Origin of the sequence: Candidatus Thalassolituus haligoni (genome assembly GCF_041222825.1) — a bacterium.
Taxonomy (GTDB): domain Bacteria; phylum Pseudomonadota; class Gammaproteobacteria; order Pseudomonadales; family Oceanobacteraceae; genus Oceanobacter; species Oceanobacter antarcticus.
Genome location: NZ_CP139482.1, coordinates 2,750,220 through 2,865,562, shown reverse-complemented (window position 1 = coordinate 2,865,562; position 115,343 = coordinate 2,750,220). Strand labels below are relative to the sequence as shown.

Below are 115,343 nucleotides of genomic sequence, written 5' to 3'. Positions count from 1 at the left end.
GCTGGCAGCCACCAGCAGGTTGCGGGAAGGAATCGCCTTGACGCCTTCAGGCCCCATCGCGGCTGGCAGTACCTGGAACAGCTCTGGATTGGCAGGGTCGGCCATGTCGAAGACAAATACCAGGCTGGCGCGCTCGGAGTTGACGAACAGGAAGCCGTTGTCACCAAACTTGCCGTATTCAGCATTTTCCAGCTCGGCACCCTTGTTGCCGGAACGGCCGTCGGGATATTGGCCGATCATGGCCACGACCTGATCCATCATCAGCGATTCAACTACATCACCAGAGGTATTGAATACCGTGAAGGTACGGCTGCCCCCGTTCATGTCGCCTTCGTCAGCGGTCACAAACAGTTCATTGTTCACCCAGGTAACACCGTCTGGTTCGCGTGGAACATCCAGTTTTGATTCGGTCTGGGAGATGATGGCAGGATCTTCTTCGGTCAGGTCAACACCGTCGAGGTCAACCGTGCCGGCGCTGAAGTGGTTAATGACGCTGGCGGTTGCCAGATCAACCAGTACCAGATGGTTGTTTTCCTGCATGGTGACAACGGCAATATTGTTGTCATTGATGTCGACGTATTCTGGTTCCGGGTCGGTGGGGGCAATATCCGCCAGCCCGGTCATATCAACCTGGGTGGCTGTCCAGTTGGCCGGGTCGCTATCGCTGGTATCAACCACCATCAGGAAACCGGCGGGCAATTGTGGCGAAACATCAATCTGACCGTCGTCCAGGTCTTCGTCGCGTTCGTTTTCGATCGCAACGGCGGCGTACATGCCGTCGTGGCTAACAGCCACAGAATCTGGCTGGCCGCCCATATCAATCGTCGCAACAATGGTCTGGGTCGCAATATCAACGACCGTCAGTGAACCGGAAGGTGTAACGAAGTCTGTCGAGGTATTAACCCCTACCAGAGCATAGTTGCCCACTACGGCCACCGACGTTGGCTCTCCGCCGACATCCAGTGTACCTGCTGCTACCGGGTTGGCAGGATCCTTGATATCAACAAAACCGATCTGCTCCATTGGGCTGTCGGTGTAGATCAGGGTCAGGCCATCCTTGCTGTAATCGACGATTTCCGCCACGGTTTGGGTATCGATATCACAGCTAGCAGAAATCTGCTGACACACCGGGAACGTCGCGATGCGAACAAAGTTCATCTCTTTGTTGGCGTTACACAGGTAGCTGGTTGCAGTGATTTCGTCGGCATCCAGTGCGCCGTCGCTGTTCAGATCGATACCGGAGTCAACCTGTAGGCCACCGGCGTAGCATTTGGCGCTCAGCTCTGGCAGTTCAGTTTGCTTGATCAGGCTGACCAGACCAGCAGTCCCTGCCGATCCGGTAGAGCCGTTTGTACCATTTTGTCCAGTTTCACCCTGGGCACCATCTTTGCCATTTTTACCATCATCGCCAGCACAGCCCGCCAGCATAAACGGCGTGGCCAGGGCAATTGCCTGAACCAGTTTCAATAGTTGCATCGTTCCATCTCACCTTGTTGTTTTGGAGACAACATAATGTGGAACTTAAATGTCAGGGGTGTTGCACAAGGATGACAATGGTTTGTATTGGCAGAGTCGGCTGTTAGGGGACACTAGCCGGTTTGTTAATGGAGGGAGCGAACGCGGGTTCCGGTTTGCAGGAACCCGTATTGCATTTGAGCGACAAACAGGGGTCGTTTGCCATCCACTCAGACTGGAATTTTCACTCTGTGAGCGTAACTGTACAGGACGGGTACGACGCCCAGTGTCAGTATCGTGGCGAAGCCGAGTCCAAAGGCGATGACCACTGCCATGCTGTTGAAGAAGGGGTCGGTCAACAGCGGCACCATGCCCAAAATAGTGGTAAGCGCTGCCATGGTGACTGGGCGCAAGCGACTGACTGCGGCATCAAAGATAGCGTCGTAGCCATTTTTACCGCTGCGGTCTTCCAATTGAATCTGATCCACCAGCACGATGCCGTTTTTGACGATCATGCCGGATAGGCTGAGGAATCCCAGCAGCGCCATAAAGCCAAACTCGGCCCTGAGCAGCAACATACCCGCAGTGACGCCAATAATGGCCAGTGGTACACAGGCCCAGATCACCAGCGCTGCCCGTAATTCGTTAAACAGCAGTATGGTGATGATAAACATGATCAGGTAGCCCATTGGCAGCGAGGCGAATACGTTGGCCTGCGCATCTCGGGACGATTCGTACTCTCCGCCCCATTCCAGTTGATATCCGGCGGGGAGTGGAATGGCTTCCAGCTGGGGGCGTATCCGCTGGAACAATTCGTCGGCAGTTTGGGCTGAGGCAAAGGATGGGTCGGCCAGAACCTCGATGGTACGTTTGCGGTCGCGACGCATGATCAACGGATCTTCAAAGGTAATATCAAAGCGATCGACCACTTGCTGAATCGGGATGTAGCGGTTAAACACCGGACTCCAGATTTGCAAGTCCATCAGGTTGTTGACGTTCAGGCGTTCCTGTTCCGGTGGACGCAAGACCATGGGCTTTAGGTGGGTGCCTTCCCGGTACAGTCCGACCTGTTTGCCGGAGAAACTCAGTTGCAGCAGGTCGTCGAGATCCTGTTTGGAAATACCTGCTCGCCGGGCTGCCTCTTCTTGCAGATGCGGACGAATAACTTTCACTCGTTCGCGCCAGTTGTGACGGATGTTATCGGCTGCCGGGTCGGTGCGCAGGATCTGTTCTGCCTGCTCGGCCAGCATTCGCAGTTCAGTTTGATCCGGGCCGGAAAAACGGGCTTCAATCTTGGCCGGAGTACTGGAACCAATTTGCAGCCGCTGGAATTTGACAAACGCGTTAGGCATATCGGTGGCGGTGTATTGTTGGGCACTGCTGATCAGCGCCGGAATCTGCTCGCGTTGTTCCGTACGGATCAACACCTGGGCAAAAGCGGCATATTGCTTTTCTGGAGCGTAGGTCAGCATAAACCGGACTTCTCCTTGGCCAACGGTGGACGAGGTAAATTCCACGCCTTGCTGTTGCTGAAACCATTGCTCCAGTTTGCGGGCCTGCTTCTGAGTTGCAAGGATATCGCTGCCTTCCGGTAACCAGATATCCGCCAGAAAAATGGGGGTATTGGATGGTGGAAAAAACGCTCGTTTGACCTGACTAAAGCCGATAACGGCGATCACCATCAAGGTAACCATCAGTATCATGGATACACCACGATGATGCAGCATGGTCGCCAGGATGGCACGGTAACCGTTATACAGGGCACCTTGATAAGGGGCAGACGAATTCGTTCTGCCGTTTTCAGCCGGGCTGGCGTTACTGAGTTGCTCCCGAAATAACAGATTGCAGAGGAAGGGGGTCAGGGTCAGTGCCGTTACCCAGCTGAGTAACAGCGAAATCATCAGGACATAAAACAGCGAACCGACAAACTCGCCCACCGAATCCGGCGACAGTCCGATAGGTGCGAAAGCGGTGATGGCAATCACGGTAGCCCCCAGTAATGGCCACTGGGTTTGTTTTACAATATCAAAAGCCGCCTGAACCCGGCTCTGACCACGTTGCAAGCCGACCATAATGCCTTCGGTAATAACCAGCGCATTATCAACCAGCATCCCCAAAGCAATAATCAGCGCCCCGAGGGAGATACGATGCAGATTGATACCAAACGTTGCCATGGCAATAAAAGTGCCGAGTATGGTCAGTAGCAGGATGGCACCAATAATCAGTCCTGCCCTGACACCCATAAACAGCAGCAATACGGCAATCACAATGACGACGGCCATGGCGAGGTTGAGAATAAAATTCTGCGATGAAGCATCGACTTCAGCGGGCTGATCGTAAATGGTATGCAACGCCATGCCGAGGGGACGGTTGTTATCCAGTTCTGCCAGTTTGGCCCGAACCTGTGCGCCGACTTCGATGACATTAACACTGTCGGTAAAGGCGATACCCAAGCGTAGCGAGGGTATCGCCTGATAGTTCTCCAGGTGGGTCGGATTTTCGGTAACCCCGGTCGTAATACGGGCAATGTCTTTCAGATAAATCAGTTTGTCGGAGCCCGGTGTGCTGATCAGCAGGTCGCCCAGCTCCTGAACGCTCTGGAATTCACCAGTCGGGTAGATACGAATATATTCATTGCCAACCCGGATGTGTCCGGCATTGCTGACACTGTTCTGGGTTTGTAATAACTGGTACAGACGCGACAGCGGAATACCCAGGTTGGTCATTTGTTCGTGGGAAATATCAATAAAGACCTGTTGTTGTTGATCTCCGGCAATCTCGATATTGGAAACACCTTCCAGGGTCATCAGTTCGCGTTTGAGGTACTCGGCATAGTCGAACAATTCGCTGTAATCAAAACCGTCGCCAGTTAACGCCAGCAGTACACCAAAGACGTCACCAAAGTTATCCAGCACGATGGGAGTGGCAGAACCTGGTGGTAATGAGCTGGTCTTGTCGTGGATCTTGCGCCGCAGTTCGTCCCATATTTGCGGCAGAGTGTCGCCCTGATATTCGGATTTAACTTGAATGTGTATCTGTGACAGTCCGGCTTTGGAGATGGAGTCCAGGTGTTTGATGTAAGGCAAGGACTGGATGGTGTCTTCAAGCCTGGCAGTGACTTCTTCCTCTACCTGCAAGGGGCTGGCACCTGGGTAGTAGGTGTAGACCATGGCTTCCTTGATGGTGAACTTCGGATCTTCAAGGCGGCCAAGTCCGAGGTAGCTGATGATGCCACCTGCCAACAGAATCAGTACCAGCATCCAGCTGGTGGTACTGTGCTTGATGAAATAAGTGGCAGCATTAAGTTGGTTGACGGTGTTGGGTTGTGACATGTCAGAGACCTTGTTCCTGAATCCATGGGCGGATCACCATGCCTTCGCGGGCCTGGTGTACTCCCGCTGCCAAAATCCGGTCACCAGGTTTGAGACCGGCCACAATTTCAAGGCCTTCCTGGGTCAGTCGGCCGGTTTCAACCGCCTGGGCAACCAGTTCATTCTGTTCGTTTAGCCGCCATACCATGCCTTGCTTGCTGCCTGTCGCCTGCTTTGCCTGCTGAAATATGGCTTGGGCGGGCACCAGCACATTGCTGTCGTTGACGGCCAGTATCTGGTTCAGGTCGGCGTAGACACTGGCAGACATACCAGGGAGTGGATTGAGGTCGGCGGGTTTAGGCAAAGTGACCAGCAAGCGATAGCTGCCAGTCGCCGGATCGGCTTGGGTATTATGCTCCTTGTAGGTCGCCTTGAAGCGTTGGCCAGGCAGGGCATCAAATTCCACATCTGGATGATAACTGCTGCCGGATTGGCTGAGCTGAATCATCAGCTGTTCCGGCACCTGGATACTGACAACCAGCTGGCCGCGAGCCTGCAATTTCAGTAAGGGCGTGCCTGCTGCCATAGACTGATGGTTGTCAACATAGACTTCGGCGATCACTCCGGCAAACGGTGCTTTCAGCGTGGTGTAGCTAACATTGCTGCGGGCTGCCCCAAGAGCCGCTTTACTGATATCCAGCTCAGCTTTGGACTGATCGTATTGGGCTTTGGATACCTGACGTTGCTGGAACAGGTTTTCGATACGCTCAAACTGTGAATTGGCCAGGTTGAAACGGGCCTGACGCTCGTCCAGTTGCAACTGGTAATCAGCAGGATCAAGTCGCGCCAGGACTTCTCCTGCCTTGACCCGTTTGCCTGCCTGGGCGGGCAATTCCAGTAATTCTCCGGGAACCCGGAAGGCCAGAGAGACCTCATCGGAAGCCTCTACCTGGCCGGGAAAACGGCGTAGCAGGGCGTCTTTACTACTGACGACCTGATAAATTTCACCGGGGCGGGCGACTGTTGCAGTCTTTTCACTGCTGCTGTTGCCGTCAGAGCAGGCTGCCAGCAGCCCAAACAACGGAATACACAATAATACCCTGGTAAGTCGGTTGGATCCTGATGAAGCAAGTGCAATACAGGCTGAAATCGTCATGAAACACCTTTCAATTAAAACGGAAATAATCCGCCGTTCATCCGATAAACATCCAGGCCGATCACTCCGACCCTGAGATGGATTTTATTTAACATTTTGTAAACTATACCGAGGCTTTATACAAGACTGAAGCTTGCAAGATCAGGGTCTGTCGCGACTATTCACCATCAAGCAGGGATTGCAGGTAACCGGGCAAGACATCTCCCGCTTTGCCATACAGATGCTCGGCAAAATTATCCTTGATACGGCTGGGTTCCAGGTTGATTTCGATGGTATGAGCTCCGGCATTGGCAGCCACTTCGACAAAACCGGCCGCCGGGTAGACATGACCGGAAGTACCGATACTGATAAACAGGTCGCATTGCTCCAGGGCGTGAAATATGTCATCCATAAACAGTGGCATCTCACCAAACCAGACGATGTGTGGACGCAGGTTGGGAGCATTGCAGCATGCGCAGCAGGTCGTCGCGGTGATGTCGGTATCCATGTCGTACAGCTGCTCGGTGCGGGTGCAGCGTACGCGTTTCAGTTCACCGTGCATATGCAACAGGTGTTGGCTGCCAGCCCGTTCGTGGAGGTCATCAACGTTTTGGGTTACCAGTAAAAAGTCGCCGTTATAGCGCTGTTCAAATTCGGCCAGTGCGATATGAGCAGGATTTGGTTGTACTTCGTTCAGTTGCGCCCGGCGGGCGTTGTAGAAGCGCTGTACCAGTTCGGCGTCACGTTCGAAGGCTTCGGGGGTGGCGACATCCTCCAGGCGGTGGTTTTCCCACAGGCCGTCATTATCGCGAAAGGTACGGACACCAGATTCGGCAGAAATGCCGGCTCCGGTCAGTACCACGATACGTTGTGGTGGCCGGTTGACAAACCGGCGATCAGTTGAGTTGGCTGTCATCAAAGTGGTCTCTGAAAAAGTCGCGAATGTCGGCGCGCTTGGTCATGGCGTCGTCAAATCCTAACTGAATCAGCCGTCGGCAGTAACCCTCGGAAAACAGTAAATAACTGAGAATACCTGAGCCGTTACCGCGATTGTTGCCGCGGCTGTTGAGCACCATTCTGAGTGCCTTGGGCATCTCGTGGGCGTGTTCTCCTGCCAGTGTGTCGAGCGAGACACTGGGGCTGATATCGAGCAGCTGTACCGGCCGTAGTTCCATGTCGTAGTGCTGTCGTACGGATTTAGGTATGTGTTGCAAGGTCTGGTTAATACGCAACAGACGTTCGATATCGGTTTCCATGCTGTCGAGAAAGGCAGCGTTGAGCATATGGCCCATCATTTTGGCCGGTGCGGGGTAGATGTCGTCCGGTATGTCCGGCTTGTTACGGTGGGCAATGGCGCTGACGCCGATCACCATTATTTTCTCTGCCCCCATGTGTAACGCCGGGCTAATAGGGGCCAGCTGTCGTACGGCGCCATCGGCATAATACTGGTCGCCGAGAAACACGGCGGGAAAGATCATGGGAATGGCTGATGATGCCAGCAGGTGGTCACAGCTCAGGCGGGTACGTACTCCGACACGACGTTGGCGTTGCCAGTCCTGAATATCCGGGTGTCCTGCAAAAAAGCTGGTGGACTCACCACTATCGATGCCCGAGCAGTTGACGGCGACGGCGTAGAGGTAGTTGTCATCGATGGCCTTCTGGATGCTGGTGAAGTTGACGACTTCGTTGAGCAGCTCCCGTAACGGTTCATTGTCGAGCAGCGAAACCGGATCATTTTTGTAGCCCCGGCCAATAATCAGGCTGCGACTCATACGGGCAAGGGAGTGGGATATCCCCCAAAAATCGGTGCGGTAAATCTGGTCGCAAGTGAAATGACGCCAGATGCGTTCCAGGTGACGAATACCACGGCGATAATCTTCAGCGTAACTGGCCAGTGCAATACCGTTGATTGCGCCTGCGGATGTACCGGAAATAATATCAAACGGGTTGTAGTGACCTCGGGGCAAAATTTCGTGTACTGCCTTGAGTACGCCCACCTGATACGCTGCCCGAGCACCGCCGCCGGACAATATCAGACCAGTCCTCTGTACCTTCATGCCGTTCCCCTGTGCAGGCGTAAACCATTTTTTTTAACCCTGACATGTGCGGATGACAGGGGTGCGATGGTTGCTGTGATTCTTTTTACTCCCTTACATGCGTAAGAGGCTGCCCCGCATGCGTACCGGTAAAGCCAGAGTATAGTGCATAATGTTCTGGCAAATTTGAGGAGAGCCTTATGTTTACTGGAATTGTTCAAACCCGGCTGGCCGTTGCCCAGGTCGATAAACAGCAGGATTTTGCCACGTTTACGCTGCTGTTTCCGGAAGCGTTACGACAGGGCCTGCAAACCGGTGCATCGGTTGCGTTAAACGGTACTTGTCTGACGGTACGGGCACTGGATGGTGCCGCTGTCAGTTTTGATGCGATTGGCCAGACATTGGCCGTTACCAATCTTGGCAGCGTGACCGCCGGAGATGAGGTGAATATTGAGCGTGCCGCCCGTATCGGTGATGAAATCGGTGGCCACTTGTTGTCTGGCCATGTCATGGCCCAGGTACGTATTCTGGAACGGCGGGAATCGGTCAATAATCTGGTGCTCTGGTTTGAGCGTCCGGCGGCATTGTTACCTTACTTGCTGGACAAGGGCTATGTCGCGCTGAATGGCTGTAGCCTGACCATTGCGGAAGTGGCAGGCGACCGGTTTTCGGTGCATCTGATACCAGAGACCCGAGAGGTCACCACCTTTGGCTCGGTCGCTGTGGGGGATGCCATTAATCTGGAAGTGGATCCGCAAACCCAGGCAGTGGTGGATACCGTGACCCGGATGCTGGCGGATCCAGCGGTATTGAGCCAGCTTACAGGGACTGCAGGTAAGTCATAATGTCGGCTGACTCGAACATCCATTCTTCCTTGCCCTGTTCACTGGTGATGAGCAGGCAGGGAACCGTGGTGCGGCCGGTGGCTTGCTGTTGTTGCTTCCGGTAGGCCGGATTTTTCTGCACATTGCATTTCTCAACATCCACATTCAAACCCGGCAGGGTGCGCAGCACCATCTGGCAAAACGGGCAGCTATCGTAGTAGTAAAGCGCGTATGTCATAACATTCCTCTGGTCTGTTCAAGGCAAATGACGGTAGGCATTTGCGTTACTCTCTGACAGTGTATTACCCATGGATTATATTGAACACGTTATTCTGCTGGTACTGGCGGTGGTCGCCAACTGGTTTTCGGCGCTTGCGGGTGGTGGGGCAGGCTTGATTCAACTCCCCATGCTGATCTTTCTGGGGTTGCCGTTTCCATTGGCACTGGCGACCCACAAGGTGGCGACGGTCGCATTGGGAGTGGGGGCGACAGGTCGGCACCTGCGGGAAGGGCACCTTCAACCCTGGTTGCTGGCGCTGGTGGTAGTGGCAGGTGTTCCTGGTGTTGTCGGCGGTGCGCTGTTGATTCTCGGCATTGCCGATCGCCCGGCAGAAATCGCACTGGCAGTGCTGATGTTATCGTTGTCGGCTTATTCGATGTTCAAACCCCAGCTGGGCATGGCAGCGGAGTTACGTCATCGCGATATCCCCGGTATGGTGCTGGGAGCGTTGGGTTTGCTGCTGATCGGCATTATGAACGGTGCCTTGTCGGCGGGCAGTGGCCTGTTTGTGACCTTGTGGCTGGTGTACTGGTTCGGGCTGGAATACAAACGTGCGGTGGCGCATACGCTGGTGGCGGTTGGTCTCGGCTGGAATGGAGCGGGAGCAATCACTATGGGAACGGTAGCGGAGGTGCAGTGGAGCTGGCTGCCAGCATTGTTGCTGGGTTCTGTTATTGGTGGTTATCTGGGTGCGAATTCGTCGATCAAGGCGGGTAATCGCACCATCAAACGTCTGTACGAAGGGGTCACGCTGGTGGTGGCCGTCAAGTTGCTGCTGGGTGACTGGCTCTGATACCTGCCGGTAACACGCTCCGGTTGGCTTCTGGATGGAGAGTGTTACGGACAAGTCAGACTATCGCTGGTGATTATTCAACCACCACTGCCGTGCCGCTGGCAGAAACCATCAGCATGCCGTTGGTTTTACCCATGACTTCATAGTCGATATCAACGCCAACCACCGCGTTGGCTCCCAGCTCGGCAGCGCGTTGTTGCAGTTCTTGCAAGGCAATATCACGGGCTTTTTGCAGCTCCTTTTCATAGGTAGCGGAGCGGCCACCGACAATGTCGCGAATACCGGCAAACAGATCCTTGAAGATGTTTGCGCCGAGTACGGTTTCTCCGGCCACGATGCCGCGATAGGAGGTAATGGTTTTGCCTTCGATATTCGGGGTGGTGGTGATGTACATGATTCAATTCCTGTAGGGCATACATAGCTATAAACATCAGGGTGTTAATAATCGACTCAAAAGGCTTGTTGATCACTCATAAACACTGCGCCGCTATTACCACCTTTACCACATCAGATCGTCAGGAATCTGGTAGGCGGCGTATGGATCATCTTCGTCCATTTCTTCGCCAGCGGATTCTGCAATCAGAATGTAGTGATCGGCTGCCCGTTGGCGGATTTTCTCCGCCACCTGTAATGGCACCACTTTGTAGGTAGGGCCCTGGCGGGTTTGCTCGAACAGGATAATCGCCAGCTGGCCACGGCTGAGTCGATCCCAGACTGCCTGATTGACGTACATCTGCTTGACCTTCTTGTCGTGCAGGAAGTTGTATTTGATATCGCCATCGCACTCGACGGTATTGGTCTGGATCAACTGGCGAATCTGGGCCGAGATGGCTTTTTGTTGGGCTTCGGCTTCTTTCTGGCGGTTCAGTTCGCGATCCCGTTCCATCTTGGCCTTGCGTGATGCTTCGGCGCTGGCCTGGGTGTCTTCCGGTGCATCTTCGCTACCGGTGCGCTTCAGGTGCGCGGACTTTTTCAGCTCCTTGGCATTTTTTTTGGCTTTTTTCTGGTTAACCAGACCCATTTCCAGCATTTGTTCTTGCAGTGACTTGGCCATGGAGATTCCCTGTTAGTGCTGCCACACACCGGCAGGCATCAGCCCGGCCAGTTGCGTGATGATATTGTCGCGCTCGGTGGTGCTGTTGGCTACCACCGTGACGTGTCCGAGTTTACGGGCTGGTCGGGCTTCTTTGCCGTAGGAATGGACAAAGGCATTCGTGAGACCCGTGGCAGCCTCGGTGGGTGCTTCGTCGCTGATCACGTTGAGCATGGCAACGGCGGGGTAACGGGAGTGAGTACTTCCCAGCGGTTTACCGGCGACAGCCAGCATATGGTTGCGGAACTGGCTGGTTGCGGCACCTTCAATCGACCAGTGCCCGGAGTTGTGAACTCGGGGAGCGACTTCGTTGGCAACCAGTCCGGTATCGGTGTCAAACAGTTCCAGTGTGAGGGTGCCGACGTAATCAAGGCTGTCTGCCAGCTGACGAATATACTGTTGGGCCTGCTCTGTTTTGGCGTCACTGACGTCGGCAGCCGGGTAGAGTGAATAGCGCAAAATACCGTCGTGGTGAACGTTTTCGGTCATTGGCCAGATCACCAGGTTGCCGTCCCGGTCTCGACTGGCGATGACGGACGTTTCCCGTGTAAAAGGCACAAAGGCTTCGGCGATCAGCTCGCGATTGCCAATGCTTGCCCAGGCCGGTTCCGCGTCTGCGGCGCTGCGGAGCACATACTGGCCTTTGCCGTCGTAACCTTCGGTGGTGGTCTTTAATACAATCGGTAAACCCAGCGTGGTAATGGCGGCTTTCAGGTCATCGAGAGAGTTGACCGCTGCGAATTCCGCCGTGGTTATGCCAGCCGCACGCAGGGCGTTTTTTTCCAGCAAACGATTCTGAAAGGTTTTGAGTGCATCCAGGCCGGGGAACAGCTTGTCGGCACAGCTTTCGAGCTGACTGACGATGGCGGCCGGGATATTCTCGGTCTCGTATGAGATTAAATCGACCGATGCAATAAATGTCTGCAGTGTTGCGTCGGAGTGGGCGCGCAAGTCATAGAGACTGACCTGAATGTCGCTCAGGTCGGAGATGCTGGCGGCCAGCATCTGGCCCAGCTGGCCGTTGCCCAGAATGCCGATGTTCATAAATTTGCTACCTTGGTCTGGCGAATATCGCGTGCTTTCAAACAATAAAAGCGGCCATTAAGTGGCCGCTTTCACGGGATTTATAACCGAATAATCGGAGAGTTTACCTGCTCGCTCAGAACGCGTCTCGCGGGTCTGGCTCGGAGAGGATGGTTTCCGTCTGTTGGGCGCGGAACGCATCCACACGCTTGAGCAGCTCGTGATCACTGGTGGCGAGAATCTGGGCAGCCAGCAAGCCGGCGTTTTTGGCTCCGGCATCGCCAATCGCCAAGGTGCCAACGGCAATACCACCGGGCATCTGCACAATGGACAGCAATGAATCGAGGCCATTCAGGGCGCGGGATTTGACCGGCACGCCAAGTACTGGCAAAGACGTCTGCGACGCTGCCATACCCGGCAGGTGAGCAGCACCGCCAGCACCGGCAATCAGTACCTTGAGGCCCCGTGCCTGGGCGGTTTTGGCGTAATCAAACAGCAAATCCGGCGTACGGTGTGCAGACACCACTTTGACTTCATAGGCAACGCCCAGAGAATCAAGCATCTCGGCGGCGTGTTGCATGGTGGGCCAATCACTCTTGGATCCCATGATGATGCCAACCTGTACTGTCATTGGGTAAACCCTCTTGCTTTCTTACCGTGTGGAGCCGCTGCGAGTGCGCGTTGGTTCCGGTTAACGCCTGCCAGACTGGAATAGAAGCCATGCCTGTATAAGCAGTTGCTCAGGCTGGGCCATCGTTGACTCGGGACCCCGGCGTGGATGCACAAGGGCAAACACATCAGGCGGTACAGACAACGGCGTCTGGCATGGCCGATGTTCAGGAAAGCGGCGGATTGTAGCACACGGTGGATTTGTGAACAGTCGGGTGAAAAACTAACAAACAGCAGGGTCTTATAGTGGAATGCTATTATATGGATCGAAAAAACTGCCGCTCGCAGCCATCGTGAATGCTTGGGTTGCAGCGGTTGCGCCGGTATTATCGTCCGCTCTGCTTATTTAGATGGATATGCTTACGCCATGTTGACGTTATTATCGCCGGCCAAGACGCTCGACTACGAAACCCCTGCGACCACTCGGCGTACCAGCCAAGCGGGCTTTCTGGACGAGTCGGCTGAGCTGATTGATGTGTTGCGAATGTACTCTGCGGAAGAAATCAGTGGTCTTATGGGGCTGAGTAGCAAGCTGGCGGAATTAAACGTGGAACGTTATTCCAGCTGGTCTCTGCCTCTGTCGGAAGCCAATGCCAAACAGGCGTTTTTAGCCTTCAAAGGCGACGTCTACACCGGGCTGGCAGCTGAAACCTTGTCGCAGGATGATCTCGACTTTGCCCAGCAGCATATCCGTATGTTGAGTGGCTTGTACGGTATGCTCAAACCGCTGGATCTGATGGCTCCTTATCGGTTGGAAATGGGCACCAGACTGAAGAATAGCCGGGGCAAGGATCTGTACGAATTCTGGGGTGGACGTATCACCGATGCCCTCAACGGTGAGCTGGCCGAGCACCGCAGTCAGGTGGTGGTTAATCTGGCGTCGAACGAATATTTCAAATCGGTACAAAGCAAAAAACTGAATGCGGAACTGATCACACCGGTCTTTAAAGACGAAAAGAACGGCCAGTTCAAAATTATCAGTTTTTATGCCAAAAAAGCCCGAGGATTGATGACTCGTTATCTGATCAATCATCGTATCGACCATGCCGCCGAACTAAAGGCATTTGATATGGCCGGATACCGTTACAGCCCGCAAGACTCCCAGGGCAATACCTGGGTTTTTAATCGTCGCGAAGCCGACCTGCCGGAGAAGTAAGATGTTTGGAATGACAAGAATAATGTGTGTTGCGGCGTTGGTCGCAGGCTTGAGTGGCTGTGTGCTGTCGCCTCAGGTGATTGAACTGAACGACCGCAGTGACGTTGGCAGTGGCCAGCTCAGTGCCGACCGTAATGCTCTGGTGCGGGTGCTGGACGACCGGGGCGTTGATGATGACCTGATTGGCTATCGGGGTGGTCGTTTACCAGAAAATTCGCCGCTGATGGCGGATATCGCACTGTATGAAACACTGACCAAACGTTTGAAAACCACGTTGGCAGAGCTGGGGTTTGGTGGCAGCAGTACGTTGGATCCACTGAAATTCCAGCTTGATATCAATACGTTCAAGTATGAGTGTAACGAAGGCGTGATCGTCTCGAAATGTTCATTTGATCTGAAACTGAGTGTTACCGTCATTGATGGCCCACGTCAGTTCAGCAAACCTTACCAACTTAACGAGAGCCGTTCTGTGGTGGCTGCGCCGGTCGCCAGTTATAACCAGGAGTGGGTGAACGAAGCCCTCGACAAGGTATGGGGACATATCTTCTCGGATAAGGAGTTGCTGGCAGCGTTGGGTGTTACCCGGTAATTCGGTAGCGGCTGTCATGATACCAGTGCCGGTCAGCTATCAGGTCGATGTAGCCTGGCTGGCATCTGGAAATGACAGTGTATTTATTCTCTGACGGGACTGGCTGGTTGAATATTACCAGCGCATGATCCGGTACCCGTGTCAGTGTCTTGCGGTTTTCGCTGTTATCTTGTCTTTTCATTCTCCGCCCACCTGGCTTTATTTTTCCCTTCTTATGCCATTGTCACCATCCGGGCCGCTGAACGGCAATCGTGTCCGTGATTGGCTGCAGAAAAGTCAAGAAGTCTCTTTTTATGACAAATTGATTGCATAAATATTTCATATTTATGTCTTTTGGATGACAATGCCGCCCCTGAGAAATCGACCACCAATCTGAAGAATGGCTGATCTTGTGATCAATGACGTGCTTGGGTGTGTTACTGGTCAAGGTTACTTGCGTTTGTCATTCGCTGTCAGGGTACAGACCCGTCAGGCAAGGCTGGTTCTGTAGCACGACTGAGTGTCCTGAAGATACTGGTCTGGTTTCTCTTGATAACTAAATCCGTTACGGCCCCTCGAGTAAATCTGGAACCTCCCTTCTATGAAATTCCTTTTCCAAGCAACGACTGTATCAGCCTGTTGTTTTTTTATGTCTCAAAATGTCTATGCTGTTGATGTGTCTGAAAGCAGCCTCGAAGTGTATGGCAAGTTTCACCTGGCGTTGAGCTATATGGACTCCGGTGTTGACGCAAGTGAGGTCGACAATGGCAGTGGTCTGTCAGATGGCGATGTCAGTTTGTCTTCCAACTCGTCGCGTATTGGTTTCAAGGGAGAAATACCGACAGGAGTTGATGACTTGGTGGCCTTTTATCAACTGGAACAAACAATCAATCTGGATGGCCATGATGGTGATACCTTCGCCACGCGTAACTCGTATCTGGGACTGAGAGGGTTGGAAAAAGGCGTTACCCGCTGGGAAGTGAAGGCGGGTTACCACGATACCCTGGCGAAGTCTGTGGGGGGATTGGCGATGCTGGGTGATACCGTAGCCGATCGTCGCGCCATCATGGGTGCTGGTGCTACGTCTGGCAATAAAGCGGACAAGCGCGTCGCGAATATGCTGCTGGGTACCTACTATGTCGAGAGCGGTCGCAGCAAGGTCGCGTTGTCGGCGCAGTATTCGGCAGAGGCCACTGACAGTAAAGGCACGGTTGATAATAACGATGCCGGATTTGCTGCCATGGGCGTGACCTGGAAGCAGGGCGGTCTGGTGGCAGCGCTGGCGCATGATTACTGGAAAAATGGTGCTAGCGCCAATATGCATCTCACCCGTGCGGCGACCCAATACAAGCAGGGGGACTGGAGCGGGGTAGTGCTGGCTGAAAACCTGCGTAAATCTGGCGATCTGGATCGTAAGGCCTGGGGAGCTCAGCTGGCATTAAAAGACGGCTCGTTCAAATGGATTGGCAGTGTATTTGTAGCAGAGAGCTACAAGGGCAGCGACGATACCGGTGCCGTTATGACGTCTTTGGGCGTTGAGCGCTCGATGTCCAAAGTACTGAAAACCTATGCCGTTTATACCCGTACGGCGAACGATGCCAATGCCCGTTATCAGGGCGTTGACGGTGGTGTGAATGATGAGTTGAAAACGACGGCGGGCAACGACCCTCAGGCTGTCTCTGCCGGTATTGTGCTGAAGTTCTGATTGGTTACCGGGGCAGAAACATCGCGTTTCTGTCCTTTTTGGCTGCTGGTTTTCTCCTGGGCTATTTATCCCAGCAAGCGTCTTTTCCCCAAGCTTTTTCTCAACCTTTTTCCATCGTTGTTTTCGGTATTTTTCAGCGTCGTTGTCGTTGTTACGACATTTTTTGTTACCTTGTTATTGCGTCGATGGTTTGGCCTGTTTGGCCCGATAGTGCCGTGTCATGTTTGTCGTAAAGGCTACAAAATGTTTGTGCCAACGTGGGAGTAGTAACAGGCAGCTCTTGAATTTTGGTTGGTCATGTTTTTATTTTTTAATTATAAGTATTTGATTTTTATTGGTATTTTATTTTCCGTGCAGCGTTTGATGACGAGGTGAGAGCTGGTTCGATATTTGCGATGGGTAATAGTCATTAACTAAATCGAATAGGAAGTAAACAAATGTCTGTTGCTGTGGTTAAAGCCTTCGCGGAAAAAGCACGTCAGGATGCAGAGCTGGCTGCGCAGTTGAAAGCGTGCCTGAAGATGAAAGAGCTGTTTGCATTGGCTCGGGATAACGGTTTCGAGTTGGTGGAAGATTCCTTGTACCCACCCAATGAACCACAGTTTACCGAAGATCAGCTGTCGGAACGGCTGGTTAAGGCACTGCTCAGGGTTTAGCAGGCGGAAAAAATCTGTCCGCATGCTGATTTTACTTCGGTGGGTGTTCAGTGTTCAGCAAGATACCAGGACATTTTTGTTTGGTATCTTGCTTCTCCGCTGTCATCCTGTCGCACCTCAGCTATATCAGGCAGCGTTGTCTTCTTGGGTTCCTGCTTTACTGGTGTCGTCTTCACAATAACCTTTGCCAAAAATCAGATTGGTGCGAATGGCGCTGATGTCAGCATTATGACTGAGCAGGTCGAAGTACCAGCTGGAGTCCAGTACGTCACCCACACACAGTACCCCGACAACCTGTTGCTCACGAATAACCAGTTTTTTATAGATCCCGGATTTCAGATCCTGAAGCTGGATAATCTGGTCGTTATCGGACGGTTCAAATTGTCCCATGCTGTGAATATCGACGCCGGACACCTTGAGTTTGGTCAGATGTTCCTGTTCGGCATAGCCTGATAACTGGCTTTTTCTTGATGGGTCATTGATGGACAAGAGACCCGCAGCCACTACTTTGGCCTGCTCCCAGATCGGGGCAACCAGGCCGTATGTCAATCCTTCAAATTCGCAGCATTCTCCCAGTGAGTAGACATCCTCTGCCGAAGCTTCCATACGTTCGTTAACGCAGATCCCGCGCTGGGTTTCTATACCCGCAGCACTGGCGAGTTCGCGGTTAGGAAGAATACCGGTGGCAAAGACCACCAGGTCGGTGTTCAGGGTTTTAACTGCTGCTTCTGCTGGTTCGCCGCGCAAGCGGTATTGAACGGCTGTGGCGCTGTTGCCCGTCAGGTTCAATCCTTGTGGTGATACACCGGTGCGGACGTCGATACCGCGTTGTTCCAGCTCGCGTTGCAAAATACCGGAAGCGGTGGCATCCAGCTGACGGTTCATCAAGATCGGGTTGCGGTGCATCAGCGTGACATCTACTCCCTGGGCTTTGAGGCCGACAGCCGCTTCAACTCCGAGCAGTCCGGCACCAATCACGGTGGCGTGCTTGAGGGTCGGCAGTGCCGCCAGCATGGCATCGACATCGGACATGGTACGAAACCCCAGTACGTTGTCTGGCAAGGTGCCATTATCGGTACCCGGCATGGCAGGGATGGCGGAGCGGGAGCCAGTGGCGATCAACAAAGCGTGGTAGCTGAACGGCTCGTTATTGCCTGCCACGACGATTTTTTGTCGGGTATCGATGCGAGCCACCGAGGTATTCAGGTGCACTGTAATGCGGCGCTGTTGATACCAGTCGGCATCGTGTGGGGTAATCGCATCCAGTGTGGTTTCGTCGGCCAATAGTGGTGACAGCATAATGCGGTTGTAATGGGAAAGATGCTCGTCACTCAGTACATGAATGGCATCGAATGGATGGTCTTTACCCAGTTCTTCCAGTACCCGGTTGGAGGCCATACCGTTACCAATGACGACTAGACTGTTGCTGTTCATATCATTTTTTTCGCATAAAAAAAGGCGCTCACCAGTCAACCTGGGAGCGCCTTTGCTATCGGGAATGTGTGTGTCGATGGAGTACTTGGTGGCCGTGATCCACTTTGATCAGCCAGGTGTTACCTGCGGCGTCGACGTAGTAATCATCAAGCAGGTTTCATGCCATGCGTCTGTAATGACGGAATGACGGATCCATCGGCCTGTGGATGTCTGATTTGTACTGCCAGACAGCGGAAAACAGGCGTTTGCTTCTGGGTTGTAACCCTGTTTCTTTTTGCACACTATTGGAACTGTTGGTTTGTTTTTTGCCTGAATTTGGTGCGATATGGGTTGATGATTTCACGGTGTCGGGGGCGGTTTACGCCGTTTTGTCACCAGGAAACGAGACGCAGGTGCCGCCAAATTGATGAGGCAATGCCCATTTATTGGGCCTTTTGTTGATTCTTGCACCGAAATCGAACCTAATTATTTTAACCAGCTTTAATAGTTGGCACTATTTCTGCTTTAACTTTGCCATCCGTCAGGTAGCAGTGTTGCTGCCTGGCACTCACGCAACGGCGCATTCAAAAAATCTGGTCAGAGAGTTAATCGACAGCTTGGCGTATTGATCGCCTGATGTGTCGTTGCCGTTGCTGCAGTATTGGTACATCTTGTACCTGTTCTTTCGCATATTTTGCGCCACAACCCCTCTGCTTGTATCCATGTCTTTTTGAATTCGTTGTATATCCCTGGTTATCCTGGTTAAAACCGGGTGGGGGGAGCGTGAGCGACTGTATTTACTATGAATCAGAGAGCATGTTATGAGCGCTGAACGTTTTAATCTGGTGTCGTTTACCGGCAAGATGAAAGTCCTCCATCTCAGCTGGATGGCATTTTTCATCACTTTTCTGGTGTGGTTTAACCATGCCCCCATGTTGCAGGCTATGGCGGCCAGCCTGGGTTTGCAGCCATCTGAAATCAAGACGTTATTGATTCTTAACGTGGCACTGACCATTCCGGCACGGGTTATTATCGGTATGCTGACCGATCGTTTTGGTCCTCGTATTGTATATTCGGCCTTGCTCGCGGTCTGTTCGATTCCCTGCTTTATGTTCGCCATGGCGGATGATTTTGCCCAGGCGGCCATTGCCCGTTTTTTGATGGGCTTTATCGGTGCCGGTTTTGTTATTGGTATTCGTATCGTCAGTGAGTGGTTCCCGGCTAATGAATTGGGTACGGCAGAAGGTATTTATGGTGGTTGGGGTAACTTCGGTTCTGCTGCTGCTGCCTTTTGTTTACCGGTGATCGCCTTGTGGTTTGGTGGTGACGATGGCTGGCGTTATGCGATTGGCCTGACTGGCCTGATGAGCTTGCTGTTCAGTTTTGTCTATTACCAAAACGTTACGGATACCCCTAAAGGCTCTACCTATTTCAAGCCCAAGCATATGGGAGCAATGGAAGTCACCAGCAAGGGCGATTTCTTTTTGTTGCTGATTATGAAAATTCCAATGTATGCCGCGATGGCTTTACTGGCCTGGAAGCTGTCGCCAGCCGGTGTGAGCATGCTGTCAGAAACCACGGTGCTGTTGTGCTATGTCGGCCTGGTTCTACTGTATATATATGAAGTATCACACGTCTGGAAAGTGAACAAAACCGTGTTTACTGAAGAAGTGCCTGAACTGCACCGCTACGAGTTCAAGCAGGTGGCAGTACTTAACATTCTTTACTTCGCGACCTTTGGTTCCGAACTGGCTGTCGTGTCCATGTTGCCTTTGTTCTTTGCTGAAACCTTTGACCTGTCTCCTGTGGTGGCGGGTATGGTGGCGTCTGCCTATGCCTTTATGAACCTGATGTCGCGCCCTGGTGGCGGCTGGTTGTCAGACAAGTTCGGACGCAAGCCAACACTGCTGATTCTGACTGCTGGTCTGGCGGTGGGTTATCTGGTGATGGGTATGGTGGATAGCGAGTGGCCAGTATGGCTGGCAGTGGTGGCTGCGATGGTGTGCTCTTTCTTTGTGCAGTCGGGTGAAGGGGCGGTATTTGCTGTGGTGCCACTGATCAAACGCCGTTTGACCGGTCAGATTGCCGGTATGACCGGTGCGTATGGCAACGTCGGTGCGGTTACCTATCTGACGGTATTGTCTCTGGTTGAATACTCGACCTTCTTCTTGGTTATCGCAGGTACTGCAGTGATTGGTTTTATCGCACTGTTAGCGATGAAAGAACCCAAAGGCCATATGACAGAAGTGAACGAAGATGGCACGGTTGAAATGATCAGTGTGAATTGATTCTGGCATTCGATTTTGGGGGCTTGTTATTCTGTCGTCTTCAACTCCCCTTCTGATGACGGAAGCAGTTAGCCCCCTTTTTTATTATCCTGAAAGCACCCGGTTTACCGGGTGCTTTTTTATTGGTTTTCCAATGTATTTAGCAGATGAGAGGTGGTAGATGCCGACAAGTACACCGGCGATAACGCCATCTGACCGGCTGGATTTGCGTATTGGTGGTTGTTCCGACAAGGGCGTCAAACCGCAGAATCAGGATGCCTTTGCTGCCTGGCAGGCAGATTTGCCGGTCACCCGTTACAAGGGCGTGGGTATTTGCCTGGCCGATGGGGTCAGCAGCAGTGACAATGCCCAGCAGGCCAGCGTGACCAGTGTGACGCATTTTTTGCAGGACTATTACAGCACACCGGAAAGTTGGGATGTCAAAAGTGCGGTCAGCAAGGTGATGTCATCGTTAAATGCCTGGCTGTTCCATCATGGCCAGCAAGCATCGGCTCGCCATAACGGTCTGGTGACTACCTTCAGCGGGGTGATCGTCAAGTCATCAACGGCACATGTTTTTCATGTCGGTGACAGTCGTTTGTACCATTACTCTGATGGTTCCCTGGAGCAGGTTACTCGGGATCATGTGCAGCAAGGAGGACGCTATTTGTCCCGAGCGCTGGGTATGGATAGTCACCTCGAAGTGGACTATTTGCAGCGAGAACTGAAGGCGGGTGATGTGTTGCTGCTCACCTCGGATGGTGTCCATGGGCATTTGCCAACCGAAGCATTACGTGACTGGATTGCCGCTTTGCCACCAGAGGCCAGTCAATATCAACTGGAGCAAGCGTGTCAGCGGCTGATACAACAAGCGCTGGCGAACAAGAGCGAAGATAACCTTACCTGTGTTGTGGTGCAGATTGTCAGCCTGCCGCGAAAAGAACTGGGCGAATTGACCCGAGAAGTCGGTTCCCGTGTTATTCCTCCCGTATTGGAACCCGGTCAGAAACTGGATCGTTACGAAGTACTGAAGGTATTACACGCCAACAGCCGCAGTCACGTTTACCAGGTTCGGGATCGTTTTACGGCAGATTTGTTTGTACTCAAGGCTCCATCGATCAACTTCGAAGATGATGACCAATACTTGGAATCCTTTGCCCGTGAACAATGGGTTGGCTGTCGTCTCGATCATCCCAATCTGATGAAAATGCTGCCGCAGCAAGAGAACAGCCAGTTTGTTTACCTGGTATCGGAATGGCTCGAGGGCGTCGACTTGCGGCAATGGAGTTATGATCACCCGGCGATGGATCTGGCCACGGCAAGAAACATGATCAAACCCGTGATTGCCGGTTTAAGGGCGTTGCAACGGCGGGGCATGGTGCATCGGGATATCAAGCCGGAAAATATTCTGGTGCAGCCGGATGAGCAGATCAAAATCATCGATTATGGCGCAGTTGCGGTAAAAGGTCTGACGGAGCTGAACTCTGGTGTGATTGAGCAACGACCGGAAGGGGATATTCAATACATGGCCCCGGAATACTGGCTTGATGGCCTGGCGACAACGGCCAGTGATCAGTATTCATTGGCGGTAACCTTGTATCAGATGCTGTCTGGCGAGTTGCCTTATAACATCCCGTTACTGCATCGACGTGGCGCCAAATCGGCGACCGACTGGCATTATTCTTCCTTGCGAGAGCATCGTCCGGATTTACCGCTATGGCTGGATCTGGCTTTGAAAAAAGCCTGTCATCCGGTGGCCAGCCAACGTTATGGCAGCTTTTCAGAATTTGAAGCCGATTTATACAAACCGAATGAGCAGTTGTTGCGGGGTCATGAACGCAAACCGCTCATAGAAAGGGCGCCAACATCCTTCTGGCAGGTCAGTACCGGTGTGCTGGTGCTATTGCTGTTATTGCAGTGGTGGTGGTTTCGATCGGGGAGCCTGTAACGCTAGAATGGAGTTTCTCCACAAGTATTGTGGGGAAACTCCCAGCCGCTCGATAAATCGAGCGGCTGCTTTACTCCGCCCTGCTGACCTGTGCTGCACTTTGTTATTTTTATTCGTGTGCAGCCAAGAATTGGTGCAGGTTATGAGCTGTGATCAGAACTTGGTTTCGGCCCAGATCCACAGTTTGTCAGTATCTGCACCGGTGTCGCCTTTGCTATACATCGCAGACTTGATGCCGACGGTGGTGGTTTTGCCCACTTTTTTGGCAACCAGCAGGTCGAGTTCAGAGCCCAAATCGGCGCCGCCGTCATCGGCACCAAACTCATGGTACATACCCAGCAATTTGTAGCCCTTGAACATACCAACGGCTTTCAGATAGGTATCGGTCAGACCAGAGGCAGGCGTTGACAAGAACTTGTCGGCCCAGCCGTTAAAGGCGTGCTTGGTCGCTAATGAAGTTTGGAAACCGTAGGCACCATCGTCGCTGCCGAGTATTTCATGACCCACAAAGACTTTGGCAGCCGAGATTGCGGTACCCAGTTCCAGCGCCATGTAGGTGGCATCGTTATTGTCTGTAGACTGGGATGCGTAGGTAGCAGAGTACATGATGCTGCTGGCCTTGCCGTTGATGCTGGCACCGATGGTGTCGTCTTTGGCATCGGTATCATCGTTCTTGAGGAAGTAACCGAAACCGGTCAGTTTCACCGCGTCAGATACCTTGTAGGAAACGTTCAGCAGGTGGTCAGTAACGTCTACTTCCTGAAACAGGATACCGTTGACTTGATCAAGGTAAGCGTAGGTCAGGGATAGATCACCGGTTTTGTAATCCAGTTTGACGGCATCGTAGGTTTGTTCATTCTGGCGCCAGCCAACGTTACCCACAAAACGAGCGTTATCCAGAATGATACGCTGACGACCAACAACGGCCGCGAAGTCGTCCTTGGCGTAGCTGATCTGGGCACGGTTGATTTCGTTACCGGTTGGGTCGGCTACCGGATCAAATCCTGGTGTCAGCGCGGCGTATTCATCCTGAAAGGCATGCACCATTTCGTTTTCAATCAACACCTTGAAGCCATTGTAAACACCGCTTTCATAACCAAGGCGTGAGCGCAGAGTAATGGCTTCGGCTGCTTTGGTACCGCCGTCGGTATCATTGGTTTCATAACGCAGACGGAAATCCGCCAGCATTTTGCCGTCTTCAAGGGCTTCGGCAACGGATGCCTGGGCGATGCCGGATTGAGTGGCAGCCAGAGTAATAGCAACGGCGAGTAAAGACTTATAGTACATGGAACGTTCTCCTTCATAGACGTCCGGAGGCTTTTTGCAGACCAGCCGATCCCCGTCCGGTGTTGGTGAACACCAGAAAGGGGGCGGAGGTTGCGCCCCTTGTTTGTGATATTAAATAGGGTGTTACGCTACTTTTTCGTTAGCGTCGGGTTTGCTCTTCTTTGCCGGGCTGATGTCTTCAACCTTCTTTTGTTTTTCGTACAGGAATTGCAGCACCTGATGTCTCAGGTGGTTATAACGGGGGTCATCGGCCAGTTCCAGACGGTTACGTGGCCGTTCTAGGTCGATTTCCAGAATTTCGCCAATGGTCGCCGATGGGCCATTGGTCATCATCACGATCCGATCCGACAGTAAAACGGCCTCGTCGACGTCGTGGGTGATCATGATGATGGTGTTATTCAGTTCCTTCTGAATGTCCATCAGGGAATCCTGCAGGTGGGCACGGGTCAGGGCGTCCAGCGCCCCGAACGGCTCGTCCATCAGTAAAATGTCTGGTTCCATCGCCAGCGCACGGGCAATACCGACCCGCTGCTTCATACCACCAGAAATTTCGTCCGGGCGTTTGTGCATGGCGTGGGTCATGTGCACCAGTTCAAGGTTGTGTTCAATCCAGGCACGCATCTCGGCTTTGGATTTTTTCCCCTTGAAGACGGTTTTGACGGCCAGCTCAACGTTTTGATAAGCAGTCAGCCACGGCAACAGAGAGTGGTTCTGGAACACAACAGCACGTTCAGGGCCGGGTTAGTTGACTTCACGGCCGTGCAGCATCACGCCGCCTTCAGTGGCTTGCAGCAAGCCCGCAACGATATTCAGTACGGTGGATTTGCCGCAGCCCGAGTGACCAATCAGGGAGATGTATTCACCCTGCTTGATTTTCAGATCCACGTCGATCAGGGCGCGGAATGAGCCTTTTGCGGTTGGAAATTCGATACCAACGCGGCTGATGTCAAGGATAACGCTCATAATAAATTCTCCGGTGTCGATTGACGTGACTTAGCGTACGTTGGCGGATTTGTCCCAGGACACTGCTTTTTGCAGGCTGAGCATGAGGCGGTCGAGGGCAAAACCAATCAGACCAATGGTGATAACAGCAACCATAATACGGCCGAGGGAGTCGGATGATCCGTTCTGGAACTCATCCCAGACGAACTTGCCGAGGCCTGGGTTCTGGGCCAGCATTTCAGCTGCGATCAATACCATCCAGGCAATCCCCAGTGACAGGCGCAAGCCGGTGAACATCATCGGAATGGCCGATGGCAGTACAATCTTGGTGACATGGGTAATAAAGTTCAGACGCAGTACCTGGCTGACGTTTTGCAAATCCGGTGAGATAGAGGCAACACCGACGGAAGTATTCAGCAGGGTAGGCCACAGGGAACACAACATCACCGTGATCATGGAGTTGATAAACGACTTGGGTACGGTCGGATCATCAGAGACATACACAGCGCTGACAACCATGGTCACCAGTGGTAACCAGGCCAATGGCGATACCGGTTTGAATATCTGGATGATCGGGTTGAACGCGGCATTCAGCGTTGAGCTAAGACCGGTCAGAATGCCCAGTGGAATGGCGATAATCGATGCCAGAATAAAACCGGTCAGGACGGTGATCAGGCTGGTTAGAATCTGATCGAAATAGGTGGCTTTACCTGTGTAATCACGAATTTTGGGTACGTAATCCGGGTCGTTCGCCATACGGGCTGCATTGCGCTCATCCTGGCGCTCATAAAAGGCCTCGGCTTTTTCGCGCTCTGCAAAATGTTCCGCAATCAGACCTTTGCTTTGTTCGTAAACATCGGCCGGGCCGGGGAAATTACCCAGCGAGGTTTCGATATTGCTGGCCGCTCCGTGCCAGATCATCAAAAATACCAGGATACCTGCCAGCGGTACGCCAATGGCTTTGGCTATGATCTGGACATTCTGGCTTATGTTGTCGCCCTGTATGATTTTCACGATGGGCTCAAGCCACGGCAGGTTCGACAGTGCAATATTCATTTTTTATATCTCCGGGGTAGCGGGGTAGTTGCTGACTTTCGGGGAAACTTCCCCGCTATGTGTCGTGTGCCTGCCATCACTTGTGGCGTTGGCAGGCACACTGATCAGACCTATCTATGGATAGTTAGATAGTGTCGTCACCTTTCAGACCAATCTTGAATTTCTTCAAGTAGGCATTAGGTTCTTTGCCATCGTAGGTAATACCATCGATGAACTGGGTTTGTGGTGCCTTGAAGCCGTCTTCCTTGCCGAAGTCAGGGAAGTCAGCCGCTTTCAGTTTGCCTTCCTTGATCAGCTCTTTGGCAGCTGTGGCATAGATGTCAGGACGGTAGACTTTTTTGGCCACGTCCATATACCAGCTGTCTGGCTTCTCGTCGGCAATCTGACCCCAACGACGCATTTGGGTCAGGTACCAGATAGCATCGGAGTAGTACGGGTAGGTGGCGTTGTAACGGAAGAACACGTTGAAATCAGGCACGTCACGCTTGTCGCCTTTCTCGTATTCAAAGGTACCGGTCATGGAATTGGCGATAACGTCGTAATCGGCGCCGACATAGTCAGATTTGGAGAGAATTTTTACAGCTTCAGGACGGTTGGCGTTGTTGTCCGCATCCAGCCAGGCTGCTGCACGGATCAGTGCCTTGACCACGGCTTTATGGGTAATCGGGTATTTTTCAGCCCATTGCTGGCTTACACCAAAGACTTTTTCAGGGTTGTTTTTCCAGATTTCATAGTCAGTAACCACCGGTACGCCGATACCTTTAAATACGGCTTGCTGGTTCCAGGGTTCGCCCACGCAGTAACCATAGATGGTGCCAGCTTCCATGGTGGATGGCATTTGTGGTGGCGGGGTGACAGACAGCAGCGCATCGGCGTTGATCTTACCGGAGGTATCGCCCTTGGCTGGTGCATAGTAGCCAGGGTGAATGCCGCCAGCCGCCAGCCAGTAACGCAGCTCATAGTTGTGCGTGGATACCGGGAATACCATACCCATGTTGAACGGCTTGCCTTCCGCCTTGTACTTGTCAACGACCGGCTTCAGTGCATCTGCCTTGATCGGGTGCACTGGCTTGCCATCGGCACCCATAGGCACGTAAGGCTTCATTTGCTTCCAGATGTCGTTGGAAACGGTAATGGCATTACCATTCAGATCCATGCTGAAAGCGGTGATGATGTCGGCCTTGGTACCAAAACCAATGGTGGCACCGAGAGGCTGGCCTGCCAACATGTGTGCACCGTCGAGCTGGCCATCAATAACGCGATCCAACAGTACTTTCCAGTTTGCTTGCGCTTCCAGAGTGACGTACAGGCCTTCGTCTTCGAAATAGCCTTTTTCATACGCAATGGCCAGAGGAGCCATGTCAGTCAGCTTGATAAAGCCAAACTTGAGTTCTTCTTTTTCAGGATACTCTTTCGCCAGCGCTGCAGGTGCACCAATTGTTACCAGACCAGTTGCCAGAATGGCGGCGCTGGTCAGTAATTTCCGGCGCAGTTGGTTAATTCCTTGCATTATGCTTCCTCTCTCTGGAGCGGGTTTTTAAACAAAAAAAAGGCGCGACAACGATTAACGTTGTAGCGCCTTTGCTTGGATTCTGTGTTTTCAAATGAAGCCCGCCGTTGGGCTTATGTATGGACTGTTATTCAAACGCTGTGCCAAAAGCGTTTAATAAACCAGAAAAATGAACGAAACGGGCCAGAAAGCCCGAATAGCGGGCATTCTGTTGGCCTTGAATCGATATCTTTTCCCTGGGTCGTGAACGGTATGGCATCGTGATCGCACGATATGACAGCACAAATCTGGTGCAGCATGTTGCTAGCCCACCCCGGTTTGGGGCGTTTATTGACCGATGGCTCCAGGGTAGGTTGTGGCTTTACGGAGGGGCGACAGTGGGCAGACTACGAGGTTTCAGGGAAGGAAGGGTACTGGTGGGGTGTCACTGATGGGGTGTCATATGGCCCAGGCAGTGCCCGCATGCCAAACCAGTGGCATGCGGTTTGGCTTGGTCAACGACGATAGGTAAACGCAGTGGGTGACATGACAATGCCTTCGAGTTGCCATTCTTCGCTGTGATCCAACGACAGTTGGGTGCCTTCCAGCAAGGTGGGTAGCTGCAGCGCCTGGTGGTACAGATCGGTGCGGTAGCAGTGGCTCACCACTTCTTCGCAGTCCAGTGCGGAACTGACCCAGCCCCAGCGTTGCATCTGTTTCAGGAACCAGCAGCCATGTTCCTGCCATGGATAATTGGCGAGAGAGCGATGGAATATCAACATATCCGGCTGTTGTTGTTTGGTTTCACCAGTGCGGTAGATAAATTCGCCGACCAGCGCAGGCAGGGCTGCGGCAATGGGTACATGAATGGCTTCAGCCAGTAATGTGCCTGCGGCGTTGCGATTCTCATCCAGCCAGACCGTCGCCTTGTCCAGCGCACGTACCAGCGCCAGAGTGGTATTGGGATGGGCGTTGGCCCACTCCTGAGTCAAGCCGAGTACCTTGTCTGGGGCACTGCGCCATAAGTCGGGGCCAGTCAGCAGGCATTCACCGACATTTTTCTGGATAGCCACTGAGTTCCAGGGTGCACCAGCACAAAATCCGTCGATGTGGGACAGCGACAGGTGATCTACCATCTGTGACGGTGGCAGAACGACCAGCGTGACGTCCTGATCCGGGTCAACACCTGAGGCTGCCAGCCAGTCACGCAGTAACAGATTATGAATGGAGTAAGGGTAAACGGTGGCAAACACCAGCGGTTGGTCGCCGCAAGAACGCCGTGCCTTGATAACCTGTTTTAATGCCTTGCCAGCAGCGACGGCGTCACCGGCTAGAACATGCTCAGGAGAATTGGCGTCCAGTTGTTTACCTAACGATCGTGAGATGGTAAAGGCGTTGCCATTCAGGCCGAAGGCAAAGGGGGTCATCATGGCTTTTTTCAGGCCGCCAAGACCGAGATGGGTTGCCAATAGCATGGGGGCCAGCATCTGGGCACCATCGAGGTGACCGACCAGTACCTTGTCGCGAATATTGGCCCAGGATACTTCTTGTTGCAGTTCGACGTGAAGGCCCTCGGCCTCAAAATAGCCCTGGGTATCGGCAACCAGTAATGGAAGGCTGTCACTCAGTGGCATGTAGCCCAGTATCAGGTCGGATTTTTCCAGTTGGGTATCAGTATCTGTCATAGTCAGGTTAACCGTTCAGCAGGTTCATCACCGAAATGATGTTTTTAGCGACATCGACCATACGTTGGCCACGATCCATAGCCATCTTGCGCATGGCGTGATACGCCTCTTCTTCCGACATGTTCTTTTGCTTCATCAACAAAGATTTGGCTTCGTCCAGCAAGCGTCGGTCAGCCAGCTGGTTTTTGGTTTTTTCCAGTTCACCACGTAATGCCTGAAACTCCCGGAAACGGGCGACGGCGACATCCATGATCGACTTGACGCGGGCAGGATTGAGCCCGTCGACGACGTAGGCGCTGACACCCGCACGCACTGCTTTTTCAATGGTGGCGGGGTCGTCTTCATCGGAGAACATAATCACCGGTTTAGGGTTATGTTGGTTAAGCACGGTCATGTGCTCCAGCATGTCTCGGTCGGGACTTTCGATGTCGATAATGATGACGTCTGGCTGGTGTTCCATCACCTTTTTCATCAGGCCCTGAGCACTGGCCAGACAGGCAACGACTTCGCAGCCGGCATCCGACAAGGCCTGCTGCAGGATCGCGGCACGAGGCGCCTGATCGTCGACAACCATGATTCGGGGTGTTGCGTTTTTCCCCGGTCTTTTTTGTGATTCACGGTGGGACATTATGTTGAGCTGTATCTCGGCAAGTTAGGAGAGCGATGGTAGCAGTTTTTGGCGGAATAGCAGCAGCGTATGGGAGCGACTGACTGTTGTCATGGACGCAGCTGCCAATGCCGGATTTCTGCTATCTCCTTGCCGGTGCCGGGTTTTAAAACGGGATAGCAGGCAAGCTGGAGCCGGAATAAGGCATGTTCTTCCGTCTTACTTACATGCTCGCCAAGTGTTGACAGGGTTAATTGCTATATTATGGTTAATTTCCGACTATTTAACTGGGTTATTCTTCAGTCTTGGCCCGAATTTTGGGAGAATAGCCGCTCTTTGGCGTCCGCCAGTCCGTGTATACAAGAGCTTGAAATTTATGTCGCAGTCCAACCAGCAGCCGGTCACCACCGAGGTACCGCATCTGTTTTCGCATTTCCCCTATTGGGCCGAGTGTTTCGGCACCGCACCGTTTTTACCAACGTCGCGAGAGGAAATGGATCAGTTGGGCTGGGACAGCTGCGACATTATTGTCGTGTGCGGTGATGCTTACGTGGATCATCCCAGCTTCGGTATGGCCGTCATTGGGCGGTTGCTGGAAAGCCAGGGTTTTCGTGTTGGTATGATATGTCAGCCGGACTGGAACAATCCGGGCGACTTTACCCGACTGGGCAAGCCGAATTTCTACTTCGGCGTGTCGGCGGGCAATATGGACTCACTGATCAATCGTTATACCGCCGACCTCAAGGTACGCTCGGAAGATGCCTATACCCCCGGCGGTGAACCTGGCAAGCGCCCGGATCGGGCGGTGATTGTTTATTCCCAGAAAATACGTGAAGTTTACAAAGACGTCCCGATTGTTATCGGTGGTATCGAAGCCAGTTTACGCCGTATTGCCCAGTATGATTACTGGAGCGATCAGGTGCGGCGCTCGGTACTGATTGACTCCGGCGCTGACATTCTGCTTTACGGCAACGCCGAACGAGCGCTGGTGGAACTGACCCACAAGCTGGCCGAGGGCCGCGACATCAAGGATATTATCGACCTGCGCGGCACCGCAATTCTGCGTGATGCGCCACCGCAAGGCTGGACAGAAATCGACTCTACCCGTATCGACTGGCCGGGGAAAATCGACGTCATTGCCAACCCGTACGAAATGAAAGAAGCCAACAGTGAAAGCTGTGCCTCGGATCAGCAAGCCGCTGAAGCGGGTATTGAGGCTGGTGTGGACGCGGACGTCATGCCGATTAAAATTATACCCATGCCATTGCAGCGCAAGGTCGAACACGACAACAGTCGCACCTATATTCGTTTACCCTCGTTCGACAAGGTACGTAACGACAGTGCTCTTTATGCTCATGCCTCACGGGTGTTACATCAGGAATCCAACCCCTACAACGCTCACCCCTTGATGCAAAAGCACGGCAGCCAGGAAGTATGGGTCAATCCGCCCCCGATCCCGCTGGAAACCGATGAAATGGATGCTGTCTTTGCGTTGCCGTATCAGCGTATTCCTCACCCGGCGTATGGTGAAGCGCGTATTCCCGCCTACGATATGATCCGTTTCTCGGTGAACATCATGCGTGGCTGCTTTGGTGGCTGCACTTTCTGCTCTATTACCGAGCACGAAGGCCGCATTATCCAGAGTCGCTCCCAGGAAAGCATCATTCACGAGATTGAGGAAATCCGTGACAAGGTGCCAGGATTTACCGGCACCGTCTCCGATCTCGGTGGCCCAACCGCCAATATGTACATGCTCAAGTGCAAGAGCGAGACGATTCTGAAAAATTGCCGTCGCCTGTCATGCGTGCATCCGGGGATTTGTAAAAACCTCGAAACCAGCCATAAACCGACCACCGAACTGTACCGTGCCGCTCGTGCCTTGCCGGGGATCAAGCGTATTGCCATTGCCTCTGGCCTGCGTTACGACCTCGCTGTGGAAGACCCGGAATACGTCCGCGAACTGGTGACTCATCATGTCGGTGGCTTGTTAAAAATTGCTCCGGAGCACACCGAAAAAAACGTCCTCAATAAAATGATGAAACCGGGGATGGGTACCTACGACAATTTCAAACGTATGTTCGACAAGTTTTCGAAGGAAGCGGGTAAGGAGCAGTACCTGGTGCCGTACTTTATTGCTGCGCATCCGGGTACCGAAAACGAAGATATGATGAATCTGGCCCGCTGGCTCAAGAGCCAGAAAATGCGCGTTGACCAGGTACAGACCTTCTATCCGTCACCGATGTCACTGGCCACTGCCATGTACCATTCTGAGCGCAATCCGTTGCAACGGATGAGTTATAAAACGGCAAAAATGACCATTCCCCGTGATATTGAACAGCGTCGGCTGCAAAAAGCCTTCCTGCGCTACCATGACGAACGTAACTGGCCGATGTTGCGTGAAGAACTCAAGCGTATGGGTCGACACGACCTGATTGGCAAAGGCCCTAATGCCCTGATCCCGGCGGAAGATGCACCGGCAGGAGGGCGTCAGCGTCCGGGCTATCAAGCCAAAGGCCGAGGTGTGCAGGGCAAGGTGGCCAAGCAGCAGTCGGTTGCCTCAAAAGCCGAAGCAGCCAGCAAACCGCGTACTCAAGGTAGTGTGGTAAGCAAGGGCACGACAGGCAACAGTGGCGGCAAAAATACCGGCAAAGCGCAATTACCAAAACGCGTTCGAAAATTGAAGTAATCATTTTGCCTCGTTCCCAAACAGAGTGTGGGAACGAGGCAAAATGACGTGTGATGGTTGTAACCGACGTAGGGCCCGGCTCCGTCCGTGGCCTAGAGCTACATGCCTAGATCTACATGCCTGTTTGCAAAACCGCATCAATATCACTGGCGCTGTGGCGTTCTTTCAAGTACTCGTGCGGTTCGCCCCAGCTGCGATTGATAATACGGCCGCGTGTAACAGCCGGGCGTTCGTCGATGGTTTTGGCCCAGCGCATAACGTGGGTATAACTTTCTGCCTCAATAAACGCCGCTGCGTCGTACAGCCGTCCCAGTATCAGCGCGCCATACCAGGGCCAGATTGCGATATCCGCAATGCTGTATTCGTCGCCACACATAAAGGCGTGATCTGCCAGGTGTTGATCCAGTACGTCCAGCTGACGTTTGACTTCCATGGTGAAACGGTTGATCGGGTATTCGAATTTTTCAGGTGCGTAAGCATAAAAATGACCGAAGCCACCTCCCAGTATCGGTGCGCTGGCCATTTGCCAGAACAGCCAGTTAAAACACTCGGCTCGACCGGCTGCGTCTGCTGGGATAAAGGCATCAAATTTTTCTGCCAGATACATCAGGATGGAACCAGATTCAAACACTCGTTGGGGCGGGTTAACGCTGTAATCCATCAGCGCCGGAATCTTCGAATTCGGGTTCACCGTAACAAAACCGGAGCCGAACTGGTCGCCGTCAATAATCTGGATCAACCAGGCATCGTATTCTGCAGCGGTTTTACCCAGCACCAATAATTCCTCCAGCAGAATAGTGACCTTGATGCCGTTGGGAGTGCCCATCGAATAGAGTTGCAACGGGTGTTCACCCAAGGGTAATTCCTTGTCGTGGGTAGCACCGGCAATCGGGCGATTGATACTGGCAAACTTGCCGCCGTTACCCGGTTCCCAGTTCCATACACTGGGGGGCGTATAGGTGTTATTGCTCATAATCGGTCTCCATTGTCAGGGCAGAGGAAAAACGTCAGTGGTGGCGATTGATGTCCATAGTGCAGTGTACGAAGTTGGCGAGTTTTGATCGTGCTGCTTTCTGGCACGATGAGTTGCAGTGACGTTGATTCCTATGATTGCCGCGCCCTGAATCACTTCTGGCTTTGAGTTGTCGGGTAAATTGGCGTGGGATGGCTCTCGATCGTAATAGTCAGAGCCAACCTCGCAGGGGAGTCGCCGCGTGGCGTATTGCTCAGTGTTGTAATACCTGGCTGAGGAACAGTTGCAAACGGTCGGTTTCAGGGTGTTCGAAGAATTCGACTGGTGTGTTTTCCTCAACGATTTCGCCACCGTCCATAAAGATCACCCGATCGGCGACTTTTTTGGCAAAGCCCATTTCGTGGGTGACGCAGATCATGGTCATGCCTTCGTCCGCCAGTTCGACCATCACGTCGAGGACTTCCTTGACCATTTCCGGGTCGAGGGCAGAAGTGGGTTCGTCGAACAGCATGATTTGGGGTGCCATGCAGAGCGAGCGGGCAATCGCAACACGCTGCTGCTGGCCACCCGACAATTGGCCGGGATATTTCAGTGCCTGTTCCGCAATCTTGACCCGTTCCAGATAGTTCATGGCCATGGCTTCAGCCTCTGCCTTGGGCTTTTTTTGCACCCAGATTGGCCCAAGGGTGAGGTTTTCCAGAATGGTCAGATGAGGGAACAGGTTGAAATGCTGGAACACCATACCGACGTCGCGGCGGATGGCTTCGATATTTTTGATATCGTCGATCATCTCGATGCTGTTGACGACCAGTGAACCGCGCTGAAATTCTTCCAGTCGGTTAATGCAGCGAATCATGGTCGATTTACCGGAACCGGATGGGCCACAAACGACGATCCGTTCGCCTTTTTTGACCGTCAGGTTAATGTCTTTGAGGACGTGAAAGTCGCCATACCATTTATTCAGATTAGTGATGCTGATGACGTCGTCCGGCGACGGGGCTGGCCGTTGGCTTGTGCCCTGAGAGACGTTGCTGTGGTTGTGGGTACTCATCGCTTGGTTTCCGTAAGTCAGGACTGGTGGCTGGTATCGAGTTTACGTTCGATGCGGGTGGCGACCATCGACATGCTGAAACAGCATATCCAGTACACCACCGCGACAAACAGATAGGCCTCGGTTGAGAAGCCACCCAGCCAGCTGGAATTGGTGAGGGCATTCTGGGCGGTACTAAGGACTTCAAAAATACCGATAATCATCAGGAAGGTGGTGTTTTTGAACAGCATGACCGCAGTAGCCAGAATATTCGGCATGGATATCTTGATCACCTGCGGCAAGATCACCAACAGCGTGGTTTGCCAGTAACTCAGGCCAATGGCGGCAGCGGCTTCATACTGCCCAGACGGAATCGCCTGAAAACCGCCCCGATACACTTCTGCCATATATCCCGCCATAAACAGGGTCAGCACGATCCAGACACGCAGCAGCTTGTCGACATTGGTGCCTTCCGGGAAGAACAGTGGCAACATCACCGAGCCCATAAAAAACAGCGCCAGTACCGGAACACCACGGAAAAATTCGATCAAGATCACACAAATACTGCGTGCCATTGGCATCTGCGAGCGGCGTCCGAGTGCCCATAAAAAGCCCAGCGGCATGCCGAGAATAATGCTGGCAGATGCCAGAAACAGGTTTAATGAAAAGCCGCCCCAATAGGCAGTACTGACGTATTCCAGCCCGAGCAGACGACCATCCAGAAGGATAATGGCCATAAACGGGAACGCCAGCAGCAACAGGATATCGACCTTGTTACGCAGCTGGCGTGGCAGCCAATAGGGCGACGATAACACCGCTGCCAGCAGTATCAGACTGAGGTTGACTCGCCACAGGCTGGCATCCGGGTAGCTGCCATATACCAGCGGTTGTAACCAGACCTTGATAAACACCCAGCAAGCACCATCGCCGGTACAGGCTGCCTGGGTCTGACCACTGAGGTTGGCGGAGATAAACAGCCAGTCGAGCAGCGGCGGTATGGCCCAGGCCAACAGTGCCAGCAAGGTCATCGAGACCAGCGTGTTCAGAGGTGACGAAAACAGATTGGTTTTTAGCCAGGCACGTTTGCCAACGCTATCAATCGGCGCTGGCAGAGCGGGTTTGGGGTGAAAAATGCGGCCATCAGCAGGCGTTGGTATGGCTGCCGTTGGCATTGTGGTACGGGAGGGTTCGACCGGATGACTCATGGTTATTTCCTCTCTGCCAGGCTGACTTTGTGGTTGAACCAGTTCATCACGAAGGAAATGGTCATGTTGATGACGAAGAACACGGTCAGGGTCATAAAGACAATCTCAATGGCCTGGCCGGTCTGGTTCAGCGTGGTGCCGACAAATACAGTAAACAGGTCGGGATAACCGATGGCGGTCGCCAGGGTCGAGTTTTTCACCAGTGACTGATATTCGCTGTTGAGCATGGGCACAATCACCCGCATGGCTTGTGGCACGACAATCAGCTTCATGATCTGGCTGTCTTTCAGGCCGATGCTGCGGGCGGCTTCGGTCTGGCCGTGGGGAACGGCCTGTATGCCAGCCCGTACGGCTTCGGCAATAAACGCACCGGTATAGATGCTCAGCGCCAGCGCCAGCGCCATCAGTTCCGGGATGATGGTGATGCCGCCACGGAAGTTAAAGCCTTTTAATTCCGGATATTCCAGTGCGAAAGGAATGCCGGTTACCAGAGTCGCCAGCAGTGGTAAACCGATCAGCAACGCCAGTGACAGCCGCACTACGGGCAGTTGCACCCCTTGCAGCTCTTGTTTGCGTTTGGCCCAGCGATGCAGCACAAAGATACCAATAATCGCAGCAACAACAGTGCCGTAAACCAGACCGGAACCGGGTTCACCGATCAGTTTCGGCAGGTAAAGACCACGAATATTAAGGAAAAAGGCTTCCCCCAGACTGAAGCTGTTCCGTGCACTTGGCAGCGCGGCCAACACGGCGAAGTACCAGAAGAAAATTTGTAATAACAGGGGAATGTTGCGGAATATTTCGACGTACACCACCGACAGGCGCTGTACCAGCCAGTTGTTGGAAAAGTAGGCAACGCCCATGACAAAGCCGATCAGAGTGGACAGGACAATGCCAATCGCACCCACCAATAAGGTATTCAGCAGGCCGACGATAAAAGTATCGAGATAGGTATGGGTGGCGTCGTAGTCCACCAGGGTCATCAGAATATCGAACCCGGCGGTGGTACTGAGGAAGTCGAAGCCGGTCTTGATGCCGCGGGCTTCCATATTAGCCAGGGTATTACTGATAATCAGAAAAACGAGGTAGCCAATCCCGACTACCAGAAGCAGCTGGTAAAACAGGGCGCGGACATGGGGATTGTTATAAAACGCGGGAGCCGAGCCCGCAGGCTGGGTGGGGCGCGTACCGTTGGTCATAAGGCTCTCTCTGTATTCGGTAAAACACATTCACCCGCCATCAGGCGGGTGAATGTCATCAAGGCGATCAACGAATCGGGTTGGAATACATGATGCCGCCTTTATTCCACTGGGCGTTCAGACCCCGGGCGATCTTCAGAGGTGAGCCGGAACCGACATTACGTTCGAAGACCTCACTGTAGTTACCGACCTGGGAGACAATATTATTGGCCCAGTCGGCGCTGAGGCCGAGTTTCGAGCCTGCGTCACCGTCGCTGCCGAGCAGACGTTTCTGTTCCGGGGTGCCGGACTTGGCGGCAGTGGCGGCAGTGGCGCTGCTGATGCCGAGGTATTCAGCTTCGATGATCGCCGCCAGCGACCATTTGACGATATTAAACCAGGCATCGTCGCCCTGGCGTACGACCGGGCCTAGTGGCTCTTTGGAAATCACTTCCGGTAATACCATCGCGTTTCCCGGCTTTTGCAAGCCAATACGCAAGGCGTACAGCTGGGATTGATCAGACGTCAGGACGTCGCAGCGGCCGCTTTCAAAACCGGCACGGGTCTGGTCAGAGGTATCAAAGGTAATGGCGGTGTATTCCATGCCGTGGGCGCGGAAATAATCGGCCAGATTCAGCTCTGTTGTTGTACCTGCCTGGATGCACACGGTAGCGCCGTCGAGGTCGTTAACGCTGCTGACGCCGAGGTTCTTCGACACCATAAAACCCTGGCCATCGTAGTAGTTCACACCCACGAAGTTCAGGCCCAGAGAGGCATCACGAGTCAGGGTCCAGGTGGTATTGCGCGATAGCATATCGACTTCGCCAGATTGCAGAGCGGTAAAACGCTCCTTGGCGGTCAGAGGTTTGTACTGCACCTTGCTGGCATCACCCAATACGGCCGCAGCAACGGCGCGACAGACATCGACATCGATACCACTCCAGTTACCTTTTTCATCTTTTTGCGAGAAGCCAGCCAGTCCGGTGCTGACACCACAGGACACCGCACCACGTTTCTGGACATCCTCCAGCGTGCCTGCCTGCGCGGTTATGGAAAGACCGAGTACGAGGCCTGTTGCCGCCATCGTCACCTGTTTCAACATAGTGTGTGCTCCCTGTTTGAGTCGTCGAGTAATAAAAGAGTGTGCTCGCTCGGCACATTCATTCAATTTGGGTGCCAATGAACTGTCAATGAACAGCCATTGACCCGTGTATGCACTGAAATTGCTCATGGCCACACTCTATCAGCTTCGTGGCAGTGTCGGAAAAAATTCAATCATCCAGACAGGACAGGATGCCTGGATGAAGGTCGCGAGAACGGAGGGTGTCGCCTTTTAATGGTGCTCTTTTGGCGACATGTGCTCCTTTATTGGGCTAAAAGGCAGTTTGCTGTGATGAGCAATACATCGGTAGGAGGCCCCTGGGGGCCGAATAAAGATTTTAGTGATGGTTTTGGGCTATGGTCTTGCAGTGGCAGGCGGACAATCGCTCGCTGCGGCAGGCTGCGAACCTGGAAAAACGGCTAATCAGCTGATCTTGCCAGTGACCCGTACACGCTTACCGCCCACTTCAATCGGGGCTTTTGTCGCTTCGGCAGCGGCTTTGATACGGCCATCAATAATATTTTTCAGGGCAATCAAAATGCCCATGGCCATAAAGGCACCGGGCGGCAAAATTGCAAAAAGGAAATCGGGATAGTTGCTGAATAGCTCGATTTTCCAGTTGACGGCTGATGGGCCAAACAGCAACTGCATGTTCGAGAAGAGTACTCCCTGGCCCAGTATTTCGCGCATCGCACCGAGGATAACCAGCACGGTGGTGAACCCCAGAGCCATCATGAAACCGTCGACAATGGAGGGGATTACCGGGTTTTTGCAGGCAAAGGCATCGGCCCGTCCGAGAATCGCGCAGTTGGTGACGATTAACGGGATAAAAATGCCCAATACCTGATACAGCTCGTAAGTAAACGCTTGCATCACCAGTTCAGCCACGGTAGTAAACGAGGCGATAATCATCACAAACGCGGGTAACCGCACGGCGTCCGGGACGTGGTTGCGAATCAGTGATACCGCAAAGTTGGAGCCGACCAGTACCATCATGGTGGCCAGGCCAAGACCGAGAGCATTCACTACCGAACCGGTGACGGCCAGCAGCGGACAGAGGCCAAGCAGCTGCACCAGTGCCGGATTGTTGTTCCATAAGCCATCGAGGGAAATATCCCGCAGCGATTTGGTTGCCATGTCAGTTGTTCTCCACGTGGCTGGCGGGTGCTGCTAGCGGGTAGCTCAGCAGTTGGGTTTTATGTTGTTCAAAAAAACGCAGGGCGTGTTTGACCGCCGCAACGACGGCTCGCGGGGTGATCGTCGCCCCGGTGAACTGGTCAAAACTGCCGCCGTCTTTTTTCACAGCCCAGGCGTTTTCACCAGGAGATGCCAGCGACTTGCCGTTGAATTCCATCACCCATCGGGATTTTTTCAGATCGATCTTGTCACCCAGTCCGGGGGTTTCGCGGTGGCTGATGACGCGTACTCCGGCGATGCTGCCGTCGGCGTGAATCCCCACCAGCAGACCAATTTCCATGGTGTAACCGTCGGGTGCTACCACCGGCAGGATCACCGTATCGACCTGGCCATGGCGGCGCGCCAGATGGATAGTGGCATCGTCGGGGAGCGGCCCCAGTAACTGCTGGTTAAAGCGTTCATCGACAGGAATGACATCGGCTAGCAGGTCGTTGTCGTACTGGTTTGCCGGGACGATTTCGTTCAATGCCTGTGATTGGGCCAAGCGCATGTTATGGGCAATACGATCCGCAGTACCTACTTGCGCGACGGCAATGGCCCCGGCTGTGACAATGGCAAACAGACCCAGACCGATGGCGTTACGCTGAATGGAAGCAAGCAGTTCCTGCATTATTTAGCCTCCGGCTTTTTTGGGCCTCGGTTGTTGAGGCCGCGATTGGCTTTGGTATGACCATAAGTGCGTGGCTGGGTGTAGGCGTCAATAAAGGGGGCGGCGAAGTTCATCAGTAACACGGCAAAGGCCACCGCATCCGGGTAGGACCCCCAGCTGCGAATAACATAGAGCAAAATACCGATACCGGCACCATAGATCAGTTTGCCCAGCGGAGTGGTCGCAGCGGATACCGGGTCGGTGGCAATAAAAAAAGCCCCCAGCATGGTCGCGCCACTGAGCAGATGCAGCGACGTTGGGGTGTACATGTCGGCATCCCAGCCCAGGATCAGCGAGCACAGCGACAGTCCGGCGAGCATCGCTACGGGAATATGCCAGGTGATAATACGTTGCCATATAAGTACCAGCCCTCCGGCCATAAAGGCCAGGTTGACCCATTCCCAGCCACCGTTAAGCCAGCCATTAAACGTCGATTCTGTCAGCACTTCGACGGCGGTTTTGTTGCTGATCAGATGTTTGTAAGCATCCAGAGGCGTGGCCCCGGTGAAAGCGTCGGCACTGCCACCGGCACCGGTAAAAATGATCGACAGGGCATCGCCCAATCCGGCAGTGGAACCCCCCATCTGGCTGGACACTGCCCAGTTGGTGGTCATTTGTACCGGAAAGGAAATCAATACCAGCGCGTACCCAATCATGGCCGGGTTAAACGGGTTATTACCCATGCCACCGTATAGTTGTTTGGCAAATACAATCGCAAAAGCAGTGGCCACCAGCGTGATCCACCAGGGCGCCAGTGGCGGCAAGGCCAGACCGATCAGTACACCGGTCAGCAGCGCACTGTTGTCTTTCAGGAAGAACATCACCGGGCGCTGACGAATACTCAGTACCAGGGCTTCGGTCGCCATCGCAACCAGTGCGGCCAGTACCACGTTGATCAGGTTGCCAAATCCGAACAGGCCGGTCATGACGGCCAGCCCCGGTAAGGTGGCCAGGGTGACCGTCAGCATCACCTTGCGGGTGCTGTTGTGACCGTGTGCGTGAGGGGAAGAAAGGGTGATCAACGCCATTACAGGGCTCCGCTTGTGGTGGTTGCCCCGGATAGCTGTTCCAGCTCATCCAGTTGTCGGGTCAGGGCGTTTAATTTGTCGTGTTGTTTGTTGACGCCCAAAGTCAGGGCATCAACCGTATCCTGGTCTTGCTCCCTGGCCATCGTCAGTCGTTCCTGAGCCTTGTTGAGGCGGTCTTGTGTTGCCAGTATTTTTTTCCGCAGCGTTTCGATATCGGTCTGTGCATTGTTTACCGATTCTGAGGTTGCCGGTTCTGGTGTTACGGGTTTTGGTTTTATCGGGTTTGCTGCCGCTTGCCAGGCTGCTTTGGCCTCGTCGACCCGCAGCTGTTGATTGGTGATGCCGGTTTCCAGCGCAGCCACCGTATCCAGTCCCTGGGTCTTGGCTTCTTCCAGACGTTTGAGAGCGGTGTCGAGACGCGCCTGGGCTGTTTCCCATTTGCGTTGCAGTCGTTCCGGGCTGTTGGGATCACCTTTGTCGGGGCCGGTTACTGTATCGCTTGCAACACTGGCTACCGACTGTGCCTTGAGGGCTTTTTTCTCGGTCGCAATGTCTTTGGCCAGGTCTTTCATCCGGGTCTGGGTTTTGACCAGGGCACTTTCCAGGGCGTCGACCTTGGCTTGCTGATCTTCATTACCCGCCGCCAGCGCCAGCTGCGCTGCCGCCAGTTTTTCCTTGGTTTTACTGATCGCGGTTTGGCTGGCGCTCAGCTGTTTTTGCAGTTTTTCCAATGCCGGAGAACCCAGTGCAGCGGTGCTGGCGGTGGGAGCCGGTGTCGCAGTCGTTTGGGCAGCGGCAGATTCAGCAGCGGCTTTTTTGTCGGCAGCTGCCTGGGCAGCCGCTTCGGCACGCGCTTTACGCTTGGCTTCTTTTTCGGCTGCTTCGCGTTCCTGGCGAGCCAGGCGGCGCTCGAAGCGTTCGCGAGCACGTTCGGATTTTTCTTGCGCGGCACGTTCTTCGCGGATCGCACCTTTGGCATGACGATAGTACTGCACCAGCGGAATCTGACTGGGGCAAACGTAGGAACAGGCACCGCATTCAATACAATCGAACAAGTTGTGTTGCTCGGCCTTGTCGAATTCTTCCGCTTTGCTGAACCAGTACAGTTGCTGTGGCAGTAATTGCGCCGGGCAAGCAACGGTGCACATGCCACAACGAATGCAGGCCATGGCGGCTTCGTTGAGCGGCATCTCGCGGCTGCCGGGGGCCAGCAGGCAATTGCTGGTTTTGACAATAGGTAACGAATCATCCGGCAGGGTAAAGCCCATCATTGGGCCACCCATGATGATACGTTCCTGCTGTTGGGCCATGTAGCCAGACAACGCCAGCAGGTGCGACACCGGCGTACCCAGGGCCACTTCCCAGTTGCCGGGTTCTTTAATGGCGTCACCGGTGACGGTGGTAATACGGCTGATCAGCGGCTCGCCATGATAGATCGCCCGGTAAATCGCGCTGGCGGTGCCGACGTTCTGACAAACGATACCCAGGTTGGCCGGAATGCCACCGGCAGGGACTTCCGCGCCGGTCAGAATCTGGATCAGCTGCTTTTCGCCGCCGGACGGGTATTTGGTGGGGATGGCAACGACGTCGATGTGATGTTGCTCGTTAAGCGCTGTGTTGGCGGCATTCAGGGCGGCAATGGCTTCGGGTTTGTTGTCTTCAACGCCGATCAGACAGCGTCTGGCACCCAGAATATGCAGCAGCACCTGAGCACCACGAATCACTTCGTCTGCGCGCTCGCGCATCAGCATGTCATCGGCGGTGATATAGGGCTCACATTCCGCGCCGTTGAGAATCAGGGTGTTGATCGGGCTGTTGCCGTTGTCATCGTGTTTGACGGCGAGTTTCACTGAGGTCGGAAAACCTGCGCCACCCATACCGGCAATACCGCAGTCGCGAATACGGCTCACCAGTGCGGCGGGATCCAGATCGACCAGATCGGTCAGCCCCAGCTCATCAAACAGACTCTGGTGCTCGATCCACTGTTCCTGGCCGTCTGGCTCGATGATCAGACACCGAGCGGTCAAGCCAGAAGCATGAGGGACGGGGCGGTCTTCAATCGCTACCACCGTACCGGAAGTGGGTGCATGCAAGGGGACGCTGACAAAGCCCTGGGCGTTGGCGATTGTCTGGCCCTTGAGTACACGCTCACCCACGGTTACGCAAGGCACGGCCGGTGCACCAATATGCTGGCCTAATGGCAGCGTCAGCAGTGCTGCCATTGGCGCGCTACGAATCGCACGTTGGGTACTTTGCTGCTTGTTTTCGGCCGGATGAATGCCCCCATCAAAACTGTGCAGCTGAATCATATGGGTCATGCGGCTTGCCCCTTGTCGCTGTCGTCACTGAGGGCAGGAGTCAGACCAGGGTTGCGATCGGTAACAATCAGCTCGGCAGCGGGTGCTTGCCAGTACCAGGTAGTCGTGGTTGGAGTAACAGGCACCATATCAATGCAGTCGACCGGGCAGGGCTCAATACATAAATCACAGCCGGTACATTCATTGGCCACGACGGTATGCATTTGTTTGGCGGCACCAATAATGGCATCGACCGGGCAAGCCTGAATGCACTTGGTACAGCCAATGCACTCGTCTTCGCGGATAACCGCTACCGTCGGCAGGGTTTTTTCGGCACCGTGTTCGGCATCCAGTGGCTCTGGCTCAACACCGAGCAAGTCCGCCAATGATTGAATCGTGCCTTCGCCACCGGGTGGGCATTTGTTGATTTTTTCGCCATTGGCGATGGCTTCCGCGTAAGGCTTGCAACCAGGGTAGCTGCACTGGCCACACTGGGTCTGGGGTAACAGGTCGTTGATTTGATCAACGATGGGGTTGCCTTCTACCTTGAAGCGTACGGCAGCAAAGCCGAGCACGGCACCAAAGATCAGGGCCAGAATTGCCAGTACAGCAATCGCGATTACAACAGTACTCATAAATAGCTTCCGTTCGTCCCGGTTAAATACTGACCAGGCCGGTAAAGCCCATAAATGCCAGCGACATCAAGCCCGCAGTGACCATGGCAATGGCAGAGCCCTGGAATGGTTTTGGTACATCGGCGACAGCAATACGTTCGCGCATGGCGGCAAATAACACCATCACCAGCGAGAAGCCTACGGCAGCGCCAAAACCATAAAGGATGGATTCCACCAGACTGTTATCGCGTTTGATGTTCAGCAACGCCACGCCCAATACGGCGCAGTTGGTGGTGATCAGCGGCAGGAATATACCCAAAACCCGATACAGCAGTGGGCTGGTTTTCCGAATAGCCAATTCGGTAAAACCGACAACGACGGCAATCACCATAATGAAACTGATGGTTTTCAGGTACACCAACTCTAGTGGCACCAACAAGAAGGTGTACACCAGATAGCTGCACAGTGATGCCAGCGTCAGCACAAAGGTGGTGGCAGCACCCATACCAATGGCGGTTTCCAGCTTGTTGGAAACCCCCATAAAGGGGCACAGGCCGAGAAACTGAACCAGCACAAAGTTGTTCACCAGAATGGTGCTTACCAGAATCAGCAAATACTCGGTCATGCAGTGCTCCGCAAATGCAGCAGTTTTGTTGCTGTGTTGTGGCTAAAAAGTAGCCAGAGTGAAAATCAGGGGGCGCATTATCCCAAACTTCTGTTATTTCCCTCAAGCATGTAAAGGGGGAGTTTTAAGTTGTTTTAGGAATAACCTTAGAGACCATGATCACTTCCGGGCGTAAGGCTGACGTTATAAACCGAACCCCATATCAAATCACCAATGTTCGGCAGAGCTGCGAGTTGAACAATGAACTGATGCTGGATTAACGACAGTCTGTGACAGACTAGCGCAGAGTAGGAGGTCGCTGAGTGTCGTGGGTCAACTTGTGGCGTCATATAGTTATAATGGAATACTCCTTTGAGAACTCATATTATTCCAACTGTGAATTGATCGCTCAATTGTCCGCAATGGCGTAGATGTTATTGAGAGCTCCGGCGCTGACACCAGTATGTCGCTCTCACAGAATCACAATGTGGTATTTAAATTGTCATTAAATAGTCATCAAATTTTAAAGCAATAAACTGACCAAAGAGTCAGTGTGAGGAGAGAGACGTTGAGCAAGGGATATTCGATTGAGACACAACAGCAGCTACTGGCATTAGCGCTGAAGTTTGAGATCGTTGCGGGTCATCCGGTGAAATGGCGTAATAATTCATCCGGGGTGGATGCGATGCTGGAGTACGGCTTGTCTTGTGATCACCCGGAGTTACGGGCGCTGGCGCAACAAGTGCTGGTGCTGCTGCCAGCAGAAGATCGTCAGCGACTGGTCGCACTCGGTGTCCGTGCGGCCATCGAAGCGACTTCGACAGCTGCTCAGACTGAGCATGGACAACCCGCTCATGTTCTTATTCGACAACGACGGTACCGGGGAGCAACAGGCACATTAGAAGATGCTACCGACGAAGATGGCTTGGCACAGAAAAGCCAAAGCCGCGGGCGTAACAACCATCATGGTTCAACGACTGGCCAGGCTGATAAGCGTCTGTTGTACCGGGGTAACAAGATCTGATGCTGATTTCTTTGGCGCTTACGCTTAATCCTTTACTGAAAAACTCAATTGGCCTCAAAGACAGCGAATCCGCCGCCATGTACATGGGCGAGCCCATTGAGGGGACACCAGCATACGACCAGATCCTGGGTTGGGTGGCACCGGAGAAATCGTCAGCGCCAATAAACGACTGCTGACCCGCTACCGTATAATCCCCACGACCGCTACTACTCCGGACTGTTCTGCTCAAGTGAATGACTGAGCTGTTTCAGCGCCCCATTGCCCTGATCGACATCAACCAGTTGCCCGACGACCAACTCAAGCAACAACAGTGGATTGGCATCGTTGCCCGCGCCCTCAAACAGATACGGGCTGGCGATAGCAGCCCGTATCAGCTCGACCTGTTATACGACAGTGAAGGACTGGGCGATCACAGCGTCCAGTGATTAATTTCATCCGCATTTGCTACACTACGCCATCGGAACCGGCAATATCACCGCCCTGTGTGTCAACCTATGTCTGGAGTTGAACGACCTGAGCTTTCTGGATGAACTGGGTTCACCCTTCTCCGTCTGTGCCTGATTTGTGTGGGTGAGCATCTGTCAGTGCTTTGACCAGATCAATCAGGTCGGGCTGCAGCTGTGCTGGCAAGTTGATTCCAGCGCTGGCCTTGTTGCTGCCATACCAGTAGGCGTTGAGTAAGTCCTTTAACTGCATCAGCGCGGCGTTGCTGGTGTCTTTGGGCAGCTGCTGTTGCAATGCCTGACACCATTTTTCCAGATGTTGCCCTGGCTGCCGTGTGACGCCGTTGGCTGCTCCAAGCCATTGCAACTGGCGCAGGTAAAAACCCAGGGCTGTGCCAGTGTCTTGCGGTTGATAACGCTGCAGACGAAAGATTACCCACTTTCCAGCCACTTTACGCCACCATTGGTGCCACCAGTAACGGCGACCCAGATACGCTGCCACAGCAATGATCAATAACAGCAATAACACTGGCCAGAGCCAAAACAGCGCCAGCAGCAGATAGCTGATCGGAATCACCAGTAACAGATACAGGGCATTCCAGAGTGTCGTGAGTAAGCCACCAACGGTGAATGTATTGTCGGCCGACAGGGCTTGCTGACGCTGACTCAGGCTGTCGACATAGTCATTGATCTGGTCGGCGCTGAGGGTACTGGCTTGGCTGGCGGGCAGTTGGTAGAACGCGGTCGGTTCAAAGGTGATCCAGCGATTATCGATCCAGGCTTCTGCCCAGGCGTGACCATCAATCCCGCGAATTTCAAAATAGCCGGTGAGTGGATTCTGCTGGCTGGCGGAAAACCCGGTCACCAGACGCGCCGGAATTTTTAAGGTGCGCAACAGGATCACCATGGCACTGGCGAAATATTCGCAATGACCTTCGCGGCTTTCAAACAGAAATGCGGGCAGCGGAGTCACGCCCTGGGAGGTAAGTGCGGAATCGAAGCTATAGCGATATTCGCTGCGTAAATGCTGCTCCAGCGCTTGGGCCTGTTGGTACGGGGTGTGGGCATTGGCGGTGACGGATTGGGCCAGCGCCGGAATACGGTCATCCAGGTTGTAGGGTAATTGCAGGTCGTGGTCGCGTGGTTTGGGTGTGTAGGAAGCCGGGCGATTATCAACCAACTGCTGCCGTGACAGTACGGTGTACTGGGTATTGGCCTGTAGTGGGGCGGGTAATACCGGTTGACCAAAAGCGTCGGTGGCCATTACCACGGCGGGTAGCCAGAGTGCGACCGGGTCGGCAGCGGCGGGTAACCAGGCCGACATGCCTTGCTTCAGAGTGATTTGTTGCTGGAAATTGCCGCTGTCTATTTGCTCGCCAGCCAGCACAACGTTGCCCCACAGATCGGTTTCCTGCTTGCGGAAGGCAGTGACCGATGAGGTCCAGCGCAGACCATCAAAGTGGTCGAAGGTACGTACTTTCAGATAGCTGCCGTGGGGGGCTTTCATCAGCGCAATGATCTGATTCAGATCAGCAGTGGTGGTGTTATTGCCATAGGGGCTGTCGTTGAGGTTCATTTCATCGCGGAAGCCGCGATAGTCAAATTGTGCGGCACTCGGATCCAGTCCTTCCCACAGTGGCAGCGGGCTATCGCTGAGGTCGCTGTTCAGCTGATCCTGGTTGAGGTCATTGGCCTGTCCCTTGTTATGCGTCTGGGAGTGTTCATCCTGGCTGGTCAGGTCAACCCGTTTGGCCTGTGCCTGCCAGTCGACGTTGTTGTACAACGTTGTGGCCCTGGAAAGCTGGCTGCCGAGGTTGGCGGCTGGCAAGCGTGGTAAAAACAGATAGATCACCCCGGCACAGATCACCAGCAGTGCCGCCGCCAGGATGGTCGCTGAGGGTTTGAAGCGTTCAGACCGTTTTGCCTGACTCTCGGGCGGGTGGGTTGCAGCACTGAAAAACAGCAGATCCTCATGGATTGCCCGCTGTCGAATCAGGCTGATGCGGCTATCGGTTGTCGCCTGCACACACCAGAGCACTGAGAGCGTCATCACCACACAAAACGCATAGCCTGCAATGACCAACAGATAACCACCGCTGGTGGCTTCTGCCGCGCCAAGCAGTAAAAAGGCAAAGCCATTCACCAGCCCATAAAACAGCAATAAGGGTTTTTCGGTAACCAGGTTAATGGCGAGCTGTGCCAGTAACAGCAGCACTAATAGGGCGGGTAGAATACCGACGGTGAATATCAGCCCGGCGAAGACAATCAGGCCGACGATGGCGAGGCTGTCAGAAACGGTTTTGAAGCGTTTTTTATCAGGACTATCGGCCTGGTGGCTCGGAGTGCGATCCGGTTGCCAGCCGAGATATAGCGTCAAGCCGCTGCCGATCAGTGTGAGGAGCGCCAATCCCAGTCCGGGCCAGAATCCAAACAGGGATATTCCTGCACCTGCAACCGCCAGGGCCAGTTGCGCTGAAAACCAGCCGATCAAGGTTCTGACGGAGGCTGACCGCTGGTCGGCAGTGGTGGCAAGATGGGGTTCAGAATGCGCCATAGCGGAATTGCCTCTCTAGCTTGCTGCTGGCATGCAGGCGCAGCTGATAGTGGTTGGCCGTGGGGTGGCTCCAGCCTTCCTCCCAGGATTGCATTGGATAGATAAAGCTCTGGTCGGCGATCAGAATATCGATATGACAGCCATGAAACTCAGGCAGTTCTGGCAGTTGGCTGAGGTTACGCACGGTGATCAGGGTCGCGCTGTGGGGGTATTTCAACAATGCCTGCTCAACCAGCGTGCCGTAGGGTTTGTCGCCGTCCGCCTGAGTCCAGGCTAATGCCGACAAATAATCGCTGCTGCCACGGTGGTGGCCGCCAATGGCGATGTCAGTAGGATGACTGCCGTGGGCCAGCAAGCGCATGGGTTGCTGCTGGTCTTTTGCCCAGGCCATCAGCGAGGCCGCCAGCGAGACCGCAAATTCAAAGGTGGATAACGGTGGTTCCCCGATGTCGTCATCGAGACAGTTATCCAGCAGCAGTAAAAAGTCGGGTTGTGCCTGGCTGTTGTACTCCCGCACCAGCAACTGCTGGTGGCGGGCAGAGGCGGACCAGTGAATATGCTTGAGCGAATCATACGGATGGTATTCCCGCAAACCGCAGTATTCAGCCTGAGCGTGCGGCTGGCTGGTGCTCTGGTACTCGATCATGGCGTCGTCGTCACCGGCACCACCTGGCAAGGTCTGCACCTGAAAGGTCTGGGGCGCGACGACGATCTGGCGTTCCGGTACGGTCAGCTGCCGGAACAGGCTGACAAAACCGAAAGGCCAGCAACAGCCAACTTCGACGGTTTGCAGCGGAAAGACGCCTCGATAACGGCAGAGGCTGCGGGTTCGCAGGCGATCCCCGTTGGCCAGCATGGCAATACGGTGGGTGACCGGTTGATCGGCGTATTCAAGATCTTCTCTCAGTAGCATCAGATAGCGGGTTTTGGGCAGCTGGAACTGATATTCCAGTATGACCTGGTCACCGGCACTGGCATCACCGATTTGTTGCACCGAGACGCGGATATGCCTGAGCGCCAGCCAGGGCATCAGCCAGGACAGCAGTAGCGTCGCCAATACCAGCGCCAGCATGCCGTAGAGCAGTGATAAGCCTCGATTCCAGGCAATCAGCAGACAGGCCAGTGCCAGCAGCCAGAGGAAGCGTTGGGCCGTTATATGCTGTTGCAGCCAGGTCAGTAGCGGTCGTAATAACCGTCCCGACCCGTGGGATAGGGACATGTTAGAGACTCTCGCCAGTCGGGGTGCCACGGGAGGCGGTTTTGGCGTCGTCGTTTTCTTTCACGAGTGTGGTAGCAAAATCCGGTACGGGCAACTGCGCTAGCAGCTCGTCCCAGAATATCTGGCGTTGTTCTGGCTGGTTCATGCGCGGGTCACGGAAAATCAGCCGATGGCTCAGGATCGGATCCACTAATAGCTGTACGGTTTGTGGAGTGACCTGTTTTTTTCCGGTCAGCAACGCCATGGCGCGAGCAGCACGCATCAGTGCCAGAGCACCCCGAGGGCTGGCACCAAGCTGAACCTTGGGATGTTCACGGGTCGCACGTACCAGCTGGTTGATATAACCCAGCAGCGGTTCGCTCAAGGGGATTTTCTCGCAGTGGGCTTGCAGTGCCAGCAGGGATTTTTCGGTCATCACGGCTTCAAGATAGTCTAACGGGTGGCCGGTCAGTTGCCCCTGCAGGATACTGAGCTCTTGCTCCTCGGTTGGGTAGCCCAGCGATATACGCATAAAAAACCGGTCGAGCTGGGCTTCGGGCAGCGGGTAGGTGCCACTGAACTCGACCGGATTTTGGGTCGCGATCACCATAAAAATATCCGGCAGCGAGTGAATCTCACGGTCGAGGCTGACAGTGCCTTCGGCCATCGCTTCCAGCAGCGCCGACTGGGTCCTCGGTGTTGCCCGGTTGATTTCATCGGCCAGCAGAAAATTGGTAAAAATTGGCCCCGGTGCCAGCCGGAAGAGCTGCTCTTGCTGATTAAAAATATTCACCCCGGTGATGTCGGACGGCATCAAATCCGGTGTGCATTGCAAACGCCGCATATCCACCTGTACCGATTTGGCCAGTGCCCGCGCCAGTGTGGTTTTGCCCAGACCTGGGACATCTTCAATCAGCAAGTGGCCGCGACACAGCAGGGTGGTGAGGGTAAACAGCAACGACTGGGGCTGACAATGGATAACTTTGGCGAGGTTTTTGTGCAGTTGCTGCAGGGCGACGACGGGGTTATTCACAGGCAAATTCCTTGATAAATGACGTGTTGAATGATGACGTATTGAATGTGGAATGGCTTGATATCACATCTGAAAACGCTGGCGCTTGAAATAACGGCATTAAAAATCGACTCAAAATGCTTATTTAGTACTCATAAACTCGGCTTTGGCTTCCTGCGTCGCTCTAACGCCTGCATCCGTATAGGCATGCGCCTTTTCGTTGATTGTTACCTTGTCCTTGCAGCGCTCGTTACCTTTTCAGATGCACCCTCTGAATCTATTTTCGGTTGGTTACTGCCTTCCCGCACTGCCTCGGATACTGTTTATACAGCCTGTTGGTACTGAGCGGAGAGCGGGAATACTAATCAAGCAACGTGACAGGCGCAAAGGCAGTAGTGTGAGGCAGCGCAAATAACGGTCAGCAAGATGGCGGTTGATGCCATTGGTGCGATGTTAAGCGTCCGTTAATCACCTGATTGAACCGTGCTGGGGCGATACTTGCCTGTTTCTTATTTGATGGCACACTGTGACAGGTTTTTTTCTAGCGGATGGTTATGGCGATTTATCGGTTGGGGTCGGTTGCAGCGAGCGCGGGCAATATGCTGAATGTTATTGGTTTGTTGCGACAGTTGCGACGACTGGCGGTGTTTTCTGGCTTGGCGGTGCTTGGCCTGGTGCTGCTTGGTGGACTGACGGCTTGTTCCGATAGCGCAATCAACAGCCCTCACCCTGCAGGTGAAGATGCCGATGAAACCGTGCTGTATTCAAACTTCTCCGAGCGCCCCAAACACCTCGATCCGGCGCGATCCTACAGTTCGGATGAGGGCCGCTTTATTGACCAGATTTATGATCCGCCACTGCAATACCATTATCTGAAACGCCCGTACGAACTGGAAGCCAACACCCTGACCCAGTTGCCCGATATTGTTTACACCAATACGAATGGCGACGTGGTGACTGAGAACGCCGCCGACCTGGCTTTCAGTACCTATGTGTTTACGCTCAAGCCGGGTATTTATTATCAGCCGCATCCGGCATTTGCCACCAATGCCGCTGGCGATCCGCTGTACCGCTTCGATACGGCAGCAGACAGTGCCGCTTTTCACGGGCTGGAGGATTTTGACCAGACAGCCACTCGCGAGCTGGTGGCCGATGACTACATTTACCAGATCAAACGGCTAGCCGACCCCGCCAACCTGTCGCCGATCCGGGGCTTGCTGGCGGAGTATATAGTCGGCATGGACACGTTTGCCGGAACCGTGACCGAAGCGCGCAAACAGCTTAAACAAACGGATCCCCGTTTTCAGCAAACCGACTGGCTTGATCTCAGGGAATACCCGCTGCAAGGGGTCGAGCAACAGGGTGACTACCAGTTCAGTGTGCGCCTGAATGGCAAATACCCGCAGTTCAAATATTGGTTGGCGATGCACTTTTTTGCGCCGCTGCCGGCGCTGGTTGATGCGTTTTACCATCAGCCTGGGCTGGCCGACCGTAATATTGTGCTGGACTGGCATCCGGTGGGTACAGGGCCATTTATGATGACCAAAAACGATCCCAACGAAGCCATTATCCTGCAGCGTAATCCCAATTATCGGGATGATTTTTACCCCTCTGAAGGTGAACCCGGCGATGCCGAAGCGGGCTTGCTGGATGCCGCCGGTGCCCGTTTGCCGCTGATCGACAAGGCTGTTTACCGGCTGGAAAAAGAATCCATTCCACTCTGGACCAAGTTTCTGCAGGGCTATTACGACCGCTCCGGGATTGCCAGCGACAGTTTTGACCAGGCAGTCTCGATTGGATCGACGGGAGTGAACCTGAGTGCCGAGATGCAGGCGATGGGCATCGGTATGGAAATCGAAGTTGTACCGGGCACCTACTATCTGGCGTTTAACATGCTCGATCCAGTGGTGGGTGGCTTGTCGGAGCCGGGGTCAGCAGTACTTCCAGACCCGGTGATGCAGGAGCGGGCGCGCAAGCTGCGTCAGGCCATCGCCATTGCCTACAATCAGGAAGAAGCCATTTCGATTTTTGCCAATGGTCGTGGCGAGGTGGCACAAAGCCCGATTCCGCCAGGTATTTTTGGCTACCAGTCGGGGCAGCAAGGGATTAACTCCTATGTCTTTGACTGGGATCCGAACGCACGTTCGACAGGATCAAAAACAGCCGGTGCACCGGTACGCAAATCGCTGGATGAAGCACGCCGGTTATTGGCAGAAGCCGGTTATCCCGATGGTCGTGATGCCGTGACCGGTGAGCCGTTGGTGCTGAACCTGGATACACCCAGCGGCGGCGGTGGTGCCAGTGCCAATCAGATCTGGATGATCAAGCAATTCGGCAAGCTGAATATCCAGCTTAATATTCGTGGCAGCGACTACAACCGTTTCAAGGAAAAAATGCGCTCCGGTAACGCCCAGCTGTTCCAGTGGGGCTGGATGGCGGACTATCCGGATGCCGAGAACTTCATGTTCCTGTTGTATAGCGCCAATGGCCAGGTGGTGACGGGAGGTTCCGGCGTCAACTCCAGTAACTACGCCAACGCCGACTACGACCGGCTGTTCGAACAGATGAAACTGATGCCGGATTCCCCTGAACGCCTGGCGCTTATCGATCAGATGCTGGCGATTTATCATCACGATGCCCCTTGGGCTTCGGCCTGGCATCCGCATTCCTACGTGTTAAACAATCCCTGGGTAAAAAACACCAAGGCACACGGTATCAGTAAGGCAGTACTAAAATATTTCGGCATCGATAACGCCGAACGGCAACAGGCCAGAGCAGAGCGTAACCAGCCGGTGCTGTGGCCACTGATTCTGGTCGCCGTGCTGATGCTGATATTGATGGTTCCCGGTTATCGCGCTTATCAGCGGCGGCAACATGCCCGCGTGATCACCCGTCAACACCCGGACACCGGAGGGCAACACTGATGCTGGCCTATATTATCCGCCGTCTGCTGTATGCTCTGCCGATTCTGGTCGGGGTGAACCTGCTGACGTTCGCGCTGTTTTTTGTGGTCAACTCGCCGGATCAGATGGCACTGGTGCAGTTGGGTGACAAACACATTGACCCGCAAGCGATTGAACAGTGGAAAGAGCAGCGCGGTTACAACAAACCCCTGTTTCTTAACGACGGTGACAACAGTCAGGGGCTGCTGACCGATACTATCTTCTTCGACAAATCGGTCCGGCTGTTTGCGCTGGACTTTGGCAAATCTGACGAAGGGCGCTCCATTGGCGACGATATCCAGCAGCGCATGTGGCCGAGTCTGGCCGTCGCGTTGCCGACGTTTGTGATTGGGCTGGCGGTGAATATTGCCTTCGCGCTGTTTGTGGTGATGTTTCGTGCCAGTGTGTTTGATACCGCAGCGATGGTGGCGTGTGTGGTGTTGATGTCGATATCGGGTGTGTTTTACGTCTTTGCTGGTCAGTATTTCTTTGCCAAGGAATGGAATCTGGTGCCGATCTCCGGTTACCTGACCGGCATCGACGCCGCCCGGTTTCTGATCTTGCCGGTGATTATCGGCGTGATCGGCGGCATCGGCGGTGGTACACGCTTGTATCGCACGCTGTTTCTGGAAGAAGCCAACAAGGATTATGTCCGTACCGCCCGCGCCAAGGGCGTACCGGAACTGACGGTGTTGTTTCGCCATATTTTGCCCAATGGCCTGATTCCGATTCTGACCAGCGTGGTGGTGGTGATTCCATCGCTGTTTATGGGCAGTTTGCTGACCGAATCCTTTTTTGGCATTCCCGGTTTGGGCAGCTACACCCTGGATGCGATTCAGGCTCAGGACTTTGCCATTGTGCGCAGCATGGTTTTTCTCGGCTCTGTGCTGTACATCATCGGTCTGATTCTGACCGATATCTCCTATACCCTGGTTGATCCGCGTGTGAGGTTGTCTTGATGCTGGCTGTTCAACCGGTTGTCTTACTGAGTGATTTGCTGATTTTTGCCCTGGTAGCGGCGCTGGTGCTGTTTTTTGTACAGTTGGCGCGTGATCCTCTGGCGCGGGGACGCTGGCGTTCGGTGTTTGAATCCCGCCTTGGTTCCAGTGCGTTTATGGTGATCCTGTTTTATGTGTTGCTGGCATTGCTGGATTCACTGCACTACCGCGAGCCGTTGCCCGCTGTGGCTGAGACTCAGGTTGATGACGCGTTGGCTCAGACCGACGAAACTGACAAGCAGCCGACCATTGAGGATAAAGTTCATTACAGTCAGCAAGTGAATAGCGTACTGGATGCGGTGCTGGCCGGGTTACATGCCCAGGACGAAAAAACCTATTCTGAACCCTTCTCGATTTACTCCTTCGCCCGTGAAAACCAGACCTCCGATGACGGCAAGGTGGTGCGAGAATTTCCCCGTCTGATCCATGCTGGCCGTCATTTGCAGCAGGGGGAAAGCGTGGCAGTGGATGTGCTGCAACGGTCGTTCAAGGCAGTACTGATAGGGCTGGCGATGATGGCAGCGCTGGTGATTCTGCATCTGCAATGGCGGTTTCGCTGTCGTTCTCGCAATCGTGCCCAAAGCGGTGGTGACATTGGCTCGGTGCTGCCATGGACGACTATTTATATCACGCTGGGGGTGTTGGTGGTTGGCTCCAGCTGGGTACTGGAGTTGGGTCAGTACTACCATATTCTGGGCACCAACAAGGTTGGGCAGGATGTACTCTATCTGGCGCTGAAGGCGACCCGTACCGGTGTGCTGATTGGCACTCTGGCTACCCTGTTAACCCTGCCGTTGGCGATTGTGCTGGGTATTTCTGCCGGTTACTTCCGCGGTTGGGTGGATGATCTGGTGCAGTATGTGTACACCACGCTCAGTTCGATTCCGGGTATTTTGCTGATTGCGGCGTCGGTATTGCTGATTGATGTGTATATCGAAACCCATCAGCAACAGTTCCAGCTCACCAGCGAGCGAGCGGATTTTAAATTCCTGGCGCTGTGCTTTATTCTCGGCATGACCAGCTGGACCGGTTTATGCCGGTTGCTTCGTGCTGAAACCCTGAAGGTCAGCCAACTGGATTATGTCCAGGCGGCACGGGCATTCGGAGTACGTCATGGACGCATTATCGGACGTCATATCCTGCCTAATGTCACCCATATTATTCTGATAGCACTGGTGCTGGATTTCAGTGGTTTTGTACTGGCGGAAGCGGTGCTGTCTTATATCGGCGTCGGGGTTGATCCCTCGATGGCCAGTTGGGGCAATATGATCAACGAAGCGCGGGCGGAATTGTCCCGTGAACCCGTGGTGTGGTGGTCGGTGGCCGCAGCGTTTGTGCTGATGTTTATCCTGGTGCTTGCTGCCAACCTGTTCGCCGACAAGGTTCGTGATGCGTTTGACCCCAGGTCGGCAGGGTAATGGATATGTCTTTGTTAAGTGTACGTGATCTGAGAATCGAACTACCCGCCATACCCAACGCCCAGCAGCCGCAACGGCGACAAGCGCGGCCGCTGGTGAAAGGCATTTCGTTCACCATTGCTGCGGGTGAAATCATGGCATTGGTAGGTGAGAGTGGTTCAGGAAAATCGCTGACCGCCCTGGCTATCTTGCGGTTACTGCCCGATGCCCTGGCGATTACTGCCGGAACGATTGAACTGGATGGCGACGCACTGTTTGAACGTACCGAACGGCAAATGAACAAGGTGCGCGGTTATCGCGCCGCGATGATTTTTCAGGAGCCGCAAAGTGCCCTTAATCCGGTACAAACCTTGTTGCAGCAGGTGGGCGAAGTGCTGACGCTGCATAAGGGTCTGACCGGCGCGGCGCTAAAAACAGCGGTTATTGGACTGCTGGATGAAGTCGGTATTCCTGATCCGCAACAGCGACTGAGCTGGTATCCGCATCAATTGTCGGGTGGTCAGAAACAACGGGTCATGATTGCCATGGCATTGGCCTGTGAACCGGATCTGCTGGTGGCTGACGAACCAACTACAGCGTTGGATGTCACCATTCAAAAGCAGATTCTGGAACTGCTGAACCAGATCCGCACCGCGCGTGGATTGGGGATTTTACTGATCACCCATGATATGGGCGTGGTCTCGGAAATGGCCGACCGGGTGGCTGTGATGCGCCACGGTGAAATTCTTGAATACCGTCCCTGCGATGAGTTTTTCCAGGCACCAGCACATGAATACAGTCGCCAGTTAATTCACTCACTGCCCAAACGTACGTTTCGTGATGCGGTTGCCAGCCAACAGGCGCTCCTCACCGTCGAGGGGCTGAAGGTCTGGTTTCCGCAACGTAAAGGTGTATTGCAACGGGTGGTCGGTTATACCAGAGCCGTGGATGGCGTATCGTTCGCGATCGGTAAAGGTGAAACCCTGGCGCTGGTAGGAGAGTCCGGTTCCGGCAAATCGACAGTGGGCCGTGCGGTACTGTCACTGGAACCTCTGACTGCCGGTATCGTCACTTTCGATGGCCAGCGTATTGATCAACTGGATCAGGCCGCGTTTCGACCCTATCGCAAGCGTATCCAGGTGATTTTTCAGGATCCGTTTTCCTCCATGAACCCGAGGATGACCATTCGTGAAATCCTCTCTGAAGGCATGATTAGCCTGGGGTTGCTGGATAATCCCGAACAACGGGAAACCAAGTTGCAGACGTTGCTACTGCGCGTTGGAATGGAAGTGGCTCATCTCGATCGTTATCCGCATGAATTTTCCGGTGGCCAGCGCCAGCGTATTGCCATTGCACGGGCGATTGCGGTAGAACCTGAGCTGATTATCTGTGACGAACCCACCAGTGCACTGGACGTCAGCATTCGTGGCCAGGTACTTGAACTGTTGCAAGAGCTGCAACAGGAGATGGGCCTGAGCTACCTGTTTATCACCCATGACCTGTCGATTATTCCCCATCTGGCACACCGGGTGGCGGTGATGAACCAGGGCGTACTGGTAGAACAGGGCGATTGCGCCAGCGTGATGAACCAGCCACAAGATGCGTATACCCGTGCGCTGCTGGATGCTGCGCCGGTGATTCGTTGACAGCCTATTTATTTTTTGCGGTGCAAACCGTCTGACCGATTCAGGAGTTTGTTGTGTCTCAACTGCCCCAAGCCCAAATTGAACAAACCCAAGTAGAACAAGCTCTGGCGAGCTATATCGACCCTTATCTGGAAATGGATCTGGTGTCTGCCGGTGCCTTGCAAGCCGTCACGATTGATGGCGGCAAGATTAGCGTAACACTGGAGCTGGATTACCCGTCGGAGTTTCTCAACGGCGGCGTGGCGCAATTGTTAATCACCGCACTGGAAAATATCGCTGGCTGTGATGAAGCCAACGTAACCCTTGGCTGGCATGTGGATGCCCACAAGAGCCACGACGGCGGAGAATCACTGGCAGCGGTAAAAAACATCGTCGCGATATCGTCCGGTAAAGGTGGCGTGGGCAAATCCACCACCGCCGTGAACCTGGCCGTAGCACTGGCCAAAGACGGTGCCAAAGTTGGTTTGCTGGATGCCGATATTTATGGCCCCAGCCAGGGCATCATGCTCGGCGTGGCCGCTGGCACACGACCAGAAACCATTGATAACAAATGGTTTGTACCGGTTGAAGCCCATGGCATCAAAACCATGTCGATGGCTTATCTGGTAACAGAACAAACCCCGATGGTCTGGCGCGGCCCCATGGTGGCAGGCGCGCTGACCCAGATTCTGACCCAGACCCAATGGGGCGAACTGGATTATCTGCTGATCGACATGCCGCCGGGCACGGGCGACATTCAGCTGACCCTGAGCCAGAAATACCCGGTGTCGGGATCCGTGATCGTGACCACACCACAAGACGTTGCCTTGGCCGATGCCAAAAAAGGCGTCGAAATGTTCCGTAAAGTCGGTATTCCGGTGCTGGGCATGATCGAAAATATGAGCATGCACATCTGCTCCAACTGTGGCCATGCCGAACCTATTTTTGGCGCACACGGCGCTGACCGGCTGGCCGAAACCTACCACACCAAAGTGCTTGGCTCACTGCCACTGGCGACCTACATTCGTGAACAGTCCGATGCCGGAGTGCCGGTTGTGGCTGCTGATGACAGCTCCGAAGTCGCCATGATGTACCGTCATGCCGCCCGCCGACTGGCCGTAGCGTTGGCTCGTGGAGGTGAAGCCGCCGAGACCATGCCGGAGATAGAAGTCTCCGACGACTGATAGGAACGAACAAGTGGCGCTTGGATGCCCTGCGGAAAACAAGCTCAGAACACAGCCCGCATGAGCCACTTGTCCTGTTTTATTTATTGGGCCGCAATGTGTATAAAATGGCTTGTTTCTACACAAAAGTGCAATATGAGAACCAATATAGTAATAGACGACAAATTGATGGCTGATGCCCTTAGTATCACCGGCTTCCAAACCAAGAAAGAGGCTGTAGAAGAGGGGCTTAAGGCGTTGATCAGATTAAAAAAACAAGCGGACATCCGCAAGCTGAGAGGCAGCCTTGAGTGGTCTGGTGATCTCGATGAAATGAGAACGGGTAAGTGATACTGGTTGATACCAGCGTTTGGATAGATTTTTTTAATGGGAAAAGTAACCGCGAAGTTGAGATTCTTGACGGAGTTCTAGGCTACCAGGGAGTTGCTATTGGTGACCTGATAATGGTTGAACTTTTGCAGGGATTTCGTTCCGACAAGGATTACAATACGGCGAAAAAATATCTTTTAAATCTTGATTTATACAACATGCTGACTCCTGATCTGGCTCTTTTGGCTGCGGAGAATTACCGTAAGCTTTGGAGAAAAGGCGTTACGGTTAGAAAAACCGCCGATGTAATTATCGCTACTTTTTGTATTGAGAACCAAATCCCGTTGCTCTATGTGGATAAGGATTTTATACCTTTTACTCAACACCTAAAACTCCGTTCCGTCTGTTAGGGGGCGTTCTCAATTGGTCAATCGGATCTGCTGAGAGCCCCCTGGTTGAACTCAGGACTTTGAAACTCACCGGGAACTACCAGAAAATCATCATTCGGCCCCAAAACCTCCTACCAGATAGCATCCAATCTGGGGGCGTTCAATCTTGAGATGTTCGATCGGGCGGGATTACCTGTGTGCCCGGTCATGGCAGGTTATTGTCTGTTGGTGTTGGTATTTCCCAATGCCTGGTCTACCACGATGCTGGCGACAATATCACCTTCGACATTGACGGCAGTACGGATGGTATCGAGTATGCGGTCGATGGGTAGCAAGATGGCGATGGCTTCGGCTGGCAGTCCAACCGACTGTAGCACCATGACCATGGTGACCATGCCAGCACTGGGGATTCCTGGTGCGCCCATGGAGGCAATCATGGCGGTGAGCATGACGATGATTTGCTGGCCAACAGTCAGGTCAATACCGGCGAGATAGGCGATAAACAGTGCCGCCGAGGCTTCGTAGAGGGCGGTGCCATCCATGTTCATGGTAGCACCAATGGGGAGTACAAAACCGGCGACGTCTTTGCTGACGCCCAGTTGTTCTTCACTGCAGCGCAGGCTGACGGGTAGGGTGGCGGCGCTGGAGCTGGTGGCAAAGGCAGTGATTAGTGCTGGTCTGGCCCCTCGCCACAACCACAGTGGTGACTTGCGGGTAAAGATCCATAGCAGGCCCGGTAAAATGACGGCACCGTGGATCAGGGTAATGGCGAACACCAGGGTTATAAATTCGCCCATGGTGGCGAGCAGACGTAAATCCTGTGTAGCCATCAGTTTGGTGAGCAGGGCAAATACCCCTAGTGGTGCGAGTAACATGATCCATTCGATCATGCGCATCAGCAGTGCCAGTAATTCTTGCAGTACGATCAACACCTTCATTTTCTGTTCACCGGATTTGACCAGCGCAATACCCAATAACACGGCGAACACCACAACGGGCAGAATTTTGCCGTCTGCCAGGGCAGCAATCGGGTTCATAAACAGACTGTGCAGGAACTGGGCAAGAAACTCGCTGGCGCTTAATTGTTTTGCTTCAACGTTCTGCATGCTGTCGGCGAACATGGTTAGCTGCATACCACTGCCGGGTTTTATCCAGTCGGTGACGACCAGGGCCAGCACCATGGCGAACACCATCGACAATACAAAAAAACCGAGGGTATAGCGCCAGACACGGCTTCCCTGTTGGTGTGACTGCAGATTGGCAATGCCGACGACGATGGAGGTAAAAATCAGTGGAATCAGGATCATTTTAAGCAGGTCGATAAACAATCCGCCGAGCAGGCTGGCGACGTACAGTGTCCAGGTTTTAATCTCTGAATCTGCGTCCATGCCGTTGAGCCAGTAGCCCAGCAGCAGCCCGGCGATGGCACCTATCAGTATTTGTATGTTCAGGCTCGGCCACAGGAATGGTTGTTTACTCATGGGTTATCCTCTTGTGCCGGTGGTTGTTTTCGGTAGCTGTATTCGGTGGTATTCGGTGTTGTATCACGAGTCGTATCAAGGTTGGATCTTGTGACTGGATAGTGTCGCTGGTGATGGGACTGGTTTTTGTGATTGATGGCCTATGTTCAGTAGTTCACAAACCAGTATTTCTCCCAGGCGGACATGACTTTTTCAGGATACACCGTCCTGCCGAGACTGCCGTTGTAACGGGCGAGGGCGCGGATCCAGTTGCCATTTTCCTTGTCGAGGTAATGACGCAGTATGGTGCAGCCATAACGCAGGTTGGTCGGCGTATGCATCAGGTTGTCATCGCTGCGGCCGATCTCGTTTTTCCAGAACGGCATGATCTGCATATAGCCTCGGGCACCGACACGAGAAACGGCAAAACGGTCAAAGGCGCTTTCAACCTGGATCACGGCTAAGACCATTTCCGGTGAAATACCGGCGCGGCTGGCTTCGTGATGCACCAAACGCAGGAATTCCAGCCGCTCGCGCTGGTTTTTCAGTTTGATCCATTTCATGCCGTCGAGTCGGGATTGCATATCCATCAGCCAGACTTCGGCATCAAAGCGGTCGGGGAAGGACTCTGCAGTGGAAACGGCACCAAGTAACGCGACCCGCAATTCCGGATCGTGATTGGGCATGGCTTCCGCCATACCGGGGGCACAATGGCCACTCAGTATGACGGTCAGCAGCAGGGCAGGTGCCTTGCTGTTTAGCATGACACCTTGTGTTGCAGGAAAGTCATCAGTTCATCCAGGGCGATGTCTTGCTTGTCATCAGAGCTGCGCGCCTTGTATTCCACGGTTCCCGCTTCCAGACCTCGGTCTGACAGCACGATACGGTGTGGAAAGCCCATCAGCTCCATGTCGGCGAACTTTACTCCGGGGCTGGTTTTTTTGTCGCGATCATCAAGGTAGACGTCGTAGCCTGCTGCGGTCAGTTCGGCGTACAGTGTTTCAGTGGCTTGCTGTACGGCTTCTGAACGGTGGTAGTTCATCGGTACGATACCAATGTGGAAGGGTGCAATCGCATCGGGCCAGATAATGCCGTTTTCATCGTTGTTCTGTTCGATGGCGGCGGCGACCACTCGGCTGATACCAATGCCATAGCAACCCATGACCAGTGTGCTGTCTTTGCCGTTTTCATTCAGTACGGTGGCTTTCATGGCTTCGGAGTACTTGGTGCCGAGCTGGAATATATGGCCGACTTCTATGCCTCGTTTGATTTCCAGTGTGCCTGCGCCGCAAGGGCTTGGGTCGCCAGCAACCACGTTACGCAGATCGGCAAATTCCGGCAGCGGCAGGTCGCGCTCCCAGTTGATGCCGAAGTAGTGTTTGCCGTCTTCGTTGGCTCCGGCACCGAAGTCTGAACTGATACGCAGGGCGTGGTCGGCAATGATTCGCAGTGTCAGGCCGACCGGGCCGATCGAGCCTGGGCCGGCACCAACGATCGGGCGTATTTCTGCTTCGCTGGCAAATTCGAATGGAGAGGCAATGCCATCGATTTTTGCAGCTTTTAGCTCGTTCAGTTCATGGTCGCCACGTACCATCAGGGCGACCAGTTCGTAGTTGCCTTTGTCGTCGGACTCGCCGTGAACGATCAGGGTTTTGATGGTTTTTTCGATGGCAATGCCATGCTGCTCAACCAGCTCGGCAATGGTTTTGGCAGCCGGGGTGTCGACGATCTGCATGTCTGCCGTTGGGGCAGGGCGCTCGCCCGTAGGAGCCACGGCTTCTGCCAGTTCGACGTTGGCGGCGTAGTCGCTGTCGGTAGAGAAGGCGATATCGTCTTCGCCAGACTCGGCCAGCACGTGGAATTCGTGGGATTTGGCACCACCAATGGAGCCGGTATCGGCCCATACCGGACGGAAATCCAGGCCCAGACGCGTGAAGATGGCGGAGTAGGCGACGTGCATGTTCTGGTAGGTTTGTTCCAGGCTGGCTTCATTCAGGTGGAAGGAGTAGGCATCCTTCATGATAAATTCGCGCGCCCGCATAACGCCAAACCGTGGGCGGGTTTCGTCACGGAATTTGGTCTGAATCTGGTACAGGGTAACCGGTAGCTGTTTGTAGCTGCTCAGCTGGTTGCGAGCCAGGTCGGTAATGACTTCTTCGTGAGTCGGTCCAATGCAGAAATCGCGATTGTGGCGGTCTTTGACGCGCAGCAGTTCACCACCGTACTGAAACCAGCGGCCGGTTTCTTCCCACAGTTCGGCTGGCTGCACGGCGGGCATCAGCACTTCCTGGGCACCGGCTTTGTTCATTTCCTGGCGCACAATGGCTTCGACTTTGCGCAGGGTGCGTAACCCCAACGGCATCCAGGTGTATAAACCGGCGGCCAGTTTGCGAATCATGCCTGACCGCAGCATCAATTGATGGCTGACAACAACGGCATCGGCAGGGGTTTCTTTCTCTGTGGCGAGTAAAAATTCGGTTGCGCGCATGGGGCTAGTTCAAATCCGGTTTATTAATCGAAAAAATCGCCCCTGATTCTACTGGCTGGGCGGGCTGGCGGCAATTTGCCTGAGCCTGAGTTTGTGGAGAAAATGACGCGCAAGAAATATAGCGCTATTTCGAAGCGGCACTATTTCTGCTGACCTGTGGCTGTGACATACTCTGCCGCCAGCAAGACTGAGGATTGTCCCGTCGGACAACAGGAACCGCTATGAACCGGGTGAATATTCTGCCGGAATTTCAAATTGCACAGGATTCGGAGCTACCAGTTTCGGAGGCCTGCTTGCGCAATCAGCAACCTATCTGTGATGTCTTGACCCAGGAATTGCCGAAGCATTCTGTGGTACTCGAAATTGGTAGCGGCACCGGGCAGCACGCCGCCTTTATCAGTGAACGTATGCCGGATATTACCTGGCAACCCTCGGAGATGGCTGCCCGTATTGCGTCAATTAATGCCTGGCGTCTGCGGGCCGGGCGGGATAATTTTCTGCCGCCATTGGTGTTGGATGTCTCGCAGGATTTGTGGCCGGTCAAACAGGTGGATGCGGTGTTTTCTGCCAATGTGGTTCATTACGTCGGCTGGCCGAAAGTCCGTTCGATGATGTCGGGTATTGGTCGGGTATTACGCATTGCCGGTCTGGTGTTTCTGTATGGGCCGTTCAATTATGGTGGCAAGTTTACCAGTGATGGTAACAAAGCGCTGGATGCCTGGCTCAAGGCTGATATTGACCCGGAAGCGGGTATCAAGGATTTTGAGCAAATCGTACTGGCGGCGCGCAAGGAAAAGCTGCGGTTGATCAAGGATATTGCGATGCCTGCCAATAATCGCTTGCTGGTGTTAAAAAAATACATGTAATGCGATCGGTTCTGGCTGGGATGTTCATGCTGGATTCACCGATCTCATCTATAACTCCCAACCTCACCGCTTTAGCTATCGCGCTTTTTATCTATCTCTGTCTCGCTTGCTTTTTATAGCACAGCGTTTTTTATGACAGAATTGTCCTCCATCAGACCTTCGTTGTGGCAGATACGGCGCTGGTTGAAAACAGGCTTCTGCGGTTGCTACGCTGGAGATTTTGTTGTTGCGCTTGCTGTGCCTTTGCCCAGTGTCGCAGTGGACTGAAGTCTACGCTCAGGGTTTCGAAAAATATAATCTGTTTGTCGGTCAGCAGGCTAACCAGACGTATCAGGGCTTGATAAACCTGACTGGAACGGGATTCCAGTGCTTTTTCGATCAGCTCAATCAGTTCTTCTACCGTGCGATTAGCCCGTATTGAGTGGCCGTCTTGTAACTCGACCTGTAACTTCAGGATTTGAATCGCCGTCAGAACGGTGTCACTGAGCTTGAGTAGCTTGATATCCATCACGTCATCCTGATAGAGATGTTTGTCATAGTGTGAAGTAGATAACACTTTTATATTTCAAGTAATGGCGATTGTCCGAAAATAGGTCTTTCCAGACAATCTTTTGACACTTTTTTGGCTATTTTAAGCCAATTCTGTTTCTTGGCGGATAATGGTTTTTAACTCCGGTACGCAGCTACCACAGTTGGTGCCACACTTGAGTGTCTCACCCAGTGTGTCGACAGCGTCACAGCCATTACGAACGGCTGCGCGAATGGTGTTTTCGCCAATACCAAAACAAGAGCAGACCATGCGGCCGTGGTCGACAACGCCTTCCAGTGGTCGACCAGCCAGTAGGGCTTTACGTTCTGAGGTTGTCAGGCTGGTCTGGGCAAATTGTTCAATTAACCACTGACGAGTGCCTATGGCCTGGTCTTGATGAACAAACAGCACCAGCTCTAACTGCTGATCAACAATGGCCAGCAAGCGCATATGGTGTGTATCCGGGTCGAGCAGTGTCAGCCATTCGGCATCCGGCAGGATCTGTTGCGCCCATTGCTGCAGGCTGTCGAGCGGCTGATTGCCACTGATTTCGTAGCCGTGACAGCCATCATTCAGGCCATAAACCCAGTAGTCACACGGAATCGCTCCTAGGTCGCTGCGGCTGAGTATCATGCCTTGCCAAGTTGTCGGGAAAGGTTCTGCTTCAACTCCGGTGTATTTCAGTTCCGGCTGGCCGGAAAAAGGATCACAACTCTTGTCGATCAAGGCACCCATGCGTGCTGCGCTGGCATAGCGGCTGGTCCAGTGCATGGGGACAAAAATTTCTCCCGGCCGCTGGTTGGTGGTGATCTGCGTACGCAGCAGTATTTCACCACGGCCGTTACTCACGCGGGCAAGACTGCCATCGGCTAACAACAGGCGCTGAGCATCGTCTGGGTGAATGTCGACATAAGGCTCACGAATGTGTTGTGCCAGCCGGGCCGATTTGGCCGTACGAGTCATGGTATGCCAGTGATCCCGTACCCTGCCGGTATTCATGATCAGGCTGCCATCCTGACTGCGTGAAGCAGGCAGCTCCGGTTCAATAACAATAAACTGGGCTTTTTGGCTCGGGGTGTAAAAACGGTGGTCATCAAAAAAACGTTGGCGGCCCTGTGGGTACTGGCTGTTGACCGGCCACTGTACCGGTGCCATGGCATCGTATTGGTCGTGGTTGAGGCCGCTCAGGCCGGAGATATCCAGGTCGCGCTCGCCCTGGTTTTCAAATCCGGTCATGCGGCTGTATTCGTCAAAGATATCGGCCGGGTGCTGGTAGTCAAACGCTTCGCCAAAGCCCAGGCGCTGGGCGACCTGAGACAGTATCCACCAGTCCGGTTTGGCTTCTCCGGCGGGGCTTAAAAAACTGCGCTGGCGGGAGATACAGCGTTCTGAGTTGGTGACGGTGCCGTTTTTTTCTCCCCAGCTGGCCGCTGGTAATAACACATGGGCGGCTGCAGTGGTGTCGGTATTGGCCATACAGTCGGATACCACTACCAGTTCGCACTTCGCCAGTGCCGCTTTGACATCATCAGCGTCGGGCATGCTGACCAGCGGGTTGGTGGAGATGATCCAGAGGAATTTGATTTCACCACGTTTGATGGCATCAAACATGTCGATGGCCTTGAGTCCCGGACGAGTGACGACTCGGGGTGCATTCCAGAAACGACGAACCCGATCAACTTCACGGGCGGAGAAGTCCATATGAGCCGCCAGCTGATTGGCCAGGCCGCCGACTTCACGTCCACCCATCGCATTGGGTTGTCCGGTGACAGAGAACGGCGTTGCGCCGGGCTTGCCAATGCGTCCGGTAGCGAGGTGGGCATTGATAATGGCGTTGCCTTTGTCGACTCCGGTGCTGCTTTGGTTAATGCCTTGGGAAAAGACGCTGACGGTTTTATCTGTCGCAGTAAACCATTGAAAAAATGTCTGCAGGTCATCTTCGTCAACATCCAGTTGCTGGGCACACTCGTGCAGGGATTGAGGGGTGCTGGCGCGCGCTGCCTGCAGTGTTTGCTCAAATCCTTCCGAGTGGTTAGCGATAAAATCGTGATCGAGGGCATTGCTGTGATCGAGCCAGCAGAGCAGGGCATTAAACAAAAAGGCATCACTGCCAGGACGAATCGACAGCTGCAGATCGGCCAGGTCGGAGGTGGCGGTTCGGCGCGGGTCAATAACCACCACCTTCATGTCGGGCCGCGCCTGTTTTGCCGCCGCCATTCGTTGAAACAGGATCGGATGCGCCCACGCAGCATTACTGCCTATCAGAATTAACAAATCGGCTTCTTCAAGGTCTTCGTAGCAGCCGGGTACAGTGTCTGAACCAAAGGCCCGTTTGTGGGCGACAACGGCGGATGCCATACACAGGCGGGAATTGGTATCCAGGTTGCTACTGCCGATAAAGCCCTTCATCAGTTTGTTGGCAACGTAATAATCTTCCGTCAGAATCTGTCCGGCAGCATAGATCGCGACGGCTTCCGGCCCATATTCCTGAATGACTTGCTGCATCTTGTCGGCCACCAGATTGAGACTGCTCTCCCACGAACTGTGCTTGCCCAACACGGTTGGGTAGAGCAAACGGTCGACGTGATCGACGGTTTCGTGGAGAGAGGAACCCTTGACACAGAGACGGCCGAAGTTCGCAGGATGCTGCTGGTCGCCAGACACTGGCGCTAACCCTTGGCTATCCTGATTGACGGTCACGCCGCAACCAACTCCACAATATGGGCAGGTCGTTTGAGTGGTCCGGTTCTTTGTCTCTGTCTGGTTCATAAGGGGCTTTCCAAAACGCAAAAAAAAAGCGCCCACTGATATAAATCAGTGAGCGCCAATGCTCTGTTTTGCACAACACTAAAACAGCTGATGATACCCGCGTTGGTATCGGTAAAACACATCGCCGAGCCTGGGCATCGACAAATTCTGCTTAAAACCATACAAGAAAAGTGCCAAATAGCTGCACCGATGGGGATTTAGGGTTGGCTGGTTGCCTGAGTCGCCTCTGAAAATCGCGCCCGGATGCAAGCAAGAGAAGACTGGTATGACCTTTCAGGTTGTTGATCGGTCGCTGCGAAGTTGCTGTGTTAGTTCGCGTCTTGTAACGGAATCATCGGCAGCACCCTTGCCCTCAGGCATGCAGACCGGTGTGGCAGCGGCAGCGGTTGTATGTCTGGAAATTGACTGCAGCATCGGCGGCGATGTTCCGCTGGTACAACTATCCTGTGCATGGATGTCATTTGGGAGCGCCAGTTTGGTTAATTATTCATCGAAGCCGGAGGGTGTCATTACCTACTTCTGTTTTTATGCACGCTAATAGTGCTATTTAAAGAGGTTATGTTTTTTTGTGGTGCGATTATTCTGTATTTTAAGTGGTGGTCGTTTTGTTGGCCGCCACCGTCCGCCGGTGGCGATAAATATTCAATTATCCTTGGCTGATTCCTATATATGGGCTGAATCAGCGCGGATGTAGCGGCATTGTATGACTTGGGGCTATCACGCGGATAAGGTGGTTTTAACCTGTATCTAGCGTGTTTTGATGCCGCGCATTCGTCAATTATTTTAGTTGGCATTGTAATTGCTATAACCACGTCGATGCCTTCTCTTGCAATGGAGCAAGAGACGGGTCAGAGCAACGACGCACACAGGAGATAAACATCCGTATGACTAGATAGAGAGATTCCTTCATGAGCAAGAAACGCGTCGTCGTTGTTGGCAACGGCATGGTTGGCCACAATTTCATCAATACACTGGCCACCTCAGAACACTCCTCCGAATTTGATATTATTACCTTCTCAGAAGAACCTCGTCTGGCTTATGACCGGGTGCAGCTGAGCAAGTATTTCTCCGGCTCTACCGCTGAAGACCTCGCATTAACAACCGAATCTGAATACCAGTCTCAGGGTGTTATTTACACACTGAACGACAAGGTTGTAGACATTAATGCCCACGAAAAAACCATTACCACTGCGAGTGGCCGCAAAGAAGGCTATGACAAGCTGGTATTGGCAACGGGTTCTTATCCTTTTGTTCCTCCCATTCCCGGTAAAGACCAGCAACACTGTCTGGTTTACCGCACCATTGAAGACCTTGAAGCGATTTCTACGGCTGCCAAAGTCAGTAAGACAGGCGTTGTTGTGGGTGGTGGTTTGCTGGGTCTGGAAGCCGCCAATGCCTTGAAGGCTGCTGGTCTGGAAACTCATGTGGTGGAATTTGCGCCACGGCTGATGGCTGTGCAGCTGGACGAAGGCGGCGGCAAGCTGCTGCGTCGCAAGATTGAAAGCCTGGGTGTTCAGGTGCATACCGAAAAGAACACCAAAGAGATTGTCGCCGGTGAAGAATGCCGTTACCGCATGAACTTTGTCGACGGTTCCTTCCTGGAAACCGACATGATCCTGTTTTCTGCCGGTATTCGTCCACAAGACGAGCTGGCGCGTCAATTCAGCCTGGAAATTGGCGAACGTGGCGGCATCGTGATCAATGATTACTGCCAGACTTCAAATGAAGATATTTATGCCATCGGTGAATGTGCCCTGTGGGATAACAAAATCTACGGTCTGGTAGCGCCTGGCTACAATATGGCCAAAGTAACTGTTGGCCATATTGTTAGCAGTCTGATTACCCACGAGCCCGCGAAAACGGCTTTTCAGGGTGCGGATATGAGCACCAAGTTGAAATTACTGGGTGTTGAAGTAGCCTCTATCGGTGATGCCCATGGTCGTACCGCCGGCTCCCACAGTTATATATTCAATGATGATGTTGCTGAAGTTTACAAGCGTCTGATTGTTTCTGCTGACGGCAAAAAACTGCTGGGTGCAGTGCTGGTAGGAGATTCTGAAGCCTACGGTACTTTGTTGCAGCTGATGCTCAACGATATGGATATTCCTGGCAACCCGGCGGCGCTGATCTTGCCGTCGATGGATGGTCAGGAGCCAGTTGGGCTGGGTGTGTCATCGTTGCCGGAAACCGCCCAAATTTGTTCCTGTTTTGATGTCACCAAGGGCGACATCAGTGCAGCCGTGCAGGGTGGTTGCTGCACCATGGGGGACATCAAGTCCACAACCCTGGCGTCAACCGGTTGCGGCGGTTGTGCTGCCCTGGTTAAACAGGTCATGGATGCGGAACTGGAAGCGTTGGGTGTTGAGGTTAATACCGATATTTGTGAGCACTTCGCTTATACCCGTGCCGAGCTGGCTGACATCGTCCGGGTACAGGAATACACCACGTTTAAACAGGTGCTTGAAGGCCACGGCAAGGGCCATGGTTGTGAAATCTGCAAACCTGCGCTGGCGTCGATTCTGGCGTCTTTCAATAACGAATATATTCTGAAAGATGAGCACATCGGTCTGCAGGATACCAACGATATATTCTTGGGTAACATGCAGAAAGACGGTACTTATTCCATTGTACCGCGTGTTGCTGGTGGTGAAATTACCCCTGAAAAACTGATTGTGCTGGGCGAGATCGGCCGCGACTACGACTTGTACACCAAGATTACTGGTGGTCAGCGGATCGATCTGTTTGGTGCGCAGTTGCATCAGTTGCCAGAAATCTGGAAAAAGCTGGTGGCTGCCGGTTTCGAAACCGGACACGCCTATGGCAAGTCGCTGCGTACCGTGAAGTCTTGTGTTGGCTCCACCTGGTGTCGTTACGGCGTGCTGGACTCGGTTTCCATGGCGATTGCTTTGGAGGATCGTTACAAGGGTTTGCGTTCACCACACAAGATCAAGTTCGGTGTGTCGGGTTGTACCCGTGAATGTGCAGAAGCCCAGTCCAAGGATATCGGTGTTATTGCCACAGAGAAGGGCTGGAATCTGTACGTTTGTGGTAACGGTGGTATGCGTCCTCGTCATGCGGATCTGTTTGCTACTGAGTTGGATGATGAAACCTTGATTCGTTATATCGACCGTGTGCTGATGTTTTATGTCCGTACCGCAGATCGTCTGCAGCGGACATCGGTATGGATGGAAAACCTTGACGGTGGTCTGGATTATTTGAAAGACGTTGTTATCAACGACAAGCTGTCCATTGGTGAAGAACTGGAAAACGGTATGACCAAGGTTGTGGGTACTTACCAGTGCGAGTGGAAGACGACGATCGAAAGCCCTGAGAAAATGAAGCGTTTCCAGCATTACATCAACGCGGATGCCGCAGACGATAACCTGCTCTATGTACGTGAGCGTGGTCAGCGTCGTCCGGCAACTGACGTTGAGCGTATTGAACTTGTTGATTTGAACTCTGGCAAATAAGGAAAAACATCATGACTCAGTGGACTCAAGTATGTGCGTTGACCGATATCGCTCCAGATACCGGTGTATGTGCCTTGCATAATGGCGAACAGGTTGCCCTGTTTCGCCTGGGAAGTAGTGATCAGGTATTTGCTATCGGCAACTACGATCCAATCGGCAAGGCGAATGTTCTGTCGCGTGGTATTGTTGGCTCTATCGGTGATCGCTATGTAGTGGCTTCGCCGCTGTATAAGCAGCATTTTGATCTGGCGACCGGCGAATGCCTGGAAGATACCGAAGCAGCGGTAAAAGCCTATCGTGCCCGCGTTGAAGCCGGGCTGGTTGAACTTGCCAGCTGATTTTTCAAGTATCGTTGTTTGATTTAAGGGAGCAAGGATGCTCTTGAACTGTTTTATCGTTTAAAGCCATTTTTTGAATTTCGCACTGAAATTTAAACGGCGGCTATGTTTTGGGCTACCCGGCTTCCCCCTCAGTTTTCCTTCATCGGTCTGTGGCCCGGGTGGTTCCTTTTTCTGCTTGTGCTGTATTCCTGTTGTTTTTGTAATCCAAACTGATAGTCTTATCACCCTGAGTCAGGTAGCTCATTGGCCTTGTTTCTGAATGACTTTTCATCAGAACGGACAAGTTTCCATGCTCGGCGGCTGACTGTCTTTTGGCGTTGCAAGCACTGCGAAAATAATCTGAAAATGGGTGTTTGTTAACCTGTCATTCCATTTTTCAGGCATTTCCATGTGTTCAACCTCGGCTGCGTCGTGTCAAAAACCATGAGTTTCCCTATTTACAGGCCCCTGCACCAGGCAGCCGCAAATTATTTATTAACGCCTTATTTGTCGCCCGAATAGGTGAATCAGCCTTTTTTGCGGTAGCAAGGAGGATTATTGTCCATGTATGCTTTGCGCACACTCGGATGGTGTAACGATCAGCGATCAGACAAAGATACTTAATAATGACAATAGCTCTAGATGTTCAGTTCGGAGGTTTTTCCGCTTCAGGTGGAAGAGACGATAATCAGGATGCGTTTGCGGTATTTCAGCCAGACTCTGGCGTGATTCGCTTCAAGGGTGTCGGTGCCTGTATTGCCGACGGTGCCAGCAGTACCACAAATGCCCAACAGGCCAGCTCCACCAGTGTTACGCATTTTCTTCACGATTATTACAGTACCCCCGATAGCTGGGATGTGAAGCGCTCTGCCAGCAAGGTGTTAACTTCGCTTAACAGTTGGCTATATCACCATGGCAAGCAGGCTTCTTCTAATAATAATGGTCTGGTGACGACCTTTAGTTGCGTTCTGGTTCACGGTAGTACGGCACATTTTTTTCACGTTGGCGATAGCCGGGTGTATCTGTGGAGTGGCAACAGCCTGGAGCAAATAACCCGTGATCATGTGCATGAAGGTGGTGGTAATACCTATCTTTCACGCTCACTGGGGATGGACAGCCATATTGAGGTCGACTATTTCCAGCGTGATGTTCATCAGGGGGATGTCTTTCTGCTGACGACGGATGGGGTTCATTCCTTTGTGTCACGCAAGGCGATGGTGGATGCCTTGAATGGAATACGGCCAGAGAGTAGCCAGGCTGATGTTGAAGCGGTGTGCTCGGCGCTGGTCAGCCAGGCGATTGATGCGGGCAGTGACGGTAACGGAACCAGTGTGATCTTGCGAGTTCGTCAGTTGCCAGATGAAAGTTTGCAGGAGTCTGGCCCGCAGGTTTCTGAACGCCATATTCCGGCCGTATTGTCTGCTGGTGAGAGTATCGATCATTACCAGATCAATCACATTATTGAGTCCAGTGTTTCCAGTATTACCTACCAGGTTGTTAACAAGCGTAATGGTCGTCTCTATGTGCTGAAAGCCCCGGCGATGGGAATACAGGAAAATAGCGACTACCTGGAATGTTTTGCTCGCGAGCAGTGGGTTGCTGAACGTATTAATCATCGTAATGTGATTCGTGCACTGCCTCAGGAAGAATCACGTTACAACTATCATATCTTTGAGTGGGTTGATGGTGTTTCACTGCGTCAATGGATGTTCGATAACCCCGGTGCGGAAATCAACCAGGTGCGCTTGATTGTTGAGCAAATTATTCATGGATTACGTGCCTTGCAGCGCACCGGTTTGATTTATCGTAACCTGACTCCAGACAATGTGCTGGTGGGTCAGGATGGCGGAGTCAAGTTGGTTGATTTGGGCGCTATTATCAGTCGTGAGATTCCGGCGCTGAAAAATTGGCCGGTTTATGATTCGGTTATTTATCAGGCACCAGAGATTTTGCTGGAACAGGAATACAGTGCCCAGAGCGATCTGTTTGCACTGGGAGTCATTATTTATGAAATGCTGGCAGGGCAAACGCCTTTCCGGCTTGATCGAGTGAAGGAGCGCGGTGCTCGTTCTTCGTCAGAGTGGCGTTATCAGAGTATTCGGGTTCATCGTCCTGATATTCCTCTGTGGTTGGATCTGGTGCTGAAGAGGGCCACATCAGCGCATACCAACGAGCGCTACCAGGCGTTTTCGGAGCTGCGTGAAGACCTGTATCGACCGAATGAGCAATTGGTCGGAATGCATTTGCGTCGCTCATTGCTGACCCGTGATCCGGTGTGTTTCTGGCGTTATGCCACCTTGATTTTTGCAGGGGTTGCGGTAGCAGAAGCGGTGGCACTGCTGGCTAGTCAGTAGCGTCCAGAGGCATCCAGACTGCTTGGCTCAGGTGGCAAAGTAAAAAAAGCCCGATACCGTGAGGATATCGGGCTTTTTTGTGAAATGCTCAACGAAGCACTCTTGGTCTGTTCGTCAGTGGCGAACTAACGTGCTGCCTGGCGCTGCAGATTGAGTTCCGTAAAGTCGAGCAGGATATGGCCTGATTCAGTGAGCAGGGCATCATCCTCTTCTTTTTTGATCCCTTCGGGGTCGTCAGTTTCCGGTTTTGCGGCCTGAGGGTTGCTTTCATCTTCCAGTTTGGTGAGCAGGGCCATCCCTTTGGCCTTACGGCGTTTATTTTCCAGGTCGAGACGTTTCTGATCATTTTCCTGGCGTTCAGACTCGCGAGTTTTTTCGTTCAGGGAGACTTCGGTCTGTTTGCGCATCTCTTCAATCAGTGTCTTTTGCTCGCGCAGAAAAATAAAGTCAGGATCGGTCTGAACGCGCTGTTGGTGTTTTTGCCGCAATGCTACGACACTGTTGCGAATTTGTTCGTCAGCAGCGTATTTGGCGGGGCGGATTTCATCCCATGGCAGGGCTTCTTCCAGAGCACTTTCACCAATTTTGTCGGTATCGAATAACGAAGGAAACAGTACGTCAGGAATAACCCCCTGATGTTGTGTGCTTTGGCCAGACACGCGATAGAATTTTGCCTGGGTGATTTTGAGCTGGCCGTGGCGCAGGGGACGTAGTGACTGGACAGTACCTTTACCAAAGGTTTGGCCACCGACCACAATGCCGCGACCGTAATCCTGAATGGCACCGGCAAAAATTTCGGAGGCTGATGCACTGAGACGGTTGACCAGCACGACCAGCGAACCATCATAAAGTACGGTTGGATCTTCGTCCGGTAGCACTTCGACATTGCCACGAGTGCTGCGTACCTGAACGACCGGGCCTTGGGGAATAAACAGGCCGGTCAGGCTGATCGATTCTTCCAGTGAGCCACCGCCATTATTGCGCAAGTCGATAATCAAGCCTTCGATACCCTCCAGGCGCAACTCTTTGATCAGGCGAGCGACATCGCGGGTTGTGCTCTTGTAGTCAGGACGATTTTCCATCCGTCCCTGAAAATCAATGTAGAAAGTGGGAATATCAATGACACCGATACGATGATCCTTACCGTCGTCGCCCTTGATAATAAGCAGCTCTTTTTGTGCCGACTGCTCTTCCAGTTTGACTTCGTCACGGACAATGGCAATCACCTTGGTATCGTTGCCGACGCTGTCGGACGGGATGACTTCAAGGCGCACAGTGGTTCCCTTGGGCCCACGGATCAGATCAACCACTTCATCCAGACGCCAACCAATGACGTCGGTGATGCTACCATCCATATTTTGGCCAACCCCGACAATTTTGTCGGCAGGATGCAAGTTTTTGGCTTTGTCAGCGGGGCCGGCTGGCACCAGTCGCACAACCTTGGTGTATTCATCTTCGCCTTGTAATACAGCACCAATTCCCTGTAACGACAGGCTCATATTGATGTTGAAATTCTCGGTGTTACGGGGAGAAAAATACTGGGTATGGGGATCAAACGCCCGTGTTACCGCATTCATCACTGCCTGGTAGGCATCTTCCGGTTTGTTTTGATGAATCCGGTTGAGCTGGTTTTGATAGCGTTTTTGCAACAGCTCAATGGCTGCCTTGTGATCCTTGCCGCTCATGGTGAGATTCAGAATCGAATTTTTCAAGCGCTTGCGCCACAGGTCATCCAGCTCAATGGTTGATGTTGCCCAAGGTGCGTTTTCGCGATCAAGATTCAGTCGTTCATCATTGTCAAAGTGGTATTCTGCTGCCCGTTCTGACAGTTCAGAGAGCATGAAGGTCAGGCGTTCATTGACCCGCTGTTGTAACCGGTTGTAGATAAAGAAAGGAATTGTCAGGTCTCCGCGCATCAGTACGTCGTCAAACTGTTTGCGATATTTTTCGAATGACTGCACATCACCGGCGAGCAGATAACTGCGCGTGCCGTCGAGATCTTCCAAATAGAGGTCAAATATCTTGCTCGACAAACGGTCGTCAAGCCGCTGAAGCTCATAGTGACCGCGCAGCAAATTATTGAGTATTTGCTGGGTGGTAACGGCCTGTTCTCTGGTCGGTTTCAACGGCGTAAAGGGCGTTCCGGGACTGACGTCCTGAATAGCGGCGATAGCAGCTGTTGAAGTAAAGATTACTGTCAGTAACAGCAATGACGAAAGCGCTTTTGATAGTCTCAAATACATAGTTACAGCCAGACGTCTACTCGTTGTTTTCAAATTTGTACAACCACAGGGGCATGGGTATGCTTGATCGCCGCCATTTGGCCGCTACTGTAAGGCACCATAATGCAGGCCGATGCGGATGCCAAGCTGTCAATTATAGACTGCCTTGCTAACCGCTTGGCACATAACGGAAGCCTGAGGAAGGTTTTGATGCCAAAGAATAAAAATAATTCCTTGTCTGTGGCCATTGATACTGGAAAGACGGGCTTGTGAGTGACTTCGCTGCAGTCTGTAGCGGGACATTTTCGAACACTACGATCAGGAGGCAGTATGGCCAGAGTAACGCTTGAATTACCGCAGACGTTTGAGTTTTCGGTGGATCTCGATGTGCGGATATCGGAAATCAATTACGGTAATCACCTGGGCAATGACCGTATGGTGACGCTATTGCACGAGGCGCGTTTGCGTTATTTACGCCAGTTTGATTTTGCCGAACTCAATATTGAGGGCTTTGGTATTATGGTGACGGATCTGGTAGTCAGTTTTCGGGCAGAATCCTTTGTTGGTGATGTACTGACGTTTGAAGTCGGGGTGACGGATTTCAACAAGTATGGCTGTGATTTTATCTATCGCGTCAGCAATCAGGCGCAAGGGAAATTAGTGGCTGAAGCAAAGACTGGCATCGTGTTTTTTGACTATGAGGAACGCAAGCTGGCTCGGGTACCGGCGGTCTTTATTGAGCGTTGTTCCGCCGCAGGATAGCGTCAGCAAGAAAAAACGAGTCCTCAGGACTCGTCACTGCTGATACCGAGGTCGTCAAAGTATTCGGTGATAAAATCGAGAAAGGCACGACTTTTGGTCGCCAGGTAGCGGTTTTGCGGAAAAACGACCTTGATCGTCCTGACCGGAATTTCGACGTCACTGAACAAGCGTACGAGTTCACCATTCTGCAAGTGATGGTCGGCAATATACGTGGGTATTGCGGTAATCCCCATACCCGCCAGGCAGGCTTCGTACACCATATCGATATCGTTGACCGACAGCTTGCGTTCGACGCTGGACAAGGTGAAGCCATGATCCTTTTCGAACTGGCGCAACCAGTTGATTCGAGCAAATTCGGCATTGGTGACCATCAGGATACGGTGACGGTTGAGATCTTCCAGCGAGGTGGGTGTGCCCCAGACCTTGAGGTACTTTGGGGAAGCACAAACCACGATGTTCTGGCGTGCAACTGGCTTGGCGATCAGGCGGGAATCTTCCAGTGTGCCGATACGCAAGGCAAAGTCGTAGCCTTCTTTAACGATATCCAGCGGTCGGTCGGAGATATGCAGATCGAAACTGATATCCGGGTATTTTTCTGAAAAATCATTAAACATCCGGGCAAGTTCGCGGCGGCCAAAATTGGACATTGCGGTGATTCGCAAACGTCCGCGTGGCGTCACATCAAAATCGGTGACCAGTTTTTCGGCTTCAGAGATGGACTCCAGAATGTTCTCACAATGCTGATAGAACATCTGTCCCGCTTCGGTTGGGCTAACGGAGCGGGTGGTGCGATTCAGTAGTCGCACCCCCAGTCGTTCTTCCAGGCCACTGATTTGCTTGCTGACGGCTGACGGTGTGACGCCAAGCGAGTCGGCGGCAGAGGTAAAATTGCGAGCGCGAACAACAGAAACAAATGTTTGCAGAGTGTCTATTCGGGACATGGATACGATTCTTGCCGAAAACCAGATTAGTGCCGCAGTATAGTTAATCCTGAGGAAATAATCAGCTTGCTTCCGGTGTCTTTTGTGTCGAATTGACACTCATTCGACACCTGCCAGGCAGTTTGTCAGCGAATCAGTGCATTCTGGCGGCCATTAACATCCTGTTGGCTGATTATCGCAGGGTCGTTTACAGGCCATTATCCTGCGGCGTTACGCCGTCGCTGGCATTGGGAGTGCTACGGCGACGGGGTTGCCAGAGATTGACCACCCCGGCGAGGATAATCAAGGTTGCGCCTGCTGCGGTTGTCCAGCCGGGAATTTCATCCCAGAACCACCAACCCATCAAGGCCCCATAAATAACGGCGCTGTAAACATAGACGCCGACCTTACCCGTCGGTGCTGTGCGGTAAGCCTTGGTTAATGCCAGCTGACCCGTCGTGGCGACGACGCCCATAGCTGCGAGCCATAACCAGGCATCGGTGGGAACCGGGTGCCAATTCAGCAGTGCGGCTGGCAGGGATACCAGACTGGCGATCAGGCCAAAATAGAAAACGATCCGTTGGCTGGATTCCGTCACCGACATTCGGCGGATGGTGACTTTGGCCAGCGCTGCCAGCGCGGCCCCCAACAGACCGATCAGTGCCGCAAAGGTAAAGGCACTGTCGGCACCCGGCCGCAAGATAACAGCAACGCCGGAAAATCCGATCAGCAGTGCCAGCCAGCTAAATTTGCCCGCAGGTTCTTTTAACCACCACCAGGCCAGTAACGGCATGAAAAAGGGGCTCGACAGTTTGACAAGAAAGGCTTCTGTCAGGGGCATATTGCCCAGTGCCCAGAAATAACAGTACATCGCAGCAACACCGACAAGGCCGCGCATCAGGTGCCAGTGCCAGACTTGAGTCTTCAGACTGCCAATGCCGGTATTGAGAATCAGTGGTGCCAGCACAATCAGCCCAAGCAGATTGCGGAAAAACACCACTTGCTCGGTGGAAAGGTCTTCTGACAGGTGTTTGATTAACGCGCCCATAATGGCCAGCAGGGCTTCTCCAACGAGCAAATACAGTGCTCCGATACGCAGTTCGCGACTCACGGTGGTGAAATTCCTTTAAATTACTTGAAATGACTCAATATTGGACGTGGAGTGCAGGAGTATCGTTTATTTGCACCGACCGCGATTGTTGCTATGTGGGCAGTATACGGTTCGGCGATGAATATTGCTCAGGATCAACAAAGTAACTATTAGATTTTCTTGGTTTTATCCTTTACTACTTGAAATTTATTCATTCAGTCGCCATTTAGGTGGTAGTGATTAATTAGTACAACAGTTGCGAGTGCCTGCCTGGTTGGGCTGGTGTTTGCCGGTATTTCCAGAGGAGAAACTCAGTATGCGTATGGATCGTTTAACTACCAGTTTGCAAAACGCATTGGCAGAAAGCCAAAGCCTGGCGCTGGGCCAGGATCACAATCAGATAGACACTGTCCATTTGTTACTGGCATTGCTACAGCAGGCCAATAGTTCAATCAAGGATGTCATTCGTCGTGTCGGCAGTAATGTGCCACAGTTGGAGCAGGCTTTACAAAGGGTGTTGTTGGATCAGCCACGGGTAAGCAACCCTGACGGGCAAATCCAGATTTCACCGGAGCTGGGGCGGTTGTTGAACCTCACTGAAAAAGCCGCTCAGAAGCAGGGTGATCAATACGTCTCCAGCGAAATTTTCTTGCTGGTGGCGTTGGAAGACAAGGGTGCTGCTGGTAATGCGCTGAAGGCGGCGGGTCTCGATAAGGACAAGGTCAGCAAAGCGATTGAAGATATGCGAGGTGGTGAGTCCGTGCGTGACGCCAATGCCGAGGACAGCCGTCAAGGGCTGGAAAAATACTGTATCGACCTGACCGAACGGGCAGAAGCGGGCAAGCTGGATCCGGTGATTGGTCGTGATGACGAAATTCGCCGCACTATTCAGGTATTGCAGCGCCGAACCAAAAACAATCCGGTATTAATTGGTGCTCCTGGCGTCGGTAAAACCGCCGTGGTGGAAGGTCTGGCGCAGCGTATTGTGAATGGTGAAGTACCGGATACTCTCAAGAACAAGCGCATTTTGTCGTTGGATATGGGCGCGCTGGTGGCGGGTGCCAAGTATCGGGGTGAGTTTGAGGAACGGTTGAAAGGCGTATTGAAAGATGTTGCCAAGGAAGAAGGCCGCATCGTACTCTTTATCGATGAGTTACATACCATGGTGGGGGCTGGCAAGGGCGAAGGCTCAATGGATGCTGGCAATATGCTCAAGCCAGCGCTGGCTCGTGGTGAGCTGCATTGTGTGGGAGCGACCACGCTGGATGAATATCGGGAATTTATCGAAAAGGACGCTGCCCTGGAGCGCCGCTTCCAGAAGATTCTGGTGGATGAGCCTTCCGTTGAAGATACCATCGCGATTTTACGTGGTCTCAAAGAACGCTACGAGGTTCATCACGGCGTACAAATTACCGACAGTGCCATTATCGCTGCGGCAAAACTATCGACCCGTTACATTGCCGATCGGCAATTACCCGACAAGGCGATTGACCTGATTGATGAGGCCGCATCGGTGATTCGAATGGAAATCGATTCCAAGCCCCAGGAAATGGACAAACTGGAACGTCGCCTGATTCAGCTCAAGATTGAACGCGAGGCTCTGCGTAAAGAAAAGGACGAAGCGGCGAAAAAACGCTTGAGCGACCTGAATGAAGAAATCAATAAATCCGGTCGTGCCTATGTCGAGCTGGAAGATGTCTGGAAACAGGAAAAATCCTTGCTGGAAGGGGCATCAAAATCCAAGGAGTTACTGGAGCAGGCACGGATTGAGCTGGATGCTGCTCGTCGTAGCGGTGATTTACAACGTATGTCGGAGCTGCAATATGGCCGTATTCCAGAGTTGGAAAAACAGCTAGCCAGTGCCAACGAAGCCGAAGCTAATGGCTCACAAGAGTTTACCCTGCTGCGCAATAAAGTGACGGAAGACGAAATCGCCGAAGTGGTTTCGCGCTGGACTGGTGTTCCGGTGAACCGGATGCTGGAAGGGGAGCGGGAAAAACTGCTGCGTATGGAAGACGTCCTGCACGAATCGGTCGTCGGTCAGGATCAGGCTATCAAGGCGGTTGCCAATGCCGTACGTCGTTCCCGTGCCGGTCTGTCTGATCCGAATCGCCCCAATGGCTCTTTCCTGTTTCTTGGCCCTACCGGGGTGGGCAAGACCGAGTTGTGCAAGGCACTGGCAACCTTTCTGTTTGATAGCAAGGACGCCATGGTGCGCATCGATATGTCGGAATATATGGAGAAGCACTCCGTCTCCCGCCTGATCGGTGCACCTCCTGGCTATGTGGGTTATGAAGAAGGTGGTCATCTAACCGAAGCGGTGCGGCGCAAGCCCTACTCGGTAATCTTGCTCGACGAAGTCGAGAAGGCGCATCCGGATGTCTTTAATATCTTGTTGCAAGTACTGGATGATGGCCAGCTGACCGATGGTCATGGGCGCCGGGTTAATTTCAAGAATACTGTGTTGGTGATGACCTCGAACCTGGGGTCTGATGTGATTCAGACCCTGTTCGCCGACCAACCTTATGAAGGCATGCGGGATGCGGTCATGGAAATCGTTGGTAACCACTTCCGGCCGGAATTTATCAACCGTATTGACGAGGCGGTGGTGTTCCATCCACTCATGAAAGATCAGATCCGTGGCATTGCCGATATTCAGCTGCAACTGTTGCGTGATCGCTTGAGCGAGCGTGATCTGGCGCTGGAGCTCAGTGATACCGCCATCACCAAACTGGTAGACATTGGCTATGATCCGGTATTTGGTGCCCGTCCGCTGAAGCGTGCGATTCAGCGCTGGATTGAAAACCCGTTGGCGCAAGATATCCTCTCGGGCAAATTTATGCCCGGTGACACCATTGTGGCGGATGTGATTAACCAGGACGATGGAGAGTCGACCTTGGTATTCAGTGCACGGCAGTAAATGGTAACAATGGCGTAAGCTATTTGAGCGTCAATCCGACTGGCGGCCTGAAGGGGCCGCTTTTTTTATGGGAGCTGGTTCCGCATGTTATCTTTTGTGTCTGTATGATAATCATCGGGATGTTGTCGTGGCGTATTAACGTTGCGTTACCGGTCACAAGGGATCTGGAGGGAATTGTTATGAATCCGCGCATGGAAAATCAATGGCTGGCGAATTCTTGTCGGCTACTGGCTATCGTTGCCACGTTGCTATTGGGTGCCTGTGCATCAGTCGCCGGTTCTGTTGTTGATCTTGGCAATCGTGCCGAGCATAACCTTCATTGCGGGACGTTGGCCGGAGTCACACTGAAGGATGATGGCAGTCAGGTGGTGATTGCTCTGGGTCAGCGTCCAACGCCAGGTTACCAGGTGATGCTTGATCAAAGTGAAATGCTGGATGGTGTGGCACTGATTCGCTTTCATGAACAACAACCACAGCAAGGCATGGCGGTGGCGCAGGTCATGACGTCTCCCTGTATGGTATTGACGTTGCCGGAGGAGTGGCAATCGATGCGGATCAGTAGCAGCGACTCTGGTGGTGTCTGGCAATTTTACAATCCGGCTAACCCCCGTTAGGAGCTGGTTTGGCAATTATATTGGGTATAGACCCTGGTTCCCGCGTGACCGGTTTTGGTGTGATTAACGCGATTGGCCAGCGGGTGGAGTACATCACCAGTGGCTGTATTCGGTGTGGTGACGGCGAGATGCCGCAGCGGCTGCAGACCATTTTTACTTCCGTTAACGAATTGATTGAAACCTGGTCGCCACAGCAGTTTGCGATCGAGCAGGTATTTATGGGTAAAAATGCGGCTTCGGCACTGAAACTCGGTCAGGCTCGTGGTGTGGCCATGGTAGCAGCGGCGTTGCAGCAATTACCGGTGGCTGAATACGCACCACGAGCCATCAAAATGGCGGTGACCGGTACGGGAGGGGCCGAGAAAGAACAGGTCCAGCACATGGTTCAGACATTATTAAAACTTCCTGGGCGTCCTCAGGCCGATGCCGCCGATGCGTTGGCCATCGCACTTTGTCATGCGTTTACCGCCGCCAGTCTGGTCGCCCAGGCCGGTGCACGCGGCAGCCGCAGAGGGCGTCCTCTCAACTTTCCGGGTTGACCCCGCCGGAGCTTTGGCAGGACTGTTGAGCAGTGCTTGGCTTTGCTGGTAGTCTAGGCCGTTTTCCGCGCAGGTACCGCTATGATTGGTCGTTTACAGGGCATTGTGCTCGAAAAATCCGCCCCGGATTTGCTGGTTGATGTAAATGGCGTTGGCTATGAGGTTCAGGCGCCACTGACAACTTTTGCGGTGCTTGGCCGTATTGGTGAATCCGCTGTTTTATATACCCATTTGGCGATCCGGGAAGACGCCCATCAGCTGTATGGCTTCAGTGATAAAAGCCAGCGTTCGCTGTTCCGTACCCTGATCAAGGTTAGCGGAGTTGGCCCCAAGCTGGCACTGGCCATCTTGTCTGGCATGGATGTGAACGCGTTCGCAATGTGTGTTCATAATGAAGATATTACTGCCCTGACTCGACTGCCAGGCGTTGGTAAAAAAACGGCGGAACGCCTGGTTGTGGAAATGCGCGACCGGCTGAAAGAATGGCAGACGCCAGCGCCTCTGTGGCAAGCCGCCGATCATGCTGAGCGGGCTTCCGCTGATCAAGTACTGCTGGAGGCCGAGTCGGCGCTGGTATCTCTGGGATACAAGCCAACAGAGGCGGCCCGTATGTTAAATAAAATCGCTGATCAGGCCTCGACCTCAGAAGAGCTGATTCGTCTGGCACTTAAAAACAGTCTGGGTAACACATGATAGAAACGGATCGTTTTATCAGCCCCGTCTCTGCTCCGGGGGAAGAGCATCAGGATCGGGCCATCCGTCCCAAAACACTCGAAGACTATATTGGTCAGCCGGTTGTACGGGAGCAGATGGAAATATTTATTGGCGCTGCCCGTGCCCGTAATGAAGCACTTGATCATACTCTGGTGTTTGGTCCGCCAGGGTTGGGGAAAACCACCCTGGCCAATATTATCGCGGTTGAAATGGGGGCTGCGATCAAGTCAACCTCCGGGCCAGTACTGGAAAAAGCCGGTGATCTGGCGGCAATGTTAACCAATCTCGAAGCCGGAGATGTACTGTTTATTGATGAGATTCATCGCTTGAATCCAGCGGTAGAAGAAGTGCTTTATCCGGCGATGGAAGACTATCAGCTCGATATTATGGTGGGGGAGGGGCCAGCTGCCCGTTCCATCAAGATTGAATTACCTCCTTTTACGCTGGTGGGCGCGACGACTCGGGCAGGTTTGTTGACCTCGCCACTGCGGGATCGGTTTGGAATCGTCCAGCGGCTGGAATTTTATAATGAGGACGACCTCAGCTATATCGTCAGTCGCTCCGGGTTGTTATTGGGGTTAGAGGTTGACAGTGCGGGTGCGCGTGAGATTGCCCGTCGTGCCAGAGGCACTCCAAGGATTGCCAATCGGTTATTACGCCGGGTACGGGATTACGCCCAGGTGAAGGGTGACGGTACGGTGGATCTGGCGTGTGCGGATGCCGCATTGAATATGTTGAATGTCGATGCCCAAGGGTTCGACCACATGGATCGCCGCCTGTTACTGACCCTGATGGAAAAGTACGACGGCGGTCCGGCCGGTGTCGATAGCCTCGCGGCATCGATAGGCGAGGAGCGGGATACCATTGAGGATGTGCTGGAACCCTATCTGATGCAGCAAGGCTATATTACCCGCACGCCACGCGGTCGCATGGCGACTCGGCTGGCATATCTGCATTTTGGTTTGCAACTGCCGACACGGTTTGGACAACAAGATGACCCGGTTTGATTGGCCTGTGCGTATTTACATTGAAGACACGGATGCTGGCGGCATTGTCTACTACGCCAATTATCTGCGTTATATGGAGCGTGCCCGTACCGAATGGCTGCGGGCAATGGCGATTGGTCAGGAAGTATTACGACAGCAGGGCATCCTGTTTGTGGTCACCGCCGTTGAGGCCAAATACCGCAAGCCTGCCAGGCTGGACGATGAACTGAATGTCTCGGTTCAGGTCGATAACGTTGGCAAGGCCCGCTTACATATTTCGCATCAGGTCAGTCGTATCAACCAGTCTGGTGAATATGAGCTGTTGGTTGAGGCCGGGGTCGTTGTGGCCGCCATGAATATCGAAGGCAGGCCAGTGGCTTTACCACCAATCATTACAACCCGACTGCAGGATCATCAATCCAGCAGTCGCTAAACTAACGGATGTCAGGGAGTAGCAGTGAACGAATCCATGTCCATTTTCAGCCTGGTTGCCAGTGCCAGTATCGTTGTGCAATTGGTGATGCTGCTGCTGTTAGCCGCATCGGTCGGCAGTTGGGTAGTGATTTTTCAGCGCAGTCGATTGTTATCGTCCAGTCGCGCCCAGTTGCTGGATTTCGAGGATCGTTTCTGGTCTGGTGTTGACCTCAACGATCTGTATCGGGAATGTCAGGCGAAAGAAACCACCAGCATGATCGAAAACGTATTTATGGCTGGACTGAAGGAATTTGGCAAAATGCGTCAGCAGAATACCCACGACCCGGATGCCATGATCCAGGGCTGTCAGCGTGCCATGCGGATTGCCATTACCCGTGAATCGGAAGCATTGGATGCGCATCTGCCGATGCTGGCCACCGTCGGTTCCACCAGCCCGTATATCGGTCTGTTTGGTACGGTGTGGGGTATCATGAGTGCGTTCCACGGCCTGGCATCGGTCAAGCAGGCGACAATTGCTACGGTTGCACCAGGTATTTCCGAAGCGTTGGTCGCCACGGCGATGGGGTTATTGGCGGCGATTCCGGCGGTTATTTTCTACAATCGTTTTGCCTCGCGGGTCGATCATCTGACCACTGGTATGCACACCTTTGCCGATGAATTTTCCTCTCTGCTGTATCGTCAGGCATTACGCTTGAAACAAGGGGCCAAGCCTGCGGCAAGCGGAGAAAAATAATGGAGCCAATGCAGCCCCCCGCCGCGAAACGACGTCCTATCGCAGAAATAAATGTAGTGCCTTACATCGATGTGATGCTGGTGCTACTGGTCATTTTTATGGTGACGGCTCCGATGCTGGTACAAAGTGTTCAGGTCAATCTGCCTCGGGTTGATTCAGCCCCTGTCGAAATTGAACCCGACGATAACACCATCATTGTCTCGGTTAACCAGCAAGGCGTGTATTTTATCGAGCGTGATGATGATCAGCCCGCTGCCATGACGTTGATTCAGGTGCAGGATTACGTTACCAAGGTAAAAGCCGAGGTACCCACTACCCGTGTGATGATTCGGGGCGATGAACGGGTTGCCTATGGCAAGGTCGTTCGGCTAATGGGTGGTTTGCAAATGGCAGGTATCGCCGATGTGGGTTTGATTACGGAAGCCCCTGATCCGGAAGTGACCGAGTGAAGCAGTGGTTCAAACCTTCATCTTACCCCTTGCCTGTCGTGTTGGCTGTTGTGTTGCACGGGGTCGTGGCCGGTCTGTTCCTGCTGGAATTGCCAGACGATACTCGTCATATTCGTCCACCGGTGCCCAAACATATTATTGCCAACGTCGTCGAGACAGAAAACCGCGCGGTGCAGCAACGCCAGCAGCACCAGGATAAAAAACAGCAGCAGACATTGCAGGACGCCCAGCGTCGCAAGCAGCAAGCAGAAGCTGAGCTAAAGAAAAAACAAGCGGCAGACAAAGCAAAAAAACAGCGTGAAGCAGACGCGCTGGCATTAAAACAACATCAGCAGGCAGACAAGGCCAAACAGGAAAAAGCACAGCAACTACAAGAGCAGCAAGCAGAGGCCGCCGCCAGGGCAAAAATAGATGCTGAAGCAAAAGCAGCAAAGGCTGCGAAAGAAAAAGCCGCTGCTGATGCTCTCCGTGAGCAGCAGTCACGTGCGGATGAGCAGCAATTGATGGAGCAGCTGGCAACCGAACAGGCTGCTCAGGAAATGCAGCAACGGCAAGAAAATGAGCGCCGTGCCAAAGTCGAAGCAGAGCTGGAAGCCGATTTTGTTACCCAACTCAGAGAAAAAGTAGAACGCAGCTGGCTTTATCCGCCAGCGGTCAAACCGGAGCAGCAAGTGACGGTGCGTATTAATTTGGTGCCGACCGGAGAAGTGATCAGCGTTGTCGTTATCAAGGGGAGCGGCAATACGGCGTTGGATCGCTCGGTTGAGCAAGCAGTACTAAAGGCATCGCCGCTGCCGGTTCCCAAAGACGTTCATGTATTTGAGCGCAGTTTCCGAACACTCACCATGGTTTTCAGACCGGAGAATGCAACGTGGTAAAACAATGGATCAGCGCGCTGGTGCTGTTTATGCTCGCAGGGTTGGCACAGGCAGAGTTAGTTATCGAGGTTACCCAGGGTAAACAATCGGCTATTCCTGTGGCAGTTGTGCCTTTTGAGTGGAGTGGCGAGGGGGCGTTGCCGGAAGACATCAGCGGTATCGTCGCTAATGATCTGGGCAGCAGCGGCTATTTCAAGGTATTGCCTGTTGCCAATATGATCAGCCAACCAACCACTCTTGAGGCGGTCGCTTATAGTGACTGGCGTAATCTGCGTCAGGATTTTGTCGTAATTGGCCGTATTTCAATGGATGAAAGCGGATATACAATGGAATTCCATGTTCTGGATGTCCATCAGAAAGTAGAGTTATTGCGTCATCGAGTTAAAGGTAAGGCAAACCAGTTACGGGATATCGCTCATTATATAAGCGATTATGTGTTCGAAAAATTGACGGGTATTCCGGGCGTGTTTTCCACCCGGCTTATCTATGTGACGACCAATCGCGAGCGCAGTCGTTTTAATCTGAATTATGCCGACGCCGACGGTGCCAGAGAGCAGCTTATTTTTACTTCCAAGGATCCGATTATCTCTCCTGCTTGGGCACCGGACGGTAAGAAGGTTGCTTACGTATCGTTCGAAAGCGGTCGCAGTGCCATTTATTTCCAGGAGTTGGCAACCGGTAAGCGAGAACTGGTGCTCAAGATGGAGGGTTCGACCAGTGCGCCGGCGTTTTCACCGGATGGTACCCGACTGGCATTTGTTCGATCGAGTCTTGGCAATCCTGATATTTATGTGATGGATCTGGGCAGCCGCAAGATTGAACGATTGACCACTCATTATGCGATTGACACCGAACCCCAGTGGATGGCGGATAATCGCCACCTGGTATTTACATCCAATCGCGCCGGCGGGCCGCAGATATATCAACTGGACGCCAGTAACAAAGCCGTCAAGCGACTGACATATGAAGGGAATTATAATGCCCGAGCCAGAGTCACGGATGACGGCAGAAAACTGATTTACGTACATCGTGAGGGCGAGAACTTCCATATTGCTTCCCAGGATCTGGATTCGGGACAAGTTCATATTCTGACAACAGAGACCGACCTTGATGAGTCGCCCAGTGTTGCACCTAATGGAAGTATGGTAATTTATGCAGCCAGTGAAGCAGATCGCAGCATATTGGCCGCAGTATCTGTGGATGGTGAAGTTAAATTTCGATTACCGTCGAAATATGGCGACGTCAGAGAACCTGCGTGGTCACCGATTTTTTAAAAAACTAAAATCATCAAGTGGAGTGGGAAGACAGTTATGCAAATAAATGCATTGTACAAGGCTTTGGGTTTGACTCTGGGCGCACTGCTGGTCGCTGCATGTTCAAGCACTGGTGAAATCAATGAAGGCGAGTCCAGCGAGACTGTAACCAAGGCCGAAGAAGTTACCACTGAAGTAACAGAGGCGGTTGAGGAAACCAGCACTACTGCGGTTGATACTTCTGCCGTCAGTGGTGAGTCTTTGGAATCCCGGATGACGGAAGCCGAAGCAGCACTGCTTGAGCAGACTGTGTTCTACTTTGATTTCGATCAGAGCACGATCAAGAGTGATAGCAAGGCTGCCTTGAAAGTTCACGCTGCCTACCTGGCTGCCAACAGCTCTGCCCGTGTTGTTCTGGAAGGTCATGCTGACGAACGCGGTACCGTAGAGTACAACCTGGCCCTGGGTGAGCGTCGTGCTATGGCTGTGCGTCGTTTTCTGTTGGCAAATGGTGCCAGTGCCAGCCAGCTGGAAGTCGTCAGCTTTGGCGAAGAACGCCCGGTTGTTATGGGTCACAGCGAATCCAGCTGGGCCAAGAACCGTCGTGTTGAAGTGAAATACCAGAGCCGTTAATGAAATCACTGTACTTCCTTTGTGCTCTGACACTGGGTGTTAGCGTACAAGCGGAGGAGTGGGTTTCAGTAGGAGCTGCCCCTGTGGCAGCTCCTGCGGCATCAACTGCTTCCGTTTCCCAGCCTGCATATACCCCCTCTTCCCTGAATGACTCTCCTACGGATACTTCCCCGGAACTGGTCAACGAGTTGTTGATGCAGGTTGAACAAATGCAGCAAGAAATTGCTGAACTGCGCGGGCACATTGAACAGCAGGGTAATGAATTGCGCCAGCTGAAGCGGGATGGAGATAATCGTTATCTGGATTTGGATCGGCGAATCGTTTATTTGACGACAGAGGTTGATAAAAAACCGGTATCGGTCTCTGAAACGCCACGGGCGTCTGCTCAGGACGCTTATAACCAGGCGATGACTCTGGTGCGAGACAAACAGTTCGAACAGGCTAATCAGGCGTTCGGCAATTTTGTCAAACAGTATCCTGAGGATGCTCTGGTGGCGAATGCCTGGTACTGGAATGGTGAGGTGTATCTGGTGCGGGGAGAATACCCGTCGGCACTGGAAAGTTTTCGTACTGTGATCGATCATTTTCCTGATCACGGCAAAGCAGCAGATGCGACTTACAAGTATGCGGTAACCTTGCACAAGTCAGGGGATGTAGAAGCGGCCCGGCATTGGCTGGAGACGATCAGGGAACGTTATGCAACCTCTTCTCCCGGAACGGTACGTCAGGCCGAGGCATATTTAAAAAAAATGGCGTCGACAAAGTAAATTTTCATCAAAAAGACTTGTCACGTCGATAAATATAAGTATTATATGCGCCTCCTTCGGGTCGTTAGCTCAGCTGGTAGAGCAGTTGGCTTTTAACCAATTGGTCGCTGGTTCGAATCCAGCACGACCCACCATTTAAAATTCGGCGTCAGTTTGTAGTTGCCCCAGGCAATAACGAACTGAAAATGAATGAAGCCTGTGCCAGAGTTTCTTCAGTCGTTAAATTTAAAGTGGGGTAACTTACTGAAAAGGTTGACAATTTATACCTGATCAGTACAATGCGAAGGTATCGGGTCGTTAGCTCAGCTGGTAGAGCAGTTGGCTTTTAACCAATTGGTCGCTGGTTCGAATCCAGCACGACCCACCAATTCCTGAAAAGGGAGAAAGCTTTGCTTTCTCCCTTTTTTATTGGCAATTTACTCAAACGCAGTGGCCCATTGCCTGCATTTCTGCTGTGTTACACTTGGCCCTGTTTGTACTCCGACTGGTATCCGAGAATCCTATGTCCCAGGCAGCTGAACAAGAACAACGACATATTGTCCAGGATTTCTGGGCAGCTCCCGAAGCTCCGCTTGATGCTGATCAGATCGCTCATTACAGAGAGCAAATCCGTTTGCTACTGAAGCGTGAAGACGCTGTTCTTGTTGCCCATTATTATACCGATCCAACAATCCAGGCTTTGGCGGAAGAAACCGGAGGTTGCGTTTCTGACTCCCTTGAAATGGCTCGTTTTGGTGCTAATCATCCGGCCAGTACGTTGGTTGTTGCTGGAGTACGTTTCATGGGGGAGACCGCCAAGGTACTCAGCCCTGAAAAACGGGTGTTGATGCCGACCTTGGAGGCTACTTGTTCATTGGATCTCGGCTGCCCTGTGGATGAATTTACCGCTTTTTGTGACCAACACCCGGATCGTACGGTTGTGGTGTATGCCAATACGTCAGCGGCAGTAAAGGCCCGTGCCGATTGGGTTGTGACCTCCAGTATTGCTCTGGATGTTGTTAGTTATTTACACGGCAAGGGTGAAAAGCTGATCTGGGCACCTGATCGTCATCTCGGGGATTATGTGCGCCGACAAACCGGTGCGGATATGATTCTCTGGGACAGCGAGTGTATTGTCCACGATGAATTCAAGGCTAAAGGGTTGCAGGACTTGCGGCTGGTTTATCCGGATGCTGCGATCTTGGTACACCCGGAATCACCCCATTCTGTGATTGAGTTGGCCGATGCTGTGGGTTCTACCAGTCAATTGATCAAGGCGGCGGTGGAGTTGCCTAATCCGGTGCTGATTGTTGCGACTGACAAGGCTATTTTCTACAAGATGCAGCAGGCCGTGCCTGACAAATTACTGGTTGAGGCGCCGACTTCGGGTAACGGCGCAACTTGTCGCAGCTGTGCTCACTGTCCCTGGATGGCGATGAATGGCCTGCGTAATATCGCCAGTGTATTAGATGATGGCAGTCAGGAAATTTTTGTGGCCGAGCCGCTTCGGGTTGGGGCGATTCGCAGCTTGCAACGAATGCTGGACTTCAAGGCCTAACAGGTTGCTGGCATTGAGTTGGTTACCTGCTGGGCACATCTATAAATGGCAGCGATCAAAAATCGCTCGCTACATTTTTAGAGGCACTTACTCCAGTTGTTTGCGGCTGGCAGCCATTTGTTTTAGTCGTTCTTTCAGTGCCTCCTGGCGTTGAAAATCTTTCTGTTTGGCGGCGGCGGCGATGGCTAAATCCATTTGTCGGCTGGCTTTGGCAGACTCTCCACTAAAAAACAGATATTCAGCATTGGCTCGGTAGGCGAGCACGCTATTGTTGGCTGTGGCGGCCAGTTGACTCAACTGGAACCAGAGCCCGGGTGTGGTTGGTCGCTGTTCGGTCAAGGGGCGCAAACTGTTGACGGCCTCTTCGGGACGGCCGAGATCCGCCAGCACGTTGGCTCGGGTACTGATCAGCAAATAACTGCCGGGATGATAGGTTAACGCCATGGTTAGCATTTCCAGCGCCTGCTCGGCCTGATGTGTTGCCGTCAGGACTTTAGCCAGCAGAGCCAGAGATGCCGGTGACTGCTGGTAGCTTTCGTCCAGTTGCTTTAGTTGCTGGAGGGCTGTTTTGGTATCTTGTTGTTGCAAGGCCTGTTCGGCCAGAGTGTAGTGAGCGGCGTTGCGGGTCAGTGCTGAATTATCGGTTGCTTCGGCTTCGCGTATAAAAGTGTCGGTTATCGTTGCTTCGGTGAGTTGATAACGAATACGGGCGCGATTTTTAAGTATGGCGAAGTCAAAACTCAGATGCCGAGGCTGCGGAGCGTAGCCTTCTGCACGGGCGGCGGCGTCAGATACCCGGCTTAGTGTCAGTGGGTGGGTGAGCAAGAATTCGGGTGGCTTGTCGCCAATGCGGCTGGCTGCCATCATCTGGTTAAACATGGATGGCATGGCTTGCGGGTCGAAGCCGGACTCGGCCAGCGTGTTGATGCCGATGCGGTCGGCTTCTCGCTCCCAGTCTCGGCTATAGGCCAGTTGTGACTGAATGGATGCCGCCTGACTCGCCATCAGGCCGGCAAATCCGGCATCAGCATTATTGGTCGCAATCAGGAGAATAGAGGCCAATAGGGTGGCAATGGCGATGGGTTGCTGTTGTTCCGCACGTTCTATTTGACGCGCGAAGTGACGTTGGCTCAGGTGAGCCAGTTCGTGGGCAAGTACCGCTGCTATTTCATCTTCGTCACGGGTGTAGAGCAAAAGCCCCATGTTGATGCCAATGACGCCACCAGGTACGGCGAACGCGTTAAGTTCTTTTTTGTCTATGACAACAAAATCGAAATCCTGCTGTGGCGCGCCGCTGTGAGGGATCATCCGAAAGACCAGGCTTTCGATAAACTCGATCGTCAGGGGATCATCTATGGTGTGGGCGTGAGCGCGTAACTGACGTAACCAGGTTCTGCCCAGTTCGTGTTCCTCTTGCAGGGAAACAATCGATGAGGCCGCGTCACCCAGTGACGGCAGCTCATTACTGGCGGCATAGGTGCTGGTGCTGAAACAAAACAGCAGGGTACTGGCGAGCAGGGTTTTACGGGATTTCAAACGGAGTGTCCTGAGTCCTGGCATCAATGGAAAGTCCATGGGCATGTTCTTCTGGCTTTTGGCGTGCAGTCGGATGATTGCTTATTGGCCCATGTGTCTGAGATCATCCGGATCCCTTTTGGTTCGCAGTGTGGCAAATGGCGGAATGTGTGTCTAATCCGAATGATTATAATCAACTGCTTGATGCTACGGCATTAAGCTGTCCCTTGCCGTTGCTTAAAACCAAGCTGGCACTAAAAACTCTGGCGGCTGGAGAAGTCTTGATGGTACGCGCCTGTGATGCTGGTTCGTGGCGGGATATTCCGCGCTATATCGAATTGTCTGAGCATCAGCTCTTGTCAGCAACCCGGAATGGGAATGAATATCACTACTGGATTGTCAAGGGAGTTAAAGGATGATCAATGTCTTCCGGCGCTGGATTGATCGCTATCTTTCCAATGAAGAAGCGTTGCTGTTGCTGGTGTTGATCGGCGTCTTTTTGCTGGTTGTCGGTTTTATGGGCAATGTGCTGGCGCCTTTTTTAACCGCTGTGGTGGTGGCTTACTTGCTGCAGGGAAGTATGCAGTTTCTCAAGCGACGAGGGGTAGGCCATCTTACCGCTACGGTGGTTGTGTTTATTATGTTTGTCGGGGTCATGTTGACCTTGTTGTTGTTTATCCTGCCTGCTTCTTGGGCGCAGTTGTCGCAGTTTTTTTATGAGCTGCCGCGTATGGCCAGTAAGGGACAAGCGTTGCTGATGTTGCTGCCGGAACAGTATCCCGATCTGATTACCACTGCTCAGGTGCAGGACTGGGTACAGCAGGCACGAGAAGAGCTGGCTTCGATAGGGCAGTGGGCGCTGAGTTTTTCGATTTCCGGTATCACTCTTGTCATGGCGATGTTGATCTACTGTGTGCTGGTGCCGATCCTGGTGTTTTTCCTGTTAAAGGATGCGGATGCTATTTTATCCTGGTGTCTGGGTTTTTTGCCTCGGCAACGCTCATTACTCAACGAAGTCTGGGTTGAGATGGATTTGCAGATTGCCAATTACATTCGTGGCAAAGCGGTTGAAATTGTAATTGTTGGCGGGGCGACTTATGTCGCGTTTTTGTTGTTAGGACTGAATTACGCGGCCTTGCTGGCCATCGGTGTTGGGCTGTCGGTGCTGGTACCCTACATCGGCGCTGCGGTGATTACGGTTCCCATTGCTCTGGTGGCCTATATGCAGTGGGGGTGGAGTAACGACTTTTTTTATCTGATGGCGGTCTACGGCATTATTCAGGCACTGGATGGTAACGTACTGGTACCGCTGTTGTTTTCCGAAGTGGTCAACCTTCACCCGGTTGCGATTATTGTGGCGGTATTGGTGTTTGGTGGTCTATGGGGTTTTTGGGGGGTATTTTTTGCGATTCCCCTGGCAACCTTGCTCAAGGCGGTTATCCAGTCGTGGCCTGGACATACTGGAGTAGCACCTGAGGCTGGCGAGGAGAATAACGCCAGTGGATGATCGCTGGCCCTTGCTAATCGTCTGCAAGCGGCTTGACTCTCTTGTCTCTCTAACGCCGCACCAGTAGTATTGCGCTCTTGTTTTTTTGGTCCCTGCGTTTCTTCATAAACAGCAGGGAAAGTTTGTTTTGTGGAGTACAAATTCATGATCACCGGCAGTATTGTGGCACTGGTTACGCCAATGCATTCAGACGGCTCTCTCGATTGGGAAGCTCTTGATGGCCTGGTGGAATTCCACATCAAGCAGGGCACCGATGCCATTCTCCCTGTTGGCACGACAGGGGAGTCAGCAACGCTGAATACCAGTGAGCACTGTGCGGTGATTGATCGGGTTGTGAAGCTGGTTAACGGCCGTCGCCCGGTGATTGCCGGTACTGGTGCCAACAGCACGACCGAAGCGATTGAGCTGACGCAGGAAGCCAAAAACCTCGGTGCGGATGCCTGTCTGCTGGTCACCCCTTATTACAACAAGCCGCCTCAGCGTGGCTTGATCAAACATTACGAAGCCATTGCCGCAGCGGTTGATATTCCGCAGTGGCTGTATAACGTCCCGGGCCGTACTGGTTGCGACATGCTGCCTGAAACGGTGGCGGCGTTGGCGGATGTTGAGCAGATTGTTGCCATTAAAGAAGCAACCGGTGATATCGACCGGGCGCGCAAGATTATTGAGCTGGTGGGTGATCGCATGGCGGTCTATTCCGGTGATGACCCGACGGCTCATGAACTGATTCTGGCCGGTGGTAAAGGCAATATTTCAGTGACCGCCAACGTTGCTCCCAAATTGATGCATGAGTTATGTATGCTGGCGCTGGATGGCAAGGCCGAGGAAGCACGTGCCTTGCAAAGCAGCCTGATGTCGCTGCATGGTGCCATGTTCTGTGAAGCCAACCCTGTTCCGGTGAAATGGGCTCTGACTCGTATGGGGCGAATGGAATCGGGTATTCGTTTGCCGTTGGTTGAAATGGATCGCCGTTATGCACCCAAGGTTGAGCTAGCACTGACCGCTCTGGGGTTAATTTGATCTCATGAAGTATTTGCTGGTAATGCTTGTCGTCGCCGTCAGCGGCTGTAGTACGATATTTGGCGATCGCTTTCGCGATCGGGCAGATGACTACCTGACCGGGAAACCGGGTAAGGAAGCCACGACACCGGATGGCCAGCCATTGGCGAGCCGGGATGCCTTGCCTATTCCCGAGTTGGACGTGATTCCTGCGGCACCGGATAATTTTGTATTGCCAGTGCCGCAGGCACTGGTGATCAGTGACAACGATGATCCGGCAGAGCAAACAGCATCGTTAAACGAATACCGTTCGCTTGATCTTAATCCCCGTATTGAAAAAGACGGTTCCGGCAGCCAGATTCTGCGGCTGGACGGTAACTTTGCTTATGCCTGGGCGGCGGTGACAGAAGCGATTACCGCCTCGGATCTGAAGATGACCGATCTCAATCGCAGCGTTGGAACATTTTATCTGGAAATCAGTCGTCGACAGCTGGATTCTGAACGCAGTTGGTGGGCGCGATTGTGGGATTCTGAACCGGAAGTGATCGCCAGCAATTATTTGCTGAAGATGAATCGCGCTCGTAATGGCGTTTATCTGTCCTTGCTGGAAGATATCGACAAGCTGGCAGCAGATGACTATGCCTTGCCCGTGCTGAATACGATCAAACAACAGCTGGAGCAGTGAGATACGTATCCCTGGGCAGTGGCAGCAAGGGGAATGCAACACTGCTGGAACACCAGGGCAGAAGCCTGCTGATCGACTGTGGCTTTAGCCGCAAAACGCTACTGCAACGTATTGAATTGGCCAGAGCCGATGCCGGACAGTTGGAAGCAGTCCTGGTTACTCACGAGCATGGCGATCATGCCAAAGGTGCGCTGGCCTTGTGTGAAGCACTGGATATTCCCCTGTATTGCTCTCAGGGGACAGCGATAAGGATGGACTGGACGGAACATGCTCGCTGGCGCTCACTGACGGGTGGAGACCTTACGCGTGTTGCCGGCATGTTGGTTACTGCCGTTACTGTGCCTCATGATGCACGGGAACCATTACAGTTTGTGGTGGAAGCGGCGGGCCTGCGTGTGGGAGTGCTGTCTGATCTTGGTAGCCTGACGCCTCATGTTATTGCTGCTTATCAGGGGTGTCATGGCTTGCAGCTGGAAGCGAATCATGACCCTGAAATGTTACGCAAGGGGCCGTATCCTCCTGGCTTGCAAGCTCGCGTTGCCGGGCCTTACGGGCATTTGAGTAATGCTCAATGTGCGGAGTTGATACGGCGTATAGACTGGCCTGGTGTGCAATACCTCACGGCAGGCCATATCAGTGAAAAAAACAATCACCCCGATCTGGTCGGAAAAGCATTAGCACTGGCATTGGCTCCGATGGCCAGGCCAGTGCATTTGTTAGCGCAGGATCAGGTTGCCGACTGGTGTGAATTCTAGCGTCTGCCGGTGCGGTTCCATGTATTTCGTTTGCTGGGTTACGGTGCTACCCCTCAATGAGGCGGATGCTTAATTATTTATTGTTTAATGGCGGAGATTCCCATGGAAAAACGTGAACTGCTTTACTCGGGTAAAGCCAAATCAGTATACAGCACAGATGATCAGGATCGGATGGTGTTGGAGTTCCGCAACGACACGTCCGCCTTTGATGGCAAAAAGGTCGAGCAGCTGGATCGCAAAGGCATGGTGAACAACAAGTTTAATGCGTTCATTATGACCAAGCTGGAAGAGGCCGGTATTCCTACGCACTTCGAGTCGCTGTTGTCGGATACCGAGTCGTTGGTGAAACGCCTGGATATGATTCCGCTGGAATGCGTCGTGCGTAACGTCTCATCTGGCAGCCTGTGCCGTCGGCTGGGCGTTGATGAAGGTATTGAGCTGGATCCGGTCACGTTTGAACTGTTTCTCAAAAATGATGCGCTGGGTGACCCGATGGTAAACGAATACCATGTTCGCTCCTTTGGCTGGGCTGAAGAAGCTCATCTGGATCGTATGAAAGAACTGACCTTTGCCGTGAACAAGGTGCTCAAGGCGATGTTTGATGAAGGTGGACTGATTCTGGTCGACTACAAGCTGGAATTTGGCTTGTACAAAGGGGAAGTGATGCTTGGGGATGAGTTTTCGCCAGATGGTTGCCGTCTGTGGGACAAGGAAACCCGTGAAAAGCTCGACAAGGATCGCTTCCGTCAGGGTCTGGGTAATGTCGTTGAAGGATATGAAGAAGTGGGTCGTCGTATTGGTATTACTTTTTGATACGTGGCGATACTCAGGTTCGACAAAAACAGGCCGCAAGGCCTGTTTTTGTATCTGGCCACCGGCCTATGTGAGGAGATATGACCGCTGCGTTGTGCTCCCGTATTGATATTAACGGTGACGGGCGCCGCGTATTTCCGGCTTTGTCAGACGGCCGACACATAGCATTGGCATTCTGATGTTTTGCGGGCAAACTAGCGTCCACAGATTTGTTTGCACGATTTTCTCTAATCAGAATTGGAACGGGAAGATACCAATGAAAAAGACCGTAATTGCAGTTGCACTGATGGCACTGGCTCCCTTGTCAGCACAGGCTGATCTTTTGTTTACCGTTGGCGCTAAAGCCAGTATCTGGAATGCTGAACCCACTGGTCAGATAGATACCGATGTATCGGTCGAAGAGGACGGATTGAATCTGGAGAAGGAAAATGGTCAACAAATCACCGTTTTTTTTGAACATCCGGTACCGTTTATTCCTAATGTTAAAATCAAGCAGACCAGTCTGGAAGTCAGTGGTAGCGGCAATGTTGCCGTTGACTTTAATGATCAGATATTTACCGGTGCTACAGACAGTACCGTTGACCTGAGCCATACCGACCTGACCCTGTACTGGGGCTTGCCATTACCCATTCCGTTTGTTGATATCAATTTCGGTTTGAGCGGTCGTCAGTTTGATGGCTATGCCGAAGTAAAGAGCAGCACCCAGACCGAACATGTTGATCTGGATTTTGTGTTGCCGATGGTTTACGGCGAGCTGAAAATCGATACGCCTTTTGGTATTTATGCCAGTGCGGATATCAACTACGTGGGTTATGGCGACAATAAGCTGTCTGACGTCAGCTATGGTCTGGGATATACCTTGCCTATTCCGGTGGTTGATCTTGGTCTGGAAGCGGGTTATCGCAAAATGACGCTGAAAACGGATCCGGACGATACTGATATTGAAACCGACCTGGATATCTCCGGTGTGTATTACGGTGCGTCATTGTCGGTAGGCTTCTAACTGTCGGTAGGCTTCTGGCAACAAAGCCACCAACCTATAAAAAATGTTACAAAAAAAGCGGCTTGTGATAGCCGCTTTTTTTGTGCTCTGCAACAATCAATAATGTACCAAGACCAAGGTACCGAGGGCCGTTGCAGAGCCGGTTAGGACTGCCCGCAAGGGCATGACATCCTCAGATGATGCCTTGCTCTTGCAGTTCCGCGATCAGGGTGTCGATGCTGTGTCCATCAGCGGCAATGCTGATATCGGCACCGTCAGCACCACCGGCAACCAGCGCTACCAGACCAGCATCTTTCAGAATCTGGGCGGTCTTGGCAGCGCCGATGGCGGCAAGGCGACCCATTTCAAACAGACGGCGATCAAGGCCACACACCAGCGCTTCGGCATTCACCGCATTGATGGCGACGACCGCAGGCTTCTGGTTAAAACGACGGGCTTTTTCGTCGGCGCTGACAGCGTCCAGGCTGCCTGAGCCGGTGGCTTCACCGACAATCATACCAGCACCAATGGTGACGTTGGTCAGGCGATCAATCACGATAAAGCAGCCGGTGCCGTGTACCTTGGCATAGGCATCGAATGGCACGGCCTTATCGAGGCTGACTTCAACCAATGCGATTTCGTTGAGTTTGACCTCGTCCGCTTCGCGCTGCTCCATGGTGTTGACGTCGACCAGATGGTGAACCTTGCTGATGGTGCCAGCACTGGCACCGGTGGCAAATTTCAGGTCGTACGGACGGCCTGGAATCATCGACTTCTCGGTCATCCAGACGATATCGGCATTAAAGCGATTGCCGACGATGGGCTGGTCGTCGATCTTGACGATCACATCACCACGGCTGATGTCGATTTCGTCTTCCAGCGTCAGCGTGATGGACTGGCCAACAAAGGCTTTGTCCTGGTCGCCATCCCAAGTGACGATGCGGTCGACCTTGCTGGTTTTCTGGGAGGGCAGCGCCATGATGGTATCGCCAGGCTTGACCACACCCGCAGAGATAGTGCCGCAAAAGCCACGGAAGTCGAGGTTCGGACGGTTAACGTACTGTACTGGCAGCCGGAAGTTGTCGAGGTTCTTGTCGGCGGCAATTTCAACGGTTTCCAGAATCTCCATCAGCGTCTGGCCGTCGTACCAGGGCGAGCGGCTGGAGCGATCAACCACGTTGTCGCCATCCAGTGCAGAAATAGGCACGCAGTGGATGTCGCCGATATTCAGGTTTGTTGCGAAGCTCAGATAGTCATTGCGAATCTGTTCAAAACGCGCCTGATCGAAGTCCATCAGATCCATCTTGTTGATAGCAACCACTACGTGCTTGATGCCCAGCAACGAGGCAATAAAACTGTGACGTTTGGTCTGGGTCTGAACACCGTAACGGGCATCAATCAGAATGATAGCCAGGTCACAGGTCGAAGCACCCGTGGCCATATTGCGGGTGTACTGTTCGTGCCCAGGGGTGTCCGCAATAATAAACTTGCGCTTGGCGGTACTGAAGTAGCGGTAGGCGACGTCGATGGTAATACCCTGTTCGCGCTCTGCGGCCAGGCCATCGACCAGTAACGCCAGGTCGGGACGGTCACCGGTAGTACCGACTTTGGCACTGTCTTTGGTGACGGATGCCAGCTGGTCTTCGTAGATCATTTTGGAATCGTACAGCAAGCGGCCAATCAGGGTGGATTTGCCGTCATCGACGTTACCGCAGGTCAGGAAACGCATCATTTCCTTGTTTTCGTGCTGCTCCAGGTATTCCAGAATGTCGGAAGCAATCAGATCGGACTGGTGAGACATTTAGAAATACCCCTCTTGTTTTTTCTTTTCCATCGACCCGGATGAATCGTGGTCGATGGCGCGGCCCTGACGTTCGGATGTGGTGGTCAGCAGCATTTCCTGAATAATTTCTGGCAGGGTGGTGGCTTCGGATTCCACCGCGCCGGTCAGCGGATAACAACCCAGTGTCCGGAAACGCACGGATTTCAGTTCTGGTACTTCACCTTCTTTTAACGGCATTCGTTCGTCATCGACCATGATCAGCATACCGTCGCGTTCAACCACCGGGCGCTTGTCGGAAAAGTACAGAGGAACAAGGTCGATATTTTCGAGATAGATATATTGCCAGATGTCCAGCTCAGTCCAGTTGGAGAGCGGGAACACACGGATGCTTTCACCCTTGTTGACCTTGCCGTTGTAGATGTTCCACAGCTCCGGGCGCTGGTTTTTCGGATCCCAGCGATGCTTGCTGTCGCGGAAGGAATAGACCCGTTCCTTGGCGCGGGATTTTTCTTCGTCGCGACGGGCACCACCAAAGGCAGCATCAAAGCCGTACTTATCCAGTGCCTGCTTCAGACCGGCCGTTTTCATCACATCGGTGTGCTTGGATGAACCGTGGGTGAAGGGGCCAATCCCCTGATCAACACCGTCCTGATTGATATGAACAATCATATCCATACCGACTTCCTTGGCGACCTTGTCCCGGAACTCGATCATTTCACGAAATTTCCAGGTGGTATCCACGTGTAACAGCGGGAAAGGAGGTTTACCTGGATAAAAGGCCTTGCGTGCCAGATGCAACATGACAGACGAGTCTTTACCGATGGAATACATCATTACCGGGTTGTCAAATTCTGCGGCAACCTCACGGATGATATGGATGCTCTCCGCCTCCAGTTGCTTCAGGTGAGTGAGATGGTAGTCACTGATCATGGGACATTGATTCTCGGAAGTTGGGATGCTGATTCAGAGGTACGGCGTTCGCAGGTGATTGGGCTTGCCATTACTCTGAGTGTTACGATTTGCCCGGACTATACCAAGGCTCGGGGCATATAAGAAGGTAGTATTAAGATCGTTTGGTTCTAATAATATGGCCTTGCTTATGCTACTAAATGCCGCTTCTGGCTATGCTATCCTCACGGGTGCAGCCAAAAGTGACAATGCTCGGAAAAGCGGTGTTAACAAGCAGCCCAAAATGCTCATTGATCACGCATAAGCGTCGCTTTTTAGCGGGTCTTTTTATCGCTTGATACCTTTTGGACGCACTTTTTTATATGTCTTTACTCGCGTATTTTGCCTTCCCGCCTGGGGCGGGGTGGCACTGACAAAACGATCAGGAGAGCGGATGGCGCAAGAGCAAGAGATCAGTATCGCTGGACCTGCCGGTGTACTGGACGGCCGTATGATAGATCAGGGCAAGACGGGGATGCTGATGTGTCACCCGCATCCGTTGTTTGATGGCACGATGGACAACAAGGTGGTTACCACAACGTTGAGAACGGCGATGGGGCTAGGGTTGTCGACCTTGCGATTTAACTTTCGTGGGGTTGGCCGCAGTGACGGTGAACACGATCATGGCCGTGGCGAACAGCAAGATGTGCTGGCGGCGCTGGATTACGCCAAACATACACTGGGATGGGAAACTATTCTGCTGGGAGGCTTTTCCTTTGGTGCCGGTATGGCTTGCCTGGCGTCCGCAGTGCATCCAGATGAGATTGCCGCTTTGTATCTGATGGCCCCGGCCGTTCATCATTTTGATGCGCCCAATACGCTGCCGCACGAATTTGAAACCTTTATTTATATGGGGGATGCCGATGAAGTGGTGCCCTTTGATGAAGTGGAGCACTGGGTCAATCTGGTCGTACCAGCCCCGCATTGGCAGGTATTTGCCGACGGTGGGCATTTTTTTCATGGTCAGCTCGGTACACTGAAAAAGTCCTTGCTGCGTGATATGTCGGCCTTTAAGTGCGGCTGATGCGGTGAAGTGGAAGATTTTCTGTCAAACATTCCCTTCTTACCCCGTTTACAGCCGTTGGTCGGTTTGATGTTTTCGGCACGGTCGGATACATTTCGTCCCCCGATTCCTACGATGGAGTACGCCCGTGTCGACCCCTTGGCAGCTTTATCAAGCTGATCTCCAGCGAGATGATTTTTCATACGATGCCGCCCAGGAAATGGCGGTCAAACATTTACAGCGCTTGTTTGATGATCTGGTTGCTGCCGAAACGCGACGTGCCAATAAAGGCCTGGTCGGTAAGCTGGGCAGTAAATTCAGCCGCAAGAAGCCGGAACCGGAACAGGGTTTGTACTTTTGGGGAGGTGTGGGTCGGGGTAAAACCTATCTCGTTGATACCTTCTACGAAGCCTTGCCATTTGACCGCAAGATGCGCACCCACTTTCATCGGTTTATGCAGCGCGTACATCGCGATCTGACCGAGCTGGCGGGCACCAAAAACCCGTTAACCATTGTGGCCGACCGCATTGCGGATGAGGCGGTTGTTATTTGTTTTGACGAGTTTTTTGTGTCCGATATTGGTGATGCCATGATATTGGGCAGCTTGATGCAAGAGCTGTTTGATCGTGGTGTCACGCTGGTCTCTACTTCCAATATTGTGCCGGATGGTTTGTACAAGGACGGCTTGCAGCGCGACCGATTTATACCGGCGATCAAGCTGCTGAACAAGTACACTGAAGTCGTTAACGTGGACAGTGGGGTGGACTATCGTTTGCGTACGCTGGAACAAGCGGAGCTGTATCACTACCCTCTGGATGACAGTGCCGAGGCCAGTCTCAAAAAGAGTTTTGAGGGATTGGCACCCGATATGCGCAACGTTGAACTGAACGCCGGCGTTGAGGTATTAGGGCGAAATATCCCGGCCAAGGCCGTCTGCGACGATGTTGCCTGGTTTGAGTTTGAAGCGTTGTGCGATGGGCCACGGTCACAAAACGACTACATTGAACTGGGCAAGCTGTTTCACGCCTTGCTGATATCCAATGTCCCGGTGATGAGTGTCAAAAATGATGACCTGGCGCGCCGCTTTATTAACTTGATTGATGAATTCTACGATCGCGGCGTGAAAGTCATTATGTCCGCCGACGCTGCCATTCCGGATATCTATCTTGGTGGCAAGTTGGAATTCGAATTTCAGCGTACCACCTCCCGAATGCTGGAAATGCAATCGCATGAATATCTTTCAAGGGAATGCAAGGCGGACTGATCAGCAAACAGGACGATAACGATACGAAGCAAAAGTACGGATAAACAAGCGCGGGCATCGAGCCGCGCTTTTTTTGTCCAGATGCCCAGGCACTAAGACGCCATCAAAGGTGTTCGTCAGGAGCGGGTGAGGTCGTTTGAATGGGTTGTCAGGTGTTCTTTATTGGCTCTCTTTGAGCAGTTCGGTAATCCGGGGACGGATGGTTTCCATATCATTGACAGTAAAGCCTTGATGAACCCAGCGCACGATTCCCTGTTGGTCGATCAGGAAGGAGGTTGGCATGCCACTGACACCAAAATTGTCGTAGCTGCTGCCTGATGCATCGGAAAGGTTGGGGAACTGAATGCCCAGCTCGCGGAGAAAGCGGCGTCCGAGTTCGGGGTCGTCATCCAGATTGATCCCGAGCACAATAAAGGGCTGATCCACCAGTTGCTGATGTAATTGATCCAGCAGCGGCAATGACTTGCGACAGGGGCCACACCAGGATGCCCAGAAGTCCAGATAAACCACGTTGCCACGAAAATCACTCAGCTGCTGTTGCTTGCTGCTCTGAGTCAGTGACGGCAGAGTAAAGTTGAAACCCGGCTCACCCGGTTTTAACGCACTGGCGGATAGTGACCAGCAAAGAGTCAGTAAGCTGGAAAAACATAAAAGGGTACGACGCGTCATAAAAAACCGGTTTGGTCAGGTGGCAAACTGCTACGATACAGGGTTCCCCGCGTTTTGATAACGGGGGATTGCCTGCCTATTGACTGCGGTAGCCGGTACGGAAGCCGCCCCAGTGTCTTCCTTTCACGGTAATCGGTACCGACAGGTCGTGCATGACTTCTCCGGTGTCGCGTTTATAGGTTTGCAGCAGGAAGGATTGCTGGTTTTGTCCACAGCGTAAACCGGTACGGTCGTTGAATATGCGTTTGGTTCGATTTTGAGTCAGATCCCGAGCTGGATCCCCGGTTAACGGTTGACTGAAGCGCCTGTTATGCGTCGGGAAGTAGCCATTGCAATCAACGGCTCCGGCGTAGGTGATTTCCTGGTGGCGATCGAGAATGGGTTCCTGGATCGACGGCAGTTGATCATCGGTAAACTGGTCGTATCGGGTGGTAAATTTTTTGGGGCTGGTATCGGCAATTGGCTGGTAATCGGTGTCAAAAACGTCATCGACAGACAGTTTCCCGGAATCAATGGCCTGCTCGAACAGCATCGTGATTGCACTGGCGGCTGCAACGGCTTCCTGTTTGGCAATATCGTGGATATACCCCAGTTCGCTGTCTCCGAATGCCTCGTAGATTTTTTCAGCGGTCTCCGATAACGACAGGGAACGGTCCGAAATCGAAGCGATCTCATTCTCCGTTTGTTCAAGGCGTTGGCTGGTCTCTCCAACGATGGCAGATATCTGTTGAATATTGGCGCTGTTGTTCTGAACATTTTCGGCAATGGTGTTGACACTTTGCTGGATCGATTCCGAGCGGGCATACATCTCATTCAGGTGACCGCTGATGGTCTGGGTCATTTTTACCCCTTGGTCGATGACCACGGTCAGTTCCTTGCTGTTGGTGACGGCATCCTTGATGGCATTGTTAATCTGGTTGACGGTTTCGCCAATCTGTTCCGTAGCACTGGAGGTCTTGGCCGCCAGCGCGCGCACTTCGTCAGCAACGACGGCAAATCCACGACCTTGTTCTCCGGCTCGCGCAGCCTCAATGGCAGCATTCAGAGCCAGCAGGTTGGTTTGTTCAGCAATATCACTAATGACGTGGGTAACAGCTTTGATTTGCTCTGATTTGGATTCAAGTTGGGCAATAAGCTCGGCATTGGCATTGACTCGTTCCCGTGTGCCTTCCATTTGCGGGATGGTTTCATCGACTGCTTTTTTACCCGACAGATTCAGTTCCTTGGCGATATCCGATGCTTTTGCGGCTTCTTTGGTCTGCACCACCATGGCAGATATGGCCTCGGATATTTGCCGGGCTGATTCAACAATGCGCGATGTGTCTTTTACTTCGTCGTGAATTTTGTCTCTCATCTGGTCTGATGCATACGACATTTCGGCGGCAGCAATGGCAATCTGGCCGCCATGTGATGACAGCTGCTGCTTCATCTCGCGAATCTTGCCAAGATGTTGGGCTACTACCAGTAATACCGGATCCTCGATAGTCTGAGGGGCTACGCCGGTTGCTAGCTGTTCGATCGTACGCAGTAATTTTTTCTGCAAACGTTGCTGCTGGTTGTGCATGACGGACACTGCGACGACCGATGATAGCAAGACGGAGATCGATATTTGAGTAACGATCGACAGATCGCCGGACGCCAATATCATGCCGGCAATACTACCTGTGATCATTGCCGCAGCCAGGGAAATCAAGGTGTTGATGGTGGGGTGTGACATAGCAGCCTCCTGAGCATTCTTAATCAGCTTAGTCAATGTCGGTCGCTATGAGGGTTAAATTGGCAAGAAAATACCAAAATGTAATGGCCAACAAAGCCGAGTCCGCCCTTGCGCTAATGTTCCAAATTCATCCGGGGATTGATTTTTATCTGATGAATGCTGTGGATCCAGCCCTGATATATCCAGAAAACCATGACATTCTGTTTCATCGGCTCTCTTCTGGTCGATGGGAGGTCGGTGGGAACCTTGAACCATTCTGGTTGTTCTGAATAGCCTGCCATCAAAGGTCTGTACTTGGTGTTCGATCTGCACTGGCAACGGTTCTATTTTACGCTAGCGCAGATGAGTCGCCGACCGGGTTTGGTTATACTGGCCAGCTTGCGCCGTGTGTTGTGGTGTTTATTGCAATTATGATCAGGAGAACGGGATGAAGAGCCCTCTGGGTCTCGATGCGGACTTGCCGGTGCTGGATATCGTGCAGGAATCACTAGGGTTGTTGTGGGTCAAGCGGGGTATTGTGCTCGCCCGTTTTTTGCCAGTGATGCTGTTACTGGCGGCTCTTGATTGGGCCAGTACTACACTGGTGCCTGAATCGCATCTTTTTGGTCAGTTGGGTTTTGCCTTGGCATCCATGCTGTTTGGGGTTGTTTTTGCGACGGCTTGTCATCGTATGACTTTGATGCCTGAGAAAAACCTGGTTCAGCCGGGTGTCTGGCGTCGTGAGGAGTGGCGTTATCTGATGCGGCTGTTGTTGATGGGGCTGGCGCTTTCTGCTGTTATTACGCCGATTCTGCTGTTGTTTGCGTTGTTACAAATTCAGCAAATGATGGTGCTTGGTGGTGCCGTGGCGATTATGGCTGGCTTATACGTCAGCGCTCGTCTTTCGGTCACTTTGCCTGAAATAGCCGTCGGACAATCAACCAGCTTTAAACGTGCCTGGAACCTGAGCAAGGGTAATGGCTCGCGGCTGGTGCTGGTGGTGTGGATTACGCCACTGTTGATCAGTGCGCCATTTTTGTTGTTGTTTTTGCTGGATAACACCGTGCTGAATTATCTGGCCGCCTTCGGTACTTACGTTACCAGCCTGGTCTCGCTGGTGATGCTGTCTTTGTCCTATCGTTTTCTGACGTCCTTTGAGTCTGTTGTCGAGCAGACGGATGTTCCGCCATCGAATGGATTTGATGCCTGAATCATGAAGCTCGGAGATCTGTCTGTTGCTTACGTCGAACTGCTGGCCCGTGCCGCACGGGCTGAAGGTTTTGACCCGGTGTCTGTGCTGGAAGCCTATCAGTTACCGGCGTCCCGGCTGGCATTGCCCGGTAATCGTGTCAGTATCCCGCGCTTTATGCGCACCGGACAGGCGCTGATTGAAGCCTCGGCAGCCCCTTGGTTAGGGCTTCGTATGGGGGCGCTGACGGGGCCTGCGAATCTGGGTCTGGCGGGATGGATCGCCCACAGTGCGGCGACCCTCAGAGATGCCTGTGAGGCGCTGGTGCGTTATGAGTTGTTGTTCAGCTTTAATGCGCGTGGCCGTTCGGCTTTTATTGTTGAACAGGGCCGGGGGCAGTTGCAGTTTTACTCTATCAGTCCCTATAACGAATTTAATTGTTTTGTGGTGGATTCGGTGCTGGTTGGCTGGATGAGTGTGCTGAATCAGGCATGTGGTGAGCAGGTCGTTGCGTCGGTATGCGTTGAGTTTGATGCGCCGGATTACGCGGAGGCTTATACCCGGTTTATTCCATGTCCGGTGCAGTTTGGCGCGGGTTGTAATGCGCTGGTGCTCCGTGATGGCACACTTGAACGTTCGTTGAGCCATCCTTGTGCATCTCAGTTTCGGTATCTGTGTGATCTCGCCGATGCGGAATTGGCGCAAGTTCGTAATGGCTTGTCGATGGCGGAGCAGGTTGCTCGGGCTATTTCGCCGCTCTTGAAAGGTAAAACACCGGAGCTGGCTGAAGTGGCTGCGCAGATGGGCAAGCCGGGATGGACTATCAAGCGTTTGTTGGCAGCAGAAAACACCAGCTTTCAGACGGTATTGAATGATGCTCGAAGGGAACTGGCGACGTGTTATTTGCGGGAAACCGTACTAACGATGGGGGAAATTGCTTATTTGACAGGGTTTGGTTCAGCAACTGCCTTCCAGCGGGCCTTCAAGCGTTGGACGCATGAAACACCACGCCAGTATCGGCAGTTGTAGCTGAGATTTACATCTCTACGGCGTCATCGACGTCGTCATCGTACTCGTCGTAGCTGGTATCTAGCAGCTCTTCTGTGTAATCCGACATATCTTTCTCCTTTTCCTTTGATCAGCCTGTTTGGCTGACTCGAACAATGCTTCTGCAATCAGAAGCGACTTATTGTTGTTTGTGGTACCAGTAACCAAGCAGCAGATGTGCCAAAATCCTTTCGCCATTGCATGCCTGTTGTTTGAGATGCGTTAAAACCGTGAAAGTTCAACGTCGCATCCTGTTCAAGCAGGGCTGAAGTTAGCCTTTATCTGTGACAAGTGCATGAATTGCTTCACAGAAAAATGGACTCACCGGTCTGATGTCATGAAAGACCACAATCGTTTGAATGCCCGTGTTCTTGGCCTGTAATAACCAATACCAAACCCTGTAGTGGGCGCGGGTATTCCGTTGTGAAGACGGTTTAATCCGGTTTGAGAATACCCAGAGTGCCAGTGGTTGGCAGCAGAGGTATTACCTGGCGGTGATAGAAGAGTGCTGGTTTATCCGGGTATTTGAGTCATAGCGGGCTAAAACAATCGCTGTCAGACAAAAATACATGATGGTAACCACTGTCGCGGCGTTACTGCTAGCAGTAACCAACGCCAAACAGACTATATCAGTGACCAAAAACGAGGCTTAGGCAATGCAGGCGGTAGCGATGATCGGCAATATTGGCCGGCGCTGTGTTGCCTGAGAAATCATTCTGTCTTTTGAGGGAAGCAACGGTAAACCGTTTCAGAGAAATCAGACTGCGGGATGAATCGTTATTCGTAGGCAAGATAGTGAGGCTGGCGAACCAGAGAGACTCTACTGATCGTATTGACGACCGTCTTTCTACATTCCTTTTACATCGGAAAAGATGGCGGACTGGACGGGACTCGAACCCGCGACCCCCGGCGTGACAGGCCGGTATTCTAACCAACTGAACTACCAGTCCACTGCTTTGATGTTCAAACCACATCAAAAGGTTTGGTGGGTGATGACGGGATCGAACCGCCGACCCTCTGCTTGTAAGGCAGATGCTCTCCCAGCTGAGCTAATCACCCATTGTCTGGGTTTTATCTTTTGCTGCAGTACGCTTTGTACAGCAATCAAAATCTAAACTCTATCTACACCGCTGATGGCGTAGATGGCGGACTGGACGGGACTCGAACCCGCGACCCCCGGCGTGACAGGCCGGTATTCTAACCAACTGAACTACCAGTCCACTGCTTTGATGTTCAAACCACATCAAAAGGTTTGGTGGGTGATGACGGGATCGAACCGCCGACCCTCTGCTTGTAAGGCAGATGCTCTCCCAGCTGAGCTAATCACCCTGATATCACGCTACTGACAAGAATTGGCGGACTGGACGGGACTCGAACCCGCGACCCCCGGCGTGACAGGCCGGTATTCTAACCAACTGAACTACCAGTCCAATTCTTTCAGATTTCACTTTTGGTGGGTGATGACGGGATCGAACCGCCGACCCTCTGCTTGTAAGGCAGATGCTCTCCCAGCTGAGCTAATCACCCTTGGTCTCAAAAGCGAGTGGGCATTCTACTCGTGACGCTCTCTTTGTCAAACACAAATCTTTGTTTTTTTAAATTTATTCAGTAACTTGCGTAAAATTCAGCCAGTTTTTACCGATTCCTGTGGTGGCTTTACCGGGTTGGCCCGGCGGTCAACCAGAATCAGCAGGCACGGGGTCAGAATCAGGGTCAATACGGTGGCAAAGGTAAGCCCTCCGGCAATAGCGGTCGATAGCTGGGTCCACCATTGTGACGAGGGGGCACCGACGCTGGTGTGTTGGTGAATCAGATCGATATTCCATTGCATGACCATGGGTATCAGCCCAAGGACGGTGGTGACGGCGGTCAGCAAGACCGGGCGCAGACGCTGGGCTCCGGTGCGCAAGGCAGCGTCGACGGCTTCCAGACCTTCGTCGCGGAGGCGGTTGTAGGTATCGATCAGAACGATATTGTTGTTGACGACGATACCTGCCAGGGCGATAACGCCGACACCGCTCATCACGATTCCGAACGCTTCTCCCCGAATCAACAAGCCCATCAGCACTCCGACAATCGACAGGATAATGGCGCTCATAATCAAGGTAGCCTGGTAAAAACTGTTGAACTGGGTCACCAGGATGGTGGCCATCATAAAAATGGCGATGGAGAAGGCGGTTGCCAGGAAGCTGCCGGTTTCTGCCATTTGTTCAAAATCACCCCGGAACCTGGGTTCGACCCCGGCACTGCGCCAGTCGAGATCTTTCATCTGTTCGCTGAGCTGTTGGATCTTGGCGTTGACGTTGACACCGTCGTGCACGTTAGCCGTCAGGCGGTAGCGGCGTTTGCCGTCGATACGCACCAGATCACCGGAGCGTGGCTCGGCGGTCTGGGTCAAAAACTGTGAGACGGGCACCAGGCCATAAGCGGTTGAAACGTTAAAGCCATCCAGGTCGTCCAGGGTTCGACGGGCTTCCGGGTAGCGCAAGACAATATCCACTTCGTCATCGGTGAAGTCGGGTTGAAAGGAGCCGACTTTCTGGCCGCCGGTCAGCATCCGGATCATGCCACCGGTGGCCGAAATACTGGCACCATAGCGGCTGGCCTGCTCGCGGTTGACGGTGAGCTGCCATTCAATGCCCTCAAGCGGGCGGTCGTCGCGGATATCCTTGAGTTCAGGATCCTGTTCAAAGAGGGTTCGAACCTGTTCCAGCAAGGGAATAATGGCCTCGCCAGTATTGGCCGTCAGTTGCAGCTGGATATCCGCTCCGCCAGGTGGGCCACCCTGTTTTTTCTGGGTTTCGACAATAATGCCCGGTATCGAAGCGCTGCGTGCTTCAATCTCTGCCAGTACCGTATTGGCGGGACGGCGTTGTTCCCAGTCTGCCAGCCCGATCTGAATACGTCCGACCAGATCTGGAGCAGAGTCGTTCGGGGCTTTGGCGAACGTCGTGGTGTAGATGGATTCGACGTCGGTGATCGCAAAAATTTGCTGTTCTACCTGCAACACCAGTGCTTCGCGCTCCTGAATGGACAGGTTGCCTCGGGCGCGGACATCCACCAGGCCGATATCGGAATCAACATCCGGAAAAAACTCCACCCCGTGACCATGTTTGCCGTAAAAGACAAATGATACGACCAACGTCAGCAGGCACAGAAACAGCACCATCAGAGGACGATTTAATGCCGCTCGAAGTACCCGGACATAGCCTCCGGTGAAACCGCCGATATGGTCGAAGTCGCCGCGTTCGGCGGCTTTCAGTCTGGCGATGGTGTTATCTTCATAACCGCCACTACGGCTGATAATCGAGCCCAGGGTTGGCACCACAATCAGTGCCATAATCAGCGATGCGGTCAGGGTATAAAGCAGCGTTAGCGGCAGATATTTCATAAAGTCGCCGGTGGTGCCAGGCCAGAATAACAGGGGCAGAAAGACCGCCAGAGTGGTGGCCGTTGAGGCGGTGATGGGCCAGGCCATACGCTTGGCGGCATCGGCATAAGCCTGTTTGGGTGTGGCGCCATCGGCCAGTCGCCGGTCGGCGTACTCGGTCACGACAATGGCACCATCAACCAGCATGCCGACCGAGAGTATCAGCGCAAACAGCACCACCATGTTCATGGTATTGCCTGTAAGGCTGAGCCAAATAAGTCCCATCAGAAATGCACCGGGTATGGCCAGCCCCACCAGTATCGAGTTGCGAATACCGAGGCTGCCCAATACCAGAATAATCACCATCAGAGTGGCGACCAGCACGTTGTTAAACAGGTCGTTGAGCATGCTCTTGATTTCGCTGGATTCATCCTGAATGATGCTGGCATCAATACCCGCTGGCCAATACGGCTTCACGCTATCGATGACATCGCGCACCTGGCTGATGGTATCAATGATGTTGGAGCCAATACGTTTTTTGATTTCCAGTGTCACAGCGGGCCGGCCATTGATGCGGGCGCTGCTGTCGCGATCCTTGTAGGCCAAACGGCCAACGGCGATGTCCCGGAACAGCACGACCTGGTCACCACTGACCTTGACCGGCATGTCGAGGATATCGCTGATGTTTTCGACCAGTCCCGGAATCTTGATGCTGAAGCGGCCAGCCTCGTTTTGCAGGTCTTCGCTGGCAACCAGCGAGCTGTTGTTGGCAACCAGGCTGGACAGTTCCGCCATCGACAACTGGTAGTTATCCATGCGCACCGGATCGACCACAATTTCAGCAATTTCTTCCCGTTTGCCTTTAATCGCGGCTTCCAGTACGCCTGGCAGTGCTTCGAGACGATCCTGCAAGTCATTGGCAACGGCGTAGAGTTCGGTTTCACTGACGTCACCCGAGAGGGTAACAACAGCCACCGGAAACAGCGCCACGTTGATTTCCAGGACTCTGGGTTCATGGCTGTCTTCTGGCAGATCACCGCGGGCATCATCTACTTTTTGGCGCACGTCGAGCAGTGCCTGGTCAATATCAACGTCGGTGTAGAATTCCAGCACGATTGACAGGTGCCCGGTGGTGGCGGTCGAGACCATTTCTTTCAGGCCGTCGAGTCCTCGTAATTCACGTTCGAGCGGCTTGTAGAGCAGGGTGTCGGCATCCTCCGGGGAGATACCATCGTGCGCTACTGACACATAAACAAACGGTACGGTGACGTCGGGTGAGCTTTCTTTGGGAATGGAGACCAGCACCGACAGGCCAACCAGCATAACCAGCACAAACACCATCATCACTGTGCGGGCACGGCTGAGCGCTGCATCGATCAGGGCGTACATGATTATTCTCCCGTTGGCTGGCTGGTCGTCACCCGGATGACCGCTTCAACCTGCTGTCCGGGCTGAACAAAACCGGCGCCCTGGGTAATCAGGCGGATGGATTCGGGGCCGTAGACCCAAACACCATTCTGATCAGCACCTTCCAAATCGACACTGACAAACTCAACCCGGTTATCCTGATTAACGACCTTGAGGCCCATCTTGCCAGCGGCATCCAGTACCAGTAAGGCGGGCGAAATATGATAAGCCTGACGCTCCCCCAATGGCACGATCAGCTGGGCGCTCTGCCCGGCCGGGATCGGCTGGTGTTCCGGATTGGCCAGTTCCAGCTCAACCGTAAAGGTTCGGGTTGCTGCATTGGCGAGGGATGAAACAAAGCGGATTGTGCCGCTAACCACGTGCCCGGATAACAACCTTGCCTGACCAGGCATACCGGGGCTGAGCAGGCTGACGTCATTTTCCGCGACCTGGGCTGTCACCAGATACGGAGCAAAATCAACCAACTCCAGCAGCGGATCACCGTCCTTGACGAAGGCACCCAGCTCTACCATCCGGTTGTTGATGACGCCATCAAACGGCGCATGAACGGCTGCCGCATCGACTTGTAGTTGCGCCGCAGTCAACTCGGCTTGCGCATTTGCCAATGCCGTGTCGGCCTGGGCCAACAGAGATTCGTTGGCCAGCCCCTGTTTTTTTAGCTGAGTCACGCTGTGTTGTTCCAATTGACGCTGACGCAAATTGGCCTGGGCCTGTTGCACTCGGGCAGGCCAATCGCGTCGGTCAAGCTCGAGCAGCAGCTGGCCACGCCTGACTCTCTGGCCTTTGTGAGCATGAATAGCGTCAACCCTGGCTCTCAATTCGGACTTGATGGTTACGGTACGATTCGCCGCCAGCTTGCCTGATAACTTGATCGAACGGACATGCTGAACCGGGATCAGGTCTTCGACCTGTACCCTGGCAAGCCGTGATGTTTCCTGCGGTATGGCGGTATCTGCTGCTGGTTCGGCATCCGATCCCAGCAACATCCATACGGCGGTTGCAATGATAACGGCGGCAGCGGCAAGGTAGCCACGGTTAAGCGTAATCGACATGGTATTCCGTCCTTTCCATACAAATCCTGATGCCAGTCCGGCCTGCAGATGGCGATGTTACAGTGTGCCGTGAAGGATAATTCACTTTGGCCTGGATGTTTACAAATAGGGGACATCTATTTAATCCTGCACGGCTCTGCGCGAGTGTTGCCGTTGTGCAGGGCGAGGCGGCGAATGCAGCGAAAGGACGCGTCCTTTTCACATTCGTCAACACCGCACTGGACGGCGGCAACCCGCGCCCTGCGGGGGCTGCCGGATGATCTCGACGCTGTGTCGCCGACGTTTGACGTGACCCGTCAGGCCTGCAAGTCGGCTTCGTGATTCGAAAGCATCTGGTAGCCCAGAGTGAGCACCGGATTAAATAGATGTCCCCAATACTTTGCAATCTGATGGCGGTTTGCCTGTTAAGGTGGCGGCAGCACCAGTAAACTGCGCGCTTGGCCCGGTATATTGCGTATTCGGGATGCGATTCTGTCGGTTTGCAGGCGGTTTGTATGGTGTTGGTGAGTTTAAAACAGGCCGAGTTGGCCTTTGGTGATCATGTACTGCTCGATAAGGTGGATCTGGATATCCACTCCGGCGAGCGGGTCTGTATCGTTGGCCGTAATGGCGAGGGCAAGTCAACCTTGCTGAAAGTCCTGACCGGTGAAGTGACAACAGACGATGGGGTTATTCAGCGTCTCGACATGTTGAGTATGGCAACGCTGCAGCAGGCGCTGCCAGAAAAAGTGGATATTCCGGTTTACGATGTGGTTGCCCAGGGGTTGGGGCAGGTGGGTGAAGACATTGCCCGCTATCATGAAGAAACTCACAAGGGAGAGCACGCGGATCTCAACCTGATGGAAAAACTGCAAACCCGCATCGAAGCCAATGACGGCTGGAGTTGGCAGCAAAAGGTCGAGGCGATTATTCAGCGCCTGGATTTACCCGCTGAACGCAGTTTTGCCGAGCTGAGCGGTGGCTGGCAACGTCGGGTTATGTTGGCCAGAGCTCTGGTGGTTGAGCCGGATCTGCTGATTCTGGACGAACCAACCAACCACATGGATATCGCCACGATCAAGTGGCTCGAAGAGCAACTCAAGCAATTCAGTGGCACGCTGGTGTTTATCAGCCACGACCGGGCCTTTGTGCAAAGCCTGGCGACCCGCATTGTTGAGCTCGACCGTGGCCATGTCTACATTTGGCAAGGTGACTATCTCAGCTTTATTGAATATCGGGAAAAACGTCTCGAAGACGAGGCGACCCAGAATGCGCTGTTCGACAAGCGTCTGGCGGAGGAAGAAAAATGGATTCGCCAAGGGATCAAGGCGCGCCGCACCAGGAATGAAGGCCGAGTTGAACGGCTGAAAGAAATGCGTAACGAACGTGGTGCTCGCCGTGAGCGTCAAGGTACCGCCAATATCAATATGACCAGTACCGATTCGTCCGGGAAAATTGTCTTTGAAGCGACGGACATCAGCTATGCCTGGGGTGACCAGCCCCAAGTGGCCCATTTTTCTACCATTATTCAGCGTGGTGATCGCATCGGGCTGGTTGGCCCCAACGGTGCAGGTAAAAGTACCCTGTTAAAGCTGCTGCTGGGACAGCTGCAACCCCAGTCCGGTGAACTCAGGGTTGGCACCAAACTGGAAGTGGCCTACTTCGATCAGTCCCGGCATATGCTGGATGGCAACAAATCGATCGCCGATAACGTCGCTGATGGCAAGGATCATGTCGAAGTGAACGGCCAGAGCCGCCATGTGATCGGTTACCTGGGGGATTTCCTGTTTCCCCCGGAACGTGCCCGCACACCGGTTCGGGCCTTGTCGGGTGGTGAACGTAACCGGGTCTTGCTGGCCAAGCTGTTCCTGAAGCCATGCAATCTGCTGGTGATGGATGAGCCGACCAACGACCT

At 53.1% G+C, this 115,343-nt stretch carries 94 protein-coding genes, 8 tRNA genes and 1 pseudogene (2 of these 103 cut by a window edge); 51 read left to right on the top strand and 52 right to left on the bottom strand.

The genetic code is table 11. The features are described 5' to 3' along the window. The 5 genes from SOJ49_RS12720 to SOJ49_RS12700 form a co-directional block, all read right to left on the bottom strand. Nucleotides 1-1,476, bottom strand: partial view of an esterase-like activity of phytase family protein gene (locus tag SOJ49_RS12720; RefSeq protein ID WP_369854877.1) — the 5' portion only. Its footprint begins 1,050 nt before the window's first position; the window shows 1,476 of its 2,526 coding nt (coding positions 1-1,476); it begins with the start codon at nucleotides 1,474-1,476; its stop codon lies off the left edge, out of view. Nucleotides 1,477-1,685: 209 nt separating this feature from the next. Then, on the bottom strand, nucleotides 1,686-4,787 hold the full coding sequence (locus tag SOJ49_RS12715) for an efflux RND transporter permease subunit (protein WP_369854876.1): 3,102 nt from the start codon (nucleotides 4,785-4,787) through the stop codon (nucleotides 1,686-1,688). 1 nt (nucleotide 4,788) lies between these two features. Then, nucleotides 4,789-5,922, bottom strand: a complete 1,134-nt coding sequence (locus SOJ49_RS12710; protein WP_369854875.1) for an efflux RND transporter periplasmic adaptor subunit — start codon at nucleotides 5,920-5,922, stop codon at nucleotides 4,789-4,791. A 157-nt stretch (nucleotides 5,923-6,079) separates the two neighbouring features. Continuing rightward, complete coding sequence (cobB, locus tag SOJ49_RS12705) at nucleotides 6,080-6,817, bottom strand: Sir2 family NAD+-dependent deacetylase (protein WP_369854874.1); 738 nt, start codon at nucleotides 6,815-6,817, stop codon at nucleotides 6,080-6,082. Continuing rightward, nucleotides 6,798-7,958, bottom strand: coding sequence for a patatin-like phospholipase family protein (locus SOJ49_RS12700; protein WP_369854873.1), 1,161 nt, complete (start codon nucleotides 7,956-7,958; stop codon nucleotides 6,798-6,800). Before SOJ49_RS12700 ends, cobB begins: the two co-directional genes overlap by 20 nt. 179 nt (nucleotides 7,959-8,137) lie before the next feature. Between SOJ49_RS12700 and SOJ49_RS12695 the strand changes: the two genes are divergently transcribed. Next, nucleotides 8,138-8,782: a riboflavin synthase subunit alpha gene (locus SOJ49_RS12695; protein WP_369854872.1), complete on the top strand. Its 645-nt coding sequence runs from the start codon at nucleotides 8,138-8,140 to the stop codon at nucleotides 8,780-8,782. Here the strand turns inward: SOJ49_RS12695 and SOJ49_RS12690 are convergent. After that, complete coding sequence (locus SOJ49_RS12690; protein ID WP_369854871.1) at nucleotides 8,757-8,999, bottom strand: glutaredoxin family protein; 243 nt, start codon at nucleotides 8,997-8,999, stop codon at nucleotides 8,757-8,759. The two genes, SOJ49_RS12695 and SOJ49_RS12690, sit on opposite strands and share 26 nt — an antisense overlap. Before the next feature lie 70 nt (nucleotides 9,000-9,069). Here SOJ49_RS12690 and SOJ49_RS12685 point away from each other — a divergent pair, with 70 nt between their 5' ends. After that, nucleotides 9,070-9,834 carry a sulfite exporter TauE/SafE family protein gene (locus tag SOJ49_RS12685; RefSeq protein WP_369854870.1) on the top strand — a complete coding sequence of 255 codons (765 nt, stop codon included), beginning with the start codon at nucleotides 9,070-9,072 and terminating at the stop codon, nucleotides 9,832-9,834. A 73-nt stretch (nucleotides 9,835-9,907) separates the two neighbouring features. Here the strand turns inward: SOJ49_RS12685 and SOJ49_RS12680 are convergent, their stop codons facing one another. From SOJ49_RS12680 to purE, 4 genes are all read right to left on the bottom strand, one after another. Further along, a complete protein-coding gene (locus SOJ49_RS12680) occupies nucleotides 9,908-10,228 on the bottom strand; it encodes a heavy metal-binding domain-containing protein (RefSeq protein ID WP_369854869.1) in 321 nt (106 codons plus the stop codon). A gap of 105 nt (nucleotides 10,229-10,333) precedes the next feature. Then, nucleotides 10,334-10,888, bottom strand: coding sequence for a DUF2058 domain-containing protein (locus SOJ49_RS12675; RefSeq protein WP_369854868.1), 555 nt, complete (start codon nucleotides 10,886-10,888; stop codon nucleotides 10,334-10,336). Nucleotides 10,889-10,900: 12 nt separating this feature from the next. Further along, a complete protein-coding gene (locus tag SOJ49_RS12670; protein ID WP_369854867.1) occupies nucleotides 10,901-11,971 on the bottom strand; it encodes a 5-(carboxyamino)imidazole ribonucleotide synthase in 1,071 nt (356 codons plus the stop codon). A gap of 115 nt (nucleotides 11,972-12,086) precedes the next feature. Then, on the bottom strand, nucleotides 12,087-12,581 hold the full coding sequence (purE, locus tag SOJ49_RS12665; protein ID WP_369854866.1) for a 5-(carboxyamino)imidazole ribonucleotide mutase: 495 nt from the start codon (nucleotides 12,579-12,581) through the stop codon (nucleotides 12,087-12,089). A gap of 405 nt (nucleotides 12,582-12,986) precedes the next feature. On the opposite strand from purE, the gene yaaA reads away from it, so the two are divergent. The 4 genes from yaaA (at nucleotide 12,987) to SOJ49_RS12645 (ending at nucleotide 16,704) form a co-directional block, all read left to right on the top strand. After that, nucleotides 12,987-13,775 (top strand): peroxide stress protein YaaA, encoded by a 789-nt coding sequence (yaaA, locus tag SOJ49_RS12660; RefSeq protein ID WP_369854865.1) that lies wholly within the window; start codon nucleotides 12,987-12,989, stop codon nucleotides 13,773-13,775. A 10-nt stretch (nucleotides 13,776-13,785) separates the two neighbouring features. Beyond that, complete coding sequence (locus tag SOJ49_RS12655; RefSeq protein WP_369854864.1) at nucleotides 13,786-14,364, top strand: YajG family lipoprotein; 579 nt, start codon at nucleotides 13,786-13,788, stop codon at nucleotides 14,362-14,364. Nucleotides 14,365-14,992: 628 nt separating this feature from the next. After that, nucleotides 14,993-16,048 (top strand): porin, encoded by a 1,056-nt coding sequence (locus SOJ49_RS12650; RefSeq protein ID WP_369854863.1) that lies wholly within the window; start codon nucleotides 14,993-14,995, stop codon nucleotides 16,046-16,048. 437 nt (nucleotides 16,049-16,485) lie between these two features. Then, the gene (locus SOJ49_RS12645; protein WP_369854862.1) at nucleotides 16,486-16,704 is read left to right on the top strand and encodes a Nif11-like leader peptide family natural product precursor; all 219 of its coding nucleotides are present in this window, start codon (nucleotides 16,486-16,488) and stop codon (nucleotides 16,702-16,704) included. A 126-nt stretch (nucleotides 16,705-16,830) separates the two neighbouring features. Here the strand turns inward: SOJ49_RS12645 and SOJ49_RS12640 are convergent, their stop codons facing one another. After that, the gene (locus tag SOJ49_RS12640; RefSeq protein ID WP_369854861.1) at nucleotides 16,831-18,138 is read right to left on the bottom strand and encodes an NAD(P)/FAD-dependent oxidoreductase; all 1,308 of its coding nucleotides are present in this window, start codon (nucleotides 18,136-18,138) and stop codon (nucleotides 16,831-16,833) included. 800 nt (nucleotides 18,139-18,938) lie between these two features. On the opposite strand from SOJ49_RS12640, the gene SOJ49_RS12635 reads away from it, so the two are divergent. Together SOJ49_RS12635 and SOJ49_RS12630 are read left to right on the top strand one after the other, a co-directional pair. After that, nucleotides 18,939-20,405: a NarK family nitrate/nitrite MFS transporter gene (locus SOJ49_RS12635; protein ID WP_369854860.1), complete on the top strand. Its 1,467-nt coding sequence runs from the start codon at nucleotides 18,939-18,941 to the stop codon at nucleotides 20,403-20,405. 160 nt (nucleotides 20,406-20,565) lie between these two features. Continuing rightward, nucleotides 20,566-22,332 (top strand): protein kinase, encoded by a 1,767-nt coding sequence (locus SOJ49_RS12630; protein ID WP_369854859.1) that lies wholly within the window; start codon nucleotides 20,566-20,568, stop codon nucleotides 22,330-22,332. Between the two features lie 153 nt (nucleotides 22,333-22,485). Here the strand turns inward: SOJ49_RS12630 and SOJ49_RS12625 are convergent, their stop codons facing one another. From SOJ49_RS12625 to SOJ49_RS12600, 6 genes and pseudogenes are all read right to left on the bottom strand, one after another. After that, nucleotides 22,486-23,619: a hypothetical protein gene (locus SOJ49_RS12625; protein ID WP_369854858.1), complete on the bottom strand. Its 1,134-nt coding sequence runs from the start codon at nucleotides 23,617-23,619 to the stop codon at nucleotides 22,486-22,488. Nucleotides 23,620-23,742: 123 nt separating this feature from the next. Further along, nucleotides 23,743-24,582, bottom strand: a pseudogene (locus SOJ49_RS12620) (ABC transporter ATP-binding protein). 30 nt (nucleotides 24,583-24,612) lie between these two features. Continuing rightward, nucleotides 24,613-25,617 carry an ABC transporter permease gene (locus tag SOJ49_RS12615; protein ID WP_369854857.1) on the bottom strand — a complete coding sequence of 335 codons (1,005 nt, stop codon included), beginning with the start codon at nucleotides 25,615-25,617 and terminating at the stop codon, nucleotides 24,613-24,615. A 124-nt stretch (nucleotides 25,618-25,741) separates the two neighbouring features. After that, nucleotides 25,742-27,127, bottom strand: a complete 1,386-nt coding sequence (locus tag SOJ49_RS12610) for a CmpA/NrtA family ABC transporter substrate-binding protein (protein WP_369854856.1) — start codon at nucleotides 27,125-27,127, stop codon at nucleotides 25,742-25,744. A 494-nt stretch (nucleotides 27,128-27,621) separates the two neighbouring features. Next, nucleotides 27,622-28,791: a CmpA/NrtA family ABC transporter substrate-binding protein gene (locus SOJ49_RS12605; RefSeq protein WP_369854855.1), complete on the bottom strand. Its 1,170-nt coding sequence runs from the start codon at nucleotides 28,789-28,791 to the stop codon at nucleotides 27,622-27,624. Nucleotides 28,792-28,798: 7 nt separating this feature from the next. Further along, nucleotides 28,799-29,365, bottom strand: a complete 567-nt coding sequence (locus SOJ49_RS12600) for an ANTAR domain-containing response regulator (RefSeq protein ID WP_369854854.1) — start codon at nucleotides 29,363-29,365, stop codon at nucleotides 28,799-28,801. 409 nt (nucleotides 29,366-29,774) lie between these two features. Here SOJ49_RS12600 and SOJ49_RS12595 point away from each other — a divergent pair, with 409 nt between their 5' ends. After that, nucleotides 29,775-32,084, top strand: a complete 2,310-nt coding sequence (locus SOJ49_RS12595; protein WP_369854853.1) for a YgiQ family radical SAM protein — start codon at nucleotides 29,775-29,777, stop codon at nucleotides 32,082-32,084. A 112-nt stretch (nucleotides 32,085-32,196) separates the two neighbouring features. Here SOJ49_RS12595 and yghU read toward each other — a convergent pair whose 3' ends face one another. The 11 genes from yghU to rsxA all read right to left on the bottom strand — a co-directional run bounded on the left by yghU (nucleotide 32,197) and on the right by rsxA (nucleotide 43,982). Continuing rightward, nucleotides 32,197-33,057, bottom strand: coding sequence for a glutathione-dependent disulfide-bond oxidoreductase (gene yghU / locus SOJ49_RS12590; RefSeq protein WP_369854852.1), 861 nt, complete (start codon nucleotides 33,055-33,057; stop codon nucleotides 32,197-32,199). Between the two features lie 253 nt (nucleotides 33,058-33,310). Further along, complete coding sequence (locus tag SOJ49_RS12585; protein ID WP_369854851.1) at nucleotides 33,311-34,108, bottom strand: amino acid ABC transporter ATP-binding protein; 798 nt, start codon at nucleotides 34,106-34,108, stop codon at nucleotides 33,311-33,313. A gap of 17 nt (nucleotides 34,109-34,125) precedes the next feature. Next, on the bottom strand, nucleotides 34,126-35,292 hold the full coding sequence (locus tag SOJ49_RS12580; protein ID WP_369854850.1) for an amino acid ABC transporter permease: 1,167 nt from the start codon (nucleotides 35,290-35,292) through the stop codon (nucleotides 34,126-34,128). A gap of 2 nt (nucleotides 35,293-35,294) precedes the next feature. Then, the gene (locus tag SOJ49_RS12575; RefSeq protein WP_369854849.1) at nucleotides 35,295-36,491 is read right to left on the bottom strand and encodes an amino acid ABC transporter permease; all 1,197 of its coding nucleotides are present in this window, start codon (nucleotides 36,489-36,491) and stop codon (nucleotides 35,295-35,297) included. Between the two features lie 67 nt (nucleotides 36,492-36,558). After that, nucleotides 36,559-37,572, bottom strand: a complete 1,014-nt coding sequence (locus SOJ49_RS12570; RefSeq protein ID WP_369854848.1) for an amino acid ABC transporter substrate-binding protein — start codon at nucleotides 37,570-37,572, stop codon at nucleotides 36,559-36,561. Nucleotides 37,573-37,995: 423 nt separating this feature from the next. Continuing rightward, a complete protein-coding gene (locus SOJ49_RS12565; RefSeq protein ID WP_369854847.1) occupies nucleotides 37,996-38,709 on the bottom strand; it encodes an electron transport complex subunit E in 714 nt (237 codons plus the stop codon). Nucleotide 38,710: 1 nt separating this feature from the next. Then, nucleotides 38,711-39,379, bottom strand: coding sequence for an electron transport complex subunit RsxG (gene rsxG, locus SOJ49_RS12560; RefSeq protein ID WP_369854846.1), 669 nt, complete (start codon nucleotides 39,377-39,379; stop codon nucleotides 38,711-38,713). Further along, nucleotides 39,379-40,446 carry an electron transport complex subunit RsxD gene (rsxD, locus tag SOJ49_RS12555; protein ID WP_369854845.1) on the bottom strand — a complete coding sequence of 356 codons (1,068 nt, stop codon included), beginning with the start codon at nucleotides 40,444-40,446 and terminating at the stop codon, nucleotides 39,379-39,381. Before rsxD ends, rsxG begins: the two co-directional genes overlap by 1 nt. Continuing rightward, nucleotides 40,446-42,764, bottom strand: a complete 2,319-nt coding sequence (gene rsxC, locus SOJ49_RS12550; RefSeq protein ID WP_369854844.1) for an electron transport complex subunit RsxC — start codon at nucleotides 42,762-42,764, stop codon at nucleotides 40,446-40,448. The genes rsxD and rsxC overlap by 1 nt, the downstream gene beginning before the upstream one ends. After that, nucleotides 42,761-43,378, bottom strand: a complete 618-nt coding sequence (rsxB, locus tag SOJ49_RS12545; RefSeq protein ID WP_369854843.1) for an electron transport complex subunit RsxB — start codon at nucleotides 43,376-43,378, stop codon at nucleotides 42,761-42,763. Before rsxB ends, rsxC begins: the two co-directional genes overlap by 4 nt. Before the next feature lie 22 nt (nucleotides 43,379-43,400). Continuing rightward, entirely contained in the window at nucleotides 43,401-43,982 is a 582-nt protein-coding gene (rsxA, locus tag SOJ49_RS12540; protein ID WP_303434563.1) for an electron transport complex subunit RsxA, read from the bottom strand. Between the two features lie 547 nt (nucleotides 43,983-44,529). On the opposite strand from rsxA, the gene SOJ49_RS12535 reads away from it, so the two are divergent. Continuing rightward, nucleotides 44,530-44,985: a hypothetical protein gene (locus SOJ49_RS12535; RefSeq protein ID WP_369854842.1), complete on the top strand. Its 456-nt coding sequence runs from the start codon at nucleotides 44,530-44,532 to the stop codon at nucleotides 44,983-44,985. A gap of 233 nt (nucleotides 44,986-45,218) precedes the next feature. Continuing rightward, entirely contained in the window at nucleotides 45,219-45,410 is a 192-nt protein-coding gene (locus SOJ49_RS12530) for a hypothetical protein (protein WP_369854841.1), read from the top strand. 112 nt (nucleotides 45,411-45,522) lie between these two features. Here SOJ49_RS12530 and SOJ49_RS12525 read toward each other — a convergent pair whose 3' ends face one another. From SOJ49_RS12525 to SOJ49_RS12515, 3 genes are read right to left on the bottom strand one after another with little or no spacing between them, the layout of a single operon-like run. After that, on the bottom strand, nucleotides 45,523-47,982 hold the full coding sequence (locus tag SOJ49_RS12525; RefSeq protein WP_369854840.1) for a transglutaminaseTgpA domain-containing protein: 2,460 nt from the start codon (nucleotides 47,980-47,982) through the stop codon (nucleotides 45,523-45,525). After that, nucleotides 47,969-49,201, bottom strand: coding sequence for a DUF58 domain-containing protein (locus SOJ49_RS12520; RefSeq protein ID WP_369854839.1), 1,233 nt, complete (start codon nucleotides 49,199-49,201; stop codon nucleotides 47,969-47,971). Before SOJ49_RS12520 ends, SOJ49_RS12525 begins: the two co-directional genes overlap by 14 nt. Nucleotide 49,202: 1 nt before the next feature. Continuing rightward, nucleotides 49,203-50,213 (bottom strand): AAA family ATPase, encoded by a 1,011-nt coding sequence (locus tag SOJ49_RS12515; protein WP_369854838.1) that lies wholly within the window; start codon nucleotides 50,211-50,213, stop codon nucleotides 49,203-49,205. A 578-nt stretch (nucleotides 50,214-50,791) separates the two neighbouring features. Between SOJ49_RS12515 and SOJ49_RS12510 the strand changes: the two genes are divergently transcribed. The 7 genes from SOJ49_RS12510 (at nucleotide 50,792) to SOJ49_RS12480 (ending at nucleotide 59,057) form a co-directional block, all read left to right on the top strand. Continuing rightward, nucleotides 50,792-53,116 (top strand): ABC transporter substrate-binding protein, encoded by a 2,325-nt coding sequence (locus SOJ49_RS12510; RefSeq protein ID WP_369854837.1) that lies wholly within the window; start codon nucleotides 50,792-50,794, stop codon nucleotides 53,114-53,116. Then, the gene (locus SOJ49_RS12505; RefSeq protein WP_369854836.1) at nucleotides 53,116-54,093 is read left to right on the top strand and encodes an ABC transporter permease; all 978 of its coding nucleotides are present in this window, start codon (nucleotides 53,116-53,118) and stop codon (nucleotides 54,091-54,093) included. The genes SOJ49_RS12510 and SOJ49_RS12505 overlap by 1 nt, the downstream gene beginning before the upstream one ends. Beyond that, entirely contained in the window at nucleotides 54,093-55,550 is a 1,458-nt protein-coding gene (locus tag SOJ49_RS12500) for an ABC transporter permease (RefSeq protein WP_369854835.1), read from the top strand. Before SOJ49_RS12505 ends, SOJ49_RS12500 begins: the two co-directional genes overlap by 1 nt. A gap of 5 nt (nucleotides 55,551-55,555) precedes the next feature. Beyond that, the gene (locus SOJ49_RS12495; protein ID WP_369854834.1) at nucleotides 55,556-57,175 is read left to right on the top strand and encodes an ABC transporter ATP-binding protein; all 1,620 of its coding nucleotides are present in this window, start codon (nucleotides 55,556-55,558) and stop codon (nucleotides 57,173-57,175) included. A 53-nt stretch (nucleotides 57,176-57,228) separates the two neighbouring features. Next, nucleotides 57,229-58,338: an iron-sulfur cluster carrier protein ApbC gene (apbC, locus tag SOJ49_RS12490; RefSeq protein ID WP_369854833.1), complete on the top strand. Its 1,110-nt coding sequence runs from the start codon at nucleotides 57,229-57,231 to the stop codon at nucleotides 58,336-58,338. A gap of 168 nt (nucleotides 58,339-58,506) precedes the next feature. After that, nucleotides 58,507-58,668 carry a type II toxin-antitoxin system VapB family antitoxin gene (locus SOJ49_RS12485; RefSeq protein ID WP_369854832.1) on the top strand — a complete coding sequence of 54 codons (162 nt, stop codon included), beginning with the start codon at nucleotides 58,507-58,509 and terminating at the stop codon, nucleotides 58,666-58,668. Further along, the gene (locus SOJ49_RS12480) at nucleotides 58,665-59,057 is read left to right on the top strand and encodes a PIN domain nuclease (RefSeq protein WP_369854831.1); all 393 of its coding nucleotides are present in this window, start codon (nucleotides 58,665-58,667) and stop codon (nucleotides 59,055-59,057) included. Before SOJ49_RS12485 ends, SOJ49_RS12480 begins: the two co-directional genes overlap by 4 nt. A gap of 194 nt (nucleotides 59,058-59,251) precedes the next feature. On the opposite strand, the gene SOJ49_RS12475 is transcribed toward SOJ49_RS12480, so the two are convergent. The 3 genes from SOJ49_RS12475 to SOJ49_RS12465 all read right to left on the bottom strand — a co-directional run bounded on the left by SOJ49_RS12475 (nucleotide 59,252) and on the right by SOJ49_RS12465 (nucleotide 62,984). Beyond that, nucleotides 59,252-60,517, bottom strand: a complete 1,266-nt coding sequence (locus tag SOJ49_RS12475) for a dicarboxylate/amino acid:cation symporter (protein WP_369854830.1) — start codon at nucleotides 60,515-60,517, stop codon at nucleotides 59,252-59,254. A gap of 146 nt (nucleotides 60,518-60,663) precedes the next feature. Beyond that, a complete protein-coding gene (locus SOJ49_RS12470) occupies nucleotides 60,664-61,260 on the bottom strand; it encodes a lytic transglycosylase domain-containing protein (protein WP_369854829.1) in 597 nt (198 codons plus the stop codon). Then, complete coding sequence (locus SOJ49_RS12465; RefSeq protein WP_369854828.1) at nucleotides 61,254-62,984, bottom strand: proline--tRNA ligase; 1,731 nt, start codon at nucleotides 62,982-62,984, stop codon at nucleotides 61,254-61,256. Before SOJ49_RS12465 ends, SOJ49_RS12470 begins: the two co-directional genes overlap by 7 nt. A gap of 293 nt (nucleotides 62,985-63,277) precedes the next feature. Here SOJ49_RS12465 and SOJ49_RS12460 point away from each other — a divergent pair, with 293 nt between their 5' ends. Beyond that, nucleotides 63,278-63,850: a DUF938 domain-containing protein gene (locus SOJ49_RS12460; RefSeq protein ID WP_369854827.1), complete on the top strand. Its 573-nt coding sequence runs from the start codon at nucleotides 63,278-63,280 to the stop codon at nucleotides 63,848-63,850. Between the two features lie 151 nt (nucleotides 63,851-64,001). Here the strand turns inward: SOJ49_RS12460 and SOJ49_RS12455 are convergent, their stop codons facing one another. Then, nucleotides 64,002-64,358, bottom strand: a complete 357-nt coding sequence (locus tag SOJ49_RS12455) for a hypothetical protein (protein ID WP_369854826.1) — start codon at nucleotides 64,356-64,358, stop codon at nucleotides 64,002-64,004. A 123-nt stretch (nucleotides 64,359-64,481) separates the two neighbouring features. Next, on the bottom strand, nucleotides 64,482-67,079 hold the full coding sequence (locus SOJ49_RS12450; RefSeq protein ID WP_369854825.1) for a molybdopterin-dependent oxidoreductase: 2,598 nt from the start codon (nucleotides 67,077-67,079) through the stop codon (nucleotides 64,482-64,484). A gap of 977 nt (nucleotides 67,080-68,056) precedes the next feature. Between SOJ49_RS12450 and nirB the strand changes: the two genes are divergently transcribed. The 3 genes from nirB (at nucleotide 68,057) to SOJ49_RS12435 (ending at nucleotide 73,292) form a co-directional block, all read left to right on the top strand. Continuing rightward, the gene (gene nirB, locus SOJ49_RS12445) at nucleotides 68,057-70,618 is read left to right on the top strand and encodes a nitrite reductase large subunit NirB (RefSeq protein WP_369854824.1); all 2,562 of its coding nucleotides are present in this window, start codon (nucleotides 68,057-68,059) and stop codon (nucleotides 70,616-70,618) included. An 11-nt stretch (nucleotides 70,619-70,629) separates the two neighbouring features. Further along, entirely contained in the window at nucleotides 70,630-70,956 is a 327-nt protein-coding gene (gene nirD / locus SOJ49_RS12440) for a nitrite reductase small subunit NirD (RefSeq protein ID WP_369854823.1), read from the top strand. Between the two features lie 608 nt (nucleotides 70,957-71,564). Further along, nucleotides 71,565-73,292 carry a protein kinase gene (locus SOJ49_RS12435; RefSeq protein ID WP_369854822.1) on the top strand — a complete coding sequence of 576 codons (1,728 nt, stop codon included), beginning with the start codon at nucleotides 71,565-71,567 and terminating at the stop codon, nucleotides 73,290-73,292. A 125-nt stretch (nucleotides 73,293-73,417) separates the two neighbouring features. Here SOJ49_RS12435 and SOJ49_RS12430 read toward each other — a convergent pair whose 3' ends face one another. After that, nucleotides 73,418-75,535, bottom strand: a complete 2,118-nt coding sequence (locus tag SOJ49_RS12430) for a carboxy terminal-processing peptidase (protein ID WP_369854821.1) — start codon at nucleotides 75,533-75,535, stop codon at nucleotides 73,418-73,420. Between the two features lie 309 nt (nucleotides 75,536-75,844). Here SOJ49_RS12430 and SOJ49_RS12425 point away from each other — a divergent pair, with 309 nt between their 5' ends. After that, nucleotides 75,845-76,276 (top strand): acyl-CoA thioesterase, encoded by a 432-nt coding sequence (locus SOJ49_RS12425; protein WP_369854820.1) that lies wholly within the window; start codon nucleotides 75,845-75,847, stop codon nucleotides 76,274-76,276. A 23-nt stretch (nucleotides 76,277-76,299) separates the two neighbouring features. On the opposite strand, the gene SOJ49_RS12420 is transcribed toward SOJ49_RS12425, so the two are convergent. Together SOJ49_RS12420 and SOJ49_RS12415 are read right to left on the bottom strand one after the other, a co-directional pair. Continuing rightward, complete coding sequence (locus SOJ49_RS12420) at nucleotides 76,300-77,217, bottom strand: LysR family transcriptional regulator (protein WP_369854819.1); 918 nt, start codon at nucleotides 77,215-77,217, stop codon at nucleotides 76,300-76,302. A 187-nt stretch (nucleotides 77,218-77,404) separates the two neighbouring features. Beyond that, a complete protein-coding gene (locus SOJ49_RS12415) occupies nucleotides 77,405-78,307 on the bottom strand; it encodes a DMT family transporter (RefSeq protein ID WP_369854818.1) in 903 nt (300 codons plus the stop codon). A 295-nt stretch (nucleotides 78,308-78,602) separates the two neighbouring features. Between SOJ49_RS12415 and clpB the strand changes: the two genes are divergently transcribed. The 15 genes from clpB (at nucleotide 78,603) to nadA (ending at nucleotide 90,744) form a co-directional block, all read left to right on the top strand. Further along, the gene (gene clpB, locus SOJ49_RS12410) at nucleotides 78,603-81,206 is read left to right on the top strand and encodes an ATP-dependent chaperone ClpB (RefSeq protein WP_369854817.1); all 2,604 of its coding nucleotides are present in this window, start codon (nucleotides 78,603-78,605) and stop codon (nucleotides 81,204-81,206) included. Nucleotides 81,207-81,385: 179 nt separating this feature from the next. Next, nucleotides 81,386-81,820 (top strand): protease complex subunit PrcB family protein, encoded by a 435-nt coding sequence (locus SOJ49_RS12405; protein WP_369854816.1) that lies wholly within the window; start codon nucleotides 81,386-81,388, stop codon nucleotides 81,818-81,820. A gap of 8 nt (nucleotides 81,821-81,828) precedes the next feature. Continuing rightward, nucleotides 81,829-82,359 (top strand): crossover junction endodeoxyribonuclease RuvC, encoded by a 531-nt coding sequence (gene ruvC, locus SOJ49_RS12400; RefSeq protein ID WP_369854815.1) that lies wholly within the window; start codon nucleotides 81,829-81,831, stop codon nucleotides 82,357-82,359. An 81-nt stretch (nucleotides 82,360-82,440) separates the two neighbouring features. Further along, nucleotides 82,441-83,052, top strand: coding sequence for a Holliday junction branch migration protein RuvA (gene ruvA / locus SOJ49_RS12395; protein WP_369854814.1), 612 nt, complete (start codon nucleotides 82,441-82,443; stop codon nucleotides 83,050-83,052). Next, nucleotides 83,049-84,080, top strand: a complete 1,032-nt coding sequence (ruvB, locus tag SOJ49_RS12390; RefSeq protein WP_369854813.1) for a Holliday junction branch migration DNA helicase RuvB — start codon at nucleotides 83,049-83,051, stop codon at nucleotides 84,078-84,080. The genes ruvA and ruvB overlap by 4 nt, the downstream gene beginning before the upstream one ends. Further along, entirely contained in the window at nucleotides 84,067-84,492 is a 426-nt protein-coding gene (ybgC, locus tag SOJ49_RS12385; RefSeq protein ID WP_369854812.1) for a tol-pal system-associated acyl-CoA thioesterase, read from the top strand. The genes ruvB and ybgC overlap by 14 nt, the downstream gene beginning before the upstream one ends. A 24-nt stretch (nucleotides 84,493-84,516) precedes the next feature. Further along, nucleotides 84,517-85,227: a protein TolQ gene (gene tolQ / locus SOJ49_RS12380; protein ID WP_369854811.1), complete on the top strand. Its 711-nt coding sequence runs from the start codon at nucleotides 84,517-84,519 to the stop codon at nucleotides 85,225-85,227. Next, nucleotides 85,227-85,676, top strand: a complete 450-nt coding sequence (gene tolR, locus SOJ49_RS12375; protein ID WP_369854810.1) for a protein TolR — start codon at nucleotides 85,227-85,229, stop codon at nucleotides 85,674-85,676. Before tolQ ends, tolR begins: the two co-directional genes overlap by 1 nt. Next, on the top strand, nucleotides 85,673-86,554 hold the full coding sequence (gene tolA / locus SOJ49_RS12370) for a cell envelope integrity protein TolA (RefSeq protein ID WP_369854809.1): 882 nt from the start codon (nucleotides 85,673-85,675) through the stop codon (nucleotides 86,552-86,554). The genes tolR and tolA overlap by 4 nt, the downstream gene beginning before the upstream one ends. Next, entirely contained in the window at nucleotides 86,548-87,828 is a 1,281-nt protein-coding gene (gene tolB, locus SOJ49_RS12365) for a Tol-Pal system beta propeller repeat protein TolB (RefSeq protein ID WP_369854808.1), read from the top strand. Before tolA ends, tolB begins: the two co-directional genes overlap by 7 nt. Nucleotides 87,829-87,864: 36 nt before the next feature. Next, a complete protein-coding gene (gene pal, locus SOJ49_RS12360) occupies nucleotides 87,865-88,440 on the top strand; it encodes a peptidoglycan-associated lipoprotein Pal (RefSeq protein ID WP_369854807.1) in 576 nt (191 codons plus the stop codon). Next, nucleotides 88,440-89,207 (top strand): tol-pal system protein YbgF, encoded by a 768-nt coding sequence (ybgF, locus tag SOJ49_RS12355; RefSeq protein ID WP_369854806.1) that lies wholly within the window; start codon nucleotides 88,440-88,442, stop codon nucleotides 89,205-89,207. The genes pal and ybgF overlap by 1 nt, the downstream gene beginning before the upstream one ends. Before the next feature lie 58 nt (nucleotides 89,208-89,265). Continuing rightward, nucleotides 89,266-89,341 (top strand) — tRNA-Lys (locus tag SOJ49_RS12350). A 157-nt stretch (nucleotides 89,342-89,498) separates the two neighbouring features. Then, nucleotides 89,499-89,574: transfer RNA gene (locus SOJ49_RS12345), tRNA-Lys, on the top strand. Between the two features lie 135 nt (nucleotides 89,575-89,709). Beyond that, nucleotides 89,710-90,744 (top strand): quinolinate synthase NadA, encoded by a 1,035-nt coding sequence (gene nadA / locus SOJ49_RS12340; RefSeq protein ID WP_369854805.1) that lies wholly within the window; start codon nucleotides 89,710-89,712, stop codon nucleotides 90,742-90,744. A gap of 87 nt (nucleotides 90,745-90,831) precedes the next feature. Here nadA and SOJ49_RS12335 read toward each other — a convergent pair whose 3' ends face one another. Next, complete coding sequence (locus tag SOJ49_RS12335) at nucleotides 90,832-92,280, bottom strand: M48 family metalloprotease (RefSeq protein WP_369854804.1); 1,449 nt, start codon at nucleotides 92,278-92,280, stop codon at nucleotides 90,832-90,834. 149 nt (nucleotides 92,281-92,429) lie between these two features. Between SOJ49_RS12335 and SOJ49_RS12330 the strand changes: the two genes are divergently transcribed. The 7 genes from SOJ49_RS12330 to SOJ49_RS12300 all read left to right on the top strand — a co-directional run bounded on the left by SOJ49_RS12330 (nucleotide 92,430) and on the right by SOJ49_RS12300 (nucleotide 98,021). Next, entirely contained in the window at nucleotides 92,430-92,678 is a 249-nt protein-coding gene (locus tag SOJ49_RS12330; RefSeq protein WP_369854803.1) for a sulfurtransferase TusA family protein, read from the top strand. After that, nucleotides 92,675-93,766 carry an AI-2E family transporter gene (locus SOJ49_RS12325; protein ID WP_369854802.1) on the top strand — a complete coding sequence of 364 codons (1,092 nt, stop codon included), beginning with the start codon at nucleotides 92,675-92,677 and terminating at the stop codon, nucleotides 93,764-93,766. The genes SOJ49_RS12330 and SOJ49_RS12325 overlap by 4 nt, the downstream gene beginning before the upstream one ends. 144 nt (nucleotides 93,767-93,910) lie before the next feature. After that, nucleotides 93,911-94,786, top strand: a complete 876-nt coding sequence (dapA, locus tag SOJ49_RS12320; protein WP_369854801.1) for a 4-hydroxy-tetrahydrodipicolinate synthase — start codon at nucleotides 93,911-93,913, stop codon at nucleotides 94,784-94,786. 4 nt (nucleotides 94,787-94,790) lie between these two features. Next, nucleotides 94,791-95,450, top strand: a complete 660-nt coding sequence (bamC, locus tag SOJ49_RS12315; RefSeq protein ID WP_369854800.1) for an outer membrane protein assembly factor BamC — start codon at nucleotides 94,791-94,793, stop codon at nucleotides 95,448-95,450. Beyond that, complete coding sequence (locus SOJ49_RS12310) at nucleotides 95,447-96,205, top strand: MBL fold metallo-hydrolase (RefSeq protein WP_369854799.1); 759 nt, start codon at nucleotides 95,447-95,449, stop codon at nucleotides 96,203-96,205. Before bamC ends, SOJ49_RS12310 begins: the two co-directional genes overlap by 4 nt. 102 nt (nucleotides 96,206-96,307) lie before the next feature. Then, nucleotides 96,308-97,018: a phosphoribosylaminoimidazolesuccinocarboxamide synthase gene (gene purC, locus SOJ49_RS12305; protein ID WP_369854798.1), complete on the top strand. Its 711-nt coding sequence runs from the start codon at nucleotides 96,308-96,310 to the stop codon at nucleotides 97,016-97,018. Between the two features lie 256 nt (nucleotides 97,019-97,274). Further along, nucleotides 97,275-98,021 carry a TIGR04219 family outer membrane beta-barrel protein gene (locus tag SOJ49_RS12300; protein WP_369854797.1) on the top strand — a complete coding sequence of 249 codons (747 nt, stop codon included), beginning with the start codon at nucleotides 97,275-97,277 and terminating at the stop codon, nucleotides 98,019-98,021. Nucleotides 98,022-98,193: 172 nt separating this feature from the next. Here SOJ49_RS12300 and cysN read toward each other — a convergent pair whose 3' ends face one another. Both cysN and cysD read right to left on the bottom strand, forming a co-directional pair. Beyond that, the gene (gene cysN / locus SOJ49_RS12295; protein WP_369854796.1) at nucleotides 98,194-99,801 is read right to left on the bottom strand and encodes a sulfate adenylyltransferase subunit CysN; all 1,608 of its coding nucleotides are present in this window, start codon (nucleotides 99,799-99,801) and stop codon (nucleotides 98,194-98,196) included. Continuing rightward, nucleotides 99,802-100,710 carry a sulfate adenylyltransferase subunit CysD gene (gene cysD / locus SOJ49_RS12290; protein ID WP_369858063.1) on the bottom strand — a complete coding sequence of 303 codons (909 nt, stop codon included), beginning with the start codon at nucleotides 100,708-100,710 and terminating at the stop codon, nucleotides 99,802-99,804. Between the two features lie 415 nt (nucleotides 100,711-101,125). On the opposite strand from cysD, the gene SOJ49_RS12285 reads away from it, so the two are divergent. Continuing rightward, nucleotides 101,126-101,755, top strand: coding sequence for an alpha/beta hydrolase (locus SOJ49_RS12285; protein WP_369854795.1), 630 nt, complete (start codon nucleotides 101,126-101,128; stop codon nucleotides 101,753-101,755). A gap of 127 nt (nucleotides 101,756-101,882) precedes the next feature. Further along, on the top strand, nucleotides 101,883-102,998 hold the full coding sequence (gene zapE, locus SOJ49_RS12280) for a cell division protein ZapE (RefSeq protein ID WP_369854794.1): 1,116 nt from the start codon (nucleotides 101,883-101,885) through the stop codon (nucleotides 102,996-102,998). 159 nt (nucleotides 102,999-103,157) lie between these two features. Here the strand turns inward: zapE and SOJ49_RS12275 are convergent, their stop codons facing one another. Both SOJ49_RS12275 and SOJ49_RS12270 read right to left on the bottom strand, forming a co-directional pair. Then, nucleotides 103,158-103,667: a TlpA family protein disulfide reductase gene (locus tag SOJ49_RS12275; RefSeq protein ID WP_369854793.1), complete on the bottom strand. Its 510-nt coding sequence runs from the start codon at nucleotides 103,665-103,667 to the stop codon at nucleotides 103,158-103,160. 76 nt (nucleotides 103,668-103,743) lie between these two features. Then, on the bottom strand, nucleotides 103,744-105,384 hold the full coding sequence (locus SOJ49_RS12270; RefSeq protein ID WP_369854792.1) for a methyl-accepting chemotaxis protein: 1,641 nt from the start codon (nucleotides 105,382-105,384) through the stop codon (nucleotides 103,744-103,746). A gap of 427 nt (nucleotides 105,385-105,811) precedes the next feature. On the opposite strand from SOJ49_RS12270, the gene SOJ49_RS12265 reads away from it, so the two are divergent. After that, nucleotides 105,812-106,573, top strand: a complete 762-nt coding sequence (locus SOJ49_RS12265; RefSeq protein WP_369854791.1) for a hypothetical protein — start codon at nucleotides 105,812-105,814, stop codon at nucleotides 106,571-106,573. Nucleotides 106,574-106,576: 3 nt separating this feature from the next. Beyond that, nucleotides 106,577-107,581 (top strand): AraC family transcriptional regulator, encoded by a 1,005-nt coding sequence (locus SOJ49_RS12260; protein WP_369854790.1) that lies wholly within the window; start codon nucleotides 106,577-106,579, stop codon nucleotides 107,579-107,581. Nucleotides 107,582-108,472: 891 nt separating this feature from the next. On the opposite strand, the gene SOJ49_RS12255 is transcribed toward SOJ49_RS12260, so the two are convergent. From SOJ49_RS12255 to SOJ49_RS12220, 8 genes are all read right to left on the bottom strand, one after another. Continuing rightward, nucleotides 108,473-108,549, bottom strand: a tRNA-Asp gene (locus tag SOJ49_RS12255). A gap of 33 nt (nucleotides 108,550-108,582) precedes the next feature. After that, a tRNA-Val gene (locus tag SOJ49_RS12250) sits at nucleotides 108,583-108,658 on the bottom strand. A gap of 84 nt (nucleotides 108,659-108,742) precedes the next feature. Continuing rightward, nucleotides 108,743-108,819 (bottom strand) — tRNA-Asp (locus SOJ49_RS12245). Nucleotides 108,820-108,852: 33 nt separating this feature from the next. Beyond that, nucleotides 108,853-108,928 (bottom strand) — tRNA-Val (locus SOJ49_RS12240). Between the two features lie 24 nt (nucleotides 108,929-108,952). After that, nucleotides 108,953-109,029 (bottom strand) — tRNA-Asp (locus tag SOJ49_RS12235). Nucleotides 109,030-109,050: 21 nt separating this feature from the next. Further along, a tRNA-Val gene (locus tag SOJ49_RS12230) sits at nucleotides 109,051-109,126 on the bottom strand. 97 nt (nucleotides 109,127-109,223) lie between these two features. After that, nucleotides 109,224-112,358, bottom strand: coding sequence for an efflux RND transporter permease subunit (locus SOJ49_RS12225; protein WP_369854789.1), 3,135 nt, complete (start codon nucleotides 112,356-112,358; stop codon nucleotides 109,224-109,226). A gap of 2 nt (nucleotides 112,359-112,360) precedes the next feature. Continuing rightward, nucleotides 112,361-113,449: an efflux RND transporter periplasmic adaptor subunit gene (locus tag SOJ49_RS12220; protein WP_369854788.1), complete on the bottom strand. Its 1,089-nt coding sequence runs from the start codon at nucleotides 113,447-113,449 to the stop codon at nucleotides 112,361-112,363. A gap of 174 nt (nucleotides 113,450-113,623) precedes the next feature. Here SOJ49_RS12220 and SOJ49_RS12215 point away from each other — a divergent pair, with 174 nt between their 5' ends. Together SOJ49_RS12215 and SOJ49_RS12210 are read left to right on the top strand one after the other, a co-directional pair. Then, on the top strand, nucleotides 113,624-113,770 hold the full coding sequence (locus SOJ49_RS12215; RefSeq protein WP_369854787.1) for a hypothetical protein: 147 nt from the start codon (nucleotides 113,624-113,626) through the stop codon (nucleotides 113,768-113,770). Nucleotides 113,771-113,943: 173 nt separating this feature from the next. Continuing rightward, nucleotides 113,944-115,343: the 5' portion of an ATP-binding cassette domain-containing protein gene (locus SOJ49_RS12210; RefSeq protein ID WP_369854786.1), read on the top strand. The gene runs 523 nt beyond the window's last position; the window shows 1,400 of its 1,923 coding nt (coding positions 1-1,400); its start codon is at nucleotides 113,944-113,946; its stop codon lies beyond the right edge, outside the window.

Excerpts from the sequence above, each read along its gene's own strand:
- SOJ49_RS12715 (WP_369854876.1), bottom strand. The coding sequence starts at position 4,787 with ATGTCACAACCCAACACCGTCAACCAACTTAATGCTGCCACTTATTTC.
- SOJ49_RS12710 (WP_369854875.1), bottom strand. The coding sequence starts at position 5,922 with ATGACGATTTCAGCCTGTATTGCACTTGCTTCATCAGGATCCAACCGA.
- cobB (WP_369854874.1), bottom strand. The coding sequence starts at position 6,817 with ATGACAGCCAACTCAACTGATCGCCGGTTTGTCAACCGGCCACCACAA.
- SOJ49_RS12700 (WP_369854873.1), bottom strand. The coding sequence starts at position 7,958 with ATGAAGGTACAGAGGACTGGTCTGATATTGTCCGGCGGCGGTGCTCGG.
- SOJ49_RS12695 (WP_369854872.1), top strand. The coding sequence starts at position 8,138 with ATGTTTACTGGAATTGTTCAAACCCGGCTGGCCGTTGCCCAGGTCGAT.
- SOJ49_RS12690 (WP_369854871.1), bottom strand. The coding sequence starts at position 8,999 with ATGACATACGCGCTTTACTACTACGATAGCTGCCCGTTTTGCCAGATG.
- SOJ49_RS12685 (WP_369854870.1), top strand. The coding sequence starts at position 9,070 with ATGGATTATATTGAACACGTTATTCTGCTGGTACTGGCGGTGGTCGCC.
- SOJ49_RS12680 (WP_369854869.1), bottom strand. The coding sequence starts at position 10,228 with ATGTACATCACCACCACCCCGAATATCGAAGGCAAAACCATTACCTCC.
- SOJ49_RS12675 (WP_369854868.1), bottom strand. The coding sequence starts at position 10,888 with ATGGCCAAGTCACTGCAAGAACAAATGCTGGAAATGGGTCTGGTTAAC.
- SOJ49_RS12670 (WP_369854867.1), bottom strand. The coding sequence starts at position 11,971 with ATGAACATCGGCATTCTGGGCAACGGCCAGCTGGGCCAGATGCTGGCC.
- purE (WP_369854866.1), bottom strand. The coding sequence starts at position 12,581 with ATGACAGTACAGGTTGGCATCATCATGGGATCCAAGAGTGATTGGCCC.
- yaaA (WP_369854865.1), top strand. The coding sequence starts at position 12,987 with ATGTTGACGTTATTATCGCCGGCCAAGACGCTCGACTACGAAACCCCT.
- SOJ49_RS12655 (WP_369854864.1), top strand. The coding sequence starts at position 13,786 with ATGACAAGAATAATGTGTGTTGCGGCGTTGGTCGCAGGCTTGAGTGGC.
- SOJ49_RS12650 (WP_369854863.1), top strand. The coding sequence starts at position 14,993 with ATGTCTCAAAATGTCTATGCTGTTGATGTGTCTGAAAGCAGCCTCGAA.
- SOJ49_RS12645 (WP_369854862.1), top strand. The coding sequence starts at position 16,486 with ATGTCTGTTGCTGTGGTTAAAGCCTTCGCGGAAAAAGCACGTCAGGAT.
- SOJ49_RS12640 (WP_369854861.1), bottom strand. The coding sequence starts at position 18,138 with ATGAACAGCAACAGTCTAGTCGTCATTGGTAACGGTATGGCCTCCAAC.
- SOJ49_RS12635 (WP_369854860.1), top strand. The coding sequence starts at position 18,939 with ATGAGCGCTGAACGTTTTAATCTGGTGTCGTTTACCGGCAAGATGAAA.
- SOJ49_RS12630 (WP_369854859.1), top strand. The coding sequence starts at position 20,566 with ATGCCGACAAGTACACCGGCGATAACGCCATCTGACCGGCTGGATTTG.
- SOJ49_RS12625 (WP_369854858.1), bottom strand. The coding sequence starts at position 23,619 with ATGTACTATAAGTCTTTACTCGCCGTTGCTATTACTCTGGCTGCCACT.
- SOJ49_RS12615 (WP_369854857.1), bottom strand. The coding sequence starts at position 25,617 with ATGAATATTGCACTGTCGAACCTGCCGTGGCTTGAGCCCATCGTGAAA.
- SOJ49_RS12610 (WP_369854856.1), bottom strand. The coding sequence starts at position 27,127 with ATGCAAGGAATTAACCAACTGCGCCGGAAATTACTGACCAGCGCCGCC.
- SOJ49_RS12605 (WP_369854855.1), bottom strand. The coding sequence starts at position 28,791 with ATGACAGATACTGATACCCAACTGGAAAAATCCGACCTGATACTGGGC.
- SOJ49_RS12600 (WP_369854854.1), bottom strand. The coding sequence starts at position 29,365 with ATGGTTGTCGACGATCAGGCGCCTCGTGCCGCGATCCTGCAGCAGGCC.
- SOJ49_RS12595 (WP_369854853.1), top strand. The coding sequence starts at position 29,775 with ATGTCGCAGTCCAACCAGCAGCCGGTCACCACCGAGGTACCGCATCTG.
- yghU (WP_369854852.1), bottom strand. The coding sequence starts at position 33,057 with ATGAGCAATAACACCTATACGCCCCCCAGTGTATGGAACTGGGAACCG.
- SOJ49_RS12585 (WP_369854851.1), bottom strand. The coding sequence starts at position 34,108 with ATGAGTACCCACAACCACAGCAACGTCTCTCAGGGCACAAGCCAACGG.
- SOJ49_RS12580 (WP_369854850.1), bottom strand. The coding sequence starts at position 35,292 with ATGAGTCATCCGGTCGAACCCTCCCGTACCACAATGCCAACGGCAGCC.
- SOJ49_RS12575 (WP_369854849.1), bottom strand. The coding sequence starts at position 36,491 with ATGACCAACGGTACGCGCCCCACCCAGCCTGCGGGCTCGGCTCCCGCG.
- SOJ49_RS12570 (WP_369854848.1), bottom strand. The coding sequence starts at position 37,572 with ATGTTGAAACAGGTGACGATGGCGGCAACAGGCCTCGTACTCGGTCTT.
- SOJ49_RS12565 (WP_369854847.1), bottom strand. The coding sequence starts at position 38,709 with ATGGCAACCAAATCGCTGCGGGATATTTCCCTCGATGGCTTATGGAAC.
- rsxG (WP_369854846.1), bottom strand. The coding sequence starts at position 39,379 with ATGCAGGAACTGCTTGCTTCCATTCAGCGTAACGCCATCGGTCTGGGT.
- rsxD (WP_369854845.1), bottom strand. The coding sequence starts at position 40,446 with ATGGCGTTGATCACCCTTTCTTCCCCTCACGCACACGGTCACAACAGC.
- rsxC (WP_369854844.1), bottom strand. The coding sequence starts at position 42,764 with ATGACCCATATGATTCAGCTGCACAGTTTTGATGGGGGCATTCATCCG.
- rsxB (WP_369854843.1), bottom strand. The coding sequence starts at position 43,378 with ATGAGTACTGTTGTAATCGCGATTGCTGTACTGGCAATTCTGGCCCTG.
- rsxA (WP_303434563.1), bottom strand. The coding sequence starts at position 43,982 with ATGACCGAGTATTTGCTGATTCTGGTAAGCACCATTCTGGTGAACAAC.
- SOJ49_RS12530 (WP_369854841.1), top strand. The coding sequence starts at position 45,219 with ATGACTGAGCTGTTTCAGCGCCCCATTGCCCTGATCGACATCAACCAG.
- SOJ49_RS12525 (WP_369854840.1), bottom strand. The coding sequence starts at position 47,982 with ATGGCGCATTCTGAACCCCATCTTGCCACCACTGCCGACCAGCGGTCA.
- SOJ49_RS12520 (WP_369854839.1), bottom strand. The coding sequence starts at position 49,201 with ATGTCCCTATCCCACGGGTCGGGACGGTTATTACGACCGCTACTGACC.
- SOJ49_RS12510 (WP_369854837.1), top strand. The coding sequence starts at position 50,792 with ATGCTGAATGTTATTGGTTTGTTGCGACAGTTGCGACGACTGGCGGTG.
- SOJ49_RS12505 (WP_369854836.1), top strand. The coding sequence starts at position 53,116 with ATGCTGGCCTATATTATCCGCCGTCTGCTGTATGCTCTGCCGATTCTG.
- SOJ49_RS12500 (WP_369854835.1), top strand. The coding sequence starts at position 54,093 with ATGCTGGCTGTTCAACCGGTTGTCTTACTGAGTGATTTGCTGATTTTT.
- SOJ49_RS12495 (WP_369854834.1), top strand. The coding sequence starts at position 55,556 with ATGTCTTTGTTAAGTGTACGTGATCTGAGAATCGAACTACCCGCCATA.
- SOJ49_RS12485 (WP_369854832.1), top strand. The coding sequence starts at position 58,507 with ATGGCTGATGCCCTTAGTATCACCGGCTTCCAAACCAAGAAAGAGGCT.
- SOJ49_RS12475 (WP_369854830.1), bottom strand. The coding sequence starts at position 60,517 with ATGAGTAAACAACCATTCCTGTGGCCGAGCCTGAACATACAAATACTG.
- SOJ49_RS12470 (WP_369854829.1), bottom strand. The coding sequence starts at position 61,260 with ATGCTAAACAGCAAGGCACCTGCCCTGCTGCTGACCGTCATACTGAGT.
- SOJ49_RS12465 (WP_369854828.1), bottom strand. The coding sequence starts at position 62,984 with ATGCGCGCAACCGAATTTTTACTCGCCACAGAGAAAGAAACCCCTGCC.
- SOJ49_RS12455 (WP_369854826.1), bottom strand. The coding sequence starts at position 64,358 with ATGGATATCAAGCTACTCAAGCTCAGTGACACCGTTCTGACGGCGATT.
- nirB (WP_369854824.1), top strand. The coding sequence starts at position 68,057 with ATGAGCAAGAAACGCGTCGTCGTTGTTGGCAACGGCATGGTTGGCCAC.
- nirD (WP_369854823.1), top strand. The coding sequence starts at position 70,630 with ATGACTCAGTGGACTCAAGTATGTGCGTTGACCGATATCGCTCCAGAT.
- SOJ49_RS12435 (WP_369854822.1), top strand. The coding sequence starts at position 71,565 with ATGACAATAGCTCTAGATGTTCAGTTCGGAGGTTTTTCCGCTTCAGGT.
- SOJ49_RS12430 (WP_369854821.1), bottom strand. The coding sequence starts at position 75,535 with ATGTATTTGAGACTATCAAAAGCGCTTTCGTCATTGCTGTTACTGACA.
- SOJ49_RS12425 (WP_369854820.1), top strand. The coding sequence starts at position 75,845 with ATGGCCAGAGTAACGCTTGAATTACCGCAGACGTTTGAGTTTTCGGTG.
- SOJ49_RS12420 (WP_369854819.1), bottom strand. The coding sequence starts at position 77,217 with ATGTCCCGAATAGACACTCTGCAAACATTTGTTTCTGTTGTTCGCGCT.
- clpB (WP_369854817.1), top strand. The coding sequence starts at position 78,603 with ATGCGTATGGATCGTTTAACTACCAGTTTGCAAAACGCATTGGCAGAA.
- SOJ49_RS12405 (WP_369854816.1), top strand. The coding sequence starts at position 81,386 with ATGAATCCGCGCATGGAAAATCAATGGCTGGCGAATTCTTGTCGGCTA.
- ruvA (WP_369854814.1), top strand. The coding sequence starts at position 82,441 with ATGATTGGTCGTTTACAGGGCATTGTGCTCGAAAAATCCGCCCCGGAT.
- ruvB (WP_369854813.1), top strand. The coding sequence starts at position 83,049 with ATGATAGAAACGGATCGTTTTATCAGCCCCGTCTCTGCTCCGGGGGAA.
- ybgC (WP_369854812.1), top strand. The coding sequence starts at position 84,067 with ATGACCCGGTTTGATTGGCCTGTGCGTATTTACATTGAAGACACGGAT.
- tolR (WP_369854810.1), top strand. The coding sequence starts at position 85,227 with ATGGAGCCAATGCAGCCCCCCGCCGCGAAACGACGTCCTATCGCAGAA.
- pal (WP_369854807.1), top strand. The coding sequence starts at position 87,865 with ATGCAAATAAATGCATTGTACAAGGCTTTGGGTTTGACTCTGGGCGCA.
- ybgF (WP_369854806.1), top strand. The coding sequence starts at position 88,440 with ATGAAATCACTGTACTTCCTTTGTGCTCTGACACTGGGTGTTAGCGTA.
- nadA (WP_369854805.1), top strand. The coding sequence starts at position 89,710 with ATGTCCCAGGCAGCTGAACAAGAACAACGACATATTGTCCAGGATTTC.
- SOJ49_RS12325 (WP_369854802.1), top strand. The coding sequence starts at position 92,675 with ATGATCAATGTCTTCCGGCGCTGGATTGATCGCTATCTTTCCAATGAA.
- dapA (WP_369854801.1), top strand. The coding sequence starts at position 93,911 with ATGATCACCGGCAGTATTGTGGCACTGGTTACGCCAATGCATTCAGAC.
- bamC (WP_369854800.1), top strand. The coding sequence starts at position 94,791 with ATGAAGTATTTGCTGGTAATGCTTGTCGTCGCCGTCAGCGGCTGTAGT.
- purC (WP_369854798.1), top strand. The coding sequence starts at position 96,308 with ATGGAAAAACGTGAACTGCTTTACTCGGGTAAAGCCAAATCAGTATAC.
- SOJ49_RS12300 (WP_369854797.1), top strand. The coding sequence starts at position 97,275 with ATGAAAAAGACCGTAATTGCAGTTGCACTGATGGCACTGGCTCCCTTG.
- cysN (WP_369854796.1), bottom strand. The coding sequence starts at position 99,801 with ATGTCTCACCAGTCCGATCTGATTGCTTCCGACATTCTGGAATACCTG.
- SOJ49_RS12285 (WP_369854795.1), top strand. The coding sequence starts at position 101,126 with ATGGCGCAAGAGCAAGAGATCAGTATCGCTGGACCTGCCGGTGTACTG.
- SOJ49_RS12275 (WP_369854793.1), bottom strand. The coding sequence starts at position 103,667 with ATGACGCGTCGTACCCTTTTATGTTTTTCCAGCTTACTGACTCTTTGC.
- SOJ49_RS12270 (WP_369854792.1), bottom strand. The coding sequence starts at position 105,384 with ATGTCACACCCCACCATCAACACCTTGATTTCCCTGGCTGCGGCAATG.
- SOJ49_RS12265 (WP_369854791.1), top strand. The coding sequence starts at position 105,812 with ATGAAGAGCCCTCTGGGTCTCGATGCGGACTTGCCGGTGCTGGATATC.
- SOJ49_RS12260 (WP_369854790.1), top strand. The coding sequence starts at position 106,577 with ATGAAGCTCGGAGATCTGTCTGTTGCTTACGTCGAACTGCTGGCCCGT.
- SOJ49_RS12225 (WP_369854789.1), bottom strand. The coding sequence starts at position 112,358 with ATGTACGCCCTGATCGATGCAGCGCTCAGCCGTGCCCGCACAGTGATG.
- SOJ49_RS12220 (WP_369854788.1), bottom strand. The coding sequence starts at position 113,449 with ATGTCGATTACGCTTAACCGTGGCTACCTTGCCGCTGCCGCCGTTATC.
- SOJ49_RS12215 (WP_369854787.1), top strand. The coding sequence starts at position 113,624 with ATGCAGCGAAAGGACGCGTCCTTTTCACATTCGTCAACACCGCACTGG.